Genomic DNA, 115,343 nt, shown 5'->3' on the forward strand with positions numbered 1-115,343 from the left:
CTCGTTGATAGCAAGCAGCTAACCGATACTCCGCAGGAGGAAAATCATGCCCGCCACCACCGCCTCTACCCCGCATATCCAGCCCAAGGACGCACCGATTGCAGAGACCGTGCTCATGCCCGGTGACCCGCTGCGCGCCAAGTTCATCGCGGATAATTACCTGGATAACGTGGTGCAGTTCAATTCCGTGCGCAACATGCTGGGTTTTACCGGCACCTACCGGGGCCAGGAGGTCTCCGTGATGGGTTCCGGCATGGGTATCCCCTCTATCTCCCTGTACGCCTACGAGCTCATTCACTTCTTCGGCGCCAAGAAACTCATCCGCGTGGGCTCCTGCGGGGCGCTGCAAAAGCACCTGGATACCTACGAGATCATCGTGGCCCAGGGTGCGTGCACAGACTCTCGCTTTCTAGAGCAGTACAAGGTACCCGGCACCTTCGCCCCCATCGCCTCCTGGAAGTTGCTTTCCGCCATTCAGCGCGAGGCCCAAAACCAGGGCGTGACCACGCACGTGGGCAATATCCTTTCCAGCGATACCTTCTATGGTGACGATGAGACCGCCGTGGAGCGGTGGTCTCGCATGGGGGTGCTCGGCGTAGAGATGGAATCGGCGGGCCTCTACGCGGTGGCGGCCCGCGCGGGCGTGGATGCTCTGGGGCTCTTTACCGTCTCGGACAACATTCTCACCGGGGCCTCCACCACCCCGGAGGAGCGCCAGAGCGCCTTTACCGCGATGATGGAGCTGGCCCTGCCGATGGCGTTGGTTTAGGGCTGGGCTTATCGACGCACCGCTGCCACCACCGCCTACCGCAGCGCCGCGTGAAGATCCGCCAGCAGGGCCTCCATCCTCGCCTGCGCGGCGCGCTCCTGCTCTGCAACACCTTGCGGCGAGGTCCCTCGACTGGGTTCGATCACCTCGGCGTAGCACTTGAGCTTCGGCTCCGTGCCCGAGGGACGTACGATCACCCGGGAGTCCTCCTCGGTGAACAGCACCATGCCTGGGGTGGGTGGCAGGCCACGGTATCCGGCAGAAAGGTCGGCTACCTCCGTCACGCGAGCACCACCCAGGGAGTCCGGCGGGGTCTCCATAAAACGAGACAATGCAGCGGCCACCTCTTCGGTGCTGACCAGGCGCACCGTGAGCGGGCGGGTGAGGTAAGTGCCATAGGTGGCGTCGATAAGCAGGCCTGTCTCCCGCAGGTCCGTGCGCGCGGCGAGTTCGGCCACGCGCAGGCAGGCAGCAATGCCGTCCTTATCGCGCACGAACTGAGGGTCGGGGCAGTAGCCAATGGCCTCCTCGTAGCCGAATATCAGGCCCGGCACCCGGCCAATCCACTTGAAGCCGGTGAGCGTGGGGGTAAAGCGCAGGCCGTGGCGCTGCGCGATGCGCTCTAGCAGGCGGGAACTAACGATAGAGCAGGCCAACACACCGCCCTCGTGGGCGCCCCGGGCGGCCTCCTCGCCCAAGAGGGCTCCCACGCGGTCGCCACTGAGTTGTTCCCAGCGCTGCGGTTCACCGGTATCGGGACGCGGAATGGCTACGCTGCACCGGTCGGCGTCCGGGTCTACAGCCAGAATAAGCCGCGCGCCCACCCTATTTGCGGTGGCAATGGCGAGGTCAAGAGCACCGGGCTCCTCCGGGTTGGGGAACTCCACCGTGGGAAAGTCCGGGTCCGGCTCCTGCTGTTCGGCCACGGGGGTGACATTGTGAAAACCCGCCTCGCGCAGCACGCGCACCAGCAGGCCGCCACCCACCCCGTGCATGGCGGTAACCACGATCGGCAGGTCGCGGGGCTGCTTATCGACGTCCCGGAGCACCACCCTCACGTACTCCTCCACCACGTCCTCGCCCACGTGCGTTAGCCCCGACGAGGTGCGCGGCACCTCATCGGCGTAGCCCACGGCGTCGATAGCGCTGGCGATCTCGGCATCAGCCGGGGCGATGAGTTGCACCCCGCGCGCCTCCTCGTCCTCCACCACGCGCCCGCCCAGGTAGACCTTGTAACCGTTATCGCGCGGCGGGTTATGGGAGGCGGTGACCATCACGCCCGCCTCGCAGCGCAGGTGACGCACGGCGAAGGCCGTCACGGGGGTGGGCAGGCCCGGCAGGAGAGCCAGAACCTCGCAGCCTGCGGCGGCCAGCACCTCGGCGGCGGCCCGGTGGAACTCGTGGGAGCCGTGGCGCGCATCGCAGCCCACCACCACGCGGGGCCGCTCCACCTGGTTGCTCAGCCACTGGCCCAAACCCCTGCTGGTGCGGGTCACCGTGGCGAGGTTCATGCGGGACTCCCCCGCTCCGATCTCCCCGCGCAGGCCCGCCGTGCCAAAGGCCAGCGGCCCGGCGAAGCGCTCGGCCAGTTCCGGGGAGTTCTGGGCGATGAGCGCGTCCAACTCCGCCCTGGTACAAGGGTCGGGGTCGTGGTCGCGCCAGGTTCGAGCGCGCTCTAGGGTTGCGGGGCTGGGCTGCGCGGGCGGCGTGCCGTCGAAAGCTCTGCCGGGGCTGTGAGGTTCCGGCGCCACGATTAGCCCTCCACCACGGCGCGGCTAGAAGAACAACCCAAGCGGGTAGCCCCGGCGGCAATCATGGCGCGGGCCGTGGCGGCGTCTCGGATACCGCCGGAGGCCTTGACCCCCAGGCGCTCCCCCACGGTCTGCGCCATGAGTCGCACGGCGTGCTCGCTGGCCCCACCTGCGGGATGGAAGCCGGTAGAGGTTTTCACAAAGTCCGCACCCGCGGCCTCGGCGGCGCGACAGGCCCCCACGATCTGCTCATCGCTGAGTACTGCGGATTCGATAATCACCTTGAGCACCACGCCGGGGGCGGCCTGACGCACGGCGCAAATATCACTTTCCACGGCGGCCATATCCCCCTCGCGGGCGGCGGCCACATTAATCACCATGTCGATCTCCTCGGCACCCTGAGCGGCGGCCAGAGAAGCCTCGGCGGCCTTCACGGAACTGTGGTGCGCCCCGGAGGGGAAGCCACACACCACCGCCAGGTGCAGACCCTCGGGGAGGGAAAGCGGCAACTCGGAGGGGGAAACGCACACGGAGTAGCAGCCCAGATCGGCGGCCTCGGCCACCAGAGCCTCGACCTCGCTGGCGGTGGCCTCGGGCTTGAGCAGGGTGTGGTCAATCATGCGGGCGATGTTCGTCATAGCGGGTTCCTCCTGGTGGGGTTGTGCGGGTTATCGAGTCTGAGCAGTGCTTAAGAGATCACGTCGTGGATCAGCGTGCGGGGTGCGGGTGGCTCGGCACCGATGTGGATACCGGGCAGCACGGCCTCCTCGGCGCGCGCAAAGCGCTCCGGGGTGTCGGTATGCAAGGTCAGCAGCGGTTGACCGGGCTCTACCCTTTGCCCGTATTCCACGTGCAATTCTATGCCCGCGGCGGCCTGCACCCTATCCTCCTTGCGGGCGCGCCCGGCACCCAGACGCCAGGAGCCGACGCCGAGCGCCAGGGCGTCGAGAGCATCCACATAACCCGCGCGCTCCGCCCGCACCTCGTGGGTGTGGCGGGCCACGGGCAGGGGTGCGGCCGGGTCGCCGCCCTGGGCCTCCACCATGCGCTTCCAGGTATCCATCGCGCGGCCGCTATCGAGGGCTCCCTCCACGTCGGCATCGCGGATACCCGCGAGTTCCAGCATGGCGCGGGCGAGCGCACAGGTGAGTTCGCGCACGTCACCTGGGCCGCCGCCACCGAGCACTTCGACGGCCTCGCGCACTTCTAAGGCGTTGCCGATGGTGCGGCCCAGCGGTACCTCCATGTCGGTGAGCAGGGCGCGGGTGGACACTCCGGCGTCGGTGCCTAGGTCCACCATCGCGCGGGCCAACTGGCGCGCGGAATCGACGTCGCGCATGAATGCTCCGGAGCCGACCTTGACGTCTAGCACCAGGGCGGAGGTACCCTCAGCAATTTTCTTGCTCATAATCGAGCTGGCGATCAGCGGCAGGCAATCCACCGTGGCGGTGACATCTCGCAGCGCGTACAACTTCCTATCCGCCGGGGCGAGGTCCGCGTTGGCGGCGGCCACCACAGCCCCTACCTCGCACAATATCTCCTTCATGCGCGGGGTGCTCATCTCCGGGGACCAGCCGGGAATCGCCTCCAACTTGTCCAGGGTTCCCCCGGTGTGTCCCAGGCCTCGGCCGGAGAGTTGCGGCACCGCCACCCCAAAACTCGCCACCAGCGGCCCGAGCGGGAGGGTCACCTTATCGCCCACCCCGCCCGTGGAGTGCTTATCCACCGTGGGTTTGCCGAGGTCGGAGAGGTCCAGCGTGCTGCCGCTGGCGATCATCGCGCCCGTCCACTGCGCCACCTCCTCGCGGTTCATGCCGCGCAGGAAGATCGCCATAGCCAGGGCCGCCATCTGCTCCTCGCTCACCACGCCGCGTGTATAAGCGTCCACCACCCAGGCGATGTGTTCCATTTTCCAGGCGCCGCCGTCGCGTTTGGTGCGGATAATATCCACTACGTCAAAAGGCTCTGCGTTATTGACGGTATTAGCTTCTGTGCTTTTCATTCCGGCACCCGGCATGGTGATTGACCACTCTCCTTGAAGGAATTATGCGATCCAATGGGCTTGTATGGCTCCTGCCTGGGAGTTTATCATTCTCACAGGAAAACGATTCTCGGCTTTCTTTCCCTTTGTATCCCCCTGTATCTCACCCCAGGAGGCACCCATGCCCACCGCCTTTGACCCCGACCTCGCGCGCCGGCTTCTCGACGCCGCCCTCGAGGTAGCCCAGCGCGCCTGGGTGCCGTACAGCAACTTCCCCGTGGGAGCGGCGGTGCTCACCAACCACGGCGAGGTGATCTCCGGGTGCAACGTGGAAAACGCCGCCTACGGGGAGGCCATCTGCGCCGAGCGCAACGCCGTGACCACGATGGTGGCGGTGGGCCAACGAGAGGCTGCTGCCGACGCCGCCCCTTCCGCCTCTGGTGCGGTGCCCGCTCCCGTGCCGCAGGTGCGCGCCGTGGCCGTGGTGGGGCTGAGCGCCGCCCCCTGCTGGCCCTGCGGTGCCTGCCGTCAGGTGCTGCGCGAGTTCCACTGCCAGCACGTGATCGTGGAGGACGCTGCGGGTGAACCCGTGATCTTGCCCTTTGAGCAGATTCTCCCCCATTCTTTCGGGCCGGAGGCGCTGGGTGAGGCCGCGGGTTCTGAGGCTACCGATTTCGAGGCCGCCGGGGAGGAGAAATAATCATGGATCGCTTTCAAGGGCTCATCGGCATAGCCTGCATTTTTGCCATCATCATCGGCTTTTCCACCAGCCGCCGCGATATTAAATGGCGCACCCTGGGCGTGGGCTTTGGCCTCCAAGCGCTCTTTGCTCTCTTAGTGCTCAAATGGGAACCCGGCTTCCAGGCTCTCAAGGCCACGGCGGATGGGATCTCTAAACTCATCGAGTTCACCAACGAGGGCACCAGCTTTGTTTTCGGCTCCCTCTTTGACACGGAGGGCAATTCCTTCGTTTTCGCCTTTAATGTGCTGCCCATCATCGTGTTCCTCGGGGCAATTATCGGCGCGCTATATTATCTGCGCGTTTTGCAGTGGTTCGTGGAGATAGTCGGCACGGCACTGAACAAGATCATGGGCACCTCCAAATTGGAATCGGTATGGGCCTCCACCGTGATTTTCTTGGGCCAATCCGAGGCCCCGTTGGTGATTAAACCCTGGCTTCCCAAACTCACCCGCTCCGAACTCTTCGCCTGCATGACGGGCGGCTTCGCCTCCGTGGCGGGCTCCACCCTCATCGGTTATTCCCTGCTCGGCGCACCCCTGGAATACCTGCTGGCGGCCTCCATTATGAACGCACCCGGCTCGCTTATCGTAGCCAAGGCCCTCATGCCGGAAACGGAACAATCCGTGGCCGTCGCCGACGTACGCAGTATCCGCGATACTGAAAACCGCAATATCATCGACGCCCTCGGCGCCGGAGCGCTTTCCGGCGGGCGCATCGCCGTGACCGTGGCCTGCCTGCTCGTGGCCTTCATCGCGCTCATCGCCATGATCTCCGCCGCCCTCGGCGGTATCGGTCACCTCTTCGGGCAAGAAAATTGGTCGCTCGACGGCCTCTTTGGCCTCATCTTCAGCCCCGTAGCTTGGGTCATCGGTGTGCCCTGGGACGAGGCCTCTCTGGTGGGTAACTTCATCGGCCAAAAGACCATCCTCAACGAGTTTGTGGGCTACACCAGCTTCTCCGAACATGTGGACACCATGAGTGACAAAGCCGTCATGCTCACCACCTTTGCCCTGGCGGGCTTTGCCAACCTCGCCTCCATCGCCATTCAGATTGGCTCCTTCGGGGCGCTGTGCCCCGAGCGGCGTTCCGACGTCGCGGAACTAGGCATGCGGGCGCTCTTCGGCGGGTTCCTCACCAACATGCTCAATGCGGCGATTGTGGGGGTGATTGTGTTTTAGAAAGCTGCACGCGAAAAGGGGCCACCAGCATTATGGTGGTCCCTTTTCCCGTCTACTATGAGTGGTCGGCCTTATCCACAAGGTAGGCCATCATGAAGTACAGAGGATCAAGTTCCTCAAGTTCCTTCACCAGCGCATCTTCTTCACCTGTCTCAAAAACTTTACTGATATTGGGATTAACCAAGAGCACCCGCATATTGCCAGAGCCCAGTATCTTCCCAATCACCTCAGTAATCTGCGCTTCCGTCGGACGATCAGGGTCATAGCCGAAGTACCTAAATACATCGATTAGAGTAACCCAATCATCAACCTCATCAATATATTCACAGACCCACTGAAAAAGATCATCGTGAGAGATGGACACTACACATTCACTCCAATCCAGGGAACGCCTTTATCCAAAACCCTACTGTATCTCTTTCCAACCCCGGAGAAAGCAACTCAAAGCTCTCCACCAACCGCAAGGGACTAAACCGCTTACAGTTCACCGCCAGGCTTTCCCCCGCCGAGTTCATCACCCTGCACGAAGCATGCTCAGCTCCAGCAGAAACCTCCTGAAAAACACGGCGAGCGTTCTCATCCCGGTACGCATGGGACCGAATCACATACTCCGGGCGCAAGGGTTGCCAATAACTACTGCTCTTGTTACTGACGTGCATCGTGAGCGAAGTCGGCTCAATATCCGTTAGCCCCGCAAGCACAACTTCCCAAACGGCAAAGAACGGCCGCAGCGGCAACCGGTCACCAATCACTGCCACCGTCAGCAAAAAGGTGGCCCACTCCCCTGCCTCCGGCGCATCGCTTAGCATGCGTGGTCGGTGGTAATAATCGTGAACCTCCCAGAGCGCAGCCGAGCCAATGGGATAATCCTTTCTTTCCCATTCCGATTCACCCGTATGCGCAAAACCCAATATGCGCTCGCAATCCATGAAGTCTCTCAACGGGTCCACGCTCTCATTGAGTATGGTCCCCTGCGGGTAGGCGGCTGCCAGCTCTACACTCACAAAGGAATCGCTCCCACCAATGAGCATGGGCCGCCGTTGCCCCACATACTCCTCAGACACCGCAGTCCCTCCGTTTCGGGGAATAAAACACGCAGGTCACCAAGAAAAAATCACACGGTAGGCAAAATATAACCTCCCATTCACCTGCCCTCAACCTTCCCGTTTCTTTCCACCCCTACGATCACCCCCATGACCGTTTCCCGTCGCCTCTTCCTGGCTTCCTCTGGCCTCGCCACCGCCAGTACTCTCCTCCCCTCCGTCACGGCATCTGCTTCCAGTAACGCTGCCAATAGCCCCCTATCCAGCACTTTCGGCGGCCTCATCCCCGAGCGCCCCGCCCTTACTCACGGCGTCGCCTCGGGCGATGTCCGCCCCGATGGCGCCTTGATTTGGACTCGCGCGGACCGCCCCTCCCGCATGGTCGTGGAGGTCTCCCCCACCGATTCCTTCCACAACGCTCGCCGCTTCACCGGCACAGTGATGTCCCCGGAGACGGATCACACGGGCAAACTCCGCCTGGTCGGCCTGAATACGGATAGCGATGTTCACTATCGTGTCTTTGCCCAGGACCTCGATACGGGCCTGCTCTCCGAACCCGTGCTGGGCACCTTCCGCACCGCCCCTTCCACGCGCCGCAATATCCGTTTCCAGTGGTCGGGCGACGTCGCGGGCCAGGGCTATGGCATTAACCCAGACCTGGGCGGTTGGACGGCGTGGTCACAGATGGCGCAGCGCAACCCAGACTTCTTCATTCACTCCGGCGATACCATCTACGCGGATAACAAGATCGAGGAGTCCGTAACGCTTCCCGATGGGCGTATCTGGCGCAATGTGGTCACGGAGGCGAAGTCTCGCGTGGCGCAGAGCCTAGAGGATTATCGCGGTAATTATGCCTATAACCTCATGGATTCTCATTACCGGCAGTTCAATTCTCACGTTCCGCAGATTGTGCAGTGGGATGACCATGAGACGGTGAATAACTGGTATCCCGATGAGGTTTTGGACCTCCCCGATTATCGCGTTAAGGACGTCAATACTCTGGCGGGCTGGGCGCACCAGGCTTTCCACGAGTGGCAACCCACCGATCAAAGTATGGCCGTGGACGGTCGCATTTACCGCAAGATTTCCTATGGTCCCATGCTGGATATTTTCGTGCTAGACATGCGCAGTTATAAGGACGATAACTCCTTGAATCACCGCGGCACCAAGGCCGATGGTCATATTCTGGGCGCGCAACAAGAGGCCTGGCTTATCCGTGAGCTCCAATCCTCCACCGCCACGTGGAAGGTGGTGGCCAATGACCTGCCGCTGGGCATCATCGTGCCGGACGGCAAGGAGCACCAGGAGGGCGTCGCTAGTGGAACGCCGGGGGCTCCTGTGGGCCGCGAATCGGAGATCGCCCTCGTGCTGCACGCTATCCGCGAGGTGCGCAACGTCGTGTGGCTCACGGCCGATGTCCACTACACCGCCGCCCATCACTATCACCCGGACCGCGCAGCTTTCCAGGAGTTCAGCCCCTTCTGGGAGTTCGTCTCCGGGCCGCTTCAGGCCGGTGCCTTCGGCCCCAATGAGATGGATTCCACCTTCGGCCCCGAGGTGGTCTACGCACATGCCCCGGAGCAGCCCAATACCTCCCCGCTCGATGAGTTCCAGCACTTTGGCGAGGTGGATATTGATGGACAGACGCAGGCCATGACGGTCAAGCTGCTCACCACCCAGGGCACGGAGCTATACAAGGTCACCCTTAGTCCCCAATAAGCCCCCATCTGTTGTATCGTGAGTCACATTCAAGCCCTCGTAGTGAATTAGGCAGAGAGTGACCCATGAGCAACACCCCTTATCCCCACATCTTCCGCCCCCTCACCATCGGGGGCCTCACCCTGCCCAATCGCATCATCATGGGCTCCATGCACACGGGCTTCGAGGACCGCCGGCGGGACGTCGATAAGCTCAGTGCCCTGCTAGCCGAGCGGGCGCGCGGCGGGGCGGGGCTGATTATCACCGGTGGGGTGGCGCCCAGCCGCACGGGGCAGCTAAGCCCCCTGGGTTCCACCATGACCAATAGGCTGCACGTGGCCCATCATCGGCAGGTTACCAAGGCCGTGCACGAGGCCGGGGGCCGGGTGGCTATGCAGATTCTGCACGCGGGGCGCTACGGGGTGATCCCGTGGAAGGTGGCTCCCGGCTCGCAATCCTCCCCCATTCACCCCTTCAAGCACCTGCGCATGAATGAGCCGATTATTCGGCACATCATCGCCGGTTTTGGGCGTGCGGCCAAGCTCGCTCACGACGCCGGGTACGACGCCGTGGAAATCATGGGCGGCGAGGGCTACCTGATTAATCAGTTTCTCTGCCCGCGCACCAATGACCGCACCGACCGTTGGGGCGGCAACACGGAGAATCGCCAGCGCTTCCTCATCGAGGTCATTCGTGCTATTCGACGCCGCGTGCCCGCCACCTTCCCCGTCATCCTGCGGCAATCCGTGGCGGACCTCGTCGAAGGCGGCCAGACCTGGGAAGAGGTGGCCCTCATGGCCCGCCGCGCCGAGGAAGAGGGCGTGGACGCGCTGAATACCGATATTGGCTGGCACGAATCGCGCGTGCCCACCATCGCCACCTCCGTGCCGCGCGGGGCCTTTGTACAGTTCACCGAGCAGTTGCGCGATGAAGTCTCCATTCCCCTCATCGCAGCCAACCGCATTAATACCCCGGAGCTGGCCGAGGAGATTTTGAGCCGCGGCCGCGTGGAGCCGTGGCCCTGGCCCGCCCCTTCCTGGCCGATCCGCACTTTGTGCTCAAGGCCCAGCAAGGCCGGGCGGAGGAAATTAATACCTGCATTGGCTGCAACCAGGCCTGCCTAGACCACATCTTTGTGGGCAAGAAGGTCTCCTGCCTGGTTAATCCCCAGGCAGGAAGGGAAACCACCCTGGTGCTCTCCCCCACCAAACACGCCAAGAAGGTGGCCGTGGTGGGTGCCGGACCAGCCGGGCTCTCTGCGGCGCTCTCCGCCGCGCGCCGAGGCCACAAAGTTACCCTCTTTGAGGCCAGCGGGGAGATCGGCGGACAATTTGCCATCGCCGCCCGTATCCCCGGAAAAGAGGAGTTCTCCGAGACCATCCGGTACTTCCGCACCCAACTAGCCCTGCACAACGTGGACCTGCGCCTGAACCACAAAGTGAGCGCGGAAGACCTGCGCGGCTTTGAGCACGTATTAATAGCCACCGGGGTGACCCCACGCGTGCCCGCCATCGAGGGGATCGACCACCCCAGCGTGATGACCTACGCCGAGTGCGTGCGCGGCCAACGCCCCGTAGGAAACACCGTGGCCGTGATCGGCGCGGGCGGCATCGGCTTCGACGTGGCGGAGTTCCTCACCACCGATTCCTCCCCCACCCTCGACCTAGCCGAATGGGAACGCGAATGGGGCGTGACCCATGACCCCGATAACCCCGGATTCACCATCCGCCCGCAGCCTTCACCACCGACGCGGCGCGTGTACCTCATTCAGCGCAAGACCTCCTCCCAGGGCAAGGGCCTGGGTAAAACAACCGGCTGGATTCACCGCGCGGCGGTGAAGATGAAGAAGGTGGAGCAGATCGTGGGCGCCACGTATGAGCGCATTGACGATTCCGGCCTGCACCTGAGCCTGCGCGATAAGGAGGGCACCGTCACTGGGCAGCGCACTCTAGAGGTGGATACCGTGGTTTTGTGCTCCGGGCAGGAATCGGTGCGTGACCTCATCGAACCACTGCGCGCCCAAGGAACCGAGTGCACCGTGATTGGTGGGGCGGACGTGGCGGCGGAACTCGATGCCAAGCGCGCGATCCTCCAAGGGGCGGAGGCAGCGAGCGCTATTTAGGCGCCTCGGCTTTACTTCTTATCCTTTTTCAAGAATAAGAGCGTCATCACTGCGGAGTATATGAAGAGAAAAGTCGTAACAAAGATGCGCATGGCGTGCTCCTGGTTGCTCTGACCTCGTCTGTAGCGACCATAACTCACGGCGAGGTGAGGCGCACGCCTACTCATGCAAAGCGGCAACCCCGCCCCTGCCTCAAGATCAAAGCCAGAAACAAAAAAGGTGCAACCCCCACCCGGGCGGTTGCACCTTCATTAAGACCTTGCCAGAAAGGCAAGCGCAAAAAGCAGTTTTACTCTGCGGCCTCGGCCTCAGCGTCCTGCTCGCCAGCCTCGGCGGCGGCCTTCTCAGCAGCCAGCTTCTCGGCGGCAGCCTTGGCTTCCTTCTCTTCCTTAGCCTTGCGCTTCTTCTCCACCACATCGTCCACGGACGGGCCGTTGTTAGCCTCGGCCAGGGCCTCGTTGAAGAGGTCCAGCTTGGACTTCTTCTCCGGAGCCACCTTCAGGGTGCCCTCGGCACCCTCGATGCCCTTGAACTTCTGCCAGTCACCGGTGACCTTGAGCAGGGCCAGCACGGGCTCAGTGGGCTGAGCGCCCACGCCCAGCCAGTACTGGGCGCGCTCGGAGTCGATCTTGATGACGGAGGGGTTCTCCTTGGGCTCGTAGATGCCGATGTTCTCGATCACCTTGCCGTCGCGGCGGGTGCGAGCGTCAGCGATCACCACGCGGTAGTGCGGGGTACGGATCTTGCCGAGGCGCTGGAGCTTAATCTTCACAGCCATGCTGGTACTTCCATTCTTGGTCACTGGGCAGTGCGGGCACCCGCCCCGGTTGGGCGGGCCGGTTCAACCCTTGGTTTTAACCTGCGTGTGAGCCTGCTGGCCGGCCGTGGCCGGTACCAGCGTGCCGCAGGAAAGTTCTTGTGCCGCCTCATGTTTCATACATGCAGGCAACCCAAAAAATACTACTACTTCCCCTTACCCTTGCCAAAGTCAAGGTTATTGAGGTCGATATTCTCCATACCCTTGGGCATCTTGGGCATGCCCTTACCCAGTCCGCCCAGGCCACCAAAGCCGCCACCGGATTCCATCTGCTGCTGCAATTGCTGCAACTGAGCCATGTCCGGCATACCGCCACCCATACCAGGCATGCCACCGGGCATCTTCGGCTGAGTCGGCCCCTTCTTAGCAGGCTTGCGCTTGCCGTTCTTGCCCTTGCGGCCCTTGGGCTTCTTCTTCGTAGCTGAGCGCATGCCGCCACCGCCCATGCCGAACTGCCCGGCCATCTTGCCCATCATCTTCTTGGCCTCAAAGAAGCGCTCCACCAGTTGATTCACCTCGGCCACCTGCACGCCGGAACCGGCGGCAATACGCTTGCGGCGCGAGGCGTTGAGAATCTTGGGGTTCTCGCGCTCGGCGGGGGTCATGCCGCGAATGATGGCCTGGATACGGTCGAGCTGCTTCTCATCGACCATTTCCGCCATCTGGTTCATCTGCTTGCCGCCGGGCAGCATCTTGAGCAGGTTGCCGATGGGTCCCATGCGGCGGATCATCAGCATTTGGTTGAGGAAGTCCTCTAGGGTGAGTTCCCCGGAACCGATTTTCTGCGCAGTGGCCTCGGCCTGCTCCTGGTCAAAGACGGTTTCCGCCTGCTCAATGAGGGTGAGCATATCGCCCATACCCAGGATGCGGCTGGCCATGCGCTCGGGGTGGAATACGTCAAAGTCCTCTAGCTTCTCGCCGGTGGAGGCAAAGAGGATCGGCTTGCCGGTGACCTCGCGGATGGAAAGGGCCGCACCGCCGCGGGCGTCGCCGTCGAGCTTGGTGAGCACCACACCGGTAAAGTCCACGCCGTCGCGGAAGGCCTCGGCGGTACTCACGGCGTCCTGACCGATCATGGAGTCGATCACAAAGAGCACTTCATCGGGCTGCACGGCGTCGCGGATATTGCGGGCCTGGGTCATGAGTTCTTCGTCAATACCCAGGCGGCCTGCGGTATCCACGATCACCACGTCGTGATGGGCGCGGCGGGCCTCCTCGATACCGGCCTGGGCCACGGCCACGGGGTCGCCGTGGGAGGTGCCCATCTCGTGCTCGGAGGAGTCGATGGAGGTGCCGGGGTCCGGGGCAAAGGTGGGCACGCCCGCGCGCTCGCCCACGATTTGGAGCTGCTGCACGGCACCGGGGCGTTGCAGGTCGCAGGCCACGAGCATGGGGGTGTGCCCCTGTTTTTCCAGGTGCTTGGCTAACTTACCGGCCAGGGTGGTCTTACCCGCACCTTGCAAGCCGGCGAGCATAATCACCGTGGGCGGGTTCTTAGCCAGGTTGAGCCTGCGGGTTTCCCCGCCGAGGATCGCGGTGAGTTCCTCATTGACGATCTTGATGACCTGCTGGGCGGGGTTGAGCGCCTGGGATACCTCCGCCCCGTTGGCGCGCTCCTTAATCTTCTTGATGAAGCCGCGCACCACGGGCAGGGAGACGTCCGCCTCTAACAGCGCCAGGCGGATTTCCCGCGCGGTGGCATTAATATCGGCCTCTGTTAGTTTGCCCTTTCCGCGGATACCGCTGAGCGCTCCGGAAAGGCGGTCGGACAAAGACTCAAACACGTCGGTGTTGCTCCCTCGTAGAACTACGGGCTGTTCACTGCTTTAAGTAGTCTACGTTACCCCTCATCACCCGAGCGATGTCACGTTCCACCGTGCTGCGGTCCACCCCCTGCGGCAGGCCCGCCTGCACGATCATGGTGCCGCCCAGGTTGCGCATCGTCAACCAGTGCGCAGATTCTAAGGCGCTGGCCACCGCGCCGAGCGCGCCCACGCTATCGACGGTGCGCACCTCCACCACCGAGCCGTGCCAATAGGTAGAGGTATAGGCCGCCGATACTACTGGCAGATCGCGGTACACCCCGGAGCGATAGGCGCTCACGAAATCGGCGGCGTCGAGAGCCCCCCGCACGGTGGAGCGCACCTCGAACTCGGCGTGCACCTCATCATTGCCGCGAGTGACGATCCGCGCGGCGTCGATAGTCCAGGCCTTAGCCGCAATCACGGCAAGCACCCTGGGCAGGTGCCCGGCGGCAGGTCCACGCCAGAACACCGTATTGCCCCGCAATCCCACCTCGGAGGGGGCGCTGACCAACGGTGGCATCGGGGAAAGCTCGGTGAGTTGGCGGCGCGCCCGGCGGCTTAGTTCCGCAATGCCGTATTCCAGGCGGCGATTCCACACGCCGGGGCCGGTGGCCTGAGCGTCGGCCGGGGCAAGGGCCGTGAGCAGTTCCAGGGTGAGCAGATCGTAGTGCACGGCACTGAGTAGTTCATCCACGGTGGATTCCTCGCTCACGTCGCGGGTGGCCACCAGGCGGGCCAGCGTGGTGTGCTCAGCCACGAGCGTTTGCACGCAGCCGCGCTCGCGCAGGTTGAGGCCCAGGCGGGTGCTCATGCGGGCCACCAATTCCGCGCCCACCTGCTCGTGCGGGCGGGGTTGTCCCTTGCCGATGTCGTGGTAGAGCGCAGCGAGCAGCAGCAGGTCAGGGCGCGAGACCGTGGTGGTGGCCGAGGCGCAGCGGGCCAGCACTTCTAAGGTGTGTTCGTCGATGGTGTGCACGTGGCTGGGTTCGGCGGGCATGCGGCCCCGGATATTCGCCCACGCGGGCACCAGGGGTTCCCATAGGCCGTGGGCGTCCATCTGGTTAATTACCCACGCGCTGTGCTCGGCGGAGTTGAGCAGGGAGAAGAAGTCCGAGGCCTCCTGGCGCGTAAGCTGCATGGGCAGGGGCGGTAATTCCTGTAATTGCGCCCAGGTGCGTTCCGCCACGGGTAATCCGGTGCGCGCGGCGGCCGCGGCCACGCGCAGCAAAAGCGCGGGGTCGTCCAGGTGTGGGCGGCGCGCCAGCACGATAGAGCCGTTATCCTCCACCACGTCCACATCCAGTGGTCGGCGGGTGTGCCTGCGGGTGCGGGTGCGCAGCAGGTCTCGGGCCTGCGCCAGGGCGGCGGTGAGTTCCGCCTCCACGCGGCGCGCGTTGCGGGCCAGGGCGCGCGCCAACTCGTAGCGATCCTCCATGCCCAAATCGACGGCAACGTCGGCGGCAAACTCGGGATCGAGCACGTCTCGACGCCGCCGTGCGTGCTGATGCAGCAGCGCGCGGACGTCGAGAAGCAAAGCGCGCTCCGCGCTGAGATCTGGCATATTGCACACATTCGCCAGGGCCAGGGCGCGCAGTAGTTCTATATCGCGCAGGCCCCCGCGGCCGTGTTTGAGGTCCGGGCGGGTCATGGTGACCAGCGAGCCGGAGCGGCGCCACCGCGCGATCGCGGTATCGGCCACCGCGTTGAAGTTGCGGCTGAGTTCCCGGCGCCAGGTACGCAGCACCACCTCGCGGCAGGAGGTGGTAAGTTCCGCCGCGCCGCTGATGTGGCGCAGGTCGAGCAGCGCGAGGGCCGCCGTGGCCTCCTGGGTAATCATCGCGGCGCAATCGGCGGGGCTACGCACCGCGTGATCTAAGCGCTTTCCGGCGTCCCACACCGGATACCACAGCCGCTCCACCTCCTCCTGGGTGGGCGACTGCCCCTCGGGGTGGAGCAAAATCAGGTCAATATCGGAGTACTCGGTGGCCTCTCCCCTGGCCACCGAACCCGTGGCCGCCAGGGCGCAGCCGTGGGGAACCGGAAGGGAGGCGAGCAGGTCGTTCACAGGGCGTCGTTATCGCGCTCCCCGGTGCGCACGCGCACCACCTGCTCCACGGGGCTCACCCACACCTTGCCATCTCCCACCTTGCCGGTGTGTGCGGCCTCGGTAATGGCGGTGACCACATCGTCAAGCACCTCGTCCTGCACCAGCACTTCCACCTTCACCTTGGGCACGAACTCCGTGGCGTATTCCGCGCCCCGGTAGAGTTCCGTGTGCCCGCGCTGCTGCCCAAAGCCCTGGGTCTCAGTGACGGTCATGCCATAAATGCCCAGTTCATCCAGGCTTTCTCGAATATCCGATAGCGTAAAGGGCTTCACCACGGCGGTCACGAGCTTCATCTTTCCCACTCTCCTTATCTCAAGGGCTCTGCGCCCACAGTTTACTTCGCACCGGCGACGTCGTAGGCCGATTCCGCGTGCAGGGCATAATCCACGCCGTTGTATTCCTCTTCGCGGTCCACCCGCCAGCCCATCGTGGCCTTCAAGGCCAGCGCAATCACCGCCGTGAGCGCCCCGGAGAACACCACGGCCACCAGGGCAATGATGATCTGAATGACCGTGAGCTTCCAATCCAGCAGCAAGATACCGATGCCCACCGTGCCCCATAGCCCCGCCACCAGGTGCACGCCCACCACATCGAGGGAGTCATCATAGCCAAAGCGGAACTTCAGGCTCACCGCCAGGCAGGCCAGCACACCACCCACCGCGCCGAGAATAAGCGAGGTCATGGGGTTGAGCGCACCCGCAGCCGGGGTGATGGCCACCAGCCCCGCCACTACTCCCGACGCCCCGCCCAAGGACGTAGCGTGCCCGTAGCGCACCCACTCCGTAGCCAGCCAGGCCAGCATGCCCGCCGCCGCGGCGGCAGCGGTATTCACCCAGGCCAGGGCCGCCATACCATCGGGAGCCAGAGCCGAACCGGCGTTGAAACCACACCAACCGAACCACAGCAGGGCCGCGCCCAGCATCACCATCGGTAGATTGTGCGGGCGGGTCACCCGGCGCGGAAAGCCCTGCCTCTTGCCCACCACGAGCGCGAGCACAAAGGCCGCCGCACCGGCGGAGATGTGCACCACGGTGCCGCCGGCAAAGTCGATGGGGGCCACGGCGGCCTCTCCCTCAGCGGTGGTGCCGAAGATCCAGGCGGATACAGAGTTTTCCCCCTCCGAGAGCAAACCGCCGCCCCACACCATGTGAGCTAAGGGGAAGTACACCAGGGTGGGCCAGACCGCGCAGAACACCAGCCAGGTGGAGAACTTCACGCGCCCGGCAAGTGCACCGGAGATGATCGCCGTGGAGATGATGGCAAAGGTGAGCTGGAAGGCTACGTCCACGAGCATGGGGTAACCATTGGACCCCTCGGTGGCGCTATCAATGCCGCTGAGGCCAAAGAACTCCGAAGGGTTAGCCACCAGCCCGCCCCAGGATTGCGTGCCGTAGGACATCGACCATCCCCAGAGCAGGTAGATCACCGTGACCACGCCGAGCGCGCCGAAGCTCATCATCATCATGTTCAGCACCACCTTGCGCCCGGACATGCCCCCGTAGAACAGGGCCAGGGCCGGGGTCATGAGCAAGACGAGACAGGCGGATACCAGCACCCAGGCGGCGTTAGCGAAGAGCGCTTCTGAAGCCATCGTGCACCTACTTTCCACAGTTTTCTATAGATTTATAGATAACTGTAACCCGAAAGGCAGGTTTTCGATTGGTCTACAGAAAATAGTGTGGCGCAGATCATAAAATCTGCGCCACACTCACTCCCCCGGGACGTGCTCTAGGAAGCCTCCCCCAGCAAGGCATCCACGAAGCCCTCCACCTCAAAGGGGGCGAGGTCATCCGAGCCCTCGCCCAGACCCACGAGCTTCACCGGAACCCCCAGTTCCTCCTGCACCTTAAAGACGATTCCGCCCTTGGCCGTGCCATCGAGCTTGGTGAGCACCACGCCGGTAATATCCACCACCTCGCTGAAGGTACGGGCCTGCATGAGGCCGTTTTGACCCACCGTGGCATCGAGCACCAGCAGCACCTCGTCCACCTTGGCCTTCTTTTCCACCACGCGCTTGACCTTGCCCAACTGGTCCATCAGACCCACCGAGGTGTGCAGACGCCCGGCGGTATCCACCAGCACCACATCGGCCTGGCTCTCCACACCCTTAGCCACGGCGTCGAAAGCCACCGAAGCGGGGTCCGAGCCCTCCGCGCCGCGCACGGTCTGCGCGCCCACGCGGCGGCCCCAGGTCTCCAACTGGTCAGCGGCAGCCGCGCGGAAGGTATCGGCGGCACCGAGCACCACCTTGTGCCCCATCGAGACCAACACGCGGGCCAGCTTACCCGTGGTGGTGGTCTTACCCGTGCCGTTGACCCCCACCACCAACACCACGGCGGGCTTGCCCTCGTAGGGCATGGCCTTAATCGAGCGGTCCAATTCCGGCTGGCAGGCGGCAACAAGCACCTCGCGCAGCATGGCGCGGGCCTCGGCCTCGGAGGAAACGCCGCGCTCGGCAATCATGCGGCGCAGGTCCTCCACCACCTTGGTGGTCACCGTGGTGCCCAGATCGGCCATGACCAGGGTGTCCTCGATCTCCTCCCAGGCGTCCTCGTCCAGGTCACCGGCAGAAAGAATCCCCAGCACGGACTTGCCGATCATGTTCTGCGAACGCGAGAGCCGCCCGCGCAACTTACCCAGGCGACCCGCCGCCGGGGCGATCTCCTCCTGCGGCTCCGGGGCCGCTTCGGGAGCCTCCTCGGCTGCCGGAGCCTCGGGCACCGGCGTCTCCTCCAACGCACGCTCCGCGCCCTCGGCCGTCACCGCCGCCGCAGCGGCGGCCTCGGTGGCCTCTTCCTGTTCCGGCTCCTCCGCAGGAACCTCCTCAACCTGCTCCGGTTCCACCTGCTCCTCCGGGGCTTCCTCTACCACGGGCTGCGGGGGCTGCGCCGGGGTAGCAGGTTCGGGCTTATCGACGCCCCCCTGCTCCGCCTTTACGGTATCGGCGGGCACGGTCTTGGGAGCCTTGGGGGCTTCTTCCACGGGTTCGGCCTTGGGCTCCGGTGCGGGGTGAGCAGATTCCTGCTTCTCCGGCTGTGTCTTGGGGGCCGGTTCCACCTTGGGCTCCGGTGCGGGTTTCGCGGGCTCCGCCTTGGCTGCGGGCTGCTTGGGCTGCTCGGGCTTCTTGGGTTGCTCAGGCACGGCGGGCTTGGCCGGTTGAGCGGCCGGGGTATCCCTCAGCACCGGCTCCTTCTGCTTCTCCGCAGCCGCGCCACCGGTAAAGGCCGCCACGCTGGCGTCCGGCGCAGCACCCCCGGCGGCAAAGTTAAAGCCCCCCTTGGCTTGGTAATTTCCAGATTTTTGCTGCTGGGTGAGCTGCTTTGGCTCTTCCTCTTCCTTCTTTTCAAAGCTCACCGTCTTAGAGGCCGCGTGCTTGCGGCCAATCACCACAAGAATTGCCACCAAAATAGCGATGACGAGGAGCGCTATCCCACCAATAATCCAAAAATCCGTAGACATGACTTCCATCATGGCAGGCCACACCCCCATTGACCACCCTTGCCCACCCACCAGGTGCACCAACGCCCTCTGTGAGTGGGCCACCCAAGCCCCTAGCGGCGGTCTAACTGCAAACTAGCGGCGCGCCGCCGAGGCCGCCAGCGCCATCGCCTCGGCGGAGATCACATCGCCGGTGACCAGATCGGGCACCACGTCCGCCAATTGCGACCACCCCTGAGCGGCGGCGTCAAGAGTCTTGGACTTCCCCATCAGCCCGTGGGCGTGCATGCGGGCAGACAGAGCAAAGACGAGGGAGACCACCGGGGCCAAGGCCCAGGCGTTGTCCTTGTCCTCGGTATTAACCCCATCGAGTTTGTCAAAGCGCACGCGCGCCGCCGAGTACAGGGCGCGGTGGGTGCTGCGCAGGGCGCGCAGCAGGGAGACGGCGGGCTTGACCAACCCCTCGGAGGTGAGCAGGCGGTTGAGTTCTTCGCGCTTGCGGAAGGTCTCAAATACCGCCATGAGGCGCGGGCCGTCCTCCATGATGGGACCGGGCACGATGTCCGCGTTGGCAAAGAACATGCTCATCAGTTGTTCCTGCTGCGCGGAGTCCATGTGCGCGATGCGCACGGTGGAGGCGTCGATGCAAGCGGAGTCCAGGGTGGAATCGCGCCCGGTGAGCAGCGTATTCACCAGGGTTGGCCCGGCGGTCTTTTTCAGCTCCGCCAGCAACGCCTTGAGTTCCTTGGTGCCCTCCGCGCGGCCCAGGGCCCCGCCCACCTCACCGAGTTGGAGCATAATGGTGATCCACGGGCTGCGGTGATCCTCCTCGCGGCCCGGCGCGCCGTCGGCCAGGTTAAAGGAGTGATTGACCAGGCCCGTCACAATCATGCGGCCCGGTTGCAGGTGCGCGGGCACCAGAGAACCGGAAAGGCCACGCAGCGCGGCACGGGGGGATTCCTCAAAGATCGTATGCGCCACATCGCGCTCCCGGCTCGTGGCACCGAAGTGATCCCAGATCACCGGGAGCACCTGCTCGCTGGCGGGCGGGGTTTCCTCCGCCTCGGAGAGGAAGGCCGAGAGCTGGGTTAGTTCCTCCGGCTGATCTTTGAGGTACCCCGGCTGCTCCACGCGCAACGCCGTGGCTCCGGGGTGTTGGGGGGCGCGCAGCGCACTAAAGGGGTCCCCCGCGTAAAGCTGAACGATGAGATCGCCGGCATCGATCAGCGATTCCGGCAGGGGCGTAACCTCGGTGACCTCGCGCAGGTGGCGAGCCACGGACCACGGCGCGGTGGCGGGCCACACCCAAGCGGCAAGGTTGCGCGATTCCATGAGGTCATCGAAGTGCAGGGCACCCTCCTCCACGCGCACCGCCGTGGCGTGCGGGGTGGAACTCATCACCGCCAAGGTCACCGATACGCGGTTATTGCTGCTGGTATCGGTCCACTCGAACTCCAAGCGCCCCTCCGGCATCACGGCCACCGTCTGCGCGATGGCCTCGGCGGGGGCGGAGTAAGTTACGGCGTCCTCCGCCTTGAGCGCCACGGTGCGCACCGGGGAGCCGTGCTGGTTGCGCACGCTCACGCGGGGATTGCCCAGTTCCCCGGTGGCACGCACGCGGATACGTCCGGCGGGGTCGATGTGCCGGGTGCCCAGATACAGGCGGCTGGTGCGCCACATGGGCTGGTACGTGGTGGTTCCCAGCTCAAAGGAGAGCGCCGGGGGGCTAAAGCGCAGTGGCAGGCTATCGCCCTCATCGGTGCTCACCACGAAGTCCGCCCCGGCCTCCTGAGAGGAAACGGCAATGCGGCGCGGGGAAACGGAGAACTCCTTTTCCCCGTGGCCCACGGCCAAGGTGGCCGGGGAAAGCCCACCCTGGGCGGGTATGCGTACGCTGCGGGAGGCGGCGTCGATAGTGGGCTCGCCCACCATGCCCTCCACGATGGCGTAGCGGTGGCGGAAGGACTCATTGCGCGGCCCGCGCAGCCGCACCAGGTACTCGCCCACCCAGGGGGCGTCGTAGGCCTCGGGATCGAAGATTTGGAAGGCACCGCCCTCGGCGGGCACCTCCAGGGGCTCGGGCTCCGCAATCTCCTCGGCGGGCTCCCCCACCCCGGAATAGGCGGAGATGGAGAGGTACCAAATCTCCTCGCGCCCGGAGACGGTAGCCGGGAAGTCCGCCACCAGGGATTCCGCGTGCACCGGCAGGCGGTTGAGCGTGCGCACGTGCGGCACCGGCTCCACCGGGTGCACAAAGCGCACGCGCTGGCGCGGATCCACGCTGCGCAGGTGCGACATCGCGGACGGCGCCTGGCCCACCCGCACCACTTGCAGGGAGGCTATCGACGCCGCATCCACCCGCCGGCACTCCCAGCCCGACCAGCCCAGAATCGGCTGGGTACCCAGCACCGGAACCTGCTGGCCGGATACCGCGTCCATGAGTTGAGCATCATCGGGCACCACCACGAAGAGCTCCGAGTGGTGCAGGGAGACCTTATCGGTGAGGTTCTGCCCATTGGCCGCGAAGATGAGCACCGGGTCCTCGCTGTCCACCACCGGTACCACCCAAGTAATGCCATTGGTGGTATCGAGCACCGTGGCTTCGCGCACCTGGCTTTCCACCGCCACGTCCAGGGCCTCGGCATAGGTGGGCTCGCCCCAGGGGCGGCCGGTGCGGAAGATACGGGTGGTACCCGCCAGGCTCACCCGCCAGGAGACCTCCGCGTGCGCTCCCTCGCCCACGTACTCGGTGGCCACCCGCTGCTCTGGCAGCCGCAGGCATACCCGCCCGCGCTGGGTATCGAGCACCAACCGGGGGCGCACCTCGCGCGGGGCCACGCCCACCGCCGTGGCGCGTTCCGGGGTGCCCACGGGGCGCTCTCGCAGCTCGGCCACCACGGCCTCGTCCACCAGGCGAGGCAGGGCGGGCTCTAAGTGCAAACGGTCCCGATCAAGCCAGGAGGTAGGGTGCTCGGTGGAAAAGGCACGCAGGGCTTGGACTCCGCTCAGCAACCGCTCTAGGCGCTGCGGGGCCTGCTCGGCCATCACCGCCAGGCTGGTGAGTTCGCTGCCCGCGATGGTCTCACGGGCCGCGCTTTCTGCGGCCTCGCTTTCTTTGCCCTCGCCCAGACCATCCAGGAGTTCCAGCAGGCCCGCGACCTCGCTGTGAATCACGCCCGCGTGGTAGCACAGCGCATCCACGCTGCTCAGGCCCTCCGGGGTTTCCAGACCCGCGCGGCTGAGCAAGGTGGGCACCGCCTGTTCGAGGGCCGCCGCCCAGTCCTCGGCGGGGCGCAGCCCCAGACCAGCGAAGTACTCGGTATAAAAATCCCCGCGATCCATCAGGCGGCTGGCCCGGAAGATCAACGTCGCAGAGGTCATCGCCGGGGTGACGTCCCACAGGGCGGGCAGGTCTGCCCCCGCCGCCACCTGGCGGGAGAGGAAGAGACCAAAAAGCCGGTCGCAGCGCTCTAGCTCATCGCTGCTTAAGCCTGCTTCGGGAAAGTATGGGTGCTGCGCCAGGCGTTCTATCAGCCAAAGTTCTCCCTGGGAGGCCCAGCCCAGCAGGGAATCCGTCATATCGGCAAAGGGAGTGCCTGCCCCCGTCTGCGCGCCCGTACCGTGGTCAGTCATAACCGTGTTTTCTACCCCTTGATTAGTTTTTGTTCATCGCCAATTACGCCCACTCAGCCTAGATCAGCCGAGTCCTCCTGTGTGTCCTCGGGCTGCATCCGCTGGCTGAGCACCCTGGTTACCCCGTCTCCGCGCATGGTCACGCCGTAGAGCACGTTGGCCACGTCCATCGTGGGCTTCTGGTGAGTAATCACGATGAGCTGGGAATCCCGGCGCAATTCCTTAAAAAGGTTAATCAACCGGCGCAGGTTCACATCGTCCAGGGCGGCCTCTACCTCATCCATCACGTAGAAGGGGCTGGGACGAGCCCGGAAGATAGCCACCAGCAGGGCCAAGGCGGTCAGGGACTTCTCCCCACCGGAGAGCAGGGAAAGCCTTTTGACCTTCTTGCCCGGCGGGCGGGCTTCCAACTCAATGCCGGTGCTGAGCATATCGCCGGGCTCGGTGAGCACCAGGCGGCCCTGGCCACCGGGGAAAAGGGTGTGGAATACCTTGGGGAACTCCGCCTCTACGTCCTGCCAAGCCTCGGTGAAGAGTTGAAGAATACGGGCATCGACCTCCTCGATCACCCCTTCCAAGTCCTCACGTGCGGCCTCCACATCGGCCAATTGGGTGGAAAGGAACTGGTAGCGCTCCTCTAGGGCCTTGTATTCCTCCAAGGCCAGGGGATTGACCTTGCCCAGGGCGCTCAAATCCTTCTCCGCCTGCTTGAGCCGGGCCTGTTCCTCCTTGCGGTCAAAATCCGGCCCCGGGGCGTAGTGCCCCAAGAGGTCCCGGATGGACATGCTTAGTTGCTCCGCCGCCTTGGATTCCGCCTCATCAATGCGCACCTGGGCCTGGCTTTCGGCGATCTGGGCGGCGTGAGAGGAATCGCTGAGCCTGCTGAGTTGCTGGCGCACCGCGCTCACCGCGTCCTTGACCTGGGAGAGGCGCGCGTTAATCCGGGCGCGCTCGCGCGCAATCTCATCGCGGCGCACGGTGGCCCGCTCGGTAGCGCGCTCCACCCGCTCGGCAACCTCGCCGGCCCCCTGGGCCACCGCCCCCGCCAATTCGGCCTCGGCCCGGCGCTTGGCCATCGCCTGTTCATGCCGGGCCTTGGCCTTGCGCTCGTGGGCGGCTTGGCGGCGCAATTGCTGGGCCTTGCCGCGCGCCTGTTCCACGCGATCCTCGGCGCTGCGCGAACTCAACCGCGCCTCCATCTCCATCGCGCGCACCTGGGCCAGGGCGGCCGCGGCGGCGTCGCGCGCCTGGGTGGAGGGCTCCTCGGCCGTGGCATCATCGCTATCAACCTGGCTGAGCCGCCCGCGCACCGCCTCTAGCTCGGCTAGAGCCTGGGCCAGGCGCTGCTCTATCTCCTGGGCGCGTTTCTCCGCCTTATCGCTGGCCTCTTGGTGCTGGGCCACGGTGCGTTCCAGCCTGGTGACCTCGCGCTCCCACCCCTGGGCCTGGGCGTCGTGCTCCCGCAGCGCAGCGGTGGCCGAGGCCGCCTCCACGCGGGCCTCCTGGGCAGCCATCGTGGCGCCTTCCACGGTGCCGGATAGTTCTTCCAGGCGAGCTTGGGCCAGCTCCAATTCCTCCTCGGCCTGGGCGATCTGCCCGCTGACCTCCACGGAACCAGCCTGCGCGCGGCCCACCTGCACCCAGCCCTGGCCCACCATGTTTCCCTCATGGGTCACGGCGCGCACGCGGGGATCGGCCTCCACGGCGGCCTGGGCGGTGGGCCAATCCTTAGCCAAGGCGACGTCGGCAAGCAATCTGTTGAGCGTATCGGCCACCGCAGGGCTGGCGGTGAGGTGATCGAGCAGCCAAGACGCACCCTCGGGGAGTTCCGCTTCAAGGCGCCAGGGGGATTCGCCCGCTTGCTGCGCCATGAGCACCGTGCGCTCGGCGGCGGCCTCGCGCAGGGCCGCCACCACGGTTTCGTGCTCTTCTGTGGGACCCACCAGGGCTTCCCCGTGTGCTCCCAGGGCGGCTGCTACGGCAATCTCGGTGCCCGGCTCCGGGCGTACCTCAGTGCTCAGCGCCCGCCACTGCTCGCCGCCCACGATCTGCGCCGCCGGGGTGCGCGGAGCGGACTGGCGCAGGGTATCAATGCGGGCGCGCAGGGTGTAAACCTCGCGCTCGTGGCCGCGCTGGGCGGCACGCACCTGTTCCAGGCGTTCCTCGGCGGCCTGTGCCTCCGCCGTGGCGCGCTCATTGGCCTCCACCAGCGGTTCCCGGCGCGCGGCCCCCTGCTCCGCCTTTTCCTGGGCCTCGGCCAGCTCGGCACGGGCCTGGCGCATGCGGTTTCGGTTTTCTTCCACGGAGGCGCGGTGACGGCCCTGTTCCTCCTCGGTGCTGCGCACCCGCGCCGCGTGGTTTTCCTCCGCCGCCAGCAGGCGCACCATTCCCTCGCGGTGATCGGCCAGGGCCTTGACCTGCGCTAAGTGCTCGCGTTCGGCCTCCCTGGAAGCCTCCTCGCGCTCGGCTACCTCCTCCGCGATGACGTCCAGGCGCTCGCGAGCGATCTCGGCGGCCTCTTCGAGCCCCTGGAACTCCTCATCGGCCTGCTCGGCGCGGCGTTCCAACATCTCTGGGTCCATGCCGGAATAGGGCACCTCGTGATTGCTACTCCGGGTGCGCTCGGCGGCGATGCGCGCGGTGGCGCTCACCCGCTCGGTCAGGGTGGAAAGGCGGAACCAAAGCTGCTGGGCGGCCTCCTCCTGCGGCACGATAGCCGCTAGGCGTTCCTCCCATTCCACCTGCTCACCGCTGCGCTCCTCCAATTCTTCGCTGAGGGCTTCCACGCGCTCCCGCAACACCTCGGCCTGGCGGGCGGCATCGCGCAGGGACTCGCGCAGGGTCATAATCCTGTCACCCGTAAGCCTCAGCCGGGCCTCGCGCACCGTCGCCTGCACGGTGGCCGCCCTCTTGGCGGCCTCGGCCTGGCGAGCCAGGGGTTTGAGCTGGCGGGCCAGTTCCTCGGTGAGGTCGCGCAGGCGATCCAGGTTGGCCTGCATTCCGGTGAGTTTGCGCTGCGCCTTTTCCTTGCGCCGCCGGTGTTTGAGCACTCCCGCGGCTTCCTCGATATAGGCGCGGCGCTCCTCGGGGCGGGATTCCAGGATTTCCGCTAATTTCCCCTGCCCCACGATAATGTGCATTTCCCGGCCAATGCCGGAATCGGAAAGCAACTCCTGAATATCCATTAATCGGGCCTTGGCCCCATTAATCTCGTATTCACTGGCCCCATCGCGGAACATACGCCGGGTTACCGATACCTCGGAGTACTCAATGGGCAGTTTCCCATCGGCATTATCAATGGTGAGGGTGACCTCCGCGCGGCCCAGGGGTTTACGGTCCCCGGCCCCGGCAAAAATCACGTCCTGCATCTTGCCGCCGCGCAGCGTCTTAGCTCCCTGCTCCCCCATCACCCAGGCCAGGGCGTCCACCACATTGGACTTCCCCGAGCCATTCGGTCCCACCACGGCGCAAATACCCGGCTCGAACTTGAGGGTGGTCGCAGACGCAAAGGACTTGAATCCCTTGAGCGTCAGCGATTTTAGGTGCATGGTGGGAGCATTTTAGCAGGTGTTCGCCGTGGGGCTTATCGACGCCGCGGTGGTCCAGCCGGGGTACCGGCGGGGCGTCGATAAGCTACCTCCTAACGCTCGACGAAGCCCCGCTCCCCCTTGGGCTGCGCCCATTGTTCCACTACCACATCCACGTGCCCCGGCGTATCCCCGCCGCGCAGCAGGGCCAGCAACTCCTCGCACTGCGCGCGGCTGCCCTCCGCCACCACGCATACGCGCCCATCGCTGAGGTTCGTGGCCGATCCGCTCACGCCGATCTCTAGGGCGCGGCTGCGCGTCCACCACCGAAAACCCACCCCTTGCACGTGACCGTGCACGAAAGCCGTGAGGCGGGTATCTACTTGTGCCACTGGTAATCCAGCCCCTCGTAGTGGTGATCGCGCTGAGTCATGGCATCGCTGCCGTCCCAGGATTGCATGAACTTCCAGCCCAGCGTGGAGCGCGGCAGATCGTCCCGGTGGAACACCGGGTTCAGCCCGGCGCGCCGCTGCACGGAGTAATGGCGCAGCATGAGCACGGCCACACCGCTGAGCGGTGCGAGGGCAAAGAGGTTGATGGAGGCCATGATGCCGCTGAATACGTCCGCCAGCGCCCATACCAGGGGCACCGAGCCGATGGCGCCGCCAAAGACGCACAAGGCCACCAGCACGCGGAAGGCCGTCAGCCAGCGTTTGCTGCGCTGTTTACCCGCCAGGTATTCGATATTCGATTCACCGTAATAGTAATTGCCGATGATCGAGGAATAGGCCAGGAAGATAATGATGACGGTGAGGAAGTGAATACCCCACTGTCCTACGGAAGCCGCCAGGGCGTGCTGGGTGATTTCCATGCCCTCGGAACCGTTGAGGTCCTGGCCGGCCAGCAAAATAATAAAGGCCGTCATGGAACAGACCACCAGGGTGTCAAAGTACACCCCGAGGGTTTGGATAAGCCCCTGCTTCACCGGGTGAGATACCGAGGCCGTGGCCGCCGCGTTCGGCACCGAACCCATGCCCGCCTCATTGGAAAACAGGCCACGCCGTACGCCCTGCATAAACACCGTGACCAATGCGGCCCCGGCGAACTCCCGGATACCAAAGGCGTGCGCCACGATGTCCACCACCATGCCCGGAACCTTGTCAATGTTCAGCGCAATCACGATAAAAGCCAAAACGATATACAGCACCGCCATAACCGGAACCACGGTTTGAGTAAAGGAGGCAATGCGCTGGACTCCGCCGAAAACGATAGCCAGCGTGAGCACCGCCAGCACCACCCCGATGAGCGCGTTAGCGGACGAACCCTCCAGGTTGAGGGAGGTGGATACCGCCGTGCTAATGGAATTGGACTGCACCGCGTTAAAAACAAAACCGTAGGTCACGCAAATCACCACGGCGAAAAGCACGGCCAGGGGCTTCCAGCCCAGGGCGCGCGCCATGTAATAGGCCGGGCCACCACGATAAGAGTCCTTATCGCGCACCTTGTACACCTGGGCCACCGTGGACTCGATAAAGGAAGTAGCGCCACCGATAATCGCCAGGCACCACATCCAGAACACCGCGCCCGGCCCGCCCACGGCAATAGCCAGCGCCACGCCCGCCACGTTGCCGGTGCCCACTCTCGACGCCGCCGACATCGTAAAGGCCTTGAAGGCGGAGATGCCCTGAGTGCCCTCGGAAATATCCGAGGGCTTTTCCACCACGGAACGGAACATATCCGGCAAGAAGCGAATCTGCACCAGGGCCGTGCGGAAGCAGTACGCCAGGCCGGAAATCACCAGAACAGGTACGACCCACCACTTCCAAAACTCGGTATTAAATGCCTCCACGGCACCAACCAGAAAATCCATGCGCAAAAGATTACCGTTTCCCGGCAGTATCTACTAACGCTGGCTAATAACGCCGCTGGCAATGCGGACAGTAATGGCTGACCTGCTCAGTCATAAATCCGCGAGCGGTGCCCCGCCTCTACGACGAAGACGCTGCGGCCAAGAAAAATCTACTCAATCCACGCCAGCGCATCGGGGTTAGGCGTATCGTCTAACCCTAACTGCTCGCGCACCTCCCTATCGCTGAGCGGGGTTACTCTTCCCTCTCGGAGGGCGGCAACACGATCTAGAACCAAACGCTCATACTGTTCACGTTCGCGTGCACTCCCCATAGGCTGCATAGTACAGAACTCACTAATAACGCCGCTGGCAATGCGGGCAGTAATGGCTACCGCGGTTCATAAAGTCCTCCCGCACCATCGCCGTGCCGCAGCGCGAGCAAGGCTGCCCTTGCCTGCCATAGGCATGCAGGCTCACATCAAAATAGCCCGATTCTCCATTGACGTTCACGTAAAGGGAATCAAAAGAGGTACCGCCCTGTTCCAGGGCCTTTTCCATCACCCGACGCCCCGCCAACAGCAGTTCCTCCAGCCGGGCCTGGCTGATCCGCGCGGCGTTTTGCCTGCCGTGCAGGCGGGTGGCCCAGAGCATTTCATCGGCGTAGATATTGCCAATGCCGGAGATGACCTCCTGATTGAGCAGTACTCTTTTGATCTCCGTGGAACGGGACTTCATGCGCCGGGCCAAAGCTGGAATATCCAGGCACGGGTCCAGGAGGTCTGGTGCAATATGGGCTACCGGAAGCGGAATACCACGCTCGTCTGCCGTGGTGGCTCGCCAATAACCAAAGGTGCGTTGGTCAATAAAGTGCAGCCACTTCCCGCTGGAAAGCCGAGCGCTAGCGCGCAGGTGCGGGTGTGGCTCGGGGTGATCCTTGATGAGCATTTGCCCACTCATGCCCAGATGTACGAGGAGGTGCTGTGGGGTATCGGTGCTCAGCCACAGAAACTTTCCACGGCGGTGCGCCCCAGTGAGTCGAACCCCCTCCAGGAGGTTTTCGATCTCTGCTCCCCCGCCCGGCTGGTTCCGCGCCGCGCGCGGGTGCCACACCTGTACGTGGTTGAGGTTATGGCCCACCACGTGGGTTTCGAGGCCCCGGCGCACCACCTCGACCTCGGGGAGTTCAGGCATGAGTGCTTTCCACTTCGGGGGAGGCCGCCTCCCCGACCTCAATGCTCACAGTGGCGCGCACCTGTGGATCGGAGAGAGCCAAGCACGCCCGGTGCGCGGCTTCTTGCTCCGCCACCTTCTTATTTTGCCCGGTGCCAGAACCAATCGCGTGTCCGTTGACCGCCGCGGTGGCGCTGAAAAGCAGATCGTGTTCCGGGCCGGTGGACGTGGCCTCGTACACCGCCATCGGCAGTTTGAGTTCTGCCAGGCGCTCTTGAAGCACCGTTTTCCAATCCTCGTGGCGGCCCTTAGCCGTGGCGGTGTCGATCTTGTGGCCAAAGAGCCGCAGGATAACCTCGCGCGCCACCTCAAAGCCGTGCTCGCGGTAGATCACGCCGAGGATGGCCTCCGTGGCGTCGGCAAGTATCGACTCCTTCTTCCGCCCCCCGGTAGCCAATTCCCCCTTGCCCAGCAAGAGGTGGTCACCCAGGTGAATATCTCGCGCAATATCCGCACAGCCGTAGCGGGAAACAATACCCGCCCGCATCTTGGATATTTCCGATTCCGGGCTGGTGGGATACTGCATATAAAGCTGCGTGGCCACCGAAAGACCCAAAACGGCATCACCCAAGAACTCCAGGCGCTCGTTATTAGGGAGCATGCCATTTTCATTGGCAAAGGAACGGTGAGTCAGAGCCAGGCGCAGGCCCTCGTCGCTGATCTCCACCCCGAGGCGTTCCAGAAGCGGGCGGTGGTCGATAGCTCCGAAGGCGGCGTCGAGAGCTTCCTGCCCGCTCAAACGATTCTTCTTGCTCACAAGAACTTCTCCAACCCAGCCCAACGCGGATCGGGCAGAGAATCCTCGTCCTCCCCCGATACGCCGTCGGGAGCGGGTGCGGCCTGTTCATCTTGGGCGCACCCCTCCGGGCACGTGGGATTAAAAGGCAGGGTGAGCCCCACCTCATCGGTCACCGCTTGAAGGATATTAACCTGATCGTCCTCGATCTGCGGGGTATCGTCCTCTTCATCCTCCTCACCGCTGAGGTCGGTGATGAAGTCCTCGGAACCCGCAAATACCTGGCTGATGTGGAAGTTTCCCTCCTGGTGAATATCGGCCAGGCAGCGCACGCATTGCCCGCGCAGCATTGCGTGAATATCCGCGTCCACGAGGATTCCGCTGCCCAGCGGAGTCACCATCGCCTCCACCGTGACCTGCTCGCCCTCGGGAATAGCGATCATGGCGGCGCCGATACGCTGCGGCGATGGCCCGGTGAGGCTGCGTCGCTCGGCAGTGGCCGCAGAGTGCATGAGGCCCGAAACATCAAAAATAAATGGTGAGTTCATAGCACCGGCAAGCCTACCCCTGTGCTGCTAATCCTCGTAGCCGTAGGGTTCGCGCTGTTCCCGGCTCGCGCCAGCGGCCCCCGCACCCCGGCGCAGGGCGGCGCGATCGCGCGAAACGGTACGCAGCACCCCGGAAAGGGTCTCCTCGAAGTCCGCGAGTTTGCCGTCCACAAACTGATCGCATTCGCTGCGCAGCTTCTTGGAATCGGCATGCGCGGCGTCCACCACGCGGTGAGCCTCCTCGTTGGCGCGGCGCACCACCTCGGACTCGGAGACCAAACGATTCTGTTCCGCCAGGCCCTCGTCCACGCTGCGCTGGTAGGAATCGTTGCCGTCCGCGATCAGTCGATCGGCCTCGGACTGCGCCCTCGCCAACGTGTCCTCGGCCTCCTGGCGCGCCCGCGTCACCGTCTGGTGAGCGTCGTCCTCGGCTCGGGCCACCACGGAGGTGGCGCGGTGCTGGGCATCGGCTACCATCTCCCCGGCCTCGCGCTGTGCACTATCGACGATCTCCGTGGCCTGCGCGTCCGCGTCCGCCACGATGGTGCTGGCGCGTTCCTCCGCCCCACGCAGAATCTCATCCTGCTTATCCAGGACGTCCTGCGCATCATCAATCTCAATGGGGAGGGCATTGCGAAGATCGTCGAGGAGGGCAAGCACGTCGTTGCGAGGAACCATGCAGTTAGAGGTCATCGGCACGCCGTATGCCTGCTCCACTGTTTGGACCAGTTCATCCAGGGCTTCGAATACGCGGTACATGGGGAAAATGTTACCTGTTCCCCCACGCGCACATCATTAGGCCAGGTCAGAAGTCCAGGTCAGCGATAACCCCGGCGCATATCATCCACGATGAAGGGCCTATCGAGGGTGGAGGGCTCCATATCCTGCGGCTGATTATCCGCCCCAAACACGCGGGCGGCCGCCAGAGTCTCCTCACTGACAAAGCGCAGCGGCGGCGTATCCGGCGGTAGGCTCAGCGACTCCCCCTCCGGGGCGCATAGGTGAAAACCCCAATCGCCAAAGGTGGGGACCATCACGTGATAAGGCACCACCTCCCCGCAGCCCGCGGATTCCAAGGTGGCTCGCACCCTCCAAAAAACATCCGGGGTGGAATAAGCCGAGGATGCCTGCACCGTCATGCGCCCTTGCGGGGATAATACGGAACGCGCAAGGGTATAAAACTCCTCGGAATATAACCGCGCCATCGTCTCATTATCGGGGTCGGGAAGATCAATAATCACCGCATCAAAGCGCGTGCCATCGCCGCCCTTGCGCAGCCAGGTAAAAGCATCGTCTACGATGAGCTGCACGTTATCCCCCTCCAAGGCCCCGCCGTTATCCTCCCGCAGCACCGTATTGGCTACCTCAATCACCTCGGGGTCAAGCTCCACCTGCACAATCTGGGCTTCCATCGCGCTTAATTCCTTAGCTGCCAGACCATCGCCACCGCCAATCACCAATACCCTTTCCCCTTTATTCCGCAACGCCGGATACACCAGGGATTCTGTATAGCGGTACTCATCCCGCGTGGAATATTGCAGGCCACCATTCAAATACAAACGGCGATCCTTCCCCCGTTGCGTCACCACAATGTCCTGATATTGCGACTGGTGCGCATATACCACAGGATCGGCATAGAGCTGCTGGCGCGCCGTCACCACCCAGGATGGAGAAAGGAAAAGCAGCGTTACTATCAAGGCAATTCCCGCTACCAATCCCGAGCTTGCCACCCACATTCGACGCCGCGAAAGCCGCGAACGCAGCACCACGCAGGCCAGGAATAACGCCGCCACCAGATTCAATAATCCTGCGGCGGCGGTGCCCCGGATGAGGCCGAATAAAGGCAGCAATAAAAAGGGCCAGGCCAGCCCACCCAACAACGCACCCACATAATCGGCAGCATTGAGCGTGGCGACGACCCTCCCCGCACCCCGCGCATCCACCAACTGCCCCTGCTGAACCAAGGTGAGCAGGAGGGGTAACTCCGCGCCCACCAACATTCCCAGCACCGCCGTGGCCAATACCAGGGCCACCACGGATTGCCCGATCACGGCAAAGACGGCATAGAGCGCCATAGCGGAAAAGCCACCCACGATTCCCAGCACGGCCTCCACGGCAAGGAAAGATTCCGCAGGCCAGCGCAGCAATGGGCGCACCAGCACCGCGCCCACGCCCAGGGCCGCCACGTATCCGGCCACGATGAGGGAGGTCTCCACGATGCCGCCGCCCCCGGTGGAGGTGGCTAGGGAGATAAGAGCGAGCTCATAAACCAGCCCACAGGCCGCACAGATCGCCACCGAGACGAGGAGGAGAAACCTCCACCAGCGTTGTCCGCTACCTCTCATGACATGCAGGCGGCGTTAATGGCGGCCACCACGATAAGCGCAATGGCTATGACCACCGCCCCCGAACGCAGCCGAGCATCCTCCACCACATCCCTGATTCTGGTAGGAATCAGCACCTCCATCATCACCAAGGAGAATGCCTGAAGCAGCAAACCCACCCCGGCATAGGCCGCCGTGGTGAGCAGACCCGGCAGTAACTCCGCCGGTGAATGATAAATGGCAGAGCAGATGATAATTCCCAGGGAAATCTGCTGTGCCGCCGCCAGCACGGCGGCATTAGGAAGATGATGGGCAAAAACCAGGCGCACCAATTTTCCGGGAGTGAGCACATCGAGGATGAGGAAGCCCACCAGAAGAATCAGCGCGGAAAGCGCAAAGTAGGACACAGTACCTATGAGGGAACTGGGCAACATGGCATCGCCTTTCTATTTCACCGAACCAGCACCGGAACCCGAACCCGAGGAGCCACCGGAGGAACTACTAGGAGAGGCGGGGCGGAAACCGGGGCCTAAGTAGATGAAGGAACCACCGTTAACGCGGTTCAAATCTTCCAGATTTATCCGGCACTCCTCCCCCTGCCCGGATATTTCCACCAGGTTATGCTCATAGCGCAGATACACCGAACCCGTGCTTTGATCCGTGGCCCGCGATTGGGCTGGTTTTATCTTCTGCTCTATTTCATCGGCAACCTCCTCCGGGGTGCCCTGACAGTAGAACGTATCCCCCGCAGCGCGCTCATAGTTCTTGGGTATCCCGGAGGCAACGGAGCTATCTTGGTTGCTCATAAATATAAAAGCCACCGCGGCTAAGAGCAGGCAGCACAGCGAGGCAAAGTAATAGGAAGAGGACTTCATAGCCGCACCTTGCTGCGCGTTCCCACGATGGTGCTCTGGCCGGGATAGCAGTGGCGGGTTTCCCATCGCACCCCGTGCTTGGTCCATTCGGCGCGCACAGCCGTGAGGTGATAGGGGCCTATGCCGGGAAATCGCACCACCAACCACGATTCCTGCGCCACCAGGGCAGCGGCGGCCTCGAAATCATCGTGCTGGAATATCCACGTGTGCAGGCTGTATCCCTCCCGCGTGTACGCCTCCGGCAGCGGGCGGATACCGCGCGGGGCCGTCGTGGAAATCTCCTCGCGCACTAGCAACGCCTCCGCCCCAGAAGCACGATTCGAGCCATGCAGGCTCACCACGTGGGAGGCTCCTAATACGGCCAGGTGCAGGCGGTATTCCCCACGGCTCAACCATTGTTCCGCAAGAAGATCCTGCGGCAGGGGGCCGTCGATACGCAAAGCTAAGTCCTCCGCGCGCACATCGGTGGGTTCCACCTGTGCCTCTAGCACCCCGGTCATGATCGGGGTGCGGGATAGACGGTGATTTCTCCCGGTGTGATGGCCTCCCCGAGCGACGTCTCCCAGGAGCCCTCCCCAAAGCGCTCTAACCCCAAAAGCCTCGATCCCGAAGCATCGGCGTAGTCATAGAACTCCACGCTTCCCGATTCCGGTAGCCCCGTGGTGCCCTCGCTGCTGAATTGAGCTATGCCGCTTTCCTGATATACGTAATCCACATCCGCCACGGTGTGCTGCTGATCCGGCTGCAAGGAAAGGTCCTCACGGGTATTCCACCAGGAGATTTTTAGTTGGCCCTCGTCAATCTCCACCGAGAGCCATTCGCTGCTCTTCCCGCCATCGAGCAGGTGCTCATGCCACACGTAGTACCCCTGGCGCACGGTGATCGTTCCGCGCACCACATAATCCACGCCGCCACGAGCCACGATCGCCCCCGGCCCCAGATTTTGGGGGCCAAAGGTGCGGTCATCCTGCGCCACGGTATCCGCGAAGGGATCGCGGCGCTCACCCACAGTGGAGCGCTGATTTTTCTCCGATCGCTTCCACCCCTGGTAAGCAAAGTACACCGCCAAAATAAGCAGGGCGATAATGATTATGAGCCATACATTCATAACTACTCCTGCTGCGTCGTAGACCACATGCTGCTGCCCCAGCCTAACGAAGGCTGGGGCAGCGCGCTCTTCCTATTTCAATCTCTAGCCTCAAGATCAAGGCGCGAGACTCATCGTCGGGGCGATAAAGTCATCGGAAGAAATAAAGTACGTATCCATCGTTCCATTGAGCATCACCATCTGGTCCGAGAGCACGTCCGGCACCCCCACGCCCAGGGTATGCAGGGCCGCCTTCAACTCCTCCGGCGGCATATCCGCGCTGAGCTTCAGGGGGATGGGAGAGGTAATGCCCGATACCTGCGGGGTGACCTCCAACTCGTGCACTACGATGTGGAAGTTACCGTTTAGCGTGGTAATCACGCCGGGGCCGGTGCGCTGCCAGATGGGCGGCACTCCCGAGGCATCGCCGGGGAAGTTCACCGAGAGGTTATCCAAAATGGCATGGTCGGCATCAATGCGGATTCCCTGGCGGGGGCCTTGAACCGTCTCGATGGTCACGTAGGAGAACTTCACGTTACCCACTAGCGAGGTCTTATCCGCCCGCACCGTGTAGCGGTTACCGCTGGGCGGAACCGTCCAATCGAGCGGAGCCGGGGCCGCGAGGTCAATGCCGGGGATCTCCGGCAGCGGGGTGTCCTTGATCTTATCCAGGAACTCTCCGTTGAGGATTTCCTCGCCGCGCTCCCGCAATTCCTCTGCACCGGGAATCTCCGGCAGCGGAGGCAGGCCGGGAATGGAGGGTAGGGCCGGGTTGTTATTCTCCGGGGCCTTATTCTCCCCATTATTTCCGCCGTTATTCTCCGGTGCGGCGGGGTTTTCTTCCTGCGGCAGGAAGGGAATCACGTCTTGGAGACGGGGAAGGCCGAGAAGCCCGGCTTCCGCGGCGGGAGGCTCCGCCACCGTGATTCCCAGGGCCGCGGCGGCGATGGCCGCTGTCACGCTGGTTCCGGCCGCCTGGCGGCGCTTCTTCTTCCGCTCCTTGGGCTCCTTTTCCGCCTCCGTCCAGGAAAGCGCCAACGCGCCACCCACCAGGGCCAGTAAGGTGCCCAGGCCGAAGCCGCCGAAATTGGAGGTGGGCAAGGCCACCACGCCCAGAATGAGCGAAACCACGCCGGTGAGAATGCGCCCCTCTCCTCTGAACCAGGTGAGGAAGCCGCACACGATGAGCAGCACACCAATGATGAGGGTGGATACCCCGGAGATGGTAGAAATTTGCACCTGGATATTGGAGATTTCAAAGGCCAGGTACGCCGGAGTCATAATCACCGCTCCGGCGAACATCATCACCAGACCGGCCCCAAAAGGACGCTGCTTGCGCCAGGAAGTAAAACGCTTGTTGTTCTTTTCGAGCTTTTCGGTGGCGCTTTTTTCCTCGGCGGGATCGGTTGCGGATTCTGCGGCATGAGCAGGCTGAAATCGAGAATCAACCTCCGCGGGTGCCTCGGAAGCCGAAGCCACAGGGCCGAGGTCACGAGTGACCTCGTTATCCCCTTCTGGCCCCTCGTGATTAGCAGACACCCTTATCCGCCTCCTCAATGGTGATCTTCGAGCCTGACGCCGTGAGTTTATCAGCGGACACGGAGGTGGCCCTGATCTTCTGCCCCTGCGCCATCAAGCCCTGAGCCACGATGGCGCTGGCACCCGGCTCGGCCTTATCGGAAAGCTGTTTAGCATCCACACCGATTTGGGGGTTCACCATCGTGAGGGCACCATCGAGCTCCTTAGCACCAATCACCAGGTTCGAGGCCGTGGTGCTGGGGCCACCAGCGATCATCTGGAACTTGCGCTCGCCCAGGCCCGGAACCTTGATGGGCATGGACATGCACAGGTCACTGATAGCGGCTTGTTCCAGCTTCAAGCGGGTCACGCCGGTTTGCCCATCGCGGATTTCCTCATTGTCCACGAAGAGGCTCATACCCTGAGCCTCCATGTCGCTCACCTGCATGGAGAAGATGGTGTTAGAAAGTGCCAGGTTTGCAGAAATACCTCCCTGCGCCATTGCCACACCCACACCCGCTGTTACCAGGGCGCTTCCAGCCATGATGGCGGTGAATCGAATCTTCCTGATGTGCCCCATGGAGGTCTCCTTACCTGGATTACATGCTGCTCACCTCAAAGTTTAGATAGCGTGAGGGGAGTCATAGGATAGTTTTCTTGCGCTATCAAAAAGGGATGGTATCACCTTCACCGCCACTGTGGGCAATTTTGAATAAAAAATCTTCCCTCCCCTCCCCCATATCACCCCCAAATAAAAAAGAACGGCCCGCATAACGCGGGCCGCTTCAATCTATTACCGCAGGTTAGATGATGCCCTGCGCCAGCATGGCGTCGGCCACCTTCTTAAAGCCGGCGATGTTGGCACCCACAACATAGTCACCCTCATGGCCGTACTCCTTAGCGGTGCGATCGGCCGCCTTGAAGATATTGGACATGATCTTGTGCAGACGTTCATCGGTGTACTCAAAGCTCCAGGAATCGCGGGAGGCGTTCTGCTGCATCTCCAGCGCGGAGGTAGCCACACCACCGGCATTAGCGGCCTTGCCGGGGGCAAAGTGCACGCCCTCCTTGCGGAATACCTCGATAGCCTCGGCAGTGGAGGGCATGTTCGCACCCTCTGCCACGTAGCGGCAACCATTGGAAGCCAGGGTGCGAGCATGATCGCCGTCCAGCTCGTTCTGCGTGGCGCACGGCAGGGCGACGTCGCAAGCCAGGTCCCACAGGCTGCCCTCGGTGTGATACACGGCTCCCTCGGCCTGCTCGATGTACTCGGAGACGCGGGCGCGGCGCACCTCCTTGATGTCCTTTAGCAGTTCCACATCCACGCCGTTGGGGGTTTCCACCCAGCCGGAGGAATCGGAGAAGGCGATCACGGTGGCGCCCAGTTCTTGGGCCTTTTCGATGGCGTAGATAGCCACGTTGCCGGAACCGGAAACAACGACCTTGGCGCCGTCGAGGTTTTCCCCGTGGGCCTTCATCATTTCCTCGGTGAGGTACACACAGCCGTAGCCGGTGGCCTCGGTGCGCACCAGGGAACCGCCCCAGGTCAGGCCCTTGCCGGTGAGCACGCCGGACTCGTGCTGGTTAGCCAGGCGGCGGTACTGACCAAAGAGGTAGCCGATCTCGCGACCACCCACGCCGATGTCACCGGCGGGCACGTCGCGGTACTCACCGATGTGGCGGTGCAGTTCCGTCATGAAGGACTGGCAGAAGCGCATGACCTCTCCGTCGCTCTTGCCCTTGGGGTCGAAGTCCGAGCCGCCCTTGCCGCCGCCGATGGGCAGGCCGGTGAGCGAGTTCTTGAAGATCTGCTCGAAGCCCAGGAACTTGATGATGCCCAGGTTCACCGAGGGATGGAAGCGCAGGCCACCCTTGTAGGGGCCGAGCGCGGAGTTGAACTGCACGCGGAAACCGCGATTGACCTGCACCACGCCCTGGTCATCCACCCACGGCACGCGGAAGATGAGCTGCCGCTCCGGCTCGCACAGGCGTTGAATCAGGCCGTAGTCCGCGTAATGGGGGTCCTTTTCCAGCACGATCTTGAGCGAGTCAAGCACCTCGGCCACGGCCTGATGGAACTCGGGCTCGCCGGCGTTGCGCTTGAGCAACATGTCGTAATAGCTGGATACCTGCTCTTCGATGGACACGGAGATTCCTTTCCTCTTGTGGCGCCACCCTGACCGGGCCGCGCCGTAGTTGCCTCAAAGACATTTCAATTAAAGCACAGGTATTGCCCTCGTGGGGCAACTTTCTTTCACCACCCCAGCATTTCCCATGCTCAGGGCACATAAGTAACATTGGTCGCGTGACCGAAAATACGAGCCCCACCATCGTCATCGCCCCCGATTCCTACAAGGGTCGCGCCAGCGCCTCCGACGCCGCACGCTACCTCGGGGAGGGGGTGCGCAAGGTCCTCCCCCACGCCGAGATCGTCCTGGCCCCGATGGCCGACGGTGGGGAGGGCACGGCGGCGTCGTTTAGCGGACGCACCATCACCTTGCCCACTACCGACGCCGCCGGGCGTCTCACCGAGGCCAGCTACCTCTACGACGAGGCCACGGCCACCGCCTATATCGACGTCGCGGCCGCTTCCGGGCTGCCCGCCGTGGCCACGAGCCCGGTGCCGCTGACCGGCGATACCTACGGCACCGGGGTGCTCATCGCGGACGCGCAGACGCGAGGTGCCCGCTGCATCACCCTGGCGCTCGGCGGCACCGCCACCATCGACGGCGGCACGGGAATCCTCGTGGCCCTGGGCGCCACCCCACTCAACCCGCGCGGCTACGCCGTGCCCAAGGGCGGCGGCTACCTCTCCGCCATCGCCGATATAGATACAGCCCAGCTCAATATCCCCGCCGCCGCCAGCGAGTGGGTGCTGCTGTGCGACGTCCACTCCCCCGCCACTGGCCCCAAGGGCGCGGCGGCCACCTTCGGACCGCAAAAGGGAGCCGAGCCCGAGGACATTGCCATTCTCGACGCCGGATTGAGCCACCTTTGCGAACTCCTCGACGTCGATCCCAGCACCCCCGGCATGGGGGCCGCCGGAGGGCTGGGCATCGGGCTGACCTGGCTTTCGCGCATCCTCCACGGGGATGATTCCCATATCCGCCTCCTGCCGGGCGCTCCCGTGGTGGCAGCCTCGCTAGGATTAGACGCGCTGATAGAACGCGCCGACCTCGTGATTACCGGCGAGGGCCGCCTCGACGAGCAGTCCACCCAGGGCAAGGTGGTAGGCACCGTGCTCGACCTCGCCCATCCCCATCGCACCCCCGTGGCGGTGGCCACGGGCTCCGTGCACGGCGAAGCACCCGCCGGGGCACGGGTCACCCTGCTCATCGACACCCCGGACGATCGGGCGCAGCTTATCGACGCCGGGCGTCGCATAGCGCAGGACTACCTGCGCACCTCCACCGTCCAGGGGTAGTGCGCGGGCTGCTCGTGGGCGGCCTCGTTTTCCAACAGCACCGGATCATGCGGCAGATCGGCCTGCGGGGTGAGAATCCGCGAAAGGCTCATGGTGAGTTCATTCACTGAGCCCGCCACTCCCTCCACGCTGAGGGTATAGCGACGCACCCGAGCCTGCTCTAGGGTTTTCCCCTCGTGCTCCCGCTCGAAGATCTCGCTCAACTGCTCCGTCACCCCGGCGGCCATGGCAGGTTCGGGGTCATAGTCCAACGCAATCTCGCGCACCCGGCCTGCCTCCTGCAACCGTTGCCCCGCCTTGTTGAAAGCCCCGCGGAGTTCCTCGGCGCGGGCGTCGGGAATCAACACATCAAACTGAATCTGTGGCATGAGGCAAGCCTAACTAGAAAAGCACGGGAATGGTTCTATGATGGTGGCAACCCACATTTTTTCATAGGAGTGAAACGTCACCGATGGGCACCATTGCTCAGTTGTTGCAATCCAATTCCGCCGATCTTTCCTTCCAGCGCGCCTTCTACGAGGATCTTCACGAGCACCCGGAACTCTCCGGGCTAGAGCGCGCCACCGCGCACCGCATCGAAACCATGCTGGAACGCTTTAACTGCGAGGTCATCACCCAGATCGGCGGGTTCGGCATCATCGCCATCTTCCGCAACGGCGAAGGCCCCACCGCACTCATGCGCGCGGACTTCGACGCCCTGCCCGTCAAGGAAGAAACCGACGTCCCCTACGCCTCCACCCGCGTCCAGGCCCGCCCCGACGGCTCCACCACCCCCGTCATGCACGCCTGCGGGCACGACATGCACACCACCGCACTCATGGGCGTGTGCGCGCTTCTCGACGCCACCCGCGAGCACTGGAACGGCACCTTCGTGGCCCTCTTCCAGCCCGCCGAGGAAACCGGCACCGGCGCCGACGCAATGGTGGCCGATGGACTCGCCCGCCACATACCCAAGCCCGACGTGTGCTTTGCCCAGCACGTCATGCCCGGCCGTGCCGGCGAGGTACAGACCATGCCCGGCGCCCAACTGGCCGCCACCAACTCCATCCGCATTACTGTGACCGGGCGCAGCGCCCACGGCTCCATGCCCCACCGCTCCATCGACGCCTCCTACCTGGCCGCCATGATCGTGGTACGCCTCCAGGGCATCGTGGGCCGCGAGGTGGACCCCAACGAGTTCGCCGTGGTAACCGTGGGCTCCCTGCGGGCCGGAAATACCAATAACATCATTCCCAATACCGCCGAGATCGTGCTGAACTGCCGCTTCTATAGCGAGGACGTCAAACGCCACGTGCTGCGCGCCATTCGGCGCGTGGTGACCGCCGAGTGTGAGGCCTCTGGTTCGCCCCAACCTCCGCAATTCGAGTTCTTCTCCCACGGGGAACTCACCGATAACTCCCCCGCCGTATTTGAGCGGGTGCGCCCGATTTTCGATGACGTATTTGGCCCCGATTCCGTAGACTCCACCCGATCCACCGTTTCCGAGGACTTCTCCCACGTGCCCCGCGCCCTGGGCGTACCCTACCTCTTCTGGCTGGTGGGCTGCACCCCGCGGGAGATGTGGGATAAGGCCGTGGCCAATAACAGCGTGGGCGAGGACGTTCCGGTGAACCACATGTCCACCTTCCTGCCCGATTACGAACCCACCGTGCAGGCCGCCACTCGCGCGGGAGCGGCGGCGGTGCTGAGTTATTTGAAGGGGTGAGGGCTGCTTCTTTTTGGTTCCGCCTTTCACCTCCCCGCCCGGCGGTCCCACTTCCGCCGCCGATTACGGCCATCAATGAGCTGTACTTCGGTGCGAAAATACGGTTCAAACCCTCCGTAGCCTATATTCTTTGCCAGATCGCCAATCCCCGCCTCATGCACGTCCACACAAAGTCTGGCCCATTTCTCGTTAATGAAGCGCGTGGCGGCGGGCCACCTCTTTCTCAAATAACAAAGACGCTCTGCCCTTATTAACCACACACAAAACACCACGCGCATGCACAGAACGTGGTAGCTCAAGTCCATCCAATCATCGAGCCTCTCTTGCGCTTCAAGCATGGTAAGAAAGAAGAGAAAGAACCACACCATAAATAGGGTAACAGTAACAAAAAACCAAGCAAGAAACAGGCCCGGAACGAGAAGAAACAGTAAATAAAACAAGAAGGCTGCGACAGGACACAGAGAGACATAGCCTCGAAACTCCATCGCTCTACGTAATGTGCGACCGGTCTTACCTAACCTGATACAAACCATCAGCACTATGCAGAGCAGAAAAGGAGAGAAGAAGAATAACGCCAGCACGATTTACCTAGAATATCCCACTATCCTTATTCCGATAAACCTGCCCGGAATAGCCTATCTATATAATCTTCCACGTCCACTCCCAGCGCCCAGGTTAAATCAGTTAAGGAATCTACATTATCCCTATACCACTGGCCGGGCTGCTTATCAGAGGTAAATATATAACCTGCCCCTAGCTCAAAATCAGAAGTGGATGCAGAACGATCCGGCAAACCATTCCGGCGGCGCCAAGCATCCTCCCCTTTCGTCTTTTTAAAACCCCAACGCGATCCCTCGTTCGCATCCTCTTGCACATCGAGATTAAATACCGAACAGCCCGGAGCCACCTCACCCCGGAAGAACGAGACGCGACCCTGCTTTCTCCAATCCGAGGACAGCAGGAAATGCCCTATCACGCACCACCACATCACCTGCTTCCATGCCACGTCAAAGCAGCCAGCCTGGTCAATCCCCCCAGAAATCTCCTTATTCCTATCCCCCAAGACACGAGCAACCCAACCTGCGGGATAACGTTTCCGGCGGCGTACACCCACGTAACCGGCGCTAATCTCCAACGGAGAATCTTCGCCATACATCACATAAGTATCCCCAAGCCAAAGTCCTCGATTAATCTCCTCACCAAAGTAGTGCTGCACACATTCCTCATAGCGCTGCACGCCACGCACGGCCACAGACCAATCCTCAGACTGCAAAGGAGCAATCTGAATATAGCCAGGCACCTCGGTGGCATGCTGCTCAGCCCACTTCATTGAACCGTAATCCATTACCTGCACAGCTATCTCCTTACTCCACGATCTCTACAAGGCCCTTGGTGAGCAGTTCTTGAACAGAGACGAACTCATCACCAACTTTCCTGCCACCTTCAAACATTGGCTTTTGGAAAAGATATATCGTAGCGCCACCAGGTTGCTCGAAAGCCGGAGCGGCCAATCCACTCCGAACGTTCATCCCTTCCGGCAGAGGAACATCCGTGCGCGCAAGTTTGACATATGGATAAAGCCTTATCCACGGTGGCAACGACCGCATGGGGAAACTATCAGTGTCATTCCACATATAATTTCCGTTGAGGCTACCCAGCCTATCTATAATTTTCTTTTCCGCGTTAGACATAATCAGAAATACCCTTCAACATCACTTCATACCTTCCTCAAATAGAAGATCTACCCAATCCTCAATTTCAAGGCCAAAACTCCAAGATATGTCCGACTGTCCAGAATTGACTGTATGATACCAAAAATCATCATTATCTTTACTATAAAGTATGCACCCCACCCCCATCATCGATTTTCCTTCATGAATATTTTTATAACTAACATTTGACCGATTTAATATTGACCCCCAATAGTCAAGAGCCTCTCCATGTAGTTCATTAACGGGAAACCCATCCCTCCCAATTTCAATCAATCCTACTGCATCGGGAATCTTCCCCTCAAAAAATTTCACTCTTCCAACTTTTCTCCAAGAATCACAACGCCAAAAGAAATCGGTAGCCAAACTTCTAAGGACAGCTTTCCAGACAAGATCAAATGACCCAAAATTACTCAGACCTCTACCTTCTTCTCCCCTGTCAGAAAGACCACTCTTAATCCATGCACGATAGAAATTTCCCCGACGCCGAACTCCCACATAATCTCCCGCTAGTCTGTGTGGGCTATTTTCTCCATACATGAGGTACTTATCCCCTAGCCACAGTCCACGATTTTCATATTTTCCAAAATAATGCCATGCACACTCCTCATACCGCCGAATACCTCTGACAGCGATCGACCAGTCCTCGTCTGAAAGTGGAGAAATCTGGAGAAAATCATCACCATTGTTCTTAACATCTTCCGCAAGAGGCAGCGCCCCGTATGGCATGATTCTCATAATTCCATACCTTTCATAAATAAAATATCTACCCACTCTTCAATATCCATACCTAAGCTCCACGATAAGTCCATTTGCCTTTCAAACACATCCTTATACCAATAAGATCTATCCGCTTTTAGAAAATGCACATACCCTTCTCCGGTAAATGGATAGTCCTCTCCCATTTTCCAATCTGGATCAATTTCCTTGTTCCACCAAATAGCATCATAATTTAGACTTTCATCCCCTTTTCCGACAAGGATAGAATCTACCTGACCACTACGTTCATCTTTAAAAAATGAGACTCGGCCACTAGAACGCCAGGCGTCAGTCCTAAAAAATAGTTCCCAAACAAATGATCGCATTATATAAGCCCAGGCAATCCCGAAAGAACTAGCCTGAGTTAAAAAAGAACCAGCTTCTTTATCTCTATCAGTTAATGATACATCCCTCCACCCCGAAGGTTTTATATTCCACCTACGAACACCTCTATACATACCCCCTACCTCAAAAGAGTCCTGGGTTCCATACATTATATATTTATCCCCAAGCCAGAGACCAAGATCTATATCTACTCCGAAAAAATATTTAGCACACTCCTCATAGCGCTGAGCACCCCTGACAGCAATCGCCCAATCATTATCATTCAATGGAGCTACTGAGAGTAGTCTTTCATTCGTTTTACTGTTCTTTTCTGCACGTAAAAGAGAACCATAGGGCATAATTTTCATAACGGCTCCGCAAAGATTTTGAAACGAAAACCATCGGACCGAAACAGCTCGTCCGACTAGAAACGTACCCCTCCATTCTCTAGGAAAAATATAAGGTACTCAATACCGAAATATATGACATATATCATACCCAAAACCACTCCCGAACCCCCTCGCCCCGCTACAATCCCCCGCCCCCGAGCCCCTCTACCCTTCCAAGTCCTCCTCCACCAGGCTCATATTGATAACCGCAGCCGCCTGCGAACCCGCCGCAGCCGCCACTGGCACCGTCGCCCCAGGGTTGCTCACATTCCCCGCCGCCCAAACCTTCGGGTGCGAGGTAGCCCCGGCGTGGTCCACGTCCAGCACCACACCCATCGGGGTTTCCTTGGTGGCCAGGTTCAGTTCCTCGGCAAAGCCGATATTCAGCCGCAGCGTAGAGCCCAGGAATACCGCATCCACGGGATATTCCCCTTCCTGAGTGCGCACTCCGGCCAGGCGTTCATTTTCGCTTTTCAGTGAAATAACAGGCGATTCCACAATGCGCACCCCATTCGCCCGCAGCCTCTCCATTCCCGCCAATTCCACGCCTTGAGTAAATACGGTCAGCTTCTTAGTCCACTGGGTGAGCAGCGTGGCCTGGTGTGCGCTCATGGGCGAGGTGGCAATTACCCCGAGGCGTTGGTTGGCTACCTCGTAGCCGTGGCAGTAAGGACAGTGCAGCACACTCTTGCCCCAGAAGCGCTCAACTCCGGGTATGGCGGGGAGGTCATCGCTGGCCCCGGTAGCCAGCAGCACACGGCGAGCACGGAGCACCCGCGCACCAGCCCGCCCATCAGCCGAACCCTCACCAGCGACGTCGATAGTTACTTCCAGCCCCGTGCCTTCCTCCCGCAATCGAGTGACGGTACCAGAAAGGAACTCCACCCCGTAGGCCTGTGCCTCGGCGCGACCTGCGGCCACGAACTCAGCCGGGGGTTTGCCGTCAAAGCCCACGGTATTGTGCATGTGGGCAGCGAAGCGGTTGCGGGGTGTTCCCGCGTCCACCACGAGGGTGCGGCGCAGGCAGCGCCCGGCGGTGAGCGCTGCTGCTACTCCGGCTGCGGAGCCACCGATGATGATAAGGTCCCATTCTTGATTCATGGGCACCATCATAATGAAAAAGGCTCCCACTAAGAGTGGGAGCCGGAAAGCGGGGCGCTTAAACGTCGCCGCGGGCGGACTGCGATTCCGCCTTGCTGAAACTATCGCCCAGCAGGTGCACGTGAATCATGTTGGTGTTGCCCTGGATTCCCGGAGGCGTACCGGCCACGACCACCACCATGTCATCACGGGAGTACTCCTTCATCTCCAAGAGCTCGGAGTTCACCTCTTCCATCATGCGGTCCGTGGAGTCCACGTTATCCACCAGGAAGGTGCGCACGCCCCAGGTGAGCGCCAGCTGGGAACGCACGGACTCATTGGGGGTGAATACCAGCAGCGGGAGGTGGGAGTGCAGGCGCGCCACGCGGCGGGCGGTATCACCGGAGGTGGTGAAGGCCACCAGGGCCTTGGCGTTAAGGCGCTCGGCAATAATGCGGGCGGAGTAAGAAATCACGCCGCGCTTGGTGCGCGGAATGTGTGCCAACGGGGGCACGATGCCATCGGATTCCGCCTGACGCACGATGCGGGCCATCGTGCGCACCACGTTGTGTGGGTCCACACCCACGGAGGTCTCGCCTGAGAGCATGACGGCATCGGCGCCGTCGAGCACAGCATTGGCGACGTCGGAAGCCTCGGCGCGGGTGGGTCGCGAGTTCTGAATCATGGAGTCCAGCATTTGGGTAGCCACGATTACCGGCTTGGCATTCTCGCGGGCGATCTGCACGGCGCGCTTCTGGAAGAGCGGCACCTGCTCCAGGGGAACCTCCACGCCGAGGTCACCGCGGGCGATCATAATGCCGTCAAAGGCCAGGACGATGGATTCGAGGGCGTCCACGGCCTCCGGCTTTTCCAGCTTGGCGATGACGGGCACGCGGCGACCCACCTCGTCCATGACGGCGTGAACCAGGTCCACGTCACCGGGGGAACGCACGAAGGACAAGGCGATGAGGTCCACGCCCAGTTCCAGGGCAAAGCGCAGGTCGCGGATGTCCTTCTCGGAAAGGGCGGGCACGGAAACGTCCATGCCCGGCAGGGATACGCCCTTGTGGTCGGAGACGGGGCCGCCCTCGGTGACCTTACACACCACGTCGTTGCCGTCTACTTCCAGGCACACCAAGCCCACCTTGCCGTCGTCCACCAGGAGGCGGTCGCCCGGCTTGGCGTCGTTAGCCAGGCCCTTGTAGGTGGTGGACACGCGATCGTGCGTCCCCTCCACATCGTCGGTGGTAATGCGGATAATCTCGCCGTTCTCCCACCGGGTAGAACCCTCAGCGAAGGTACCCAGGCGAATCTTGGGGCCCTGAAGATCGGCCAGGATCCCCACGGCCTTGCCGGTCTGCTTGGCAGCCTGGCGCACCCAGGCATAGTTCTGGGCATGATCCTCGTGCGAACCGTGCGAGAAGTTCATGCGGGCAACGTTCATGCCGTCATTGACCAGGTCCAAAATGGCGGTCTCGCTCGCCACGGCCGGGCCGAGAGTACATACAATCTTTGTTCTTCTATCCACGTATTCCACCCTACTGCTAATCGCTTCCGATCTCCACGGATTCATGCCCGAACGTGCCCACTAATGTGGGATTATCCGAGGCATCTTCCTTAAGCCAATGTACCCGCGCGGCCGCCTGCGTGCCGGGCGAGCCGCCCCCGCTATCGACGCCCCTACTCGCGCTCCACCGGCTGCCCGGCGCGGCGTCGCAAAGCAAAGAACACCGCCACCGCCCCGGCGAATACCACCGTGGACACGATGGTGTTGATGCGCAGCCCCATGACCATCGTGGCGGGATCATCGCGCAGCAGCTCCACCCAGAAACGCCCCAGGGTGTAGCCCGCCACGTACAGGGTAAAAAGCTGCCCGTCGCGCAGGCGGAAGCGGCGATCAATCCACAGCAACAGGGCAAAGACCAGCAGGTTCCACAGCATCTCGTAGAGGAAAGTGGGGTGCACCGAGGTCAGCACCTCCCCCGTAGAAGTGCCCGTGACCGGGGCATAACGGCCGTTTTCATCCACGCGGCGGTAAATATCCAGTGCCCAGGGCACCTCCGTGGGCCGCCCGTAAAGCTCCTGATTAAACCAGTTGCCCAGGCGGCCGATGGCCTGGGCCAGAATCACGCCGGGGGCCACGGCATCGGCAAAGGGCCCCAGAGCCACCTTCTTGTGACGCAGATACGCCCACACCGCCAGGCCGCCCAGGGCCACCGCCCCCCAAATGCCCAGGCCACCATTGGTAATTTTAAGAGCATCCCAGGGGTTGGCCCCCTCACCGAAGTACTTGGGCCAATCGGTGAGCACGTGATAGAGCCGCCCGCCGACGATCCCCGCGGGGATAGCGATAATCGCCACGTCCCACACCACATTGGGATCACCCCCGCGCGCCGCATAACGGCGGGAGGTGAGCCACAGCGCCACGACAATGCCCGCGATAATGCACAGCGCATAGGCGCGGATGGGCACCGGGCCGAGGTACCACACCCCCTGCGAGGGGGAAGGGATATTGGCTAAGTAATCAACACGCACGCCTATCAGTGTGCCCTATTCCCCACCACCGCGTTAAACACCGCTGCGTTAAAAATGCGCGGCGCTCAAACGGCGCTAAAAATCACCCGCGCCCTTGCGCCCCGCGCAGGCCGGGTGTTGGCCCGCCGCCGTGAGCGCGCGCAGGCTATCGCGCGAATCCTGGGCCTGGCGCACCGCGCGCCCCACCACCACGGCATCTGCCCCATTGGCGGCATAGGCGAGCAGGTCCCCAGGGGATTCCACCCCGGAAAGCCCCACGCACACCACAGATTCCGGCATACCCGCGGCGATCTCGGCAAAGAGTTCCGCATTAGTCACCCCCGTGGCGCGGTCACGGGTATTGATACCCAACACTCGCAGCCCGGAATCCAGGGCCCGCTCCGCCTCTGCGGGGGTGCGCACCTCCGCCAGGGCGGTCATACCCAGGCCTTCTACTCTGTCCGCCAGGGCCACAAAGCGGTATTCATCGAGGTAACTCAATTGCAGGGGGATGAGATCGGCACCAAAAAGACGCGCCTCATGGATTTGGTAGGGGTCAAAGAACAATCCCCGCGCCATCACCGGAACGCTCACTGCGGCGCGCACCCGGCCCATCGCGGAAAGAGCCCCCAAAAAACACTGGGGCTCGGCATGGCAGGCGATGAGGTGGGCGCCTTCCTCTTCAAAGGCGCGGGCGCACTCCTCCACCTCTGTTTCCCGCACAAGCCCCTTGATCTCTGGGATCACCCCGCAGCCGCTGCGCAGCAGGGCCGCTAAGGCGTCTCGGGCGGGGGTGGCGGCGCGGGAACGAGCCTTAACTTCGGTGAAGGGGAGGCGGGCCTCACGCAAGGCAAGATGGTGGCGGGCGAGAGCGGGAATAGGATCAATCGCCGTTGAGAGCGCCATGCTCGCCTCCTTCAATAGGCCCGAACGTGACTCAAACCACCTACTAGATTCTCTTCCAAAGCCTAATCCCTGTGGGGTTCAGAGAAAAATCATCAAGTACAAAGGCGCTTTCCAACCCCGCCTCTCTCGCAGGCAGAGGGGCTAGCGACGCCCCTCGTCCTCCGCGGCACCTCGGGTATCCGTGGTGTCCGCGGTATCCGTCGGGTCAATATCGGCATCCAGGGCGTCCCACAGCACCCGGCCGGAATCGGGGGCGTCATGAAGATCGGCGCGCAAACGCTGCTCCCGGCTCTCCTTGCGCTCGTAGCGATTCATCGTGGCGGTATCCTCCCCAGGGCGCAGCGCCAGCACCACTCCACCCAACACAGCCAGGGCCGCGCCCACAATACTGAGCACCGGACCCGCGTACTGCACGGTAGCCGTAGAAATCTCCGCCCACTGCGAAAGGCTCACCGCTCCCTCTTGGGTACCCATCGCGGTGCTGCCGCCGGTGGTATCGGCCCCGGCGCTCAGCAGGCTGTGCACGCGCTGGGTATCGGCACCCTGCATAAGAATCTGGGTGGGAATCCAGGCCAGCCCCGCGCCCGCCAGCGCGCAGACGATGCCCACGACGCGGCGCCCGGTGCGTCGCAAAGCCAAACCCGCCACGCATCCCGCCGCCAGCAGCAAGGCCACGGCCACGAGCTCCGTGGACCAGGTGGAACCGGAGACGGAAGCCGTGGTGGAGCCAGATTTATCGTCGAAGGCCTCCACCGCTATCCAGGTCATGCGCGAGGACGCCCATTGCAGGGCCGCCGCCACCGCCAAACCAAGGGCCGCTATACGCCCCACCCTGCGATTCATGCTCGCTCCTGCACAAGCACATCGGCGTCAAAGCAGGTGCGATCCCCCGTGTGGCAGGCCGCGCCCTCCTGTTCTACGACCAGCAGCACAGTATCGCCATCGCAATCCAGGCGTACCTCCCGCACCCGCTGGGTATGCCCGGAGGTGGCTCCCTTCACCCAGTATTCACCCCGCGAGCGCGACCAATAGGTGCCCTGCCGGGTAGCCAGCGTATGAGCCAGCGCAGTAGCATCCATCCAGGCGAGCATGAGCACCGCACCGCTGTGGGCGTCCTGCGCGATGGCGGGCACCAAGCCCTGATCGTTAAAGCGCACCCGCTGAGCAATCTGCGGATCGAGCACGTAATCTTCTACGTTCATCGCCGCACCTCCGCGCCCGCTCCGGCAAGGGCCTCCTTGACCTCCGGAATGGAGGTCACCCCAAAATGGAAGATGGAAGCCGCCAGAAGGGCATCGGCCCCCGCCTCCACGGCCGGGGGAAAATCGGCGGCCTTGCCCGCCCCGCCCGAGGCAATCACCGGAATACTCACCGCCGCGCGCACCAGGCGAATCAGCTCCAGATCAAAGCCATCGCGGGTGCCATCAGCATCCATCGAGTTCAGCAGAATCTCCCCCACGCCCAATTCCTGGGCTTTGCGCGCCCATTCCACCGCGTCCACCCCCGCGGAGCGACGCCCCCCGTGCGTGGTCACCTCGAAGCCGGAGGGCTGCTCCGCGCTGCGGCGCGCATCCACGGAAAGCACGATGCACTGGGCGCCGAACTGTTCGGAGAGTTCGCGCAGCAACTCCGGGCGGGCCAACGCGGCGGTATTCACCGAGACCTTATCCGCCCCGGCGCGCAGGAGGGCGCGCACGTCCTCCGCGCTGCGCACCCCGCCGCCCACGGTGAGCGGAATAAAAAGCGTATCGGCGGTGCGGCGCACCACCTCAATCATGGTGCTGCGCCCGGAGGAGGAGGCGCTGACGTCGAGGAAGGTCACCTCATCGGCCCCCTCGCGCCCGTAACGGGCGGCCAGCTCCACGGGGTCGCCGGCATCCCTGAGATCACTGAAATTGATCCCCTTGACCACCCGGCCTTCGTCTACGTCCAGGCAGGGAATCACCCGTACCGCCAGCGCCATCGGTTACCTTTCCGCCGTTGAGGATTCCAACGTTCTCATCGTACCCACCAAGAGAGCGTGGGTGTCAGCCTCGCCCACCACCACGCCGGGGGAAGAGGGAACCCAGGGGCCGCCCTCGGGATCGGTGACCACGCCCCCGGCCTCGCGCACCAGCAGCGCCCCGGCCGCATTATCCCAGGTATGAGGGGAAAAGGATACGGCCCCGGCGAAGATACCCTGGGCGGCAAAGGCGAGGTCCACCCCCACCGAGCCGGTGACCCTGGGGCGCAGGTGCGTTTGGGAAAGCGCAGCCAGGAGATCGTGGCGGGTGGGGGTGGAATACACGCATTGGCTTTGGGAGGACAACGAGGAGAAACCCACCTGAGCAATGGAGGTATCCCTGGTGAGCAGCGGCGGGTGCTCGCGGCCATTGACCCGCAGGCCACCGCCGGCTACCGCGCTGAGGCGGCGCTCTAACAGCGGCAGGGAGCACAGGGCGAGCACGGGTTGTTCCTCCACCAGCAGGCTGAGCAAGATGGCGCACAGGGGGTTACCCACGGCGTAGTTGGCGGTGCCGTCGATGGGATCAATCACCCACACGGGCTCCTTACCCAGGTGCCCGCCCCGTTCCTCCCCATAAACGGGTATTCTGGTGAACTGCGTGAGCGTGGTGCGCAGATATTCCTCGATGCTCAGGTCCACCTCGGTGACGTACTCGCCGGGGGCCTTCTCGTAGCGCTCCATCGTTCCCACGCCGCGCAGGAACATGGCCTCGGCCTCGTCCATCACCGCCTGGGCTACGGCCAATAATTCCTGGGTATCCATCTGCCTATCCTTCGCTTCGGCTGAGCTATGCGCTTGGGTTACCTGTGTCCTTGGGCTTACCTCTGCCCGTGGCTGACCTGTGCTCGCAATCTATCCGCGCGGTGCGGTGGCGCTGTGGTCACGGCCACCGCCGGCCACCGCGTCCAGAGCCGCCAGGGCCTCGCTCAGGCTAAAGGCCCCCTCGTACAGGGCCTTGCCCACGATCGCGGAATCAATGCCCTCGCCACTCACCGCCGCCAGCGCCTTAATATCCTCAATGCTGGCGACACCGCCCGAGGCCGTCACGGTGGCGTCGGTAGCGGCGGAAACCCCGCGCAGCAAATCCACATTCGGCCCGCTCAGCGTGCCGTCACGGGAAACGTCGGTGACCACGAGGCGCTGGCAACCCGCGGCGTCGAAGCGTTCCAGAATCTCCCAGAGATCCCCGGCGTCGGCAGCCCAGCCTCGGGTCTTGGCGCGCCACTCCCCATCAATTTCCTGGGCGGCGAGGTCAATGGCGATCTTCTCCCCGTGCCGTGCAAGCACCCCGGCAATCCACTCGGGGTTTTCTATGGCGGCGGTGCCGATATTAATGCGGGAGGCCCCCGTGGCCAGGGCGCGTTCTAGGGAGGCGTCGTCGCGGATTCCCCCGGCGAGGTCCACGTGCACGTCCAGGGTGCCCGCGATCTGCGCCAGCACCTCGTGGTTGCTGCCGCGCCCAAAGGCGGCGTCAATATCCACCAGGTGAATCCACTGGGCACCCTGCTCCTGCCAGGCCAGGGCGGCGTCAAAGGGGCTGCCGTAGGATTTCTCCGTACCAGCCTCCCCTTGGTGCAAGCGCACCGCCTTACCTTCGGAAATGTCTACTGCGGGCAGGAGTGTGAGGCTCATAGGCACACATTCTAACCCCGGTGCGGGGCGAAAAGTTATAACTGCTGTACCCAGTTATAGAGCAGCCTCAAACCCGCCTCCCCGGATTTTTCCGGGTGGAACTGCGTGGCCCACAGCGGGCCGTTTTCCACCGCCGCCACAAAGCGATCCCCGCCGTATTCCGCCCAGGTCACCGCGGGAGCCTCGGTGAGATCATCACCCTCAAACTCCCAGGTGCGCACCCCAAAGGAGTGCACAAAGTAAAAGCGCTCCTCCGCCCCAATGCCCTCAAACATCGCAGAACCCGCCGGGGTCTCCACCGTATTCCAGCCCACGTGAGGCAGCACCGGGGAATGGAGCTTTTCCACCGTGCCGGGCCACTGCCCACAGCCCGGCGTATCCACTCCGTGTTCCAGGCCACGTTCAAAAAGCACCTGGTGGCCCACGCAGATTCCTAAGACAGGTCGCCCCCCGGCCAGGCGCTGCCCGATAATCCGCGGGCCATAGATGGAGTTCAGCCCCTCCATGCAATAGGAAAATGCCCCCACCCCCGGTACCACGAGCCCATCAGCCTGCGTGGCCTCCTCGGCGTCGGAGGTCACGCTCACCTGCGCTCCCACGTGTTCCAGGGCGCGCTGCGCCGAACGCAGGTTACCGGCACCATAATCCAAAAGAACCACCTGAGCAGACATGCCGCTCATTCTAGCCTGCCGCCCTGCCGCTCAGGGTGCTTATCGCCGCCGCCGCAACAGCTGCACCGCGCGCCGCGCCGCCGGTATTTGGCGCAGCAGCGCACGAGTATTGTGGTGCTCGGTAATACGGTGACGGCCAGCAAGGCTATCGGCCAAGGTCATCGCTATACCCGCCCCAATGAGCACCGCCGCCGTGGCAAAGGCCCCGGAGTATGCCGCCCGCGCCGCCACCGCCCCCAAAATAAAAGAGCCCAGGCCGGTGCCGGAATCATAGGCGATATTCCAGATCGCGGAGGCCTCCGAGACCTTGGAGCGCGGCAGGCGAACAAACATGGAAAGCAAAGCCTCGTTTTGCACCACGCCGAAGCCACCGCCAAAGGCCACCGCGGCCACAACCAGCCACCAGGCGGAGGCCTCTGTGAACAGCACCGCAGCGGTAATCACCATGCCCACACCCGCCAGGATTTGGCCGGGGATCATCATGGCTCCCGGCGCGCCCCGGCGATCTGCCACCACCCCCGCGCCAAAGCGGAAAATCATGGAGGCACCGCTGACGATCGCCAGCATAATTCCGGCCAGGAGTGCGCCGAGATTCGCGTCCAGGGCCGTCACTGCCGCCGGGAGGAAGGAGGAAACGGCGCCAAAGCCCATAGAGATACTGGTGACGGCCAGGGCCGGAACCGTGACCAACTTCCAGGTGGAGGCGCTGGGCACCGCGTTTTCTCCCTTGTCACCCCGAGCCGCCTTGATGCGGGGAATCTTCAAACACATGGCCCCGGCCAGTACCCCCACCACGGCGGCAAGCGCATAGACCCCCGGATAGCCCAGGGGAGTTTGGGCCAAGGCCAGGCCCAGGGGCAGGCAGAGCATTTGAGCCAAGCCCACAAAAACGCCGAGCATTCCCGAGGCCTGCCCCAAAAAGCGCACGGGCACGAGTTCTGCCACCAGGGCCGATTCCGCCACGGTGAGCGCTCCAAAGCCCACCCCGCGAATGGCGGAGAAGAGGAGGGCCGGGCCGGTGCTCATTCCCAGGAGGTAGCCCAGGGAGGGCAGCCCTAAAATCAGCGCGGCGGCCATCATTACTGGGTTATAGCCAAAGCGGCGCAGCAGCGCCGGAGTGGCTATCTGCGTGAGCACCGTGGCCGCCATGAACACCCCCGTGGTGGCTCCGGCGAGGAAATCACCGCCGCCGCCATCGAGCACCGCGGAAGGCACCACGGGCAGCAGCAGGGACCATGAGCCAAAGGCGCACGCTACAGCGATGAGGGTGGGAATATAGCCGGGGGTTTGCCACACGCTTGTACGATGCCGTTCTGTGGTTCGATTCGCGTGTTCAAACCCCTGGGATGCCACTTAGCTCATTCCTCCAATCAACCACAACACCGCGCCCGCCAAGGCGATAGCGGCCACAACACCGCACACGATGGCGAGCTTCTTTGCCCCATTTTGATAGGCGGACCACGTTCCGCCCACCAGCAGGCCCGCCACGGCAAACAGCAAATAGATAAACCAGCTATTCGCAGAACCGGCCTCCTGGGCTGCCATCACGGACACTGTAACAAGATCCCGTGGCACTTAGAGTGCTCCCTTCGTGGAGGGAATACTATCCACCCGGGGATCGGGCTCCCAGGCCTGGCGCAGGGCGCGGGCCACGGCCTTGTACTCCGCCTCCGTGATGTGGTGGGGATCGCGCCCATAGTGGCACACGATGTGCAGGGTGGTCTGGGAGTGCGTGGCGAGAGTTTCAAAGAAGTGCCGGTTAATCACCGTGGCATAGTGCCCGCCGATGATCTGGTGCACCATGTGTTCCGGTTCCCCGCGCATCTCAAAGTAGGGGCGGCCGGAAATATCCACTACGGCCTCTACCAGGGCCTCATCCATCGGAAGTTGCTGGGAGCCAAAGCGGCGGATTCCCGCCTTGGTTCCCAGGGCTTGTGCGATGGCGCGGCCTAACACAATCGCGGTGTCCTCTACCGTGTGGTGGGCATCGACCTCGATGTCGCCGCGCGCCTGCACCTTTAAGTCCACGCAGCCGTGCGTGGCAAAGGCGGTGAGCATGTGATCGAAGAAGGGCAGGCCGGTGCTGATTTCCGAGGTGCCGGTGCCATCGAGATTAATCTCCACCGTGATCTGTGATTCGCTCGTGGCGCGCTCGGAGCGCCCAATGCGTTGCGGCATGGTGTGGTTCCTTTCGCCTTGTACTTAATCCTTGAAAATCTCTGCCGCTGCGGTGAGGAAGGCGTCGTTTTCCTCCGGCTTGCCGATGGTCACGCGCAGGTGCCCCGGTACCTTGACGTCTCGGATCAGCACTCCCCTATCCAGGAATTGCTGCCAGATGGCGGGGGCATCCTCCATGCCGCCAAAGAAAAGGAAGTTAGATTCGCTGGGCACCACCGCCACACCGAGTTCTTCCAGGCCCGCGGCCACGCGCTCGCGCTCCTCCACGATGCGGCGCACCGTGGCGAGGGTTTCTTCCGCGTGGTTGAGGGCGGCCAACGCCGCCGCCTGGCTCAGGGTGGAAAGGTGATAGGGCAGGCGCACGAGCATGATCGCCTCAATCACCGCCGGGGCGGCCACCAGGTAGCCCAGGCGCCCCCCGGCGAAGTCAAAGGCCTTGGACATGGTGCGCGATACCACCATTTTGGTGGGGTATTCCTCAATGAGCGACACCGCCGAGGGGGAGGCGGAAAACTCCATATAGGCCTCATCCACGATCACCAGGCCGGGGGCGGCCTCGATGATGCGGCGCAGGTCCGGCAGCGGGAGCACCGAACCCGTGGGGTTATTGGGGGTGGTCACAAAGACGATCTCTGGGCGCTGTTCCCGCAACGCCTCTAGGGCCGCCTCCACGTCGATCTGGAAGGCGGCGTCGCGCGGCTGGCTGATCCAGGTGGTTTGGGTGCCCTCGCTGAGAATCGGGTGCATGGAATAGCTGGGGCTAAAGCTCAGTGCTGTGCGCCCCGGCCCGCCGAAGGCCTGAAGCAACTGCTGCAAGACCTCGTTGGAACCATTGGCGGCCCAGAGATTATCCACGCTCACCGCCACCCCGGTTTGCCTACTCACGTACTGCGCAAGCGCAGTGCGCAGCTCGACGGCGTCGCGGTCCGGGTAGCGGTTCAGCCCCGCAGCGAGGTCGCGCACCCGCTCAGTGAGCTCTGCGATCAAACCCGGCGAGGGCTCATAGGGGTTCTCATTGGTATTAAGCCGCACCGGCACGTCTAGCTGCGGGGCACCATAAGGCTGCTGGCCGCGCAATTCCTCGCGCAGGGGTAAATCTTCCAGGCGCACCTGCGGTGCCACCGTGCCGGAGGCGTAATCGGGGGTGGTCATGGTCTTAATTCTCCTCGGTATCAAAGCGGGCGCGGATGGCCTCACCGTGGGCGGGCAGGCGCTCCTCCTCGGCCAGGGCGATAATCGCCGGGGCAATCTGGCGCAAGGCGTCCCGGTCGTAGGAAATGGTATTGACCGGGCGTAGGAAGGTGTGGGTGGAAAGGCCCGGGTTAAAGCGCGCGGTGCCCGAGGTGGGCAAAACGTGATTGGAGCCCGCCGCGTAATCTCCCAGGGGCACCGGGGAGTACGGCCCCACAAAGATCGCCCCGGCGTGCCGGATGCGCTCGGCATCGCTTTCCGCCTGACGGGTGTGAATCTCTAGGTGCTCGGCGGCATAGGCATCGGCGGTAGCCAAGGCCACATCTAGGGAATCCACCAGCACAATGCCGGACTGCTCCCCGCGCAGGGCCTCGGCCACGCGCTCGGCATTGGCTGTGACGGTATAGCGGGCCTCTACCTCTTTTTCCACGGCATCGGCCAGCTCCACGGAATCCGTGATGAGCACGCTGGCGGCCATCGGATCATGCTCCGCCTGGCTGATGAGGTCATAGGCCAGGTACACCGGATCGGCGCTCTCATCGGCCACAATGGCGATCTCGGTGGGGCCGGCCTCGGCATCCGTGCCCACCACGCCGCGCACCAGGCGCTTGGCGGCGGTCACAAAGATATTGCCGGGGCCGGTAATCATATCCACCGGGCGCAAGCCCGCCTCATCATCGCCATAGGCCATGAGCGCCACCGCCTGAGCACCACCCACGGCCCACACCTCCTCCACTCCCAACAGCGCGCAGGCCGCCAAAATCGTGGGGTGCGGCCATCCTCCGTGATCCGCCTGCGGCGGGGAGACCACCACCATCGACTCCACCCCGGCCTCCTGGGCGGGAATCACATTCATCATCACGCTGGAGGGATACACCGCCTTGCCGCCGGGCACATAGAGCCCCACGCGCTCGATAGGCAGGAACTTCTCGGTTACCCGCGCGCCGGGGGCCAGCTCGGTGGTGTGGGTGGTGGGCACCTGATCGGCGTGCACGCGGCGCACGCGTTCGATGGCCTGTTTCAGCGCCTCGTGCACGTCCTTGCTGGTGGCGGCCACGGCGGCGTCGATAATAGCTTGAGGCACCCGGACGGCCTCGGGGCGCACCCCATCAAAGCGCTCCCCGTAGTCCAGGGCGGCCTGTGCCCCGCGCTCCCGTACCGCCGTGAGAATGGGGCTGACGGATTCCGATACCGCGGCCACGTCCGTGCGGCCTCGGGGCAGGCGACGCCGCAATTGCGCGGTTGTGGGCTTGCTACCGGTCAAATCAATACGTTGCATCATGGAAGCACGCTGCCTTCCGTCAGGGGCGAATTTCTGCTCCCTGATTGTAATATCTGGCCGGGTCCGCTGTATCTAAAACCTCATCGGAACGGGAAACCACGGCGCAGCTCCAATACGCCAGGGTGGACATCAAAGCCGGGAAGAGCACGGCAATGGGAGCACCCAGGCTCACGGCGCCCACCATCTCTATGGTGTCGCCCGGATGCAGGGATTCAAGAGAGGGGACGGGGAGCCTCAAACGCGCCAGCCACAGGCCAGCGTCATAGGCCAAGACCGTGCCCACCACCGAGGTCACGGCCAGCCACAGTTGCATGGCCAATCCCCTGCTGCGGGCCGAACGCAAAAAGACCGCCACGGCCATTGCCGCAGAAAGCGCCCCGGAACCGAATACCAGCAGCGCCCAGGATCGAAACTCCTGACCAGATCCCGCATCCACCTCCATCGCGCCGCCGGAAACCACGGTGCCCCGGTAGGTGGGATAGCTCAGCCCCCAGATCAGTCCCAGCGCGAAGAAGGCCACCACGCTCAATGCCACAACCCCGCTGGCGGCCCCCACAAAATTGCGCGCTCGGGATCGCATTTAGTTGCAGAAGGTCCAGGAACCGTTTTCGCGGCTAAAACGCTGAGTGGCCTCAGAGGGGCCATTATTGGTATTAGCCACCACCGTGGCGGAGGCCTGATCCCCGTCCACCACGATGTCACGCACCTCCGCTACCGAGGAATCGTACTGCTCCCCACCCGGCATCTGGTTGAGGTCCACGTCCGGGATCGCGGAGAAATCAAAGGCCTCCGGGCCGCCATTTTCCTGAATCACCCTGGAACAGGTGTGCTCCGGGAGGTATTCCATCTTGCGGCGCATGGTGGTCTCGTTATTAAAACCGGTCACCAGGGTGCGAATGGCCTCGGAGTCCTGAGCATTGGCGGGCTGACCACTGGGAATGGGGTCTACGGTGGCGATCGGCAGACCACTATTATCCCCCTGAGCCGGCAGCGGCTGCCCCTGCTGGCCCTGGTTTTGCTGATCCTGGTTCTGGCCCCCCTGAGCGCCTTGTTGACCTTGGGCCTGCACGGCTGCGGGCGGGGCGGATTGCTGCGCGGAGGCGGCCGCGGCCTGCGGAGGTGCCGCGGGCGAGGCAGAGGCGGTATTGGCGGGAGCCGGTGCCGCCGACGTACTAGGGGCTGCCGAGGCTGAGGCCGCCTGGGACGAAGCCGAGGTGGTGGCAGCCGCCGTGGAGGTATCTTCCGAGTCTCCGGAATCACTGCTGCAACCGCTGAGCACGAGCGGGGTAACCACGGCGGCGGCGATCAAGGCCTTAGCGGAAGCGGAAAAGTTCATCACGGAGCGTTCTCCTTTTGTGATTGCGTCGGTGCGTACTGCCTGACTGGTGTTCACTCTATCAAGCACTATCCTCCACCTCGGCGCGCAACGTTACATAGGGCTGGTAGGCGGCGTCGTAAAGCAATCTGGCGCAACCCCTCTGAGAGCCACGATGACCGCAAGGGATGGCCTCCCCACGAGGGCGATGGTGGATAAGGTGGTGGGGTGCGCCTTCACCGCGATGCCATTATCGCCGCCAGCCTCACCATTGTGAACTCCTACGGGCTGGCGGATCTTTCCATGCGGCGTTTGGCCCGGCACCTGGAGGTCACCCCTGGGGCGCTGTATTGGCATGTGGAAAGCAAGCAGCACCTCATTGAGATACTGGCCCGCCATATTCTTGCTCCCGTTTTAGAGGCCGCCCCCACCGGGGCCGTCGATTATGCCCATCTGCTGCGCTCCTGCCTGCTGCGGCACCGCGATGGGGCGGAGATCGTCACGGCTGGATTATCCATGCCTGCCCTGCACCGCGAGATGCTTGGGGCCTGCCGCTCGGCGGCGGGTTTGGGGGAAATTGCCGCCACGACCTTCCTGGCCTTTGTGCTGGGTTCGGCCACGATGGAGCAGGCTCGCCAGCAGCTCCGCGACATCGCCGGGGAACCCACCGCCTGTGCGGCGGGGCGCGGTGACTCTTTTTCTCAGGGAATAGGCGCTGTGCTCGCGGGGTTAGAGCACATGAATCTGACCGCAACCGCCTCAGCGCAGGAAATAAAGGAGCACACTATGTCCAAGATCGTCATTATGGGAGCCACCGGAATGGTCGGCGCGGCTGTGGCCGCCGAGGCCGTATCCCGCGGGCACGAGGTAGTGGGCCTCTCGCGGCACACCCCCACCGAGCCCATCGAGGGCGTGGAGTACCGCACCGGGGATATTGCCGATACTGCCGCGCTCGTGGAGTCCGCCCGCAGTGCCGACGTCCTGGTGCTCACCGTTCCCATCAACCGCGCCACGGGGCAATCCGAGGCCATCGTTGAGGCTCACCGCAACCTGCTGGCGGCGGCTCCCAAAACCCGCCTGCTCGTGGTGGGCGGTGCCGGTGGCCTGAGCACCCCGGAGGGCACCCTGCTGGTGGAAAGCCCCGGTTTCCCCGAGGAATATAAGACCGAGGCCCAGGCCTTTGTGAAGATCCTAGGGCTGTACCGCCAGGCCCCCGAGCAGGTGAACTGGACCATGTTGGCCCCCTCCCCCGAGATCGCCCCCGGCCCGGCGGCCGCCTCCTATCGGCTTTCCGACGACACCCCTGCCGGTTCCTTCGTGAGCACCGGCACCTTTGCCGTGGCGCTGCTCGATGAGGTGGAAAAGCCCGCCCACGAGCGCGCTCGATTCAGCGTCGCGGATGCCGAGTAGGCTATCGCGCAGGGGCCGCCGCGGCCCTCGTTGATTTTTGCCGAAAGAAAGGGCTTCCACGTGATTCCGGCTCATGGCGCACAGGTAAGTATCTCTGCCGATGAGGTGCTGATTACTTATTCAGAACTCGCCGCCGCCCTCGCCGGAAAGCCCCAGTACACCGTGCCCCTTGCTCAGGTGGCTGGCGTGGAAAGCCACCTGCCCACCGCCTATCAAGGTGGCTGGGTAGACCTCCTTCCCTCCGACTCGGAGGCGGAACACGCCCCGGTGCGGCTGCGCTTTGCTCCCAACCAAGAGGCACAGGCCCGGCAATGCGCTCAGGCTATCGACGCCGCCCTGCGCGGGGAGGACCCCGCGCTTCCGGGTGCGCAGGTATCCGGCCTAGACTTCGTGGCCTTAGACGTGGAGACCGCCAATGCCGATTGGGGCTCGGTGTGCCAGATCGGCGTGGTGCGTTTTATCGACGGCATCGCCCAGGACACCGCCTCGTGGCTGTGCCAACCTCCGGTGCCCGGCTTTGATCCCGCCAACGTGCGTATCCACGGAATTGCAGAAAGCGACGTCGCCCAGTCCCCCACCTTCGCCGAAGTGCTACCCGAGGTCACCGCCTTCATCGGCGATCTGCCCTTCGTGGCGCATAACGCGCAATTCGACGCCACCGCCCTCCACCGTGCCTGCGCCGCCGCCGGTATCAGCGCCCCTGCCCTCTCCTTTGGGTGTTCCCTCGCGCTCTCCCGAGTCCAGCGCCTCGACGTGCGCAATCACCGCCTGCCCACCGTGGCCGCCGCCCTGGACGTGGAACTCGATCATCACCACGACGCCCTGGCCGATGCCCACGCCTGCGGGTCCATCGTGGCGGCCCTGGCGGCGCGGCAGGACTGGGAAGGATCGACCATCGGTTTTATTCACTCTCAGGGCTTTACCCTAGGCACCCTGGGCGCGGACAAGGTATTCCCGGTGCTCAAGGATCGCACCGGAGCGGGTATCGCCGCTCAGCAGCGCGAACTGGGTGGCTCCCAGCAGGCGATTCTCCTTGATACTGTGCCCGAGTCCGCGCCCGAGAAGAAGGCTCCGGCAAAGAAAAAGAACTCGTGGCGCGCGGTATCTACCCCCGAGGTCATTCCAGAACCCAATCCCGAGGCCTCCCCCGATGGGCTCCTCTTTGGCCATCACGTGACCCTCTCCGGTGACTTTGAGCCCTTTGATAAGGGCACGCTGTGGCAGCGCATTGCCGATCAAGGCGCGCAGATCGGCAAGAACGTAACGAAGAAAACCACGGTGCTGGTGACCGGCGCGTGGACCACCAAGACCTCCAAGCACAAGCGGGCCGAGGAACTGCAGGAGCAGGGGCAGCCCATCGAGATTTGGTCGCAGGAAGAGCTGCTGGCGGCCCTAGGCCTCAATGAGGAACCGCCCTTTTAAGCTCGAAGCGGGAACCATAGGCCCGGCGGAGCAGTCTAAGCCTTTAACTGACTCTTCTTAACCAGCTCCGCCGCCAAGGAGGCTTAACGCCATGACCGCTCCCGCTCTTTTCTCCCCCGCTTTATTGCGCCCCACGCTTCTCGCCCGCCTCCCCGAGAGCGATCCCTGCCTTGACGAGCACTATTTCCACTCGCAGGCCACGGTGATGTTATCGCGCAATTTTGCCGCTGGATTATCCCTCGGGGGCGAGGGCATCTCCCACGGTGACATTAACTCCCTCGATCTGAGCCTGCACCAGGCATGGGATCGCGCGGCCACGGAACTTCTTAGCTCCGCGCAATGTACCCACGGCACGCGCTTTCGTACCCGGGCCGCCACCGGATTACACCGCAATTTTCGCGGCCAGCCCGTGTGGCAGGTGGACTGCCCCGGCGCGCTGCCTACCTCCTGGCTGGCTCACCCGTATCCCTTTACCGTTTTGCACCACCACCTCACGGCCCTAGGCAAAGGAGAACCCCCGTGGTATTACGCCCCGCGTGCCGATATTCTCCTCGCCGCACCATACGGGCACCGCATAGACATTTCCTTCATTCCGGTGCGAATCTCCCCGCTCCCCATCGTCTACCAGCACGGTTTCCCCTCCCTGTCTTAAGCGCCCTGCTTTGAGCACGGGTAACATCGGGCGGCACCATGCCAGATAGCACCAACACCATTGCCCGCCTTGGCACCACGTATCACGAATGGGTGCGCTCCCACCCCGAGGCCGAGGAGCGTTTTGTCGATGCCATTGAGGAGCTGCTTTCTGATGCCGGTGTTACCTATGATCGCGTGGTAGCCCGGATTAAGTCCTGGCCTTCCCTCAAGGCCAAGGCCCGCAAACGCTCCGATGATGGCAGCCCGCTGTACCCGGACCCGTGGAAGAATATCCATGACCTCATCGGGGTGCGGGTAACCACCTTTCATTCCACGGAGATTCCGGTGGCCGTGAACGTGCTGGCTAAGTCCTTCCACGTGCTGCGCTCCGTGGATAAGGCCGAGCAAACGCGGGTGGCCGGGGACTTCGGCTATGGCTCTCACCACCTAGTGCTGCGGGTGGAGGAGGACGCCGACGAACTAGAGGATTTCCGCGGCATGGCCTTTGAGGTTCAGGTGCGCACCGTGCTTCAACACGCCTGGGCGGAGTTTGAGCACGATATTCGCTATAAGAGCGGCAAGGAAAAACTCGATCCCCGCGTGGATCGCGCTTTTACCCTGGCGGCGGGGCTGATTGAACTAGCCGATCAGCAATTTGACCAGATCGCCGCCCTCAAGAGCCCCCAGATGGATGCCGGGGATGAGGTGGAACTCACCGCTGAAACCCTCCCCGGTGTTCTGGCCGTGCTGCTGGAATCGCGCTTTCCGCGCTCCCGCTCCGATCATTACCGCTGGTTGCAGGAATTATTGAGCGCTCATGGGATCACCCGCATGGGGCAACTGCGGGATTTGCTGGAAGAATCCGATATTGATGCTGTGCACCGCGCCATGAGATACCGCTATCGCCCCAGCCAGGTGCGCATTATCGACGACCTACTCTTGCGGCGCTACGGGCGCGAGCACATCGCGCTCACCGGGCAGACGGGCAATAGGGCCGCGCAGCGCCCGCAGCGACTCGCCCGACGCCTCCGAGCCATGCGCGAACCCGCATAAGCACTAACATGGTGGGAGACAACCTCTGATGAAAGGTGATAAAAATGTCCACGCTTTTTACCGTTTCTGAGCGCCTCTCCGATTTCGTTCACGTGTGGGGCCTGAGCCTCACGGAGCTGCTGCGCCAGTTCGGCCTCTAAAACCCCGGCGCTACCTACAAGGCGCCTGGGTAGCTTGCCCGGGCGGTTCACCCAAATAGCCCGCCCGAGCACTTCAGGAACGTCCGCGCAGCCGATCGAGCTGGCGGCGTTCCTTCTTGGTGGGCCTGCCGCTGCCGCGCTCTCGCTGTGGTAGGTGAACAAATACCTCCCTGGGTGGGGGCGGTGGTGTGTGGTCCACGTAGCACTGGGCCGCCACCGCTGCCCCCACCCTTTTGCACACGGTGGCCACCACTTCGACGTCCTTTTCCTGGTGATGTGCCCACACGCGCACCCGGTCACCGGGCACCACTTGCTGAGAGGGCTTCACGCTCTCCCCATTAATCTTCACGTGCCCGGCGCGGCAGGCGGTAGCGGCCTCCGAGCGGGTTTTAAGCAGGCGCACGGCCCACACCCAGGCGTCGATACGCACGGGTGTTCCGGCCGGGGTGGTATCTGCCTGCGGCATTAGTACTCGTCCCGGTGGTTGACCACCTGGCGCACCTTGTTCCAGTAGTGCCCGGCCCCGGCCACGCTCACCACCAGGCCCAGCAGCAGCCATATCCACCAGGGGCTCAGCGCCACGGCGAGTACCACGCCACCGGCAACGCCACCCACGCCCCATATCGCCGCGTTGCGGCTATAGGCGCGGGCGGCCTGCTTGCGGGCCTCGATGGGGTTGCTGGGGCGCTGCTGCATACTCATGGTGGGATAGTCTACCCCTCCACCCAGGTGCTTCCGGCGGCCCTCGGTGCCACCGCCCCCGAGGTAATGGCGCTAATGGTCTGGGCTAGTTCCTCGCCCGCGCCGGGATCGGCGGCCAAAGTGAGAGTCACCTGCGCGCCGTATTCCACCTCGGTCACGGTGATTCCCCTGGCGCGCAGTTCCGCCTCGTAGCGCCCGGCCTGGGCGTGTGGCAGATCGAGGCGCCACAGTTCTTTGCGTGCCCGGGTGGTGCGCCGCACCAGGGGGAGGGCCTCGCCCACGGAGTTGGAATAGGCGTGCACCAATCCCCCGGCGCCGAGCTTGATACCTCCGAAGTAGCGCACCACCACCGCGGCGATGTCCACCATCCCGGAACCGCGCAGTTGTTCCAGCATGGGGGTTCCGGCGGTGCCGGAGGGTTCGCCGTCATCGGAGAAGCGTTCCACGGGGTTAGCGCCCTCCACGTGGTAGATATAGGCGCTGCAATGGTGGCGGGCGTCGGGAAAAGCCGCGCGCACGGAGTCCACAAAGGCCCGCGCCGAGGCTTCATCGGTGACCCTGGCAATGTGGGTGATAAAGCGCGAGCGCTTGATTTCCAGGGTGTTCGTGATGGTTTCCGCTGCGGGGCGCGTGTACATCTAGATCACGAACTCGTACTCCGGGCTACCGGGCTCTAGTTGGCGGCAGTCCAGACGCGAGTTCTCCATGCGCTCTAGCAGCGGAGCGAGGTCGGCGGCCTTGGTTAATTGCACGCCCACCAGTGCGGTTCCGGTCTCTCGGTTATTGCGCTTGAGGTATTCAAAGCGGGTAACATCATCGCCCTCTCCCAGCACCTCTTCGAGGAAGTGGCGCAATTGCCCCGGCTCCTGGGGGAAGTTCACCAGGAAGTAGTGCTTGAGGCCCCGGTGCACCAGGGAGCGTTCCATCACCTCGTTATAGCGCAGCACGTCATTATTGCCCCCAGAGATGATGCACACCACCACCTCGCCGGGTTGGAGTTTCAACTCACGCAGGGCCGCCACGGAGAGAGCACCGGCGGGCTCGGCAATGATGCCCTCATTTTGGTAGAGATCAAGCATCTCGGTGCACACGGAGCCCTCGGAGACGTCCATCGCGTGCAGCCGGCCCAGGTTGGCCTCCACGATCTCCCAGTTCAAGGCCCCCAGGCGCTTCACGGCGGCGCCGTCCACAAAGGGATCCACGCTTTCCAGGGTCACCGGGCCGTCGTTGCGGATCGCCGCCTGGAGGGAGGCCGCGCCGCGCGGCTCCACGCCCACCACGGCGGTGCGCGGGGACATATCCGCCACATAACTGAGCACGCCGGAGACCAACCCGGCCCCGCCCACGGGCACCACAATGGTATCCAGTGCCTTGCCCTCGGCGGTCAACTGCGCCAAGACCTCCGCGGCCACGGTGCCCTGCCCGATGACGGTGGGGCGGGCGTCGAAAGGCTCTACCACGGTGGCTCCGCGCTCGGCGGCGTCGGCACGCGCGGCCTGCGCGGCCTCATCGAAGCTATCTCCGGTAACCACCAGCTCCACCGCCTCCCCGCCATGCACGCGGATACGGTCGCGCTTTTGCTTGGGGGTTTGATTGGGCACAAAGATCTTGCCCTGGATACCCAGGGTTCTACAGGCATAGGCCACGCCCTGAGCATGATTGCCTGCCGACGCCGCTACGATCCCCGCCGCGCGCTCCTGCGCGCTGAGCTGGCTCACGGAGTTCATCGCCCCGCGAATCTTGTAGGAACGCACATCTTGCAGGTCCTCGCGCTTGAGGTACACCTGCGCGCCCGTGGCCTCGGAAAGGCGGGGGCAGTATTGCAGAGGCGTCTGGGCGATCGTAGACGAAATCCTCGCCTGGGCTAACTGTATGTCCGAGGCGTGGATGGGTTCGACAGATCGCGTGCTACTCATGCTCACGGATTCTAGCGCGATTCAGGCCACCTCCATACGGGTGGTCACTTTAGTATCTTTCCCTCCCTGTCATTTATATTCATTTTGTCATTTTTTTATCAAGAAAGGCTATGGTTTCTGTGAAACGCACAGCACTGAGCGCTGCCCTCGCCCTCACCCTCGTGGCACCGGGCATCGCTCACGCCGCCCCCTCCTCCAGCGACATCCCCAACCTGGAGCACAACATCACCCTGCCCGTGCCCGAAAACCTCGCTGCGGAGGGCAGCACCGGCGTGATCGCCACCGCCCCCTACAACGAACCCGCCGGGGCTATCCGCACCACCTTCGGCCAGGTTGGCCCGCACCCCGTGGCCGCCACCGACCAGACCCACGAGTGCACCGACCTCGCCTTTTCCACCTATAACCAGATTCTGCGTTTCCAGCACGGCGTGCCCGACGGCGCCCCCTGCTACGACACCTTCCCCGCGGGCGAAGAATCTCCCCTGGGCGTGAAGTTCATCTACCCCGCCGACATCGCCCAGATGGAACGCGCCCCGCTCGTGGTGCTCAGCCCCGGCATCGGTGCCGAGCCCGGCCTGGTCTCCCGCCAGGCGGAGCTGTACGCCTCCCACGGCTACGTGGTGGCCCTGGGCTACTCCTTTGTGAACTGGTTTGGCTACCAGGTAGAACTGGCTACCGCCAAGGCTATCGACGCCAACCGCGACGCCGCTAACCCGCTCTTCGGCAAGATCGACACCGCGCAGACCACCCTCGTGGGTCACTCCGCCGGTGGCGGCTCCGTGGTGCGCGTCTCCGAGACCCTGGACCAGGCGGCCCGCAAGGCTGGGGACGAGAACTTCCGCGTCACCGGCGTGGTGGCCGTCAACCCCGGCCCGGCAGACTTTGGCATGGCCTCCCCCGCCACCACCAAGCCGGTGCTCTTTGCCGTGGCGGAAAACGAATCTCTAGTACCCCATCCGCTTTCCCGTATTCTCTACGACCGCGCCACCGGCCCGAAGTGGTGGGCCGTGGTGAACGGCTCCTACCACGGCACCTTCACCGGAAAGCCGGAGGATTCCGTGCTCGGCGGCATGGTGCTCTCTTTTGCGGAGTACACCAACACCCACAGCCCGCGCAGCGCAGCCATCTATGAGGGCGAAGGCCTGGCTCAGGACTCCGAGCTGCACGGTGTGGAGCGCGCGGGGATTTAAAAGTCTCCCGAGGGGTGAGGCCTGCGCAGGGCTTTGATCCGTGCGGAGTCCGGGCAGAAACTTTCCCGGACTCTTAGGCTTGGGGCGCATGGATACGTCTTTTAAGCCTTATCCCTTTAAGGCAGTCCTCGCCGGGACTATCACCCTCGCTCCGTTGAACGGGGCCGCCGCTTTCTGTGTACTCGCCCCCGCCAGTTACCTGCGCACCACGCCCCGGCTTTCCCTGGGCAGGTGCGCGGGTATTTCTTTTCTCGCCGGGCTGGGTGGTTCCGTGTTCACCGCGGTGTTTGATCGCCCATTGGTGCACCGATACAAAACGCATAATCCCTCGGGGCCGGTGGCGGCACTCAATCACCTTGTTACCCCGGCGCTAGCCGGAGGAGTTATTGCCGCTCTGCTTGGGGGTTCCCGGTATATGCGCCTGGGTGCGCTTAGCGCCCTCGTAGGTTCTCTGCCCGAATTTTTCATCCTGAAACCCTGGAAAGAGCGCGGCAACGACGGTGCTGATAGTTCGATCCGCGAGACAATGGCCGCAGCCCGCGAGAATATCGAGGAATATAAGGAAGAACTGCGCCAGCAACACCGCGTCAAGGTCAGTGCCGAGGAGCGCGAACGGCACAAGCATTACCGGCCGGAGAATAGGTCGTGGGGGCCGTTGGCCGAGGACTAATGCTTCAATGGGATAGACACCACGAAACCACTGCTAGGCCACCTCTTTACCGGAAAAAGCAACGCGATTCAGCAAAACAGAAACCAATACCAGTAAACAAATAACAGCAGGAAGCCCAGGCAAATGCTCCGCGCCCAGTGTTGCGACTACCACTCCGCCAATAGCACCACCCAGGCCTACTCCAATATTGAATATCGTTACAAAGAAAGATTAAGCTAAATCCGCGTACTGGCCTGCCCGTAGAGCAAGTGCCGTCTGAAGAACCGTGGGTGCTCCACCGAATCCCAGCCCCCAAAGAATAAGCCCTATCAAAAATGCAATAGCCGAACCCGAGAAGAAAGCAAGAACAGCCAAACCCAGGAAAAACAATAAACCACAAGTAATCGACGCAGCATATAGATGCCGGTCAACCACCATCGTGGTAACCACAATGCCCGTTCCCGCAGCAACACCAAATACCAGAAGAGAAACGTTTAGGTTCACCGAGGCCTCAACCCCTTCAACGAAGGGGGACATATAGGTATAGAGAATATTATGAGCGCACACCCAACCCAAAAGAGAAAAGAGTACGAATACCACACCATTTCTTGATATGACCTTAGTAAGCAGCCCCAGAGAGGAATCACCATCACGATCACCCGGCCTTGGAGGCACAGTAACACATATCCACATCGCCAGACCTACGGCAATGATAGATAATGCAAAAAATACTGCCCTCCATCCAACAATACTCCCTCCCCAGGACCCCAGCGGCACACCGAAAGCCAGGGCTATCGGTTGACCAAAACCGATAAACCCTAGAGCCTTCCCCTGTTCCCCCTCAGAAACAAGGCTACGTGCATAATTTGCCACCAGACCCCAGACAACGCCTCCCGCCATGCCAGCAACAAAACGAGATATATAACCAATAAGAACTATATTCGTCATTGCCGTTACTGCATTGAATACCGCCAGGAACAAAACTGCAATAATCAGAAGTTTACGCCGAGGTACCGCTCTGGTAGCGGTCATCACCGGTATAGCGGCAACCACAGACCCAACGGCATACGCCGTAAGGAATTGTCCAATGGTACCCGTTGACGTGCCAAAATCTTGACTCATATCAAGCAACAAGCCAGCAGGTACCGTTTCTGTCATTATCGCCAGAAAGGCAGCAAAGGATAGTCCTGCCAGTTTTAAGTACGGGAATGGTTCATTATGAGACAGTACGGCCATACATTAACATCCCCTCAAACTGCAACAATAGGATTAATCTAGAATCGGTGACGATCTCCAAGGCATGTCAAGGCAACGATGCACACCCAGCCACACAGCCCCAGAAGATCAACAAGTCAAAATATCTTAACGTTAAAATATTTAGCAGAGACGGTATCACTCCCAGCGCGATACGTCTAGGGATAAGGTGAAAATGAGCGATAACCTGGAACTTCCGCACCCCTCTACCGAGCATGATCGAGTCGATGGCATCTTGGAGCAGTGGCACCAGGAGCACCCTGACATCGACTTCACAGCGATGGGGCTCGTTGGCCGACTACAGCGCGCAGCGATCCTTGCCCGATCCGCTATCACAGATGTGTTCTCGGCTCATGGTGTGGAGGGATGGGAGTTTGATGTACTCGCCACCCTGCGCCGCGCGGGGGAACTGTCCGCCGGAGAACTCACCCAAGAAAGCATGGTGACTTCCGGTGCCCTAACAAATAGAGTGAACCGATTGGTGAAGAAAGGACTCGTCACCCGCCGTACCGATCCACAAAGCAGGAGAAGCGTGCTCATCGCACTCACCCCCGAGGGGCAATCCTTAGTAGATAAGCTCCTCACGCACCATATCGAAAATCTCGATTCCCTGACCAGTCACCTTTCTGCGCAGGAAAAGAAACAGTTAACGGCCTTGCTCCGTATTTTCTTATTAGGCCTTGGTGACATTCCCGAGAAAGAAAAGTAATTTTCCCTTAACCGGGACAAACTACCCCAGCACCTTCCCCCGCTGCTCCGGCAGCAGCCACGCCGCCGCAGCCGCCAGGGCAAAGGCCGCACCAAAGAGCCCGAAGAGCGCCCCACTCCCCCAGCCCGCAACAATCGGTGGCACGATGAGTGGGGCGATAATCGAGGCAATGCGCCCAAAACCCGCCGCCGCCCCGGTGCCCGCCCCGCGCACCGCCGTGGGGTATAACTCCGGGCCAATGGCATAAAGCGCGCCCCAGGCCCCGAGGTTGAAGAAGCTCAGCAGGCAGCCCGCCACAATGATAGTGGTCTGGGTATCGGCAAAGCCATAGAGCCCCGCCGAGAACGCCGAACCGAGCAGGAACACCGTGAGCGTGGTGCGCCTGCCCCACACCTCGATGAGCCAGGCGGCCACGGCGTAGCCGGGCAATTGCGCCAGGGTGATAATGAGGGTGAATTGAAAGGACTTCACCAGTCCAAAACCATCGGCTACCAGCAGCGAGGGTATCCAGATGAACGCCCCGTAATAACTCAGGTTGATGCAGAACCACACCACCCACAGCGCGGCGGTGCGCCTGCGCAGCCCCGGCGCCCAGATGCTCGTGGCCGTGGCCCCCACCTCGTCGGCGGGGGCTGGGTGCGGGTTCGTGGGGGCGTCGATAAGTGCGGCCTCGCGCTCAAAGGAAGCCACGATCTCCTCGGCCTCGCGGTGGCGGCCCTTGGATTCCAGGAAGCGCACGGATTCCGGCAGCCCCAGGCGCACGTAAAGCGCGTACAGTGCGGGCACGCAGCCCAGGGCGAGTGCCCAGCGCCAGCCGCTTTCCGACGCCGAGACCACGAACGCCCCGATGGCCGCTGCGGCGATCCAGCCCACCGCCCAGAAGGCTTCGAGCGCTACCACCATGCGGCCGCGTATGCGGCGCGGGGCGAACTCCGAGATGAGTGTGGAGGCGACGGGAAGTTCCGCACCGAGGCCCAGGCCCACGATGAAACGCAGCACCATGAGCACCGCCAGCGAGGTAGCCAGCGCCGAGGCGCCGGTGGCGAGACCGTAGACCAGCAGCGTCAGCGCAAAGACCTGGCGGCGGCCAAAACGATCGGCCAGCAGCCCGCCGAAGGTGGCGCCGAGCGCCATGCCGATGAAGCCGATGGAGGCCAGCCAGGAGGTTTGGGTGGCGCTCAATCCCCAGTGCGCGGCGAGCGCGGCCATGATGAAGGAGACGAGCCCCACGTCCATCGCGTCAAGCGCCCAGCCCAGGCCGGAGCCGAGGAGCATTTTCTTGTGCTTTCCCGTGAGTGGGAGGCGATCAAGGCGCTCGTTGCGGCTAAGCGCGGCGTCGGGCGTAGCACCGGCGGGAACCCCGGCGGAAGTGTTTTCCATAGGCATACTGTAATCGGGTGGCCGCCGCCGGGGAATACTTTTAGCCCACTATCTGCCCGCCTAGCCCAGGATTCCCGTGCCCATCGTGGCCTTGAGGTCACCCATGAGAGAGGCCGAGCGCTCCACGCGCAGGTGCTCGCCCAGAATCATGAGGGTGGATTCCTCGCCATTGACCAGTTTGAGGTACACGTCCGATTCCCCACGGTTGGCCACCAGCACGTCCTTCAACTTCTTGATATTCACCGGGGTGCACTGGTCGGTACGCATGGTCAGGCGCAGCGGCAGGCCGCTGCCGTTGCCCGCGCCGAGTTCGGGCACTTTGAGATCGTCACAGAAGAGGCTGGTGCGCTCATCGCGGATGGATACGTGCGCCTTGGCCAGGATGATATTGTCCTCCACGATCTGAGAACTCACCAGGGCGTAGACCTTGTTAAACACCAGCAGATCGGTCTGGGCGCCGTTGTGATCTTCCAGGGTGACGATCGCCCAGGGGGAGCCGTCCTTCTTGGAAAAGCGCCTGTCCACGCCGGAGATAATGCCGCCGATGGTCACCTCCTGGCCGTGGCGCAATTCCCCGCCCAGGATGGTGGTGATCGCGGTATCGGTCTGGGCGGCCAGGGATTCCTCGTAGCCGTCCAGGGGGTGCCCGGAGACGTAGAGGCCCAGCATCTCGCGCTCTAGGGCCAGCTTGTGCTTGCGGTCCCACTCGGCATCGGGGACGTCGATGGCAAAGACGTTATCCATCGCCTCGTCCTGGCCGCCGAAGCCCGCGAAGAGGTCAAACTGCCCCTTATCGGCGGCCTTCTTGGTGGCGGTCACGGCGTCCACGGCGTCCTCGTGGATTAAGGTCAGCCCCTTGCGCGGCAGACCCAGGGAGTCGAAGGCCCCGGCCCTAATCAACGATTCCGTAATGCGCTTATTGCAGGGTAAGAGTTCGATCTTTTCCAGATAATCGCCGAAGTCCTTGTATACACCCTTGCTTTCCCTGGTGCGCACGATGGAATCCACCACGTCCTTGCCCACGTTGCGGATAGCGCCCAGGCCAAAGCGAATATCCTCGCCCACGGCCATGAAGTCATTGTGGGATTCATTTACGTCCGGGGAGAGCACCCGAATACCCAGGTGGCGGCAGTCCGCCAAATAGATAGCCGATTTATCCTTTTTATCCGCCACGGAGGAAAGCAGGGCCGCCATGTATTCCGGAGCGTAGTGGGCCTTGAGGTAGGCCGTCCAGAAGGAAACCAGGCCGTATCCCGCGGCGTGGGACTTATTAAACGCATAGGAGGCAAAAGGCTCGATGGTGCCCCACAGCGCATCCACCGCAGCCTTGGAGTAGCCGTTATCCTTCATGCCCCCGGCAAACTTCTCGTACTGCTTGGCCAGCACCTCGGGCTTCTTCTTACCCATCGCCTTGCGGAAGTTATCGGCCTCACCGGCGGTGTAGTTGGCTACCTTCTGGGAGATACGCATGATCTGCTCTTGGTACACGATCAGGCCGTAGGTCTCGTCCAGAATCTCGCGCAGCGGCTCCTCCAATTCGGGGTGAATCGGGGTGATGGGCTTGCGGCCATTCTTGCGGTCCGCGTAATCCCAGTGGGCGTTCACGCCCATCGGGCCGGGGCGGTAGAGGGCCAGGGAGGCCACGATGTCCTTAAAGCCCGTGGGCTGCATGCGCTTGAGCAGTTCCTGCATACCACCGGAGTCCAGCTGGAACACGCCCAGGGTATCGCCGCGGCTGAGCAGCTTATAGACCTCTTCGTCCTCGGTCTCCAGGGTTTCCAGGTCCACCTCTTCGCCGCGGTTGGCTTTGATGTTCTCGATGGCATCGCCAATCACCGTGAGGTTGCGCAGCCCCAGGAAGTCCATCTTCAGCAGGCCGATGGCCTCGCAGGCCGGGTAGTCCCAGCCGGTAATCAGCGCGCCGTCGGCGGCCCTCTTCCACATCGGAATGTGGTCCAGCAGTGGAACGGAGGCCATAATCACCGCGCAGGCGTGTACACCCGCCTGACGCACCACGCCCTCTAGGCCGCGCGCGGTCTCGTAAATCTGCTTGACGTCGGGGTCGCTCTCGATGAGCGAGCGCACCTCGCCCGCCTCGTTGAAGCGCGCGTGATCGGGGTCGGTAATGCCGGAAAGCGGAATGTCCTTGGCCATGATCGCCGGGGGCAGGGCCTTGGTAATGCGGTCGGCAATCTGGTAGCCGGGCTGACCAAACTGCACGCGGGCGGAATCCTTAATGGCCTGCTTGGTTTTCACCGTGCCGAAGGTAATCACCTGGGCGATCTTGTCCTCACCCCAGCGGTCCGAGGCGTAGCGGATCATCTCGCCGCGGCGGCGATCGTCAAAGTCAATATCAATATCGGGGGCCGAGGGGCGCTCCGGGTTGAGGAATCGCTCAAAGAGGAGATCGTGCTCCATCGGGTCGATATTGGTAATGGTCAGGGCGTAGGCCACCAGGGCACCGGCGGCCGAACCACGGCCCGGCCCCACGCGGATACCCACCTTGCGGGCATGCTTAATCAACTCCGCCACGATGAGGAAGTACGAGGGGTAACCCTTCATATCAATCACGCTGATCTCATACTTGGCGCGGTCGATATAGGCTTGCGGCACCTCCTGGCCGGGGAAGCGCTCTTGCAGGCCCGCCATCACCTCGTGGGTGAGCCAGGAGGTAGGGGTTTCCCCCTCGGGGACGTCGGCGATGGGCATGCGGTCGTGCGGGTGGTCCTCCCAGAGTTCGCCGTAATCGCCCACGCGCTCGGCAATCCACAGGGTGTTATCACAGCCATCGGGCACCATCTCATCCCAGAGTTCGCGCATCTGGGCGGCGGACTTGATGTAGTAACCATCACCGCCGAACTTGAAGCGGTCCGGGTCGTGCAGGGTCTTACCCGTTTGCACGCACAACATGGCCTCGTGCGGCTGGGCTTGGGATTGCAGCACGTAGTGGCAATCATTGGTCACCAGCGGAGGTAGGCCCAGTTTGCGGCCAATTTCTAGCAGCTCGGAGCGCACCCTGGTCTCAATGTCCAGGCCGTGATCCATCAGTTCCAGGAAGTAATTGTCCTTGCCGTAGATGTCCTGCCACATCGCGGCGGCCTCCAAGGCCTTATCGAATTGCCCCAAGCGCAGGCGAGTTTGCACGTCCCCCGAGGGGCAGCCGGTGGTGGCGATGATGCCATCGGCGTGCTCCGCGATGAGGTCGGCATCCATGCGCGGCCACTTGCCCAATTGGCCCTCGTAGGAGGCCATAGAGGAGAGATAAAAAAGGTTGCGCAGGCCCGTGGCATTTTCCGCCAGCATGGTCTGGTGCAGGTACGCGCCGGAGGCGGAGACGTCATCGGACTTCTGGTGCGGCTCGCCCCAGCGCACGCGGTTTTTATTAAAGCGAGATTCCGGAGCCATATAGGCCTCAATGCCAATGATCGGCTTAATTCCAGACTCCACCATCTTGCGATAAAAGGCATTGGAGCCAAACATATTGCCGTGATCGGTAATCCCCACCGCCGGCATTCCTTGCCGGTTCACCTCCTCGGCCAGCAGGTCCACCTTGGCCATTCCATCGAGCATGGAATATTCGGTGTGATTATGCAGGTGCACAAAGGAGGAGTTCTTTGCCATGCCGCTCAGTCTAACCCCTGGGGCAAATCCGGCATCGGCGCTGCACGAGGGCTACAGTGACCTCCATGCTCTACGGTATCCTCGCGTATCTTCTCTGGGGCCTCTTCCCCGCCTTCTTCCCGCTTCTAGAGCCCGCCTCTGCCGTAGAAATCCTGGCCCACCGCATCATCTGGGCCGCCCTGCTCATGTCCGTGCTGCTCAGCGTCACCAAAGGCTGGGCGGAACTGCGTCACGCCAGCCGCATCACCTGGTACCGCATGGGGGCGGCCGGGGTGTTGATCGCCGCCAACTGGCTCATCTACATCATCGCGGTTAATTCCGGGCATGTGGCCGACGCCGCCCTGGGCTACTTCATCAACCCCCTGGTGAGCGTGCTCCTGGGCGTGCTCATCCTGGGCGAGAAACTACGCCGCGCGCAACTGGCCGCAGTATTGCTCGCCGCCGTGGCGGTGCTCTGGCTGACCATCATCGGCGGGCAGCCACCCATCCTCGCCCTGGGCCTGGCGCTCACCTTTGGCGTGTACGGCCTGCTCAAAAAGCAGGTGGAGGTCTCCGGGCCTGCGGGGTTGGCGGCCGAAACCCTCGTGCTTGCTCCCCTGGCCCTGGGGTACCTGGCCTACCTAGAGTTCAGCGGTACGGGCACCGCGCTCAGCGAGGGGCCAGGGCACTTTGCGCTGCTCGCCCTCTCCGGGGTGATTACGGTGATTCCCCTGCTGCTCTTTGCCCGGGCCACCAAGGTTATTCCGCTTTCCACCATCGGCATGTTGCAGTACCTCACCCCCACCATGCAGATGCTCTGGGCGCTCTTCATCGTCGATGAGCACATCTCGCCTCAGCGCTGGGTGGGCTTCATTCTCATCTGGGTGGCCGTGGTGATCTTCGTGGCGGACGCCACCGGCCAGCGCCGCAGCACTCGCCGGGCTTATCGACGCCCCGCCACAGCAGCACCGAAGGCAGCAGAAACTACTGAAACTCCGCCTTCCACACCTCAATCGGAGCGGTAGGCAGCACCCCGAAGAAACTCCACACGGCGTCGGGTGGCAGCACCTCCACGGCGCTCAGATTCTCCTCGTTCTCCCCTGCCCAGGAGCGCAGCGCTTCCCCGGTATCGCGCACCACCACCGCGCTTAAGCGGGGTTGTAATTCCGGCACCTCGGCGCGCTCGCGCTCCATTCCGGTATTGAGCACCTCGGCGCGGGTGGCACCTTCCACGGGTTCGGGCAGCGGCACCAGGCGCAGCCCGTCAATCACCTCGGCATTGACCCGCCCCAGGGGTTCTAGCCACTGCCCAGCCTGCTGCGCGGTAGCCCAATCGCGGAATACCACCAGCGCATAGGCCGCCTGCTCGGCCGGGGCCTCAGCCAGGCTGGCGGCGGCGCGGTCCTGGTATTCCTCGTAGGATTCCTCGCGCTCCATCCCCAGGGAATCGCCGTTTACTCCGGGCTGCACCGCGTATTTTTGCCCCACCCAGGAGCCCACCAGGAGCACCACGCCGAGCACCAGCACGAGGATCAGGGAGGGAACCAGCGTGCGCATAATGCGCGGGCTCATGCGCGAACTTTCTCCAAGGCGGCTTCGAGATCGGCCGGATAGGGGGCCTCAATCTCCATCCACCGCCCATCGGCGGGGTGATGGAACCCCAGGCGCACGGCGTGCAGCCATTGGCGAATCAGCCCTAAGCGTTTGGCGAGGTCGGGATCGGAACCGTACATCGGGTCCCCGCAGCAGGGGTGGTGAATGGCGGACATATGCACGCGAATCTGGTGGGTGCGCCCCGTTTCCAGATGCACCTCTAGCAGGGTGGCCTCGGGGAAGGCCTCGATGGTCTCGTAATGCGTCACGGCGGGCTTGCCGTCGGTGGTCACCGCAAAGCGCCAGCCAGAGGAGGGATGGCGGCCAATGGGGGCGTCGATAGTGCCGGTGAAGGGGTCCGGGTGGCCCTGAACGAGCGCGTGATACGTCTTGGTCACGGTGCGTTCCTTAAAGGCACGCTTGAGCACGGAATAGCCGCGCTCCGAGGCCGCCACCACCATCACTCCCGACGTCCCCACGTCCAAGCGCTGCACGATTCCCTGGCGCTCCGGAGGACCGGAGGTGGAAATGCGAAAACCCGCCCCGGCCAGCCCGCCCACCACCGTGGGGCCTTCCCAGCCCACCGTAGGGTGCGCGGCCACGCCCACGGGCTTGTGCACGGCGATGAGATCGGAGTCATAATAAAGAATATCCATGCCCTCCACGTGCTCGGGGCGCGGCTCGGACACCGCCGGGGCGGGCAGGGTCACCGTGAGCAGGCTCCCGGCTCCCAGGCGCGCGGACTTCCCCACCGGCGCGCCGTCCACCAGCACGTCACCGGCCTCCGCGAGGTCGGCCACGGCGCTGCGGGAGAGACCCAGGAGTTTGGAAAGGGCGGCGTCGATACGCATTCCCACTAACCCCTCGGGAACGGGAAGGCTGCGCACTTCACGAGACATCTAGCCCACCTCCTTGGCACGTCGCTCCTCGAAGAGCATACCAATTATGAAGATCACCACTCCGACGCTAATACAGACGTCCGCGATATTAAACACCGCAAAACCCCCCACGGAGATGTAATCCACCACGTGACCGAGGAAAAACTGCGGGGCGCGGAAGAGACGGTCGATGAGGTTGCCCAGCGCCCCGCCGCCCACGAGCGCTAAGCCCACGGCCACCCAGGGATCGCGCACCTTGGGGGCGGCAATCGCCGTACCCAGCACAAAGGCTATTTGGAAGCAGGTAAAAAGCCAGGTGGAGTTCTGCCCCATAGAAAAGGCCGCGCCGGGATTAAAGAGGAGCAGAAAGCGGAACCAATCCCCCAGCACCGGCTGCGGCACCCCTGGGGTAAGCCAGGCCAGCATGATCGCCTTCACGATCTGATCGACGGCCGCCACACTGAGCACCGTCACCGCCATGAAGGGGGCAAAGGGGCGTTTCTTCTCCATCGCGCTCTGCGTCACGGGCTCTATTGTCCACCATCGCCCGCGCCGCTGTCATACCGGCCGCGCCACTTCTGGCCGGTACAGTGGAAAGCCGTGCCTGTTTTTTCTTCTTCTCGCCGCGCAGCGCTGCTGGGTCTCATCGGCGCCTGCGCCCTCACCCTGAGCGCCTGTAGCTCCGAGGAATCCTCCACCCCCGTCGAGGCTCCCGTGGATCTCCAAGTGGACGCCGCCCGGGTGCTCCTCCACAATCCCGGCGCGAACCCGCAGCGCACCCTGCGCTACTCCGCCGAGCAACCGGAGCAACAGGTCACCGTGCAGGTCACCGCGGGCTTTGAGCAGCAGGTCATGCGTGCCGACGCCGTGGAGGTCCAGGCTCCCCAGGATATCCTGGACACCGCCTTTAACTCAGATGCGAGTTCGATGGATACCGATACCCTCACCCTGCCGCTGCGCGCCACGGGTACCACCGCCGAGGACACCACCGGGGAAGATGGGCAGGAAAATAGCCCGCGCACGGTAAACACCACGGTGGATAAGGCCAGTTCCTCCGTGCCGGGCCAAACGGCGGAGTTGGAAAACGCGCAGGGCTTTGAGCTGGGCTGGCGCGGGGACGATACGGGGCGTATTGCCTCCGTGAACCTCGCCGCCCCTACCGAGGCCAGCGATGAAAGCCGCGCAATCATCGAAAAGGCCGCCATGAAGCTACTTTCCCTGCCCGTGATCTTCCCCGAGGAAGCCGTGGGTCCGGGTGCGGTGTGGAGTGTGGATTCCCGCGTGACCGGGGAGGCCACCCTGCTCCAAACCGCCACCTACACGCTCAATTCCCTCGACGGCGATAAGGTGGAACTGAGCGTGAGCGTGCAGCAACGTCCCGCCCAGGGGGCTCTGACGATGGATTCCCCCGAGGGAACCGGCAGCGAAACCCTCGACGTGATGAATACCAATACCACCAGCACCGGCACGCTGCGGTTGAACCTTTCTTCTCCCCTGCCCCACAGCGGGGAGGTGGCGCTTAATACCCGCGTGGTCTATGGGCAGCAGGGCTCCGAGGTGCGCGTGGTGCAGGATACGGCCACGCGGCTGGGGTTTGAGTAGGTTTTTGCTTTCCGTACTTTTAGAGCTTTTAGAGCCCGCAGATATTTAAGCCCCCGCGCCGGTCTCCGTGGCGCGGGGCTCTGGTTTAGCCTTGGTTGCTCGACCTTGCTCTTTGGCTTTGTCGCTCAGCCTTATTGCTCAGCTTTGTTTTCAGCCTTTATTGTGCGGCCGGGGCTTCAGCCGGAGCCTGGTCCGGCCCGGCGGGCGCCGGCGTTGCCTCTGGGGCGGGGTTCTCCGCGGGTGCATTATCCGGTGCCGGGGCCGCCGGAGCGGGCGCCGGGGCATTGGTGGGGGCCTGATCGGCGCACATGGCCGGGGCCTGGTCCGGCACCACGCGGGTAACGAGGGTGCAGGCCCAATCCTTAGAGAGCTTCCACTTGCCGTTTTCGTACACAAAGGTCACGTTATCGGCCATCTGCTCCGGCTCATCGGGGCGGATAAATTGAACGCTCGTGAGCACCTCATTGGCCGCATATCCAGCCAAGACGGGATTAACTACCTGGAAGTCCGCACCGGATTCCTCCTTCGAGCGGGCCATCACCTCAAAGAGTTCGGGCGCGGTCTCGCCCCCCTGCACCGTGACGATCTTATCCTCGATGGGGCGATTCGGGTCGGTGGCCACCGCCAGCACCTGATTCAGTTCCGCCGCAGAGGGAAGATCGGGCGCTACCTCCGCCGCCGAGGTGGAAGCGGGAGCTTGGGAGGTTGATGCCTCCTGCTCCGATTCCTCATCGCTAGAGCAAGCGGCCAGGCCTAGTCCGAGGCCCAAAATAGCGGTGGCGGCGGTGATCTTGTGCAACTTCACGGTCTCTCCTCAAAGACATCAGCCTCGCGCGGTAAGGGGACGGCACGCAAGCGCCCAACAGTTACGTCTGGGAAAGATGTTACACCTGTTATTCTTGGGATTCCTACGCGCCCAGCGCACACCCTAGAATGGCGAGATCATGGATACCCCGCAGACCCTCTCTATTCTCACCACCGGCGGCACCATCGCGTGCACCACCGACGCCACCGGAGCCCTCATCCCCACCCTCTCCGGGGAAGATTTGGTCTCCCCGCTGCGCGAGCGCTTCGACCCCCAGCGCGTCCGCCTGCGCGTGCGCGAACTCGGCCGCCTCGATTCCTCCTCCCTGCGCCTGCGCGAGGTGGACGAGATCATCCAGGCCGTGCACCAGGAACTCACCGACCCCACCGTGGCCGGGGTGGTACTCACGCACGGCACCGATTCCCTAGAGGAAACCGCCCTGGCTCTCGACGCCTTCCACGCCGACGAACGCCCCGTCATCCTCACCGGAGCCATGAAACCTAGCGACGCCCCGGCTCCCGACGGCCCCGATAACCTCTTCGAGGCCGCCACCATCGCCCTTGACCCCGCCGCGCGCGGCATGGGAGCGCTCATCGTGCTCGGCCACAAGGTACTGCCCGCCCGTGGCACGGTGAAGGAGGATACTTCTGCCCTGGCCGCCTTTTCCTATCGCGGCCCCGCAGAACCGCAGCGCCCCACTCCCCTGCCGGTCGCGGCCCTCGACGGGCACCGGGTGGACATCATCGCCGCCTACCCCGGCGCACCCCGAGACCTCATCGACTCCGCCCTTTCTTCTGGAGCCGAGGGCCTGGTGATTGAGGCGATGGGGGCAGGCAATATCGGCACCGATCTGGCCCGTGGGGTGGAGACCGCCCTTGACCAAGGCGTCCCCGTGGTGGTGAGCACCAGGGCCGCCCTGGGCGAGGTCCGCTTTGATTTATGGCGGCGCAGGTGGCGGAGCCTCCCTGGGGGCGCGCGGGGCATTGGGCTCCGGATATTTGCGCGCGGGCCAAGCCCGCATGGCCTTGCTTGTGACGCTGGCTGCCGGAGTGGAGCCCGCGGAGGTGTTTTAAGCCTCGCCCGGCCCTGCCTCAATCAATCAGCTCAACGCTCATGAGGCCCTGATTAAGGAGGGACGTTTTCCCCACGATCTTGCGCGGGATATTCACCAGACGCACCGGCTGGCTCTGGCATCGCACCCGCGAATCATGAAACACCTTATAGCTAAATCCAACGGTGAGTTCCTGGCCTCTTAGCACCCGAATATGCCCCTTCCCCCATTCTCCATCGTGTGCAACTCCCCCACACGTTATTTTCGGATAAGTCAATAGCTTGTGAAACCACCACGCAATCCATGCCGGCTTTAGCTCAATCCGAACCTCCTGGGCAGAATTATCCATTACTTGCCTTTCCGCACCATTTTCCCGCTAGTCAGAAACAATCTCCTCCGCTAGCCACTCACCCCAATCTAGGCTATTAACGGGATCGGCCGGGGAAAGATCGGGGTCATCCTGCGCAAAGGTCAAAGTCCGCCCTGGGCCGGTGGTGCGGGTTTCAAAGCGCACGGTCACAATCCCATGCCCGCTGCCCTGCACCCAGCCATGCCCGTACTTCGGGTGATAAATGTCCTCGGTAGCCCGCCACCCGGTATCAGAGGGGGCCTCTTCTAACCTCACCTCGGCGCTCGCACCCACCTCCTCGGGGATAGCAGCCACGCCCACCTCATAGTCATTATCTTCCCGCTCCGGGGCCACCGCCATCTGGTCGAGCTCGGGGAAGAGCACGTCCTGGCGCGCTATCTCCAACCCGGAATACCCCACCCCCACCAGGCGTATCGGCCCCACCTCATTGGGGTAGCGCACCAGCCTCCCGGCCGTGGCGCGCAGGGTCTCGGGATTATCGGTGGCATAGGGCAAGGTGATGGAGCGCGATTCGATATGAAAATCCGCCATGCGCAGTTTCACCGTCACCGTGCGCGCCCCACGCCCATCGTGCAATAGCCTGCGATGCGCCCCCTCGGCGGCGCGATCAATGGCGGCATCCACCTCCGCCCGCGTGAGCAAGTCCCGTGGGTAGGTGTGTTCGGCGGATATTTGCTTAGCTTCGGCGCGAGGCTGCACCGGGCGGTCGTCGTAACCGCGCGCGAGGTTCCACAATTGAAGCCCCAGGGTGGAGCCCAGGGTGATTTCCACCTCGCGCTGGGTCAGCGCCGCGAGGTCGCCAATGGTGTTGACGCCTATCGCGCGCAGTTTATTTTGGGTCACCGGGCCTGCTCCCCAGAGTTTCCCCACGTCCAGCGGGTGCAACATATCAATCTGGCGCTCCACGGGGATAACGTACATACCATCGGGTTTGGCCTGCCCGGAGCCGATCTTGGCATACTGTTTGCCCGATCCGGCCCCGATAGAGGAGGGCAACCCGGTTTCCTCCCTAATGGCCGCACGCAGGCGCTCTCCCCAGCGCTCCACTTCTTCGGGGCTGGCACCTATGAGTTCCTGCGGCTCCATGAAGGCCTCATCAATAGAAAGCTGCTCGATGATTCCCGCGTGCCGCTCCACGATCTGAAATACCCGGCGCGAGGCCGTGGAATATACCGCCCGGCGGGGTTTGACCAGTACCGCGCCGTATCCCACGAGGGCAGCGGCGCGGTGGGTGGGCATGGCCGAGTGCGCTCCAAAGCGACGCGCCTCGTAGGAGGCTCCCGCCACCACTCCGCGCCCGTCCACACCTCCCACGAGCACGGGACGCCCCCGGAGGGTGGGGCGAGTGAGTTGTTCACAGGAGGCAAAGAAGGCGTCCATATCCAAATGCAGGACCCAGCGTTGCATGCCCCTCAGCTTACTGGCACGCCCCCCCCATTTGTCGATCACATGTGCGAACGCGCCGCTTAAGCCTCTATCTCCCTCGTGAGCCAAAGCCCCACGAGCGCCAGTACCGCTACCACCACGGCAAAAAGCGCGGCGCTAAGCAGAAAATCGCCGTAGGTAATGGCCACCCCCAAGATCACGATGGGAATACCCGCACCCAGATATACCTGAGCAAAAAACATATTCATCACGCTCATGCGCTGGCTCTCCTCGGCCACGCCAGAGACGATTCCCACCGCCCGGGCCATCGTGAGACCCTGCCCTATCCCGCATATCGCCGCCCCGAGGAAGTAAAGCCACACTGCGGAAAGCGGAATAGCCAGCACGATGCAGACCATGCTGAGCACCAGGGCCACGCTGCCCACCAACAATCCCCCCCCTGGCGCGATACCCCGCGCAGGGCAATCTGTGTGATTCCCGAGGTAATAAAGGCCAGACCCACCACCAGCCCTGTTATCAGCGCGGAACTCACCCCCGCGATCGTGAGCAAAAAGGCCTGGGTGAGCCCCGCCAACAAGCCAAAGGCCGCCAAACCGGCAAGGCCCACCAATACCGCTCCCATAAAAGGCCCGCGCCCTTGCCGTGGCATCTCCGGCAGGGCGAAGCCCCCGGAGGGCTGCCGCCCGTGCGTCTCCGGGGTGAGCAGTAACAACAGCGCGGATACCGCCACCAGGCACATGTGCAGCAGATACACCTCCACGTGTGCCTGCGGACGATATTCCACGATCACCCCCGCCACCACCGGCCCCAACCCCAGGCCTAGCACATTAGCCGCCGTGGCATAGGTGGCCGCATGCGCCTTGATCTCCCCGGAGGCCACCTCCACCGCCGCCACTGTGGCCGTGCCCACGTAGATTCCGGCCGCCACACCGCTTACCACCCGCGCAACGTAAAGTCCCGCCTCCGAGGGCCAGAGGATAAAGAGGACGTCGGCAAAAAGAAAAACCGCCAGCCCCACCCAGAGGGCACCGCGCCGCCCCACCCAATCGGAAAGCCCGTTGAGGAAGATCAGAGCCGCGACGATACCCGCGGCATAAATGGCGTAAATGCCCGTGATCGACCAGTCCGCTAAGTCATAGGTATGTTTGTACTCCCCATACAAGGGAGTGGGCATCGTGGTACCGAATATCACCACGAGCAGAGCCAGCAGAATTGGTGCCATCCCCCACGCGCCTTCTCCTTTAATAGAGCCTGGCCTTCCCACTTTTATCCCCTACTCGTCGCAATCACAGGTATCAGGTTCACCTTAACCTGTGATTGCCGTCACCACATCTCGGTGGCCTCCCGCAACCAGCCATAGCGCTCCACCGCCTCGGCGCAGTAGTCCCCCTCATAGGTGCGGGTACCACCCGCTTCCCAACACGGCGGCGTCGCACCGCCCGCCAATGCCCAGGCGGCCTGGCGCGCGGCCCCCAGGGCCACGTATTCGGCGGGCTCCGGCACCACCACGGGCACCCCGAAGATGGTGGGCGCGATGGCGCGGATCGCCTCCGAACGCGCCGCGCCGCCAATGAGAAGCAACCTGCGCGTGGGCACACCGGTGGCCTCTTCCAGTGCGACCACCGCATCGCGCAGCGAGCAGAGCAACCCCTCCACCACCGCGCGCGCCATATCCTCGCGGCGAGTGGCCGTGGTGATACCTCGGAATACCCCAGTAGCCTGGGGTCGGTTCGGGGTTCGCTCCCCATCTAGGTAGGGCAGGAGGCTCACGCCTCCGGCACCCGGTTCACCGGCCAGCGCCAGGCGGGAGAGCTCGGCGTGATCCACCCCCATCATCGTGGCGGCAAAGTCCATCACCCGCGCCCCGTTGAGGGTGCACACCAGGGGCAGGTAGCGGCCGGTGGCATCGCTAAAGCCCGCCACGAATCCGCTGCCATCGCTCACGGCCTGCTCCACCACCGCGCTGGCCACCCCGGAGGTGCCCAGCGAAACGCACACATCACCGGCGGAAAGGTTCAGGCCCAGGGCGGCGGCCATATTATCCCCGGTACCGGCAGCAGTTGCGGCGCCGCGAGAGGTGCGCGGCGGGTGCCGCAATGCGCGGAAGCGTGACCCGCTTGCCCAGGTATCGCTCCACCAGTTCCGGCACAAAGGCCCTGGCCTGCGGGGAGTAGTAGCCCGTACCCGAGGCATCGCCGTGGTCCGTGGTGTATTCCCCGCTCCCGCCACCTAAGTGCCAGGTGAGGTAGTCATGCGGAAGAACCACCGCGCGGGTGCGCTCCGCGTTCTCCGACTCAACCTCCCGCAGCCAGCGCAACTTCGCCCCGGTAAAGGAGGCCACCATCACGCTTCCGGTTTTCTCCGCGCAGGATTGCGGGCCGCCCAATTCCTCCACCAGGCTGCGGGCCTGGGGCGCGGCGGCGGTGTCATTCCACAGGATCGCGGGGCGCACGGGCTCCCCCGCGGCGTCGAGAGCCACCATGCCGTGTTGCTGCCCGGCCACCGATACCGCCTCAGCGCGCTCTAGCAGCCCCTCGGTGGCGCTGCTCAGGGATCCACCTGGGTGCCGGTGGGGTGCTCGGCGCGGCCCTGATCGACCACGCGGCCCGTCTCCGCTTCCACCAGCAGGGCCTTGCAGGATTGGGTGGAGGAGTCTATACCCAGTACTAACGTCATTATTCTTTACCTTTCTCGCCCAGGGGATTCCGCCTCAACACCACAGGTGGGGCCGCGGCCAGCACCACAAGCAGGCTCCGGGGCATCCACCACATGCAGCCGCGCCCCGCTTTCCTCCATGCGGGCCAGCGTATCCGGGGCCATGTGGCAATCCACCACGATCTCGTCAAAGTCCTCAAAGCGCGCCACAAAATGCACCCCGGCCGCCCCCGCCTTGGAGGAATCACACAGCAATATGGCGCGCTGCCCCAAACCCACGCAGGCCGTTTTGGTGCGCGCGGCCTCCTCGTCCGGGTGGTAGAGCCCGCCCGCGCGCAGGCTGGTGGTGGATACCAGGGAGACGTCCGCGCTCAGCCCCGCCATTTGCTCGCACGTGGCGGGGCCCAAAAAGGAATCAGTGGTGGATACGTAGCGCCCGCCCAGACCAATCAGCGGGGTATCCGCCAAGGTACGCGAGAGTTCCCCCAACAGGGAGAGCGAGTGCGTCATCACCGCGCCGGGTGCCAAGCCGGGCAAAAAAGGCGCGAGGGCGGCCACGGTGGTGGAATCGTCGAGGGCCAGCACTTCTCCCTCTTCCAGCAGGCCGACGCTCACCCGGGCCAGGGCGGTTTTCACCTCCGCGTTGGCAACCCGACGCACCGCGACGTCGCGTTCCGTGAAGGGCTGCCCCACCAGCCGCACCCCGCCGCGCACTCGCTCTACTTTTCCCTCCTCGGCCAGGACGTCGAGATCGCGGTGAATGGTCATGGTGCTGACCTCGAAGTGCTGGGCCAGGGTGTCCAATCTGGCGGTGCCGGTGCCCGTGGCGACCAAGTGCTCCACGATGGCCGCGCGACGCACCTCCGGGCCTCCCACGGGTTGTTCCACGGCGGCTCCTTTCTCCGTCTTTTCATTCGATTAAAGCAGGTCACACGCTTGCAGGAAAGGTGACCGCAAAGAAAAATCACATTTTATAACATCAAAGTGTTGACTTTTGTGGGATTCATGTTAGAACATGACACAAAGGTAATCCACCTCACGAAAGGTGCCACGGAATGACGCATTCCCCCACCCTCGCCCCGCCGGGGCTCATCGAACGCCTCGGCATACCCCGCCCCCTCATCTGGGGTTTCGTGGGCCTGACCATCTTCATGATCGGTGACGGCGTGGAGACGAATATCCTGGAGCGCTTCCTCCACGATGAACACGGCTTCAGCGTAAGCCGAGCGGCCACCCTCGTCACGGTCTATGGCGTGGCGGTGGCCATCGCTGCCTTCTTTGCCGCCGCGCTTTCCGACCTCTGGGGTCCGCGCAAGGTGATGATCTTCGGCGCGATCATCTGGGTGGTCTTTCAACTGGGCTTCCTCACCCTGGCACTGACCACCAATAACACCTTCCTCATCTTCCTCTTCTACGGGCTACGCGGCTTTGGCTATCCCCTCTTCGCTTACGCCTTCCTGGTGTGGATCACCGCGACGGCCCCGGCCACCCAGCTCGCCAGCGGCGTCGGCTGGTTCTACGTGGCTTTCTCCGCGGGCCTGCCCACCCTGGGCGCGCTCACCGCCACCATCTCCATGAGCCAGTTCCACTTAAGCGCCTACCAAACCCTGTGGGTTTCCCTGGTTCTCGTGATCGTCGGCTCCATCGTGGTATTCGTGGGCGTTAAGGAGCAGCGCGGGCGCGCCCCGCTGGTGGAAAATGCTTCCGACGTCGGGGCCACCCTGGCCCGCGGTTTCCGCCTTCTCGGCCGCGACCGTCGCGCGCGCTTCGTGGCCTATATCCGCACCATCAACTCCATGCCCACCTACGCGATGGCGGTGTTCTTCCCCGCCTACTTCCAGGACAATCTCGATTGGCCCCGTTCCTGGTTCCTCATTCTCACCGCCGTGATTTACGCAGTGAACCTCCCCTTCAATCCCTTCTACGGGCGGGTGGGTGATCGCTTCGGCTGGTGGCAAACCATGATCTGGGCGGGGCCGGTTTCCTGCTTCATCACCCTGGGCCTGGTGTACTTCACCCCGCAGCTGGCCCTTGGCGCGGGGCTAAGCGATCACACCGCCTTCGGCCTCACCCTGGGCGCGGGCGCGCTCTTCGGCATCGCCCTGGCCGGTTATGTGCCGCTCTCCCCCATTGCCCATGCCCTCGATCCCGAGCACCCCGGCGCGGCCATGTCCGCCTATAACCTCGGCATCGGCGGGGCGGTGGCGATGGGCCCTCTGCTCGTGGCCGTGCTCCACCCCTTCATCGGGGCCACCGGCCTTATTCTCGTGCTCATGGGGCTCTTCGTCCTCGCGGGCTTCATGTGCCTGGCCTTCAAGGGCCTGCAACCCGGCTTCGATGGCCGCCCCACCACTATCTCAAGGAGAAAATCATGCCCCACCTGAGTACTTCCCTCCTCGAATCCCTTTCTGACCAGGTTGCTGTGCCCACCTATGACCGCTCAGCCATCACCCCCGGCATCGTCCACTTCGGCGTGGGCGGCTTCCACCGCGCCCACCAGGCCCGCTACCTCGACGAGCTGATGAACGCCGGCAAGGCCCTGGACTTCGGCATCGTGGGCATGGGCGTCATGCCCTCCGACGCCCACATGCGCGACGCCCTGGCCAGCCAGGATTACCTCTACACCCTCGTGGAAAAGGCCCCCGATGGTGGGCAGAGCGCCCGCGTTATCGGTTCCATCATCGACTACGTTTTTGCTCCCGACGACCCCCGCGCCGCCGTGGCCCGCCTCGTCGATCCGGCTATTCGGCTCGTCTCCCTCACCGTCACCGAGGGCGGCTACGACCTAGAGGCCAACCCCTACGTGGCCTCCGATATAGAGGCTCTGCGCGAGGAACGCTGGGAGAATCTACGCACCTTCTTTGGACTCATCACCGCCGCCCTCATCGCGCGCCGCCGCTCTGAGCAGAGGCCTTTTACCGTTATGAGCTGCGATAATATCCAGGGCAACGGGGATATGGCCCGCGAGATGTTCCTGCGCTTTGCCGCTGACATCTCACCCGATCTGGCCGCCTGGATTGGCGAGCACGTGCCCTTCCCGAACTCGATGGTGGATCGCATTACCCCGGAGACCACCGAGGCCGACCGCGAGGAGGTGGCCTCCCGCTACAGCTATACCGATGCCTGGCCAGTGGTATGCGAGGACTTCACCCAATGGGTGCTGGAAGATTCCTTCGTAGACGGCCGCCCCGCCTACGAGGAGGCCGGGGTGCAGGTGGTAGAGGACGTGGTGCCCTTCGAGCTGATGAAGCTGCGCCTGCTCAACGCCTCCCACCAGGGCCTGTGCTACTTCGGCTACCTCGCGGGTCACCGCCTGGTGCACGACGTGGTACATGATGAGCGCTTTGCTCGCTTCCTGCTGGCCTATATGGAACAAGAGGCCACCCCCTCGCTGCGCCCGCTGCCCGGCGTGGACCTCGACGCCTACCGCCACCGGCTCATTGACCGCTTCGGCAACGCCGCCGTGAAAGATACGGTGGCTCGCCTGTGCGCGGAGTCCTCCGATCGCATCCCCAAGTGGCTGCTCCCGGTAATTCGGGAGAATATCGCCGCAGGCCGCCCCGTGGCACTCAGCGCCGCCATCGTGGCCAGCTGGGCGCGGTACGCGGAGGGCGTCGATGAGCAGGGCCAGCCGATTACCGTGGTGGACCGCCTGGCCGAGCCCCTGGGCGAGCACGCCTCCCGCAACCGGGAGGATTCCCTGGCCTTCCTGCGCTACCGCGAGGTCTTTGGCGATCTCATCGAGGAATCCGCCTTCACCGAACCCTACGTGGCGGCACTGAACTCCCTGCACGAGCGCGGGGCTCTGGCCACCGTGGAGGGGCTTATCTCCTAGCCCAACAGCGCGTTAAATACCTCGGAACTACTGGGATGGGTGTAGATCCCCTCCCCTAGTTCTGTGGCGCTTATACCGTGGCGCATGGCCAGGGCCACGGCGTTTATCAATTCCTGGGAGTCCACGCAGTAGAGGGTGGCCCCTAAAATCTCATCAGTCTGAGCGTCTATCAGGAACTTCGCCCGCCCCTGGGGCTGGCCCAAAATCTTCGGGCGCGGCACAATCGCCATATCCTTAATATCCTGCGCCTTGACGCTCAGTGCGTGCCCGCGACTCTCGCACTCCTTACGGGCCTCCTCCTCTCCCAGGCCGATCTGGGAAAGCGGCGGTTCCAGGAAGGTAGTGGTGGGATAGATTCTTCCCTCGGTGCTGCGGGTGCCGTCTCCCCAGCGGTGATTCAGAATCACCCGGTGATCGTCATAGGAGATATAGGTGAACTGCGGGCCGCCGTTCGCATCTCCCGCCGCATACACGCCGGGAACGCTGGTGCGCAGGTACTCGTCCACCTCGATGGCTCCGCGCTCAGTGGTCGTAATCCAGGCGACCTCCAAGCCCAAATCCGAGGTGGCCGGGCGACGGCCCAGGGCCACCAGGGCATAATCGGCCTCTACCTCGCCTTCCCCGTAGATCACGCTCACGCTCTGCTCCCCGGCGCGGAACTCCTGGGCCCGTGCCCCGCTCATAATCGTGATGCCCAAGGACTCTAGATCGGCGCGCACGGCCTCGGCAATATCGCGGTCAAAGCGAGGGAGGAAGGTGCCCGCCCCATCGAGCACCGTCACCCGCGTGCCGAACTGTGCAAACATCGTGGCAAACTCCAAGCCAATCGGCCCGCCACCCACAATCACCAGGTGCTCTGGGTACTGCGGCAGGTGCTGCACGGCGGTGGAGTCCACCACCCGCTCGCCCTCGATGCCCGGCAGCGGTGGGAGCACCGGCACCGCTCCGGTGTTGATGATGATGGTCTCCGCCGTGATGCGCAGAGTCTCATCTCCGCCGGTCACCTCCACGGTGTGCGGCCCGGTAAAGCGCGCCCGCCCGTCAATCACCATCACGTGATTGCCCAGGGCCATCTTCTTATTGGCGGCGTTGAGGGTGGCAATGGAGGAATCGCGGTGCTCCTGAGCCTGGGCAAAGGCCGCCGCGTGCTCCTGCTGCACCTGCTTACCCTGCTGCGCCTGCGAACCGCCGAGGTGGTGGCGGTGGGCGTCGGTCAGCAGAGTCTTGGTGGGCAAGCAGCCGATATTGATGCAGGTGCCGCCGTACATCACCGGGGACTGTTCCACGATGGCCGCGCGGTCGCCCGCCTGGCCGCGCTTCATGGCGATGGTCTTTCCGGCCTTGCCAAAGCCGAGGATCAGAACGTCCAATTCGAGGGTATTCATACCCTGTATGATTCCACGGCGGCGATTTTTATTCCCGCCTCGAGCGGGGCAACGATTAGGCCTTCGCCACCGTCGCCCGCACCCCGCTCAGCACCTCGTGCGCACCCTCGGCAGCCTCACCACCAGCCAGCACCTCCAGGGAGGTAGCCAGCACCTCGCCGGCGATGAGCTCGCGGTGGCGCTGCGCCCACTCCTCCTTCTCGGCGGACACGAAGAGCCGCACCTCAATGCGATCGGAAACCTCCAGGTCCTCGGCCTTGCGGGCGTCCTGAAGTCCGCGGATCACGTCGGCAGCCCAGCCCTCGGCCTCTAGTTCCTCCGTCACGGTCATGTCCAGGGAAACCAGACCACCCAGGCCCTCGATCTGCGCGGTGGATTCCGGGTTCGCCGCTACCAGACGCTCGGTGTACTCGCCCGGTTCCAGGGTGATGCCATCGGCCACCACCTGCTCGCCTGCGCGCTCGTAATTCCCGGCCTTCACGGCCTTAATCACCCGCTGGACGTCGCGGCCCAGGCGCGGGCCCGCCACCTTAGCGTTCACCACTACCTCGAAGCGGCCTACCGCGTCCACGTCATCGCTGAGGATCACGTTCTTCACGTTCACCTCATCGCGGATAATCGCGCTGAACGGTTCCAGGGCCGCCGAGTCCGACATCGCCACGGTGAGCGCGGGCAGCGGCAAACGGTTGCGCAGCTTATTGGCCTTGCGTACCGACGACGCCGCCGAGCATACCCCGCGCACCGCGTCCATCGCGGCCACGAGATCGGGGTCCGCCGGGAAGTCCTCGGCCTTGGGGTAATCGGTGAGGTGCACCGAGCGGCCTCCGGTGAGCCCGCGCCAAATCACCTCGCTGATATAGGGCAGCAGGGGCGCGGCCACGCGGGTCAGCGTTTCCAGCACCGTGTAGAGGGTGTTGAAGGCCTCCGGGTGGGCGGCGTCGCCAGCCCAGAAGCGCTCGCGGGAACGGCGCACATACCAGTTGGTGAGCGCGTCGCAGAACCAGCGCACCTGATCGCAGGCGGAGGCGATATTGGTGGCGTCCAGGGCTTCGCCCACCCCGGCCACCAGATCGTGCAGCTTGGCCAGGATGTAGCGGTCCAGCACGTCGGTGGAGTCCACCGACCACTGCGCGGACTTGGCGGAATAAAGTTGCAGGAAGGAATAGGCATTCCACATCGGCAGCAGCGCCTGGCGCACGCCCTCGCGGATACCCTTCTCCGTGACGATGAGGTTGCCGCCGCGCAGAATCGGGGAACTCATGAGGAACCAGCGCATAGCGTCCGAACCATCGCGCTCAAAAACCTCATTAACGTTGGGATAATTGCCCTTGGACTTGGACATTTTCAGCCCATCGTCGCCCAGCACGATGCCGTGGGCCACCACCTTCTTAAAGGCTGGGCGGTCAAAGAGCCCCGTGGAGAGCACGTGGAGGAGGTAGAACCAGCCGCGGGTTTGGCCGATGTACTCCACGATGAAGTCCGCCGGGGCGTGGGACTCGAACCACTCCTTGTTCTCAAAGGGGTAGTGGAACTGGGCAAAGGGCATGGAGCCGGAATCAAACCACACGTCCAACACGTCGGGCACACGCCGCATGGTGGACTGCCCGGTGGGATCGTCCGGGTTGGGGCGGGTGAGTTCGTCGATATAGGGGCGATGCAGGGAGGTGGGGCGCACACCGAAGTCCCGCTCTAACTCATCGAGCGAACCGTAGACGTCTACGCGCGGGTACTCATCGTTATCCGATACCCACACCGGAATGGGCGAACCCCAGTAGCGCGAGCGCGAGATATTCCAATCGCGTGCCCCCTCTAGCCACTTGCCAAACTGGCCATCGCGCACGTGCTCGGGCATCCACTCGATGCCCTCGTGGTTAAGTTCCACCATGCGCTCGCGGATCTTGGTCACGGCCACGAACCAGCTGGGCAGGGCCATGTAGATCAGCGGCTCGCCGGAGCGCCAGGAGTGCGGGTAGGAGTGCACGATGGTCTGGTGGCGCAACACGCGGCCAGTGGCCTTGAGGTCCTTGATGATGTTCTTGTTGGCGTCAAAGACCAGCTGCCCCTCGTACTCGGGCACCAGGGAGGTGAACTTGCCGTCCATGTCCACCGGAATCACCATCGGAATATTCTCCGCCTGGCAGGTATTCATATCGTCCTCACCAAAGGCCGGGGCCTGGTGGACGATGCCGGTGCCATCCTCGGTGGTCACGTAGTCCGCGCCGAGAATCCTAAAGCCGCCCTCGGCAGCCTTCTCGGCAAAGTGCTCAAAGATCGGCTTGTAGGTCAGCCCCACTAGTTGCGCGCCGGTGAAGGTGCCCAGCACCTCGGCGTCCTCGCCCAGTTCCTTGGCGTAGGCCCCGCGCAGGCCGTCGGCAAGCAAAAGCGTGGCTCCGGCGAAGCCCTCGGCTCCCTGCTCCCCCACCTTGACCAACGCATAGTCCACGGTGGGGTTCACGGCGAGCGCCATGTTCGAGGGCAGGGTCCAGGGGGTCGTCGTCCAGGCGATCGCGGCGGCATCGCGCAGCTCGGGATGCGCGGCCAGGGTGCGCTCGGCCTCGGTGCCCGCCGTGGCTCCCGTGATCGGCATGGTCACGGTCAGGGTGGGGTCCTGGCGCTCCTTATAGGAATCGTCCAGGCGCGTCTCCTGGTTGGAGAGCGGGGTGTGCTCCGCCCAGGAATAGGGCAGCACGCGGAAGCCCTGGTAGATCAGGCCCTTATCGTAGAGCTGCTTGAAAGCCCAGATCACGGATTCCATGTAATCCAGGTCCATCGTCTTGTAGCCGTTATCAAAGTCCACCCAGCGGGCCTGGCGGGTCACGTACTCCTTCCATTCCTCGGTGTAGCGCAGCACCGAGGAGGCGCAGTACTCGTTGAACTTGGCCAGACCCATCGCCTCGATCTCGCCCTTATCCTTGATACCCAGCTGCTTTTCCGCCTCTAACTCGGCGGGCAGGCCGTGGGTATCCCAGCCGAAAACGCGGGGCACGTGGTAGCCGCGCATGGTCTTAAAGCGCGGAACAATATCCTTCACGTAGCCGGTGAGCAGGTGGCCGTAATGCGGCAGGCCATTGGCAAAAGGCGGCCCATCATAAAATACGTACTCCGGGTTTCCCTTGCGGGCGTCCAGGGAGGCCTGGAAGGTATCGTCCGCCTGCCAGGCGGCGAGCACCTGCTGCTCCATATCGGGGAATCGCGTGGAGCCCCCCGTGAGATCCACCTTGGGGTACACCGACCCCACGTTGTTCTGCTCGCTATCGCGGTTTTCCAGCGTTGCGGCCATCGTCCTGCTCCTTCACTCACATCAGTTCGTCGGTGCAGGGACGCAGCCGAAACCGCGCGGTACCACCCTGCTTGCCGCGCTTATCGACGCCCACGCGGCCGCTTCATTGCATGTAGTGAAGGCAGTAACGGGCCTTAGCCGTTCGGTTCTACTGAGCCGCCGTGTCTAGAGGTATCTAGGGCACCGCCGCCGTTCTTCCGAATACTCCCCGGTGATGGCCGGATCAACGCATATGCCCCACAGTATAGCGCTAGTGATCTTCTCCCGTTTGCTCCCCCGCCGCGTGCCTGCCCGTGGGGTGTCGCTTGGCGCTGATGTCGATGACCAAAAGGGAGGCCGCCACCGCCACGAGGAGGAACATCACCACCAGGCCCAGGGTATAGCCGGTGATAATCACGACGATAAAACTCACCAAGGCCAAGGCGGTGGAAATTAAAGCGGCAACGAACATGACCCCTAGTGTAACCAACCCCGCATAAAGTAATCCCCACCGCCAACATTATGGCGGTGGGGATTACTCAAATAAAACTTAGTTCTCGGTGGAGTTCGTCACCGTGGAACCACGGGATTCCAGCTCCTCCAACTGGCTTTGGAGCATGGTCTTGAGGCGAGTACGGTACTCGCGTTCGAAGGTACGCAGCTCCGCGATACGGGATTCCAGGGCCGTCTGCTGCTGCTTGACGGTGGACATGATCTCGGAGTGCTTGCGCTCGGCATCCTGCTTGAGGGCCGCGGCCTTCTCCTCGGCCTGGCGCACCTGAGTCTCGGAACGGGTACGAGCGTCCGCGAGGGTAGCCTCGGACTTCTTCTCGGCGTCCGCCACCAGGGTGCGAGCCTTGAGATCGGCCTCACTGATCTGCTTCTCCGCAGCCTGGCGAGCCTCGTCCAGCATGGACTTGGATTCCAGCTGCGCCTCGGTGGTGAGGCGATCGGCCATCTCCTGCGCCATGCCCAGCACCTTGGCGGCCTGCACGTTGGAATCCGTAGAGGTCTCCACGGCGGCGGCCGGAGCCGGCTGAGCCGGGGCAGCCGCAGCGCTGGAGGCCGCGCTCTTGGCCTCGGCGGCCTCCTTCTTGGCACGCTCAGCCTCATCGCGGGCGGCCTTGACGTCGGCCTCAGCCTTCTGCGTGGCCTTCTTCGCCTCGGTGAGCTGGGACTCGTACTCGGAACGCAGCTTGGACTCGATCTCGCGGCGCAGCGCAGCCTCGTCCACGGAGGTGGAAGAAGCCGTGCGGGAGGTCGCTGCCGTACCTGCGGAGGAGGAGCCCTTCAGCTCGTCCACGCGCTGACGCAGGTCCTCATTTTCATCCTGGAGCTGCGCGAGCGTGTCCTCCACCAGATCGAGGAACTGATCCACCTCGTCCTCGTTATAGCCACGCTTGCCGATCGGCGGCTTGCTAAAAGCTACGTTGTGCACATCTGCTGGTGTCAGCGGCATTGGAGATCCCTTCGAGTTCGTCGCCCCGATGGGGCTGTACAAGGCAGTTTACGCCTCGTTATTGCGTTCTGTAGTTACATTGCGGTTCTTCGCAGCCAGTGTAGCTGATTCCACACTGCTACCGAGTATACTACGCAACATAATTCTTTAGTTGATCTTCAGTGTTTCCGCCAGTCGAGGGCAAAAACCATTCCGGCCACGGAAGGCCTTTAGATAAGGAACATCCACACTAGTCTGCTCAAAAGCTCGCAAATCAGGAACAGCACAATCACGGACATATCCAGAGCCACCCCACCCAAATTAAGAGGGGGAATGGCCCGGCGCAGAGCCTTCAAAGGCGGGTCCGTGAGGCGGAAAATAGGCTCCGCAATGACATAAAAGGCACGCGGCGGGCGAAAGGAGCGGGAAAAGGATTGAATCATCTCAATCACAATCCGCACGATGAGCAGCAGCGTAAAAAGCCGCAGCAAGAGCAAAAACACAAGTCCGAGGGCAGTCACGCTGCTCTAGCCTAATCGAGAAAGCTCCTCACATGCAGCAACACCCCACCGGGTATGTCTACCACAGCGGGGTGCTTGCTCAGTGCGCCTTAGCGCAGGCGGGCGGCCTCTTCCAGTTCCATCATGGAGATCGCGGCACCATCGGGGATAATGGCAAACACGCGGGGAACGAGCTTCTTCATCTGGCCGCGCAGGGCAAAGCACAGGCCCGAGGCAAAGTCCAGCACTCGCTTGGCCTCGTCCAAGTCCATGCCGCTGAGGTCAAACACCACGGCATCACCATCGCGGAAGGGCTCTCCCACCTCGGCGGACTGCGTGAAGGAAGTCAGGCGCACCGGCACCACGGCGGGAACATAGGAACTCGGGGCGCTGCTGCGGGTCACGGTTCCGCGGCTTACCGGCTCGTGACGGCTCGGGGCCGGAGCCGCAGCGCGCTCGTGACCGTAGTCCGCGCCGTACTCGTAGCCGGGCTCGCGGCGAGGCTGGTAGGCGGCACTGCCCTGGGCCTCGTAGTGAGCGTCCTCACCGTAGTAGGCATCATCGTGGTAGGCATCCGCCGGCGCCAGGCCAAAGAACTCCTTGGCGTTCTTGATAATCGACATCTCTTCACATCCCCTTCGCTCATGGCTCTCACTGCGCCGTGAAAGCCATGATGGCCAAATTGATTGTTCTCTAGGCTAACGGGCGCGCGCCCATGATTCTCGTTCCGACACGCACAATATCCGTTCCCGCCGCAATGGCCTCGCGCATATCGCCCGACATTCCCGCCGAAAGCAGCAACCTCTGCCCCAGGCGCTCCTCCTCTTCCACACGCAGGTGATGAGCACGCCTAAAAATCTCGGCGGGGTCGCTGCCCAGCGGCGGCACGCACATGATTCCCGCAGGGCGCAGGTGCTCGGCGGCCACCAGGGCGTCGATAAGCTCCGCGGGCTGCGTGCTGCCGCCGCGCTGGGTATCGCCATCGGCGCTCCACTGAATGAAGCAGGGCAGTACCTCGGTGCGCTCCCCGCTTTCCAGGGCGCGCCCGGCGCCGCGATTCAGCGCCTCGATGAGTTTCAGCGAGTCCACGGAGTGCACGCTGGCGGCCCAGCGGGCCACGTGATTAGCCTTCTTCGTCTGCACCTGGCCGATCATGTGGAAGCGCATCTGGGGTATCTCTTGGGCCTTGGCCCGGGCCTCCTGCTCGCGGTTCTCCCCCACCTCCGTCACGCCGAGGTCTGCCAGTAGGGCTATATCGCTGGCGGGGTGAAACTTGGTCACCGGCAGCAAGGTGATTTCCTGCGGATCGCGTCCCGCCTCCCGCGCGCATGCGGCTATGTGCTCGCGCACGGCGGCGAGGTTGCCGCGCAATTCCTCGATGCGGCTCATGCCTGCTCCTGCGGATTCAGCCACACCAGGCCCGCCTGGCGGCCGGTGCGACCTTCGCGGCGGTGGGAAAAGAAGGTTTCATCGGCAATGGTATCGCGGGGGTCCACGTCCACCGCCTGCACACCCAGCCCGCGCAACTGGCGCTCTAATCCCGCGCGCAGGTCCAGGCCCGGCGTTTCCGCTTGCGTGCGCGCATAGGAGCCGGGCAAATGCTTATCGACGTCCCGAGCCATCGCCTCAGGCACCTCGTAGGAATCTCCGGCTGCCGCAGGCCCGAGCAAAGCATGAATATGAGAAGGACTGGCGCCGCAGGCCACCATCTGATCCACGGTGCGGGCCAGGATTCCATTGCGCGCCCCCAGCCTGCCCGCGTGCACGGCGGCGACCACTCCCGCCTGGGCATCGGAGAGCAACACCGGAACGCAATCGGCCACCAGCACGGCCAGCACCAGGTGCGGCGTGGTGGTCACCAGGGCGTCGGTAGCCGGTATCGGCTCGGAGCTGGGTTCCTCCACCACCGTCACGGTATTGGTGTGCAGCTGCTCCATCCACACAAAGTGCTCCGCGGGCATATCGAGCACCTGTGCCAGGCGCTTCCTATTGGCCAGCACCGCCTGGGGATCGTCCTCCACGTGGAGGGCCAGGTTAAAGGAGTCGTAGGGAGCAGCGGAAACCCCGCCCGCGCGGCTGGTAAAAACCTTGCGGACGGGGCGGGGGCTATCGGTTAGGGGCATAGCACCGGAATCTAGCGCAGGAAATCGGGAACGTCGAGTTCATCGCCCTCGTCATCGCGGCGGCGCCAATCGCGCTCCTCCTGGCGGTGCGTAAACAGGCCGCTGCCGCCCTCGCGGCGCGGGGAATCCAGGCGGTGACGTGCCGCCGGAGCCTCCTCGCGGGGACGCTCGCGCTCGGCAAAGAGGGAACCGCGCTCGGAGGGCGCCGGGGTGGGGTCCTCCGCCGGAGCGGACTGCGCAGCCGGGGCCGCCTGGGGCTGCTGCTCGCGCGGGGCCTCCGATACCGCGTTGGTGGCGGCGTCGAAGCCGGTGGCCACGATGGTCACGCGCACCTCGTCGCCCAGGTTGTCGTCAATGATGGTGCCCCAGATGAGGTTCACGTCCTCGTCGGCCTTGTCCTCCACCATCGAGTTCGCCTCGTAGACCTCGTGCAGGCCGAGGTCGGAGCCACCCGCCACGGAGAGCAGCACACCGGTGGCGCCCTCCATCGTGGATTCCAGCAGCGGGGAGTTAATGGCCTGCTCGGCGGCGTTCATCACGCGGTTATCGCCGCGCGCCGAACCCACGCCCATGAGCGCGGAACCCGCATCGGCCATCACAGAGCGCACGTCCGCGAAGTCCACGTTAATCACGCCGGGGGTGGTAATCAGGTTCGTAATACCCTGCACGCCGTTGTGCAGCACCTCATCAGCGGCGCGGAAGGCCTCCATCATGGAGAGGGTGGCATCCCCCAATTCCATGAGGCGATCGTTCGGAATCACGATGACGGTATCGCAGACCTCCTTGAGGGCGTCGATACCCTCCAGCGCCTGACGGGTGCGTCGCTTGCCCTCAAACTTGAAGGGGCGGGTGACCACGCCGATGGTCAGCGCTCCCATCTTCTTAGCGATGCCCGCCACCACCGGGGCCGCGCCCGTGCCGGTGCCACCGCCCTCACCGGCGGTCACGAACACCATGTCCGCGCCCTTGAGGGATTCCTCGATCTCCGACTTATGATCCTCAGCGGAAGCGCGCCCCACCTCGGGGTTAGCCCCGGCGCCCAGGCCGCGGGTGGCCTCGCGGCCGATGTCGAGCTTCACATCGGCGTCGGAGAACATCAACGCCTGCGAGTCGGTATTGACCGCAATGAACTCAACGCCCTTGAGGCCCTCCTCGATCATGCGGTTCACGGCATTAACGCCACCGCCGCCGACGCCGACGACCTTGATGACGGCGAGGTAATTATTCGGAGAGGTCATAGGATGAGGCTCGCCTTTCAAAAGAGTTGGGAGGTCTATTAAAAATCTTCTTAACCATCATGGGCGAAAACCCCGCCAGAGTGGCGGACATTTTTGGCGGCGTGTCGGAACCCTCAAGCCTATGTTGAGGGTTTTGCCTGGGAATGTCTAGCGCACCGCAACCAGGCGTGGGTTGGAAATATCCCAGCGCTGCCCTTCTCGGGTGAGCACCGCGCGCATCGCCAGGGCTTTATCCTTGGTGTCCTCCGTGGAACCCCAGTACACCGTGCGACCATCGGCAAGGTGGAACTCCAATTCCCACTGGCTCGGCACGGAGACGGAGGCCACCTGCGCCCGCACTCCGGGGTCAATGGCATTGACCACCTCCACCAGGGCGCTCATCGTGGCCGGGTCCTTGGTTCCCGCCCCGGTGGCCTCCATCGTGCCCTCGGGGGGATCGCCATAGGCAAAGGCCTCGCCGTGGTTATCAATGAGCAGTGGTTGATCCTGCTCCCTGGTAAAAAGCACCGGCGTGTGCTCGGTGACCTCAATGTGCACCGTGGAGGGCAGGGAGCGCGCCACGGTCACGCTCTCTACCCATTCCAGTTGAGCCACCGCCGTGGCCGCCGCGCTCTCGTCCACGCGCACGAGGTTTTGGCCCTCGGTCAGCCCACTGGCCTCTTGTACCTGGGTGGGTTGCAGGTGGTGCGTTCCGGTGACCTCCACCGCAGAGACTTTGAGCACCGGCTGCGTCCACAGCACCACGCCCGCGCCCACGAGCAGGACAAGGAGCGCAGCCGCCACCATGAGCACCACCTTGCCTCGGGAGCGCGGGATTCGCTCGGGCCAGGAAAAAGAAGGCATAGCGATCTCAGCTCTCCAGCTCGGCCACGATCTGCGGGCCAAGGCGGGTGACGGAACCGGCGCCCATCGTGAGCACCAGGTCACCGGGGCGCGCTACCTCAACCGCGCGGTGGGCGGCGGCCTCAAAGTCGGGTTCGCGTACCACAGCACCGGCCATATTTTCGGGCATATGCGCGGCGATCAGGCCGGAATCCACTCCCTCGATGGGCTTTTCGCGGGCGCCGAATACCTCTAGCAGCACAACCTCATCCGCCAGGCTCAAGGCATGGGCAAACTCCGCCGCAAACTCCTTGGTGCGGGAATACAGATGCGGCTGGAATACTGCCACCACGCGCCCGCCCTGGCCCGCGGCCTCCTGCTTTGACCGGGCGGCCTTGAGCACCGCTTCCACTTCGGTGGGGTGATGGGCGTAATCGTCAAAGACCTCCACCCCGGCGGCGGTGCCCTTGTGTTCAAAGCGGCGTCGTACGCCGTCGAAGGTGGATACCCCCGCCGCCAGCGCTTCCGGCTCACCGCCCGCCAGGTAGCCCGCGCACAGCGCCGCCGTGGCGTTGAGCATCATGTGGCGGCCGGGAATATTCAGGTCTACCTGCACCGTCACGCCGTCTAGGTCGATCTGCGCGCGGGAACCCGCGGCCGTGGCCTCCATCTTTTCCACGGTGCCCAGCATGGTGATCTCCGGGTGCTGGAGCGCGGCCTCGGCGCTGCCATAGCCGCGCACGGTCACCCCGCGATCCTGTGCCCGGCGCGCCACGGATACCGCGTGTTCATCGTCCACGCACACCACCAGGTGCCCACCGGGGACGATCCTGGCGGCAAAATCCTCAAAGACCTGGAAATATGCCTCGGCGCTGCCAAAGTAATCCAGGTGATCGGGCTCCACGTTGGTCACCACCGCGACCTCCGGGCGGTAACGCAGCAGAGAGGCATCGGATTCATCGGCCTCGGCCACAAAGGCACTCCCCGATCCGTGGTGGGCACCCAAACCATCGCGGTTGAGTTGGCCACCGATGGCGTAACTGGGGTCCAGCCCAGCCTCACGCATGGCCACCACGCTCATGGAGGTGGTGGAGGTCTTGCCATGCGTTCCGGCGATGAGCACCTGCTGGAAGCCCTCCATGAGCAGGGCCAGGAGGTCAGAGCGGCGGATCACCTCGATCTGCTGTTCCCTGGCCGCCACGAGCTCGGGATTGTCCTTGGGAATAGCCGCAAAGGAGGTCACCACCACGGTGGGGGCCTGGCCGCTGAGGTTCAGATTCTCCGCCGCGTGCCCCACCGCTATCGACGCCCCCGCCTCCCGCAGCGAGGCCACCACGGCGGAATCTGCCATATCGGAGCCCGTTACCGTCAGGCCACGGTCAAGGAGAATCCGCGCCAGGCCGGACATACCGGCCCCGCCGATGCCCACCAGGTGCACGCGCTCCAGGGAGATGGTCGGTGAGGTCATAAAGGTAGTTCCTTTCTGGGGGAATAACTGGGGGCGGCTTAGAGAAGAAACGGCCTAGGCCAGCGCCGCCGCTACCCTATCCGCGATGATCTCGGCGGCATTATTTTCCGCCCGCGCGGCGGCCGCGCGGCGCATTTTCTGGTGCTGCTGGGGGTCGGAGAGGATAGCCAGCACCTCGCGGGCCAGCACCTCTCCATTGAGCTCGGAATCCGCAATGGTACGCGCGGCACCGGCCTTGATGACCTCCTTGGCGTTTAAGCCCTGCTCCCCGTTGCCATGCGGCAGGGGTACGTACACAGCGGGGAGTTCCGCCGCCGTCACCTCGGCCACCGTCATGGCTCCGGAGCGGCACACGATGAGGTCGGCCACCGCATAGGCCGCCGCCATATCCGTGATGAAGGGCAGAGGAACGTAGTGCTCCTGCGGCTGCGGGGCGTCGTTCTTCTTGCCATAGGCGTGCAACACCTGAATCCCCTCGCCGGTGATGGTTTCCAGGGCCTCGGCCAGGGCCTTATTCAGGCTCACCGCGCCCTGGGAACCACCGGTCACCAGCACCGTGGAGCGATCCACGTCCAGCCCCCATTCCTTGCGCCCGCGCTCGGCCGCCACCCCCTCGCGCTCATTAGACAGAGAAGAACGAATGGGAATCCCCACCACGTCCCCCTTCATCCCGGAATCGGAGACCGCATTAAAGCCCGTGCCACCCAGCCGCACGCCGAGCTTATTCGCCAGGCCCGCCTTGGCATTGGCCTCATGCACATAGAAGGGCAGGCCCAGGCTGGCCGCCGCGAGATAAGCCGGGGCGGCCACGTAGCCGCCGAATCCCACCAGGGCCTCGGCGGAGACGTCGCGCAACACCTGCTTGGTATCCTGCACGGCCCGCCGCACGCGCAGCGGGAGCCGCATCAAATCGCCATTGAGTTTACGCGGCACCGGCACCGGCGGAATCATTCTCAGATCAAAGCCCCGCGCCGGAACCAAATCCTTTTCCAGGCCGCGCTCGGTTCCCAGGGCAGTGACCCTCATTCCGTGACGATCACGCAGGGCCTCCGCCACCGCCAAGGCCGGTTCAATATGCCCTGCCGTGCCGCCTCCGGCGACAACGACGGATGGGGCCTCAGATTGATGCGCCATGTCTTAGTAGTTTCTCCTTGTTCGTGGCTGCCGTGACGCCCCAGGGCGTCCACCAGAAGCCGATCCTCGGGGGCGAGGATCGCGCGTAGAACCCCCATCGTAATCGCGGGGGTGGCGCTGCGAACGCACAGGGGCACCCGCATGAACGCCCGAGGCAGGACCCTCGTGGTGGCGGCGCGGCCGCCCCGTCACCGGCGCGCCAAAACGCTCTTGGCGGCGTTCCTCGGTGCCACCCACACCCCTCATGGTGCGGGGGCGTCGGGGCTGCTCCGAGGTCTCTTCCGCTTCGGGTTCCGCGATCATCAGCAAGCGATCAAACATCGGCCGCCCGTAGGACTTCACGGCGGAAACCGCTTCCGGCTCGTGGCGCGCCACGTTGGCCAAAAGCCCCATAGAGGTCAGGGTGATGATGGCCGAGGTACCACCGGCGGAGATCATGGGGAGCTGAATACCCGTCACCGGCAGCACGCCCACCACATAACCGATATTGATAAACGCCTGGGAGACGATGCCCGCCGTCAGCGTGGCGGCGAGCAGGGATTGGTAATTATCCCGCGCGCGCAGGGCGGTACGGAAGCCGAAGAATCCCAAAATCCCAAAGAGCAGGATCACCACTATCCCGCCCCATAGGCCTAATTCCTCACCGATGATCGCAAAGATGAAGTCATTGCGGGCCTCCGGCAGATAGAACCATTTGGCGCGGGATTGCCCCAGTCCCACGCCGGTTACCGAGCCATCCGCCAAGGAAAGAAAGCCCTGGTAGGACTGGAAGGCCGTGCCACGGGTGTCCTCAAAGCGCCCAAAGAGGGCGTCAAAGTACACGTGGAAGCGGTGCGAGCGGAAACCGCCCACCAAGAGCACCACGGCCATGCCCAGGAACCCGAAAACGAAGGCCGCCACGATCCAGCGGTGGGAAATACCGGCGAAGATGAGAACAAAGAGCACCACGATGGCAAAGGACACCGCCATGCCGAGGTCACCCTCCGCCATGATGAGCAAGATCAAGGCGGTGGGGATGGCCGCAAAAACCGTATAGGGGCTGCGGAGCCCAGAGCTTTCTACCCGGCGATTAGCCAGAAAATGAGAACCGAAGATAGCGATAGCCACCTTGGCAAACTCCGAGGGCTGCAAGCGCAGCGGACCCAGCACGATCCAGGACTGCGAACCCACCTCCTCGCGGCCCGTTCCCACTCCGGGGATCAACACCGCGATCAGCAGCACCACGGCGATGCCCAGAATCCACCACGCCCCACGGCGAACCACCTGCGGGGGAATCTTGAGGCAGAGCCAGAACATTATCAGGCCGGCCACCACCATGCTGCCCTGGCGCAGCGCGGTGCTCCACACCGTCGCGCCCTCGATGATGGACCACGTCATCGAGGAGGACATCACCATCACCAGGCCGATGCCGGTGAGCAGGAACACCGTAATGCGCAGCATGAGGTAGTCCAACCCCGGCTGTTCATCCATCGCCCGGTTGAGCGCGCGGATGCCTCGCGCAATCCGCGAGGGCGGTTCGGTGGGCGTCGCCGGTGCGGTGGTGGTGCTCATTGAGGTTCCTCCCTCTCCTTAGCGCTGCGGCCGCTCTGTGGAGGCTATCGACGCTCCCGCGCGCAATGCAGCAGCAGCAAACATATCCCCACGCTGCCCCATGCCCGTGTACATATCAAGCGAGGCCGCGGCCGGGGCCAGCAGCACGGTATCTCCCGGCTGCGCAATCTCTTGTGCTATCTCCCCCACCCGTGCCATCGCGGCCTGGGGGTCCTGCTCGTCTACCTGGTGCACCGGCACCTGCGGGGCGTGTATGTTCAGCGCCTCCGCGATGAGGGCGCGGTCCTGGCCCAGTAGAACCGCCGCGCGCATGCGGTGACCGTGTTCGCGCACCACATCGCTAATGTCGGCGCCCTTGAGTTGGCCGCCGGCCACCCACACCACGGATTCCTCCGCCGCCAGGGCGGCCTCGGCGGCATGGGGATTGGTGGCCTTGGAATTATCCACCCAGCGCACACCGGCCTGGGTGCACACCACGTGGCCTCGGTGGCCCGCCACTTGGAAGTCTCGCAGGGCCTCCGCGATGGCCGCAGGGGTCACCCCCTGGGTACGCGCCACGGTTGCCGCCGCCAGGGCATCGAGCACCCCCGCGGGACCGGCGGGCTGGATACCCTCTGCGGGTGCCAGCACCACGGGCTCTTCCTCCCGAAAATCAACGAGGTTGCCCTGCTCGACCCCCACGGCACCTGGCATGGGTTCGTCCAGGCTAAAGGGAATCACGTGGCCCGCCAGGTCCAGGCGCTCCACGAGTTCGCGCACATCGGCGCTATCCCACCCCGCCACCGCCACGGGTCCGCGCAGGGCCTTGGCCTTGGCCTCCGCATAGGCCGCATAGGACCCATGCCAGTCCAGGTGATCCTCTGCCAGGTTGAGGAGCACGCCAGCGTCGGGAAGCAAGCGCTGCGACCAATGCAGCTGAAAGCTCGATAGCTCCGCCACCAGCACATCTACTCGATCGCGCGAATGGAGGGCATCGCTCACGGCGATACCGATATTGCCCACGGCCTCCGCTTGGAATCCGCCGCGCTGCATCATCGCCGCGAGCATGGCGGTGGTGGTGGTCTTGCCGTTCGTGCCGGTGACCACCAGCCAGGTGCGGCGCGGGCCAAAGACCTCCGCCTCATCAAGGCGCCAGGCCAATTCCACATCACCGATCACGGGAATACCCCGCTGGCGGGCCTGCTCAAAGAGCTCCGAATCCGGCTTCCACCCTGGGGAAGTAACCACTAAGCGATAGTGGTCCAGGCGCGCGATGGCAGCCGCCACGTCGAGGGCCTTCGGGGAGCGATCGTCCACGAGGCTGTATTCCACTTCCACGGCATCGAGCATTCTGGCCGTGGCCATGCCGGATACCCCGGCCCCGGCAATGAGAATCGGACCGCGCAGATCTTCGGGAATATTGCTCATCGCGTCATCGCCTCCGTCAGAGCCACCACGGTGTATTCATCCGAGGCGCCGAGCCATTCGCCATAAAACAAGGCCATGCCCAGGGCCACGGTCAGGGCCGCGATAATCCAGAAGCGGATGACCACCGTGGTTTCCGCCCAACCACCATTTTCAAAGTGATGATGAATGGGAGCCATGCGGAAGAAGCGCTTTCCGGTGGTCTTAAACACCGCCACCTGAATCACCACGGAGGAAACCTCCATCACAAAGAGAGCGCCGAAGAGGATCATCAGCAACTCCGTGTGAGAGACCACGGAGAGGCCCGCCACCAGGCCGCCAAGGGCCAGCGAGCCGGTATCACCCATGAAGATCTTGGCCGGGGCGGCATTCCACCACAAAAAGCCCAGGCAGGCACCCAGACCCGCGGCGGCGATCACCGCGAGGTCCAGGGGATCGCGCACCGAATAGCAACCCGACACCACCTGCTCCGAGCAGGAATTGCGGTACTGCCAGAAGGTGAGCACCATGTAGCCGCCCATGACCAGGGAGGTGGTACCCGCCGCCAAGCCGTCCAGACCATCGGTGAGGTTGACCGCGTTGGACCACGCGGCAATCAAGATAACCATGAAGGCGATGAAGAAGAGCACGCCTATTCCCCCACCCAGGGAGAGATCCACGGTGGCGATGTCGCGGATAAGAGAAAGATTGGTGGAGCCGGGGGTAATGCCCTTCTCATTGGGGAATTGCAGGATCAGCACGGCAAACGCAATGCCCAGTCCCAATTGGCCCAGCAATTTGCCCGTTTTATTCAGGCCCAGGTTGCGGGATTTGAAGAGCTTAATGGAATCATCGGCAAAGCCCAGCGCACCCAAGCCCAGGGTGAGGCCCAAAACCAAAAGTCCAGATGCCGTAAACCCGCCCGATCCGCTGTCCGTGAGCAAGGCGTAGAGCCCCGTGACCCCGTATCCCACCACAATGCCCAGAATGATGGCGATACCGCCCATCGTGGGGGTTCCGCGCTTGCGCAGGTGTGATTTGGGGCCGTCCTCTCGGATTTCCTGGCCCAGGCCCTCACTGCTAAAGCGCTTAATCAGAATGGGGGTGGTCACGATGGAGACGAGGAAGCTAATGATTCCTGCGATAATGATGTGAGTCACGGGGGTCCTTCGTCTACTTCTTAGTTGCGGGGAAGATCTTGGGGTTTATCGGCTGTGGATAACAAGCGCTCCGCCACTGCCCACAGGCCCTGGGAGTTGGAGGCCTTCACCAGCACGGTATCGCCTCGGCCAAGACGTCCCTCTAGTTCCGTCACGGCCTCGTCGATGCTTGGCACCATGCGGGTGCGCACACCGCCTTCCGACGCCGCCTGAGCAGCAGCGCGGCAGGCCTCGGTGGTACCCACCATCACGAGGGTGTCTATGTGGTAGCGCGCTACCTCCCTGCCCAGCTCGCGGTGAGCGGCCACTGCCTCCGCACCGAGTTCACCCATCTCACCCAACACGGCAAAAGAGGTGGCCTCGGGACGAGCGGAAGCCGTGTAGGCTAACGCCGCAATGCCCGCGCGCATGGAGTCCGGATTGGCATTATAAGCGTCATTAATTACCGTCACGCCATCGGCTCGCGTATGCACATCCATGCGATGTGCCGACGCCGTGACGTGCTGCGATAGCGCCCTCGCCACCTGTTCCAGGCTCATGCCGTTTTCCAGCCCCACCGCGGCTGCGGCCAGGGCATTAGATACCTGGTGAGCGCCAAAGACCTGAAGGTTAACCCGCGCTTTCTCCCCCCGGGCAACCAGGGTGAAGGAGGCCCGGGCGACGTCGTCAAGCTCCACCTCCGTGGCCCTCAACGACGCCTCCGGCTTGCCCTGGGCGGAAAAGGTGAGCACCTTCGCTTGGGTCCGCTCCCGCATCGGCAGCACATAATCATCGTCCGCGTTGAGGATGGCCACGCCCTCGCTCGGCAGGGCTTCTACTAATTCACCCTTAGCGCGGGCGATATTCTCCCGGGAGCCAAACTCGCCCAGGTGTGCGCTACCCACGTTGAGTTCCACGCCCATGCGAGGCGGAGCGATCCGCGCCAGGTGCGCGATGTGCCCCACCCCGCGCGCGCTCATCTCCGCCACGAGGAAGCGCGTGTCCTCCTCGCAGCGCAGCGCCGTATAGGGGTGCCCAATCTCGTTATTAAAGGAGCCCGGCGGGGCCACCGTGGGGCCAAGCGTGGTGAGCACGGAGGCGATGAGATCCTTCGTGGAGGTTTTACCCGCCGAACCCGTCACCCCGATCACCGTCAGGCCGTGCTCCCGGCTGAGCCGATCTATCACCACACGGGCCAACGCGGAAAGCGCCTCAACCACGGCCACGGCAGAGCCGTCCTCGTCGTGAGTAAAAAGCTCCGCGCCGCCTTCCGCCTTCCCCTGTGGCTTCACGACGATCGCGGGAACGCCCACCGGGCGCGCCGCCAACACCGCCACCGCACCGGCCTCTATCGCCGTGCGGGCAAAATCATGGCCATCGACGCGTGCACCCGGCAGGGCCACGAAAAGCCCGCCCTTGGTGACCTTCCTGGAATCAAACTCCACGAAGCCCGTCACCGTGGCCTCGGGGTCCGGGGCGTCGTGAAGCTCTCCGCCCACGATGGCGGCTATCTGCGTGAGTGAAAGCGGGATCATCGGTTTTCTTCCCCATCCTTGTGCTCTAGGGCACGGCGCAGTTCCTCGCGGTCATCGAAGGGGTGATTCACGCCCTTCACCAGCTGACCGTTCTCATGCCCCTTACCGGCCACCACGATGGCGTCGCCCGCCTGTGCCCAGGAGGCCAAGGCCGCAATGGCTTCTCGACGATCCCCCAGCTCCACGATCTCCGGCTGCGGCTCGCGCTGCCGGGCCGCCTGCTGTGCTCCTTCGATCACGGCAGTACGGATCGGGCCGGGTTCCTCATCGCGCGGGTTATCGTCGGTGACCACCACAAAATCGGCGCGGCGTGCGGCCTCCGCTCCCATGATGGGGCGCTTGGAATGATCTCGATTGCCCCCGGCGCCCACGGCGATTCCCACGCGCCCAGACACCTGAGCGCGCAAGGTATCCAGCACCTCCGCGATAGCGGCGGGCTTATGGGCATAATCCACCACGGCGATGAAGTCCTGTCCGGCGTCGATACGCTCCATCCGCCCCGGCACGGCCACGCGGGCAAGGGCCTTGCTAAATGCCTGAATATCCGCACCCGCCGCCTGAGCGAGTGCCACGGCCAAAGCGGTATTTGCCACGTTAAAGCGCCCCGGCAGGGGGATAGACAGATCTAGGCTTTCCCCCGGAAGGTCCAGGGCAAAGCGCTGGCCGCCGATGGGGTCTACCTGAATATCGTGGGCGCGCACCTGCGCTTCCTTGGCGGCCTTGCCACGGGTGCCCACCGTGATAGCGCCGCTACCGGCCACCTGGGCCATGCGCTGCCCCCACTCATCGTCCACGCAAATCACCGAGTGCTCAGCACGCAAGGCGGAATCCTCGCGGAAGAAAAGAGCCTTGGTATCAAAGTAATCCTGCATGGTGGGGTGAAAGTCCAGGTGATCCTGGGAGAGGTTGCTAAAGGCTCCCACCTTAAGCTGCGTACCTTGCACGCGGCGCAGGGCTAGGGCGTGGCTGGATACCTCCATCACCACGTGGGTGACCCCTTCTTGGACCATGCGGGCAAAGAGCGCCTGCAAGGTGGGGGCCTCCGGGGTGGTCAAGGAGGTAGGCACGGGTTGACCATTGATGCGAGTACCAGTGGTGCCGATGAGCCCCACGGAACAACCCGCCGCGATGAGTCCGGCCTCGACCAAATAACTCGTGGTGGTTTTCCCGGATGTGCCCGTGATGCCAATGATGCTGAGCTGAGAACTGGGGTGCCCATATACCTCCGCGGCGGCAAAGCCAAGCACATCGCGCACATCGGAAACCTCGATCACCGGGCGCGTCTCCCCTGCCTCCTTGAGGATCTCTACCCCGTGCTCATCGGTGAGGATGGCACCGGCTTGAGTCTTTCCGGCAAAGGAAGCCCCGTGTGCCCTGGTGCCCGGCAGCGCCGCGAAAAGGCCTCCCGGTTCCAAGGTGGAGGAATCCAGCCCCATGTGTTCAAAGGTGTGGTCCTCCTGGCCCGCCCCTTGTAAGAGACGTCCCCTGGTTACTGCCACGATGGTCTTGAGCGTCGCTGCCATTATCCTCTCGTTCCTCTTCGTTCTCGCATCCCGCTTCTTCTTTTTTAAAGTATGAACGCCTATCCCGCTTGGAGAGTGAGCAACCCCTCCATCGGAGCAGAAGTGGGAACGTTATCTCGATCCATCAACCACGAGGCGACGTCCCGGAACACCGGCGCGGCAGACTGTCCGCCCTGGCCGCCGGGTTCCACACCGCGATCGGGGTCATCGAGCATCACGGCAATGACGTAGCGGGGATCATCGGCTGGTGCCACGCCGGCGAAGGTGATCCAAAAATCGCTCATGGAGTACGCCCCGGTATTGGGGTCCACCTTCTGCGCGGTTCCCGTCTTACCCGAGGTCTGGTATCCCTCAATGGCACCGCCCGGGCCCGTACCCGACTGCACCCCCGTGGGGTCCGATTGCGTCACCGCGCGGAACATGTCCACCACCGTGCGCGCGGTCTCCGGGCGCACCACCCTGGTGCGCTTGGGCTCTGGCAGTTCTTCCTCCGCGCCATCGGGGTCGGTGACCGACTTAATAATGCGCGGTTCCACCCGCTCCCCTCCATTGGCAAGCGCCTGATACACGCTCGCCATTTGCAGGGTGGTCCAGGACATTCCCTGACCGATGGGAAGGTTAGCGAAGGTGCCGCCCGACCACTGTTCCGGAGAGGGCAGTAGGCCAGAGGACTCATTGGGCAGCTCCACTCCCGTGGATTGCCCAATGCCAAACTTCTTCAAATATTCCGCGTACTTTTCTTCCCCCAGGCGCTGCGCCAGCATGAGCGTACCCACGTTAGAGGACTTACCGAAGATACCCGTGGTGGTATACGGAGCGGTGCCGTGTGCCCAAGCATCATTGACCGTCACTCCGGCCATGCTGATGGCGCCTGGTACCTGAAGGACCTCATCGGGGCTGGTCAAGCCCTCCTCGATCACGCCCGCCGCCGTGATGATCTTTGCCACCGAGCCCGGCTCATAGGGCGCGCTAATGGAGGTATTATCAAAGTCCTTGCCGCGCTCTAATTGCTTTTCAATATCCCCATTGGGATCAATGGTTCCGGTATTAGCCATCGCCACTACCTCGCCCGTGTGGGCATCAAGCACCACGGCCTCGGCATTATCCGCGCCGGAGTTTTCCCGCGCCTGCTCTATCTTTTGCTGCACGTAATTCTGCACGTCAATGTCCACCGTAAGGCGCACATTTTTACCGTCAATGGCCGGAACTTGATCGCGCAGCGTTCCGGGAATCACCTGTCCATCGGTGGATACGTCCTCCGTCATCCGCCCATTAATGCCGGAAAGCAGGGCGTCTCCCGAGGCCTCAAAGCCAAACTGGCCCTGCCCATCCATAGAGACCTTGCCCACGATATTTTCCCCCACCGCGCCATTGGGATATTGGCGAATATCCTGGTGATCGGCGGCCACGCCGTGAAAGGTCTCCGCCACGGTGGCGGCTACATCGGGATCCACGTTGCGCACCAATACCTCATAATGCGTATCGGCCCGCAATTTATTCTCAATTTCCTTCGAGTCCACCTCATCCGTGGAGGCTCCCGCATCCTTAATCATCTGCGGAATCTTCTCGGACATCTCTTTTAACGTGGAATCTACCTGCTCATCCAGATAGGCCTCACGATCCTGTGGCTCGGGGACATCCCCGGAGCGCAATTCCAGATCCGCCTGCTCCCTCAGTTCTTTGCGCAATAAATCGGGAGAAACCGTGAGGGAACGCGCCTGCATCGTATAAGACATCTCGCGCCCATCGCGGTCAGAAATATCACCACGCCGCGCGGGTTCCACATAAATGCGGGCTCGCTGCTCTTCCGCCTTAGCCGATAGTTCCGGCCCCCACACCACCTGCACCCAGGCCAAACGAGTAGTCAGCACCAGCACGGCCACCAGCAATATCACCAGCACCATGCCGAGCCGACGCCGCATCACCTGCTGCTGCGTGCGCGGCGGGCGCACGGGCTCCGCCGCCGGGCGATAAGACGCCCCGGAAGAATACCGGGGCGCCGCCGGAGTGCGGCGATCATGCGAAGGATTCACTGACCCATGCCCCTTCCCTCATGTTCATACATGGATTAATTCAGATAGGGCGGCTTTGCCTGATTCCCGGCGGACGGTTGAGCCGCCTGCGGAGTCTGCGGCAGGGCCTCAAGGTTATTGCCCAATTCCTCCGTTTTATCCGGGTTACTCGATGCCGCATTGGCCCGAGCGGGAGCACCATTGACGTCAATAACGGGGCGCGAATCTCCCTCCGCCGGGCGCTGCTCATGTACCTCGCCGTTTTTCTCCACGGCTAGGATACCGGGCTGCTGCGGAACAACCATTTTGTTGTCGTTGGCGTGGCGCACAAACTCCGAGGAGCTACGCGCGGTTTCCACATCCCTATTGAGGGTTTCAATCTGATTATCCAGCTGCTTTTCCTGCGCGGTTAATTGCTGCAATCGGAAGGTCTGCTGAGTGGAAATACCCGAAAGCGCCATCGCCAGCGCCACTCCACCAATCAGCAGCACAATAGCCACGAGGCTAATGCGCGTAAAGCGCGAGGATTGCCGCGCCGTGGCTATGCGACGCCCCCGCACCGAAACAACCTGGCGCGAGCCGAGGCGCCCCACGGCGGGCTTGGGAACCACCCGGCGCACCGGGTTGCGTCGGGTGCGATGCGGCGTTTGTGGAAGGGTTCTTGCCGACCCCGCCGTCCGAACATCACGATCCAACAAAGCGGTGGCCGCTGTGCCTTCCATGCTCATATCCCGGCTGCGGCGAGCGCTCGTTTCACGGTGGGGGCTCATCGGATTCCTCCAAGGATCGTGCTCTCGGTTTCTATGTCAGTTCTTTCAATGGCGCGCACTCGCACCGGCGCAGCACGAGGATTATCGTCAATTTCCTGCTCAGTCGCCTTTTCTGCGCCCCTGGTGAGCACCTTAAAATGCGGCTGCATTCCCGGCAGGTCCACCGGCAACCCCTGCGGGGTCTTTGACGTACTCAGTTCCGTAAAGGCCCGCTTTACCAGGCGATCCTCATGGGACTGATAACTCATAAACACCGCTCGCCCACCGCGGGTGAGGCTGCCCGTGATAGCAGGAATCGCGGCCTCCAGGGAGGCCAATTCACTATTCACTTCCACGCGCAAAGCCTGAAAGGTGCGCTTGGCGGGGTGACCACCGGTGCGTCGGGCAGCAGCCGGAATGGTGTCATAGAGCAATTCCACCAAACGCCCGGAGGTGCTAAAGGGCTCTTTATCGCGCTCTCGCAGGACGGCCGAGGCGATCTTGCCGGCAAAGCGCTCATCGCCATAGTTCTTAAGCACCCTGGCGAGGTCTCCGTGGCTATAGGTATTCAGCACTTCGGCCGCCGTGATTCCTACCGTGGGATCCATCCGCATGTCCAAGGGAGCATCCACGCGATAGGCAAAACCACGCTCTACCTGATCAAGCTGCATGGAAGAGACCCCGAGGTCATACAGCGCCCCGGCCACTCCATGCGCACGAGCGCGCTCCATGATCTCCCCGGTGCCCTGAGCCAATTCCTCGGCCACGCGGTCATAGCGCGCGTGAACCGCGCAAAAGCGATCCGCAAAACCCGCCTCGCGGATTCTTGAGGTGGCGTTTTCCAGAGCCACCGGGTCACGGTCAAAACCGATCAGCACCGCTTGGGGGAAGGTTCGCAGAAAATGCTCGGAATGTCCGCCCGCGCCCAGGGTGCCATCGACGATCACGGCCGAATCACCCGCAGCCTCCACGGCGGGGGCCAGTAGTTCCGTGACTCGATCACGCAACACAGGCACGTGGCCGTGATGCTCTACTAGCTTCTCGTCGTATCCCGTGTGCTGATCGTTCATGGGTTCCGTCATCCCCCTTTCCCTAACCTATTAGCGATTACTGGTACTACCGCAATCATGGGCAACATGTAGCGCAGTATGTGCAGGGCCCTGCCCGGGTTCTCGTGGGTTCTGATGTCGGGGAAGTACACCAGAACACCGAGGGCACCCGGGCAGAGTCCTCCACGTACTCCGCCTGGATACGATCATGGACTCGCTACAGCAGGCCACCGAGGATGTCATCGGCATCGGCTGCCGAGAAGGCTTCCTCCGTTTCCTTCTGATACTGAGCCCAGGATTCCGCATCCCAGATCTCTAGGAAGTCCACCGAACCGATCACCACACATTCCTTCGTCAAGCCCGCGTAGCTGCGGTGCGCCGCAGAGAGCGTGATCCGGCCATGACCGTCTGGACGCTGCTCATCGGCGCTCGCCGCCAAATTACGAATAAACGCGCGAGCCTCCGGGTTTGTGCGGGACACCGCCGCAGCCTTCCTCGCCCGCTCCGCGAACTCCTCGCGGGGGTAGACGGCAAGGCTGTGATCCTGCCCCTTCGTGACCATCAATCCCCCTGCAAGCTCATCGCGGAACTTTGCGGGGAGAGTGAGGCGCCCCTTGTCGTCGAGCTTCGGAGTATAGGTACCGAGAAACATCCCGGAACCACCTTCCTTCACTCGCCTTCATGGGACCGGCTTCCCTTCCCTAGCCAATCTCACAGAGCCGCAGCGCCCGCCACAGCCCCCAAGATCAACCAGCACGCCCCACTCTACCCCACTTTCCCCCACCAGAACTAGCCATAACACCCCACAATCCACAGCAAGCCAGAAAAAGAGCAGTTCAAGGGATATTTTTCAGGTGGGGGAACCGCCCCAGAACACAAAAAGCACAGGTCACTTTAGTCACAATAGTAACAGAAGAAACACTACACACTGCAAGAAAAA

At 63.2% G+C, this 115,343-nt stretch carries 105 protein-coding genes and 3 pseudogenes; 19 read left to right on the plus strand and 89 right to left on the minus strand.

Features of this window, described 5'->3' with window-relative positions; genetic code table 11:
• The first annotated feature begins 46 nt into the window (after positions 1-46).
• Positions 47-769: a purine-nucleoside phosphorylase gene (deoD, locus tag Clow_RS04170; protein ID WP_055176760.1), complete on the plus strand. Its 723-nt coding sequence runs from the start codon at positions 47-49 to the stop codon at positions 767-769.
• A gap of 35 nt (positions 770-804) precedes the next feature.
• Here the strand turns inward: deoD and Clow_RS04175 are convergent, their stop codons facing one another.
• From Clow_RS04175 to Clow_RS04185, 3 genes are read right to left on the minus strand one after another with little or no spacing between them, the layout of a single operon-like run.
• Positions 805-2,520 (minus strand): phospho-sugar mutase, encoded by a 1,716-nt coding sequence (locus Clow_RS04175; RefSeq protein ID WP_055176763.1) that lies wholly within the window; start codon positions 2,518-2,520, stop codon positions 805-807.
• Between the two features lie 2 nt (positions 2,521-2,522).
• The gene (deoC, locus tag Clow_RS04180) at positions 2,523-3,158 is read right to left on the minus strand and encodes a deoxyribose-phosphate aldolase (RefSeq protein WP_055176766.1); all 636 of its coding nucleotides are present in this window, start codon (positions 3,156-3,158) and stop codon (positions 2,523-2,525) included.
• A gap of 50 nt (positions 3,159-3,208) precedes the next feature.
• A complete protein-coding gene (locus Clow_RS04185; RefSeq protein ID WP_156334624.1) occupies positions 3,209-4,522 on the minus strand; it encodes a thymidine phosphorylase in 1,314 nt (437 codons plus the stop codon).
• A gap of 160 nt (positions 4,523-4,682) precedes the next feature.
• Between Clow_RS04185 and Clow_RS04190 the strand changes: the two genes are divergently transcribed.
• Both Clow_RS04190 and Clow_RS04195 read left to right on the plus strand, forming a co-directional pair.
• Positions 4,683-5,201, plus strand: coding sequence for a cytidine deaminase (locus tag Clow_RS04190; RefSeq protein ID WP_055176772.1), 519 nt, complete (start codon positions 4,683-4,685; stop codon positions 5,199-5,201).
• A gap of 2 nt (positions 5,202-5,203) precedes the next feature.
• The gene (locus Clow_RS04195; protein ID WP_055176776.1) at positions 5,204-6,421 is read left to right on the plus strand and encodes a NupC/NupG family nucleoside CNT transporter; all 1,218 of its coding nucleotides are present in this window, start codon (positions 5,204-5,206) and stop codon (positions 6,419-6,421) included.
• A 55-nt stretch (positions 6,422-6,476) separates the two neighbouring features.
• Here Clow_RS04195 and Clow_RS04200 read toward each other — a convergent pair whose 3' ends face one another.
• Complete coding sequence (locus Clow_RS04200) at positions 6,477-6,785, minus strand: hypothetical protein (protein ID WP_055176779.1); 309 nt, start codon at positions 6,783-6,785, stop codon at positions 6,477-6,479.
• Between the two features lie 7 nt (positions 6,786-6,792).
• A complete protein-coding gene (locus Clow_RS04205) occupies positions 6,793-7,485 on the minus strand; it encodes a hypothetical protein (protein ID WP_156334626.1) in 693 nt (230 codons plus the stop codon).
• A gap of 129 nt (positions 7,486-7,614) precedes the next feature.
• Here Clow_RS04205 and Clow_RS04210 point away from each other — a divergent pair, with 129 nt between their 5' ends.
• Both Clow_RS04210 and Clow_RS04215 read left to right on the plus strand, forming a co-directional pair.
• Entirely contained in the window at positions 7,615-9,183 is a 1,569-nt protein-coding gene (locus Clow_RS04210; RefSeq protein WP_055176785.1) for an alkaline phosphatase D family protein, read from the plus strand.
• A 65-nt stretch (positions 9,184-9,248) separates the two neighbouring features.
• Positions 9,249-11,284 (plus strand): annotated as a pseudogene (locus Clow_RS04215) (FAD-dependent oxidoreductase).
• A 289-nt stretch (positions 11,285-11,573) separates the two neighbouring features.
• On the opposite strand, the gene rpsP reads toward Clow_RS04215, so the two are convergent.
• From rpsP to gdhA, 23 genes are all read right to left on the minus strand, one after another.
• Positions 11,574-12,062 (minus strand): 30S ribosomal protein S16, encoded by a 489-nt coding sequence (gene rpsP, locus Clow_RS04220; protein ID WP_055176788.1) that lies wholly within the window; start codon positions 12,060-12,062, stop codon positions 11,574-11,576.
• Positions 12,063-12,247: 185 nt separating this feature from the next.
• Positions 12,248-13,885 carry a signal recognition particle protein gene (gene ffh, locus Clow_RS04225; protein WP_055176790.1) on the minus strand — a complete coding sequence of 546 codons (1,638 nt, stop codon included), beginning with the start codon at positions 13,883-13,885 and terminating at the stop codon, positions 12,248-12,250.
• A gap of 34 nt (positions 13,886-13,919) precedes the next feature.
• On the minus strand, positions 13,920-15,971 hold the full coding sequence (locus Clow_RS04230) for a [protein-PII] uridylyltransferase (protein WP_055176793.1): 2,052 nt from the start codon (positions 15,969-15,971) through the stop codon (positions 13,920-13,922).
• Complete coding sequence (locus tag Clow_RS04235; protein ID WP_055176796.1) at positions 15,968-16,306, minus strand: P-II family nitrogen regulator; 339 nt, start codon at positions 16,304-16,306, stop codon at positions 15,968-15,970. The genes Clow_RS04230 and Clow_RS04235 overlap by 4 nt, the downstream gene beginning before the upstream one ends.
• Positions 16,307-16,347: 41 nt before the next feature.
• Positions 16,348-17,604 carry an ammonium transporter gene (locus Clow_RS04240; protein WP_055176800.1) on the minus strand — a complete coding sequence of 419 codons (1,257 nt, stop codon included), beginning with the start codon at positions 17,602-17,604 and terminating at the stop codon, positions 16,348-16,350.
• Between the two features lie 137 nt (positions 17,605-17,741).
• Positions 17,742-19,472, minus strand: a complete 1,731-nt coding sequence (gene ftsY / locus Clow_RS04245) for a signal recognition particle-docking protein FtsY (RefSeq protein WP_055176804.1) — start codon at positions 19,470-19,472, stop codon at positions 17,742-17,744.
• 114 nt (positions 19,473-19,586) lie between these two features.
• On the minus strand, positions 19,587-23,084 hold the full coding sequence (locus tag Clow_RS04250; RefSeq protein ID WP_055176807.1) for a hypothetical protein: 3,498 nt from the start codon (positions 23,082-23,084) through the stop codon (positions 19,587-19,589).
• A 53-nt stretch (positions 23,085-23,137) separates the two neighbouring features.
• Positions 23,138-26,632 carry a chromosome segregation protein SMC gene (gene smc, locus Clow_RS04255; RefSeq protein WP_055176810.1) on the minus strand — a complete coding sequence of 1,165 codons (3,495 nt, stop codon included), beginning with the start codon at positions 26,630-26,632 and terminating at the stop codon, positions 23,138-23,140.
• Between the two features lie 92 nt (positions 26,633-26,724).
• The gene (locus tag Clow_RS04260) at positions 26,725-27,003 is read right to left on the minus strand and encodes an acylphosphatase (RefSeq protein ID WP_055176812.1); all 279 of its coding nucleotides are present in this window, start codon (positions 27,001-27,003) and stop codon (positions 26,725-26,727) included.
• A complete protein-coding gene (locus Clow_RS04265) occupies positions 26,991-28,481 on the minus strand; it encodes an alanine/glycine:cation symporter family protein (protein WP_055176815.1) in 1,491 nt (496 codons plus the stop codon). The genes Clow_RS04260 and Clow_RS04265 overlap by 13 nt, the downstream gene beginning before the upstream one ends.
• A gap of 149 nt (positions 28,482-28,630) precedes the next feature.
• The gene (locus Clow_RS11685) at positions 28,631-28,792 is read right to left on the minus strand and encodes a hypothetical protein (protein ID WP_156334628.1); all 162 of its coding nucleotides are present in this window, start codon (positions 28,790-28,792) and stop codon (positions 28,631-28,633) included.
• A gap of 22 nt (positions 28,793-28,814) precedes the next feature.
• Positions 28,815-29,651 (minus strand): bifunctional DNA-formamidopyrimidine glycosylase/DNA-(apurinic or apyrimidinic site) lyase, encoded by an 837-nt coding sequence (mutM, locus tag Clow_RS04270; protein ID WP_055176818.1) that lies wholly within the window; start codon positions 29,649-29,651, stop codon positions 28,815-28,817.
• Positions 29,644-30,447 carry a ribonuclease III gene (gene rnc, locus Clow_RS04275; RefSeq protein WP_055176821.1) on the minus strand — a complete coding sequence of 268 codons (804 nt, stop codon included), beginning with the start codon at positions 30,445-30,447 and terminating at the stop codon, positions 29,644-29,646. Before rnc ends, mutM begins: the two co-directional genes overlap by 8 nt.
• Complete coding sequence (locus Clow_RS04280; protein WP_055176824.1) at positions 30,444-30,974, minus strand: YceD family protein; 531 nt, start codon at positions 30,972-30,974, stop codon at positions 30,444-30,446. The genes rnc and Clow_RS04280 overlap by 4 nt, the downstream gene beginning before the upstream one ends.
• Before the next feature lie 27 nt (positions 30,975-31,001).
• Entirely contained in the window at positions 31,002-31,733 is a 732-nt protein-coding gene (locus Clow_RS04285) for a DivIVA domain-containing protein (RefSeq protein WP_055176827.1), read from the minus strand.
• Between the two features lie 59 nt (positions 31,734-31,792).
• Positions 31,793-33,319 carry a polyamine aminopropyltransferase gene (locus Clow_RS04290; protein ID WP_055176830.1) on the minus strand — a complete coding sequence of 509 codons (1,527 nt, stop codon included), beginning with the start codon at positions 33,317-33,319 and terminating at the stop codon, positions 31,793-31,795.
• The gene (locus Clow_RS04295) at positions 33,316-33,732 is read right to left on the minus strand and encodes a DUF350 domain-containing protein (RefSeq protein ID WP_055176833.1); all 417 of its coding nucleotides are present in this window, start codon (positions 33,730-33,732) and stop codon (positions 33,316-33,318) included. The genes Clow_RS04290 and Clow_RS04295 overlap by 4 nt, the downstream gene beginning before the upstream one ends.
• Before the next feature lie 12 nt (positions 33,733-33,744).
• Positions 33,745-34,173, minus strand: coding sequence for a DUF4247 domain-containing protein (locus tag Clow_RS04300; protein ID WP_055176836.1), 429 nt, complete (start codon positions 34,171-34,173; stop codon positions 33,745-33,747).
• On the minus strand, positions 34,170-34,673 hold the full coding sequence (locus Clow_RS04305; protein WP_055176837.1) for a DUF2617 family protein: 504 nt from the start codon (positions 34,671-34,673) through the stop codon (positions 34,170-34,172). The genes Clow_RS04300 and Clow_RS04305 overlap by 4 nt, the downstream gene beginning before the upstream one ends.
• Positions 34,670-35,281 (minus strand): DUF4178 domain-containing protein, encoded by a 612-nt coding sequence (locus tag Clow_RS04310; RefSeq protein WP_055176840.1) that lies wholly within the window; start codon positions 35,279-35,281, stop codon positions 34,670-34,672. Before Clow_RS04310 ends, Clow_RS04305 begins: the two co-directional genes overlap by 4 nt.
• 96 nt (positions 35,282-35,377) lie before the next feature.
• A complete protein-coding gene (locus Clow_RS12035; RefSeq protein ID WP_055176844.1) occupies positions 35,378-36,799 on the minus strand; it encodes a DUF6114 domain-containing protein in 1,422 nt (473 codons plus the stop codon).
• Positions 36,789-37,358 (minus strand): DUF6230 family protein, encoded by a 570-nt coding sequence (locus Clow_RS04320; protein WP_055176847.1) that lies wholly within the window; start codon positions 37,356-37,358, stop codon positions 36,789-36,791. The genes Clow_RS12035 and Clow_RS04320 overlap by 11 nt, the downstream gene beginning before the upstream one ends.
• A gap of 223 nt (positions 37,359-37,581) precedes the next feature.
• Entirely contained in the window at positions 37,582-38,925 is a 1,344-nt protein-coding gene (gdhA, locus tag Clow_RS04325) for an NADP-specific glutamate dehydrogenase (protein WP_055176850.1), read from the minus strand.
• A gap of 140 nt (positions 38,926-39,065) precedes the next feature.
• Here gdhA and Clow_RS04330 point away from each other — a divergent pair, with 140 nt between their 5' ends.
• Positions 39,066-40,202 carry a glycerate kinase family protein gene (locus tag Clow_RS04330; protein WP_370871893.1) on the plus strand — a complete coding sequence of 379 codons (1,137 nt, stop codon included), beginning with the start codon at positions 39,066-39,068 and terminating at the stop codon, positions 40,200-40,202.
• Here the strand turns inward: Clow_RS04330 and Clow_RS04335 are convergent.
• Entirely contained in the window at positions 40,172-40,570 is a 399-nt protein-coding gene (locus Clow_RS04335; protein ID WP_055176856.1) for a hypothetical protein, read from the minus strand. The genes Clow_RS04330 and Clow_RS04335 overlap by 31 nt on opposite strands.
• A gap of 83 nt (positions 40,571-40,653) precedes the next feature.
• Here Clow_RS04335 and Clow_RS04340 point away from each other — a divergent pair, with 83 nt between their 5' ends.
• Positions 40,654-41,907, plus strand: coding sequence for an amidohydrolase (locus tag Clow_RS04340; RefSeq protein ID WP_055176859.1), 1,254 nt, complete (start codon positions 40,654-40,656; stop codon positions 41,905-41,907).
• A 26-nt stretch (positions 41,908-41,933) separates the two neighbouring features.
• Here Clow_RS04340 and Clow_RS04345 read toward each other — a convergent pair whose 3' ends face one another.
• From Clow_RS04345 to Clow_RS04440, 22 genes are all read right to left on the minus strand, one after another.
• Entirely contained in the window at positions 41,934-42,488 is a 555-nt protein-coding gene (locus Clow_RS04345) for a hypothetical protein (RefSeq protein ID WP_055176862.1), read from the minus strand.
• Between the two features lie 26 nt (positions 42,489-42,514).
• Positions 42,515-43,261: a hypothetical protein gene (locus Clow_RS04350; RefSeq protein ID WP_055176864.1), complete on the minus strand. Its 747-nt coding sequence runs from the start codon at positions 43,259-43,261 to the stop codon at positions 42,515-42,517.
• A gap of 10 nt (positions 43,262-43,271) precedes the next feature.
• Positions 43,272-43,598 carry a TNT domain-containing protein gene (locus tag Clow_RS04355; protein WP_055176867.1) on the minus strand — a complete coding sequence of 109 codons (327 nt, stop codon included), beginning with the start codon at positions 43,596-43,598 and terminating at the stop codon, positions 43,272-43,274.
• Positions 43,599-43,619: 21 nt separating this feature from the next.
• Positions 43,620-44,354: a hypothetical protein gene (locus Clow_RS11695; RefSeq protein WP_156334629.1), complete on the minus strand. Its 735-nt coding sequence runs from the start codon at positions 44,352-44,354 to the stop codon at positions 43,620-43,622.
• Positions 44,351-45,067: a hypothetical protein gene (locus Clow_RS11700; RefSeq protein WP_156334631.1), complete on the minus strand. Its 717-nt coding sequence runs from the start codon at positions 45,065-45,067 to the stop codon at positions 44,351-44,353. Before Clow_RS11700 ends, Clow_RS11695 begins: the two co-directional genes overlap by 4 nt.
• A 186-nt stretch (positions 45,068-45,253) precedes the next feature.
• A complete protein-coding gene (locus Clow_RS04360) occupies positions 45,254-46,189 on the minus strand; it encodes an NAD(P)/FAD-dependent oxidoreductase (RefSeq protein WP_069724573.1) in 936 nt (311 codons plus the stop codon).
• A 58-nt stretch (positions 46,190-46,247) separates the two neighbouring features.
• Positions 46,248-47,696 (minus strand): pyruvate kinase, encoded by a 1,449-nt coding sequence (gene pyk / locus Clow_RS04365; protein WP_055177554.1) that lies wholly within the window; start codon positions 47,694-47,696, stop codon positions 46,248-46,250.
• A 152-nt stretch (positions 47,697-47,848) separates the two neighbouring features.
• Positions 47,849-48,703 carry a prolipoprotein diacylglyceryl transferase gene (gene lgt / locus Clow_RS04370; protein ID WP_055176873.1) on the minus strand — a complete coding sequence of 285 codons (855 nt, stop codon included), beginning with the start codon at positions 48,701-48,703 and terminating at the stop codon, positions 47,849-47,851.
• 75 nt (positions 48,704-48,778) lie between these two features.
• Positions 48,779-49,588, minus strand: coding sequence for an indole-3-glycerol phosphate synthase TrpC (locus tag Clow_RS04375; protein ID WP_055176876.1), 810 nt, complete (start codon positions 49,586-49,588; stop codon positions 48,779-48,781).
• Positions 49,589-49,729: 141 nt separating this feature from the next.
• Positions 49,730-50,431 carry a TIGR02234 family membrane protein gene (locus tag Clow_RS04380; protein WP_055176879.1) on the minus strand — a complete coding sequence of 234 codons (702 nt, stop codon included), beginning with the start codon at positions 50,429-50,431 and terminating at the stop codon, positions 49,730-49,732.
• Positions 50,428-50,790: a phosphoribosyl-AMP cyclohydrolase gene (gene hisI, locus Clow_RS04385; RefSeq protein WP_055176881.1), complete on the minus strand. Its 363-nt coding sequence runs from the start codon at positions 50,788-50,790 to the stop codon at positions 50,428-50,430. The genes Clow_RS04380 and hisI overlap by 4 nt, the downstream gene beginning before the upstream one ends.
• Positions 50,787-51,551: an imidazole glycerol phosphate synthase subunit HisF gene (gene hisF, locus Clow_RS04390; RefSeq protein WP_055176884.1), complete on the minus strand. Its 765-nt coding sequence runs from the start codon at positions 51,549-51,551 to the stop codon at positions 50,787-50,789. The genes hisI and hisF overlap by 4 nt, the downstream gene beginning before the upstream one ends.
• A gap of 3 nt (positions 51,552-51,554) precedes the next feature.
• Positions 51,555-52,355 (minus strand): inositol monophosphatase family protein, encoded by an 801-nt coding sequence (locus Clow_RS04395; RefSeq protein ID WP_055176887.1) that lies wholly within the window; start codon positions 52,353-52,355, stop codon positions 51,555-51,557.
• Between the two features lie 90 nt (positions 52,356-52,445).
• Positions 52,446-53,225: a bifunctional 1-(5-phosphoribosyl)-5-((5-phosphoribosylamino)methylideneamino)imidazole-4-carboxamide isomerase/phosphoribosylanthranilate isomerase PriA gene (gene priA / locus Clow_RS04400; protein ID WP_055176889.1), complete on the minus strand. Its 780-nt coding sequence runs from the start codon at positions 53,223-53,225 to the stop codon at positions 52,446-52,448.
• A 35-nt stretch (positions 53,226-53,260) separates the two neighbouring features.
• Entirely contained in the window at positions 53,261-53,896 is a 636-nt protein-coding gene (gene hisH, locus Clow_RS04405; protein WP_211256926.1) for an imidazole glycerol phosphate synthase subunit HisH, read from the minus strand.
• 39 nt (positions 53,897-53,935) lie between these two features.
• Entirely contained in the window at positions 53,936-55,192 is a 1,257-nt protein-coding gene (locus Clow_RS04410) for an MFS transporter (RefSeq protein WP_055176895.1), read from the minus strand.
• Between the two features lie 57 nt (positions 55,193-55,249).
• On the minus strand, positions 55,250-55,441 hold the full coding sequence (locus Clow_RS04415) for a hypothetical protein (RefSeq protein WP_055177557.1): 192 nt from the start codon (positions 55,439-55,441) through the stop codon (positions 55,250-55,252).
• A gap of 30 nt (positions 55,442-55,471) precedes the next feature.
• Positions 55,472-56,074, minus strand: a complete 603-nt coding sequence (gene hisB, locus Clow_RS04420) for an imidazoleglycerol-phosphate dehydratase HisB (protein ID WP_055176900.1) — start codon at positions 56,072-56,074, stop codon at positions 55,472-55,474.
• A 24-nt stretch (positions 56,075-56,098) separates the two neighbouring features.
• Entirely contained in the window at positions 56,099-57,226 is a 1,128-nt protein-coding gene (locus tag Clow_RS04425; RefSeq protein WP_055176903.1) for a histidinol-phosphate transaminase, read from the minus strand.
• 4 nt (positions 57,227-57,230) lie between these two features.
• Entirely contained in the window at positions 57,231-58,547 is a 1,317-nt protein-coding gene (gene hisD, locus Clow_RS04430; protein WP_055176906.1) for a histidinol dehydrogenase, read from the minus strand.
• Between the two features lie 19 nt (positions 58,548-58,566).
• Entirely contained in the window at positions 58,567-59,127 is a 561-nt protein-coding gene (locus Clow_RS04435; protein ID WP_055176908.1) for a hypothetical protein, read from the minus strand.
• Complete coding sequence (locus Clow_RS04440) at positions 59,128-59,883, minus strand: Rv0361 family membrane protein (protein WP_055176910.1); 756 nt, start codon at positions 59,881-59,883, stop codon at positions 59,128-59,130. It abuts the gene before it with no gap.
• Positions 59,884-60,090: 207 nt separating this feature from the next.
• Here Clow_RS04440 and Clow_RS12185 point away from each other — a divergent pair, with 207 nt between their 5' ends.
• The 4 genes from Clow_RS12185 to Clow_RS04460 all read left to right on the plus strand — a co-directional run bounded on the left by Clow_RS12185 (position 60,091) and on the right by Clow_RS04460 (position 64,380).
• The gene (locus Clow_RS12185) at positions 60,091-61,272 is read left to right on the plus strand and encodes an NAD(P)H-binding protein (protein ID WP_082418520.1); all 1,182 of its coding nucleotides are present in this window, start codon (positions 60,091-60,093) and stop codon (positions 61,270-61,272) included.
• Between the two features lie 60 nt (positions 61,273-61,332).
• On the plus strand, positions 61,333-62,694 hold the full coding sequence (locus Clow_RS04450; protein WP_055176913.1) for a 3'-5' exonuclease: 1,362 nt from the start codon (positions 61,333-61,335) through the stop codon (positions 62,692-62,694).
• Positions 62,695-62,785: 91 nt separating this feature from the next.
• Positions 62,786-63,346: a hypothetical protein gene (locus Clow_RS04455; RefSeq protein WP_055176915.1), complete on the plus strand. Its 561-nt coding sequence runs from the start codon at positions 62,786-62,788 to the stop codon at positions 63,344-63,346.
• Positions 63,347-63,384: 38 nt separating this feature from the next.
• Positions 63,385-64,380, plus strand: coding sequence for a GTP pyrophosphokinase (locus Clow_RS04460; protein WP_055176918.1), 996 nt, complete (start codon positions 63,385-63,387; stop codon positions 64,378-64,380).
• Positions 64,381-64,593: 213 nt separating this feature from the next.
• Here Clow_RS04460 and Clow_RS04465 read toward each other — a convergent pair whose 3' ends face one another.
• From Clow_RS04465 to ilvA, 4 genes are read right to left on the minus strand one after another with little or no spacing between them, the layout of a single operon-like run.
• Positions 64,594-64,986 carry an RNA-binding S4 domain-containing protein gene (locus Clow_RS04465; RefSeq protein WP_055176920.1) on the minus strand — a complete coding sequence of 131 codons (393 nt, stop codon included), beginning with the start codon at positions 64,984-64,986 and terminating at the stop codon, positions 64,594-64,596.
• Positions 64,986-65,222, minus strand: coding sequence for a hypothetical protein (locus Clow_RS04470; protein ID WP_055176924.1), 237 nt, complete (start codon positions 65,220-65,222; stop codon positions 64,986-64,988). Before Clow_RS04470 ends, Clow_RS04465 begins: the two co-directional genes overlap by 1 nt.
• Before the next feature lie 11 nt (positions 65,223-65,233).
• A complete protein-coding gene (locus Clow_RS04475; protein ID WP_055176927.1) occupies positions 65,234-65,860 on the minus strand; it encodes a YigZ family protein in 627 nt (208 codons plus the stop codon).
• On the minus strand, positions 65,861-67,138 hold the full coding sequence (ilvA, locus tag Clow_RS04480) for a threonine ammonia-lyase IlvA (RefSeq protein WP_055176930.1): 1,278 nt from the start codon (positions 67,136-67,138) through the stop codon (positions 65,861-65,863).
• Positions 67,139-67,248: 110 nt separating this feature from the next.
• Between ilvA and Clow_RS04485 the strand changes: the two genes are divergently transcribed.
• Together Clow_RS04485 and Clow_RS04490 are read left to right on the plus strand one after the other, a co-directional pair.
• Positions 67,249-68,328 carry an alpha/beta hydrolase gene (locus Clow_RS04485; RefSeq protein ID WP_245625699.1) on the plus strand — a complete coding sequence of 360 codons (1,080 nt, stop codon included), beginning with the start codon at positions 67,249-67,251 and terminating at the stop codon, positions 68,326-68,328.
• Positions 68,329-68,416: 88 nt separating this feature from the next.
• The gene (locus Clow_RS04490; RefSeq protein ID WP_156334635.1) at positions 68,417-68,998 is read left to right on the plus strand and encodes a hypothetical protein; all 582 of its coding nucleotides are present in this window, start codon (positions 68,417-68,419) and stop codon (positions 68,996-68,998) included.
• A gap of 210 nt (positions 68,999-69,208) precedes the next feature.
• Here the strand turns inward: Clow_RS04490 and Clow_RS11365 are convergent, their stop codons facing one another.
• Positions 69,209-70,213: an MFS transporter gene (locus tag Clow_RS11365; RefSeq protein ID WP_082418521.1), complete on the minus strand. Its 1,005-nt coding sequence runs from the start codon at positions 70,211-70,213 to the stop codon at positions 69,209-69,211.
• Between the two features lie 193 nt (positions 70,214-70,406).
• Between Clow_RS11365 and Clow_RS04495 the strand changes: the two genes are divergently transcribed.
• The gene (locus Clow_RS04495; RefSeq protein ID WP_055176936.1) at positions 70,407-70,940 is read left to right on the plus strand and encodes a MarR family winged helix-turn-helix transcriptional regulator; all 534 of its coding nucleotides are present in this window, start codon (positions 70,407-70,409) and stop codon (positions 70,938-70,940) included.
• 21 nt (positions 70,941-70,961) lie between these two features.
• Here the strand turns inward: Clow_RS04495 and Clow_RS04500 are convergent, their stop codons facing one another.
• Together Clow_RS04500 and dnaE are read right to left on the minus strand one after the other, a co-directional pair.
• Positions 70,962-72,320 (minus strand): MFS transporter, encoded by a 1,359-nt coding sequence (locus Clow_RS04500; protein ID WP_055177567.1) that lies wholly within the window; start codon positions 72,318-72,320, stop codon positions 70,962-70,964.
• Between the two features lie 60 nt (positions 72,321-72,380).
• Positions 72,381-75,941, minus strand: a complete 3,561-nt coding sequence (dnaE, locus tag Clow_RS04505) for a DNA polymerase III subunit alpha (RefSeq protein ID WP_055176938.1) — start codon at positions 75,939-75,941, stop codon at positions 72,381-72,383.
• Between the two features lie 65 nt (positions 75,942-76,006).
• On the opposite strand from dnaE, the gene rarD reads away from it, so the two are divergent.
• The gene (rarD, locus tag Clow_RS04510) at positions 76,007-76,945 is read left to right on the plus strand and encodes an EamA family transporter RarD (RefSeq protein ID WP_055177570.1); all 939 of its coding nucleotides are present in this window, start codon (positions 76,007-76,009) and stop codon (positions 76,943-76,945) included.
• On the opposite strand, the gene Clow_RS04515 is transcribed toward rarD, so the two are convergent.
• The 3 genes from Clow_RS04515 to lspA are packed head-to-tail and all read right to left on the minus strand — an operon-like array spanning position 76,905 to position 78,901.
• Positions 76,905-77,492, minus strand: a complete 588-nt coding sequence (locus tag Clow_RS04515; RefSeq protein ID WP_055176940.1) for a hypothetical protein — start codon at positions 77,490-77,492, stop codon at positions 76,905-76,907. The two genes, rarD and Clow_RS04515, sit on opposite strands and share 41 nt — an antisense overlap.
• Positions 77,489-78,412 carry an RluA family pseudouridine synthase gene (locus tag Clow_RS04520; protein WP_055176941.1) on the minus strand — a complete coding sequence of 308 codons (924 nt, stop codon included), beginning with the start codon at positions 78,410-78,412 and terminating at the stop codon, positions 77,489-77,491. Before Clow_RS04520 ends, Clow_RS04515 begins: the two co-directional genes overlap by 4 nt.
• On the minus strand, positions 78,413-78,901 hold the full coding sequence (gene lspA / locus Clow_RS04525; RefSeq protein WP_082418552.1) for a signal peptidase II: 489 nt from the start codon (positions 78,899-78,901) through the stop codon (positions 78,413-78,415).
• A gap of 90 nt (positions 78,902-78,991) precedes the next feature.
• Here lspA and Clow_RS04530 point away from each other — a divergent pair, with 90 nt between their 5' ends.
• Entirely contained in the window at positions 78,992-79,993 is a 1,002-nt protein-coding gene (locus Clow_RS04530; protein ID WP_055176945.1) for a DUF6263 family protein, read from the plus strand.
• Positions 79,994-80,150: 157 nt separating this feature from the next.
• Here the strand turns inward: Clow_RS04530 and Clow_RS04535 are convergent, their stop codons facing one another.
• Complete coding sequence (locus Clow_RS04535; protein WP_055176948.1) at positions 80,151-80,798, minus strand: WKL family lipoprotein; 648 nt, start codon at positions 80,796-80,798, stop codon at positions 80,151-80,153.
• Between the two features lie 139 nt (positions 80,799-80,937).
• Between Clow_RS04535 and Clow_RS04540 the strand changes: the two are divergent.
• A pseudogene (locus Clow_RS04540) lies at positions 80,938-81,871 on the plus strand (asparaginase).
• An 18-nt stretch (positions 81,872-81,889) separates the two neighbouring features.
• Here Clow_RS04540 and Clow_RS11890 read toward each other — a convergent pair.
• The 6 genes and pseudogenes from Clow_RS11890 to Clow_RS04570 all read right to left on the minus strand — a co-directional run bounded on the left by Clow_RS11890 (position 81,890) and on the right by Clow_RS04570 (position 87,148).
• Positions 81,890-82,198, minus strand: coding sequence for a hypothetical protein (locus Clow_RS11890; protein WP_055176951.1), 309 nt, complete (start codon positions 82,196-82,198; stop codon positions 81,890-81,892).
• A gap of 27 nt (positions 82,199-82,225) precedes the next feature.
• Positions 82,226-83,626 (minus strand): DNA polymerase IV, encoded by a 1,401-nt coding sequence (locus Clow_RS04550; protein ID WP_055176953.1) that lies wholly within the window; start codon positions 83,624-83,626, stop codon positions 82,226-82,228.
• Between the two features lie 59 nt (positions 83,627-83,685).
• Positions 83,686-83,991, minus strand: a complete 306-nt coding sequence (locus Clow_RS04555; protein ID WP_169786566.1) for a hypothetical protein — start codon at positions 83,989-83,991, stop codon at positions 83,686-83,688.
• Positions 83,928-84,827 (minus strand): MFS transporter, encoded by a 900-nt coding sequence (locus Clow_RS04560; RefSeq protein ID WP_055176959.1) that lies wholly within the window; start codon positions 84,825-84,827, stop codon positions 83,928-83,930. Before Clow_RS04560 ends, Clow_RS04555 begins: the two co-directional genes overlap by 64 nt.
• Positions 84,828-84,928: 101 nt before the next feature.
• Positions 84,929-86,281, minus strand: a pseudogene (gene xylB / locus Clow_RS04565) (xylulokinase).
• A 6-nt stretch (positions 86,282-86,287) separates the two neighbouring features.
• Entirely contained in the window at positions 86,288-87,148 is an 861-nt protein-coding gene (locus tag Clow_RS04570) for a DeoR/GlpR family DNA-binding transcription regulator (RefSeq protein ID WP_069724568.1), read from the minus strand.
• A 167-nt stretch (positions 87,149-87,315) separates the two neighbouring features.
• Here Clow_RS04570 and Clow_RS04575 point away from each other — a divergent pair, with 167 nt between their 5' ends.
• Both Clow_RS04575 and Clow_RS04580 read left to right on the plus strand, forming a co-directional pair.
• Entirely contained in the window at positions 87,316-88,644 is a 1,329-nt protein-coding gene (locus Clow_RS04575; protein ID WP_055176962.1) for an RbtT/DalT/CsbX family MFS transporter, read from the plus strand.
• Positions 88,632-90,095 (plus strand): mannitol dehydrogenase family protein, encoded by a 1,464-nt coding sequence (locus tag Clow_RS04580; protein ID WP_055176965.1) that lies wholly within the window; start codon positions 88,632-88,634, stop codon positions 90,093-90,095. Before Clow_RS04575 ends, Clow_RS04580 begins: the two co-directional genes overlap by 13 nt.
• Here the strand turns inward: Clow_RS04580 and Clow_RS04585 are convergent.
• The 21 genes from Clow_RS04585 to mraZ all read right to left on the minus strand — a co-directional run bounded on the left by Clow_RS04585 (position 90,092) and on the right by mraZ (position 115,055).
• The gene (locus Clow_RS04585) at positions 90,092-91,480 is read right to left on the minus strand and encodes an FAD-dependent oxidoreductase (RefSeq protein ID WP_055176967.1); all 1,389 of its coding nucleotides are present in this window, start codon (positions 91,478-91,480) and stop codon (positions 90,092-90,094) included. The two genes, Clow_RS04580 and Clow_RS04585, sit on opposite strands and share 4 nt — an antisense overlap.
• A gap of 55 nt (positions 91,481-91,535) precedes the next feature.
• Positions 91,536-94,760: an isoleucine--tRNA ligase gene (ileS, locus tag Clow_RS04590; RefSeq protein ID WP_055176969.1), complete on the minus strand. Its 3,225-nt coding sequence runs from the start codon at positions 94,758-94,760 to the stop codon at positions 91,536-91,538.
• 250 nt (positions 94,761-95,010) lie between these two features.
• Positions 95,011-95,211, minus strand: coding sequence for a hypothetical protein (locus tag Clow_RS04595; protein WP_055176973.1), 201 nt, complete (start codon positions 95,209-95,211; stop codon positions 95,011-95,013).
• A 78-nt stretch (positions 95,212-95,289) separates the two neighbouring features.
• The gene (gene wag31, locus Clow_RS04600) at positions 95,290-96,198 is read right to left on the minus strand and encodes a DivIVA-like cell division protein Wag31 (RefSeq protein ID WP_055176976.1); all 909 of its coding nucleotides are present in this window, start codon (positions 96,196-96,198) and stop codon (positions 95,290-95,292) included.
• Positions 96,199-96,407: 209 nt separating this feature from the next.
• Positions 96,408-96,698: a YggT family protein gene (locus tag Clow_RS04605; protein ID WP_055176979.1), complete on the minus strand. Its 291-nt coding sequence runs from the start codon at positions 96,696-96,698 to the stop codon at positions 96,408-96,410.
• An 89-nt stretch (positions 96,699-96,787) separates the two neighbouring features.
• Complete coding sequence (locus tag Clow_RS04610; protein ID WP_055176982.1) at positions 96,788-97,300, minus strand: cell division protein SepF; 513 nt, start codon at positions 97,298-97,300, stop codon at positions 96,788-96,790.
• Between the two features lie 70 nt (positions 97,301-97,370).
• Positions 97,371-98,066 carry a YggS family pyridoxal phosphate-dependent enzyme gene (locus Clow_RS04615; RefSeq protein WP_055176985.1) on the minus strand — a complete coding sequence of 232 codons (696 nt, stop codon included), beginning with the start codon at positions 98,064-98,066 and terminating at the stop codon, positions 97,371-97,373.
• The gene (gene pgeF, locus Clow_RS04620) at positions 98,063-98,800 is read right to left on the minus strand and encodes a peptidoglycan editing factor PgeF (protein WP_055176988.1); all 738 of its coding nucleotides are present in this window, start codon (positions 98,798-98,800) and stop codon (positions 98,063-98,065) included. Before pgeF ends, Clow_RS04615 begins: the two co-directional genes overlap by 4 nt.
• Before the next feature lie 11 nt (positions 98,801-98,811).
• On the minus strand, positions 98,812-100,038 hold the full coding sequence (ftsZ, locus tag Clow_RS04625) for a cell division protein FtsZ (protein WP_055176990.1): 1,227 nt from the start codon (positions 100,036-100,038) through the stop codon (positions 98,812-98,814).
• 147 nt (positions 100,039-100,185) lie between these two features.
• Positions 100,186-100,881, minus strand: coding sequence for a cell division protein FtsQ/DivIB (locus tag Clow_RS04630; protein WP_055176993.1), 696 nt, complete (start codon positions 100,879-100,881; stop codon positions 100,186-100,188).
• A 7-nt stretch (positions 100,882-100,888) separates the two neighbouring features.
• Positions 100,889-102,328: a UDP-N-acetylmuramate--L-alanine ligase gene (gene murC / locus Clow_RS04635; protein ID WP_055176996.1), complete on the minus strand. Its 1,440-nt coding sequence runs from the start codon at positions 102,326-102,328 to the stop codon at positions 100,889-100,891.
• A 54-nt stretch (positions 102,329-102,382) separates the two neighbouring features.
• The gene (gene murG, locus Clow_RS04640; protein WP_055176999.1) at positions 102,383-103,462 is read right to left on the minus strand and encodes an undecaprenyldiphospho-muramoylpentapeptide beta-N-acetylglucosaminyltransferase; all 1,080 of its coding nucleotides are present in this window, start codon (positions 103,460-103,462) and stop codon (positions 102,383-102,385) included.
• A 3-nt stretch (positions 103,463-103,465) separates the two neighbouring features.
• Complete coding sequence (locus Clow_RS04645; protein ID WP_055177002.1) at positions 103,466-105,013, minus strand: FtsW/RodA/SpoVE family cell cycle protein; 1,548 nt, start codon at positions 105,011-105,013, stop codon at positions 103,466-103,468.
• An 18-nt stretch (positions 105,014-105,031) separates the two neighbouring features.
• Positions 105,032-106,420: a UDP-N-acetylmuramoyl-L-alanine--D-glutamate ligase gene (murD, locus tag Clow_RS04650; protein WP_055177005.1), complete on the minus strand. Its 1,389-nt coding sequence runs from the start codon at positions 106,418-106,420 to the stop codon at positions 105,032-105,034.
• Positions 106,417-107,556 (minus strand): phospho-N-acetylmuramoyl-pentapeptide-transferase, encoded by a 1,140-nt coding sequence (gene mraY / locus Clow_RS04655; protein ID WP_055177008.1) that lies wholly within the window; start codon positions 107,554-107,556, stop codon positions 106,417-106,419. Before mraY ends, murD begins: the two co-directional genes overlap by 4 nt.
• Before the next feature lie 20 nt (positions 107,557-107,576).
• On the minus strand, positions 107,577-109,070 hold the full coding sequence (locus Clow_RS04660) for a UDP-N-acetylmuramoyl-tripeptide--D-alanyl-D-alanine ligase (RefSeq protein WP_055177009.1): 1,494 nt from the start codon (positions 109,068-109,070) through the stop codon (positions 107,577-107,579).
• Positions 109,067-110,593, minus strand: a complete 1,527-nt coding sequence (locus Clow_RS04665) for a UDP-N-acetylmuramoyl-L-alanyl-D-glutamate--2,6-diaminopimelate ligase (RefSeq protein ID WP_055177012.1) — start codon at positions 110,591-110,593, stop codon at positions 109,067-109,069. The genes Clow_RS04660 and Clow_RS04665 overlap by 4 nt, the downstream gene beginning before the upstream one ends.
• Positions 110,594-110,652: 59 nt before the next feature.
• Entirely contained in the window at positions 110,653-112,515 is a 1,863-nt protein-coding gene (locus Clow_RS04670; RefSeq protein ID WP_055177576.1) for a peptidoglycan D,D-transpeptidase FtsI family protein, read from the minus strand.
• 146 nt (positions 112,516-112,661) lie between these two features.
• Positions 112,662-113,375 (minus strand): cell division protein FtsL, encoded by a 714-nt coding sequence (gene ftsL, locus Clow_RS04675; RefSeq protein ID WP_156334639.1) that lies wholly within the window; start codon positions 113,373-113,375, stop codon positions 112,662-112,664.
• Positions 113,372-114,436 carry a 16S rRNA (cytosine(1402)-N(4))-methyltransferase RsmH gene (gene rsmH, locus Clow_RS04680; protein WP_370871874.1) on the minus strand — a complete coding sequence of 355 codons (1,065 nt, stop codon included), beginning with the start codon at positions 114,434-114,436 and terminating at the stop codon, positions 113,372-113,374. The genes ftsL and rsmH overlap by 4 nt, the downstream gene beginning before the upstream one ends.
• A gap of 184 nt (positions 114,437-114,620) precedes the next feature.
• Positions 114,621-115,055, minus strand: a complete 435-nt coding sequence (mraZ, locus tag Clow_RS04685; protein WP_055177017.1) for a division/cell wall cluster transcriptional repressor MraZ — start codon at positions 115,053-115,055, stop codon at positions 114,621-114,623.
• Between the last annotated feature and the right edge of the window lie 288 nt (positions 115,056-115,343).

The organism is Corynebacterium lowii (genome assembly GCF_001412085.1).
GTDB lineage: Bacteria > Actinomycetota > Actinomycetes > Mycobacteriales > Mycobacteriaceae > Corynebacterium > Corynebacterium lowii.

Bases quoted from the DNA above. Each gene is read 5' to 3' on its own strand.
- murG (WP_055176999.1), bottom strand. From the start codon at position 103,462: ATGGCGCATCAATCTGAGGCCCCATCCGTCGTTGTCGCCGGAGGCGGC.
- Clow_RS04360 (WP_069724573.1), bottom strand. From the start codon at position 46,189: ATGAATCAAGAATGGGACCTTATCATCATCGGTGGCTCCGCAGCCGGA.
- smc (WP_055176810.1), bottom strand. From the start codon at position 26,632: ATGCACCTAAAATCGCTGACGCTCAAGGGATTCAAGTCCTTTGCGTCT.
- Clow_RS04190 (WP_055176772.1), top strand. From the start codon at position 4,683: ATGCCCACCGCCTTTGACCCCGACCTCGCGCGCCGGCTTCTCGACGCC.
- Clow_RS04665 (WP_055177012.1), bottom strand. From the start codon at position 110,593: ATGGCAGCGACGCTCAAGACCATCGTGGCAGTAACCAGGGGACGTCTC.
- Clow_RS04595 (WP_055176973.1), bottom strand. From the start codon at position 95,211: ATGTTCGTTGCCGCTTTAATTTCCACCGCCTTGGCCTTGGTGAGTTTT.
- Clow_RS04310 (WP_055176840.1), bottom strand. From the start codon at position 35,281: ATGAATGTATGGCTCATAATCATTATCGCCCTGCTTATTTTGGCGGTG.
- Clow_RS04455 (WP_055176915.1), top strand. From the start codon at position 62,786: ATGACCGCTCCCGCTCTTTTCTCCCCCGCTTTATTGCGCCCCACGCTT.
- hisF (WP_055176884.1), bottom strand. From the start codon at position 51,551: ATGGCGCTGGCGGTACGGGTGATTCCCTGCCTGGACGTAGACGAAGGC.
- Clow_RS04575 (WP_055176962.1), top strand. From the start codon at position 87,316: ATGACGCATTCCCCCACCCTCGCCCCGCCGGGGCTCATCGAACGCCTC.
- pgeF (WP_055176988.1), bottom strand. From the start codon at position 98,800: ATGCCCCTAACCGATAGCCCCCGCCCCGTCCGCAAGGTTTTTACCAGC.
- Clow_RS04250 (WP_055176807.1), bottom strand. From the start codon at position 23,084: ATGACTGACCACGGTACGGGCGCGCAGACGGGGGCAGGCACTCCCTTT.
- mraZ (WP_055177017.1), bottom strand. From the start codon at position 115,055: ATGTTTCTCGGTACCTATACTCCGAAGCTCGACGACAAGGGGCGCCTC.
- Clow_RS04285 (WP_055176827.1), bottom strand. From the start codon at position 31,733: ATGTACCGCGTATTCGAAGCCCTGGATGAACTGGTCCAAACAGTGGAG.
- Clow_RS04295 (WP_055176833.1), bottom strand. From the start codon at position 33,732: ATGTTGCCCAGTTCCCTCATAGGTACTGTGTCCTACTTTGCGCTTTCC.
- Clow_RS04460 (WP_055176918.1), top strand. From the start codon at position 63,385: ATGCCAGATAGCACCAACACCATTGCCCGCCTTGGCACCACGTATCAC.
- Clow_RS04495 (WP_055176936.1), top strand. From the start codon at position 70,407: ATGAGCGATAACCTGGAACTTCCGCACCCCTCTACCGAGCATGATCGA.
- Clow_RS04375 (WP_055176876.1), bottom strand. From the start codon at position 49,588: ATGGCGCTCTCAACGGCGATTGATCCTATTCCCGCTCTCGCCCGCCAC.
- Clow_RS04280 (WP_055176824.1), bottom strand. From the start codon at position 30,974: ATGAACTCACCATTTATTTTTGATGTTTCGGGCCTCATGCACTCTGCG.
- wag31 (WP_055176976.1), bottom strand. From the start codon at position 96,198: ATGCCGCTGACACCAGCAGATGTGCACAACGTAGCTTTTAGCAAGCCG.
- Clow_RS04645 (WP_055177002.1), bottom strand. From the start codon at position 105,013: ATGAGCACCACCACCGCACCGGCGACGCCCACCGAACCGCCCTCGCGG.
- hisD (WP_055176906.1), bottom strand. From the start codon at position 58,547: ATGATGCAACGTATTGATTTGACCGGTAGCAAGCCCACAACCGCGCAA.
- Clow_RS04490 (WP_156334635.1), top strand. From the start codon at position 68,417: ATGGATACGTCTTTTAAGCCTTATCCCTTTAAGGCAGTCCTCGCCGGG.
- Clow_RS04380 (WP_055176879.1), bottom strand. From the start codon at position 50,431: ATGAATCGCAGGGTGGGGCGTATAGCGGCCCTTGGTTTGGCGGTGGCG.
- Clow_RS04670 (WP_055177576.1), bottom strand. From the start codon at position 112,515: ATGCGGCGTCGGCTCGGCATGGTGCTGGTGATATTGCTGGTGGCCGTG.
- Clow_RS04305 (WP_055176837.1), bottom strand. From the start codon at position 34,673: ATGACCGGGGTGCTAGAGGCACAGGTGGAACCCACCGATGTGCGCGCG.
- murD (WP_055177005.1), bottom strand. From the start codon at position 106,420: ATGAGCAATATTCCCGAAGATCTGCGCGGTCCGATTCTCATTGCCGGG.
- dnaE (WP_055176938.1), bottom strand. From the start codon at position 75,941: ATGGCAAAGAACTCCTCCTTTGTGCACCTGCATAATCACACCGAATAT.
- Clow_RS04630 (WP_055176993.1), bottom strand. From the start codon at position 100,881: ATGCCTTCTTTTTCCTGGCCCGAGCGAATCCCGCGCTCCCGAGGCAAG.
- Clow_RS04615 (WP_055176985.1), bottom strand. From the start codon at position 98,066: ATGAGCCGCATCGAGGAATTGCGCGGCAACCTCGCCGCCGTGCGCGAG.
- Clow_RS04515 (WP_055176940.1), bottom strand. From the start codon at position 77,492: ATGAGCCCGCGCATTATGCGCACGCTGGTTCCCTCCCTGATCCTCGTG.
- lspA (WP_082418552.1), bottom strand. From the start codon at position 78,901: ATGGAGAAGAAACGCCCCTTTGCCCCCTTCATGGCGGTGACGGTGCTC.
- Clow_RS04185 (WP_156334624.1), bottom strand. From the start codon at position 4,522: ATGAAAAGCACAGAAGCTAATACCGTCAATAACGCAGAGCCTTTTGAC.
- ileS (WP_055176969.1), bottom strand. From the start codon at position 94,760: ATGGCCGCAACGCTGGAAAACCGCGATAGCGAGCAGAACAACGTGGGG.
- Clow_RS04550 (WP_055176953.1), bottom strand. From the start codon at position 83,626: ATGCAACGCTGGGTCCTGCATTTGGATATGGACGCCTTCTTTGCCTCC.
- deoC (WP_055176766.1), bottom strand. From the start codon at position 3,158: ATGACGAACATCGCCCGCATGATTGACCACACCCTGCTCAAGCCCGAG.
- Clow_RS04415 (WP_055177557.1), bottom strand. From the start codon at position 55,441: ATGGCAGCCCAGGAGGCCGGTTCTGCGAATAGCTGGTTTATCTATTTG.
- Clow_RS04580 (WP_055176965.1), top strand. From the start codon at position 88,632: ATGCCCCACCTGAGTACTTCCCTCCTCGAATCCCTTTCTGACCAGGTT.
- Clow_RS04500 (WP_055177567.1), bottom strand. From the start codon at position 72,320: ATGGAAAACACTTCCGCCGGGGTTCCCGCCGGTGCTACGCCCGACGCC.
- hisH (WP_211256926.1), bottom strand. From the start codon at position 53,896: ATGTCTGCTCAGGTGGTTCTTTTGGATTATGGTGCCGGTAACCTGCGT.
- Clow_RS04320 (WP_055176847.1), bottom strand. From the start codon at position 37,358: ATGGGGCACATCAGGAAGATTCGATTCACCGCCATCATGGCTGGAAGC.
- rpsP (WP_055176788.1), bottom strand. From the start codon at position 12,062: ATGGCTGTGAAGATTAAGCTCCAGCGCCTCGGCAAGATCCGTACCCCG.
- rarD (WP_055177570.1), top strand. From the start codon at position 76,007: ATGCTCTACGGTATCCTCGCGTATCTTCTCTGGGGCCTCTTCCCCGCC.
- Clow_RS04195 (WP_055176776.1), top strand. From the start codon at position 5,204: ATGGATCGCTTTCAAGGGCTCATCGGCATAGCCTGCATTTTTGCCATC.
- Clow_RS04470 (WP_055176924.1), bottom strand. From the start codon at position 65,222: ATGAGTATGCAGCAGCGCCCCAGCAACCCCATCGAGGCCCGCAAGCAG.
- ftsZ (WP_055176990.1), bottom strand. From the start codon at position 100,038: ATGACCTCTCCGAATAATTACCTCGCCGTCATCAAGGTCGTCGGCGTC.
- hisI (WP_055176881.1), bottom strand. From the start codon at position 50,790: ATGAACGTAGAAGATTACGTGCTCGATCCGCAGATTGCTCAGCGGGTG.
- Clow_RS11685 (WP_156334628.1), bottom strand. From the start codon at position 28,792: ATGGGGAGTGCACGCGAACGTGAACAGTATGAGCGTTTGGTTCTAGAT.
- Clow_RS04340 (WP_055176859.1), top strand. From the start codon at position 40,654: ATGGGCACCATTGCTCAGTTGTTGCAATCCAATTCCGCCGATCTTTCC.
- Clow_RS04265 (WP_055176815.1), bottom strand. From the start codon at position 28,481: ATGGATTTTCTGGTTGGTGCCGTGGAGGCATTTAATACCGAGTTTTGG.
- Clow_RS11695 (WP_156334629.1), bottom strand. From the start codon at position 44,354: ATGAGAATCATGCCATACGGGGCGCTGCCTCTTGCGGAAGATGTTAAG.
- Clow_RS04660 (WP_055177009.1), bottom strand. From the start codon at position 109,070: ATGATCCCGCTTTCACTCACGCAGATAGCCGCCATCGTGGGCGGAGAG.
- Clow_RS04425 (WP_055176903.1), bottom strand. From the start codon at position 57,226: ATGACCACCCCCGATTACGCCTCCGGCACGGTGGCACCGCAGGTGCGC.
- mutM (WP_055176818.1), bottom strand. From the start codon at position 29,651: ATGCCTGAACTCCCCGAGGTCGAGGTGGTGCGCCGGGGCCTCGAAACC.
- Clow_RS04395 (WP_055176887.1), bottom strand. From the start codon at position 52,355: ATGGATACCCAGGAATTATTGGCCGTAGCCCAGGCGGTGATGGACGAG.
- Clow_RS04300 (WP_055176836.1), bottom strand. From the start codon at position 34,173: ATGAAGTCCTCTTCCTATTACTTTGCCTCGCTGTGCTGCCTGCTCTTA.
- Clow_RS04475 (WP_055176927.1), bottom strand. From the start codon at position 65,860: ATGTACACGCGCCCCGCAGCGGAAACCATCACGAACACCCTGGAAATC.
- Clow_RS04435 (WP_055176908.1), bottom strand. From the start codon at position 59,127: ATGCGATCCCGAGCGCGCAATTTTGTGGGGGCCGCCAGCGGGGTTGTG.
- Clow_RS04485 (WP_245625699.1), top strand. From the start codon at position 67,249: ATGGTTTCTGTGAAACGCACAGCACTGAGCGCTGCCCTCGCCCTCACC.
- Clow_RS11700 (WP_156334631.1), bottom strand. From the start codon at position 45,067: ATGAAAATTATGCCCTATGGTTCTCTTTTACGTGCAGAAAAGAACAGT.
- murC (WP_055176996.1), bottom strand. From the start codon at position 102,328: ATGACCTCACCGACCATCTCCCTGGAGCGCGTGCACCTGGTGGGCATC.
- Clow_RS04585 (WP_055176967.1), bottom strand. From the start codon at position 91,480: ATGAATACCCTCGAATTGGACGTTCTGATCCTCGGCTTTGGCAAGGCC.
- Clow_RS04520 (WP_055176941.1), bottom strand. From the start codon at position 78,412: ATGTCTCGTGAAGTGCGCAGCCTTCCCGTTCCCGAGGGGTTAGTGGGA.
- deoD (WP_055176760.1), top strand. From the start codon at position 47: ATGCCCGCCACCACCGCCTCTACCCCGCATATCCAGCCCAAGGACGCA.
- ftsY (WP_055176804.1), bottom strand. From the start codon at position 19,472: ATGTCTACGGATTTTTGGATTATTGGTGGGATAGCGCTCCTCGTCATC.
- rsmH (WP_370871874.1), bottom strand. From the start codon at position 114,436: ATGACGGAACCCATGAACGATCAGCACACGGGATACGACGAGAAGCTA.
- Clow_RS04335 (WP_055176856.1), bottom strand. From the start codon at position 40,570: ATGCCACAGATTCAGTTTGATGTGTTGATTCCCGACGCCCGCGCCGAG.
- Clow_RS11365 (WP_082418521.1), bottom strand. From the start codon at position 70,213: ATGGCCGTACTGTCTCATAATGAACCATTCCCGTACTTAAAACTGGCA.
- Clow_RS04355 (WP_055176867.1), bottom strand. From the start codon at position 43,598: ATGTCTAACGCGGAAAAGAAAATTATAGATAGGCTGGGTAGCCTCAAC.
- Clow_RS04560 (WP_055176959.1), bottom strand. From the start codon at position 84,827: ATGGCACCAATTCTGCTGGCTCTGCTCGTGGTGATATTCGGTACCACG.
- hisB (WP_055176900.1), bottom strand. From the start codon at position 56,074: ATGCCGCAACGCATTGGGCGCTCCGAGCGCGCCACGAGCGAATCACAG.
- Clow_RS04235 (WP_055176796.1), bottom strand. From the start codon at position 16,306: ATGAAGCTCGTGACCGCCGTGGTGAAGCCCTTTACGCTATCGGATATT.
- Clow_RS04440 (WP_055176910.1), bottom strand. From the start codon at position 59,883: ATGAACTTTTCCGCTTCCGCTAAGGCCTTGATCGCCGCCGCCGTGGTT.
- priA (WP_055176889.1), bottom strand. From the start codon at position 53,225: ATGAGCCTCACACTCCTGCCCGCAGTAGACATTTCCGAAGGTAAGGCG.
- Clow_RS04240 (WP_055176800.1), bottom strand. From the start codon at position 17,604: ATGGCTTCAGAAGCGCTCTTCGCTAACGCCGCCTGGGTGCTGGTATCC.
- ftsL (WP_156334639.1), bottom strand. From the start codon at position 113,375: ATGAGCCCCCACCGTGAAACGAGCGCTCGCCGCAGCCGGGATATGAGC.
- Clow_RS11890 (WP_055176951.1), bottom strand. From the start codon at position 82,198: ATGGATAATTCTGCCCAGGAGGTTCGGATTGAGCTAAAGCCGGCATGG.
- Clow_RS04610 (WP_055176982.1), bottom strand. From the start codon at position 97,300: ATGTCGATTATCAAGAACGCCAAGGAGTTCTTTGGCCTGGCGCCGGCG.
- ilvA (WP_055176930.1), bottom strand. From the start codon at position 67,138: ATGAGTAGCACGCGATCTGTCGAACCCATCCACGCCTCGGACATACAG.
- Clow_RS04210 (WP_055176785.1), top strand. From the start codon at position 7,615: ATGACCGTTTCCCGTCGCCTCTTCCTGGCTTCCTCTGGCCTCGCCACC.
- Clow_RS04290 (WP_055176830.1), bottom strand. From the start codon at position 33,319: ATGAGAGGTAGCGGACAACGCTGGTGGAGGTTTCTCCTCCTCGTCTCG.
- Clow_RS04465 (WP_055176920.1), bottom strand. From the start codon at position 64,986: ATGCCGCAGGCAGATACCACCCCGGCCGGAACACCCGTGCGTATCGAC.